Origin of the sequence: Nannocystis pusilla (assembly GCF_020073745.1) — a bacterium.
GTDB lineage: Bacteria > Myxococcota_A > Polyangia > Nannocystales > Nannocystaceae > Nannocystis > Nannocystis radixulma.
This window is the reverse complement of record NZ_JAIRAU010000032.1, coordinates 1-115343: the sequence shown is the minus strand read 5'-3', so window position 1 is coordinate 115343 and position 115343 is coordinate 1. Positions and strand designations below refer to the sequence as shown.

The 115343-nt window shown below is 72.7% G+C and carries 79 protein-coding genes and 1 tRNA gene (1 of these 80 running past the window's edge); 42 read left to right on the top strand and 38 right to left on the bottom strand.

The features are described 5' to 3' along the window. The 5 genes from nqrF to K7C98_RS25430 all read left to right on the top strand — a co-directional run. Positions 1 to 341, top strand: the final stretch of a protein-coding gene (gene nqrF / locus K7C98_RS25450; RefSeq protein WP_224194358.1) for an NADH:ubiquinone reductase (Na(+)-transporting) subunit F. It extends 889 nt beyond the left edge of the window; only the last 341 of its 1230 coding nucleotides appear in the window; the start codon falls outside the window, past its left edge; it ends in the stop codon at positions 339 to 341. Positions 342 to 372: 31 nt separating this feature from the next. Further along, complete coding sequence (locus K7C98_RS25445; RefSeq protein WP_224194357.1) at positions 373 to 1482, top strand: FAD:protein FMN transferase; 1110 nt, start codon at positions 373 to 375, stop codon at positions 1480 to 1482. A 1-nt stretch (position 1483) separates the two neighbouring features. Then, positions 1484 to 1657, top strand: a complete 174-nt coding sequence (locus tag K7C98_RS25440) for a hypothetical protein (protein ID WP_224194356.1) — start codon at positions 1484 to 1486, stop codon at positions 1655 to 1657. Between the two features lie 154 nt (positions 1658 to 1811). Further along, on the top strand, positions 1812 to 2957 hold the full coding sequence (locus K7C98_RS25435) for an STAS domain-containing protein (RefSeq protein ID WP_224194355.1): 1146 nt from the start codon (positions 1812 to 1814) through the stop codon (positions 2955 to 2957). 32 nt (positions 2958 to 2989) lie between these two features. After that, a complete protein-coding gene (locus K7C98_RS25430) occupies positions 2990 to 4207 on the top strand; it encodes a hypothetical protein (RefSeq protein ID WP_224194354.1) in 1218 nt (405 codons plus the stop codon). A 105-nt stretch (positions 4208 to 4312) separates the two neighbouring features. Here K7C98_RS25430 and K7C98_RS25425 read toward each other — a convergent pair whose 3' ends face one another. Together K7C98_RS25425 and K7C98_RS25420 are read right to left on the bottom strand one after the other, a co-directional pair. Next, positions 4313 to 5659 (bottom strand): DUF2520 domain-containing protein, encoded by a 1347-nt coding sequence (locus tag K7C98_RS25425; protein ID WP_224194353.1) that lies wholly within the window; start codon positions 5657 to 5659, stop codon positions 4313 to 4315. 57 nt (positions 5660 to 5716) lie between these two features. Then, a complete protein-coding gene (locus K7C98_RS25420) occupies positions 5717 to 6952 on the bottom strand; it encodes an exo-beta-N-acetylmuramidase NamZ family protein (RefSeq protein ID WP_224194352.1) in 1236 nt (411 codons plus the stop codon). Positions 6953 to 7069: 117 nt separating this feature from the next. Between K7C98_RS25420 and K7C98_RS25415 the strand changes: the two genes are divergently transcribed. From K7C98_RS25415 to K7C98_RS25405, 3 genes are all read left to right on the top strand, one after another. Then, positions 7070 to 7831, top strand: a complete 762-nt coding sequence (locus tag K7C98_RS25415) for a hypothetical protein (RefSeq protein ID WP_224194351.1) — start codon at positions 7070 to 7072, stop codon at positions 7829 to 7831. Between the two features lie 321 nt (positions 7832 to 8152). Then, complete coding sequence (locus K7C98_RS25410; RefSeq protein WP_224194350.1) at positions 8153 to 9424, top strand: hypothetical protein; 1272 nt, start codon at positions 8153 to 8155, stop codon at positions 9422 to 9424. Positions 9425 to 9655: 231 nt separating this feature from the next. Further along, complete coding sequence (locus tag K7C98_RS25405) at positions 9656 to 12082, top strand: penicillin-binding protein 1A (RefSeq protein WP_224194349.1); 2427 nt, start codon at positions 9656 to 9658, stop codon at positions 12080 to 12082. 539 nt (positions 12083 to 12621) lie between these two features. Here K7C98_RS25405 and K7C98_RS25400 read toward each other — a convergent pair. Next, the gene (locus tag K7C98_RS25400) at positions 12622 to 13374 is read right to left on the bottom strand and encodes a hypothetical protein (RefSeq protein WP_224194348.1); all 753 of its coding nucleotides are present in this window, start codon (positions 13372 to 13374) and stop codon (positions 12622 to 12624) included. Positions 13375 to 13486: 112 nt separating this feature from the next. Between K7C98_RS25400 and K7C98_RS25395 the strand changes: the two genes are divergently transcribed. Both K7C98_RS25395 and K7C98_RS25390 read left to right on the top strand, forming a co-directional pair. Next, positions 13487 to 13563, top strand: a tRNA-Ser gene (locus K7C98_RS25395). A 340-nt stretch (positions 13564 to 13903) separates the two neighbouring features. After that, positions 13904 to 14458 (top strand): hypothetical protein, encoded by a 555-nt coding sequence (locus K7C98_RS25390; RefSeq protein ID WP_224194347.1) that lies wholly within the window; start codon positions 13904 to 13906, stop codon positions 14456 to 14458. Positions 14459 to 14723: 265 nt separating this feature from the next. On the opposite strand, the gene K7C98_RS25385 is transcribed toward K7C98_RS25390, so the two are convergent. Further along, complete coding sequence (locus tag K7C98_RS25385) at positions 14724 to 14912, bottom strand: hypothetical protein (protein WP_224194346.1); 189 nt, start codon at positions 14910 to 14912, stop codon at positions 14724 to 14726. Here K7C98_RS25385 and K7C98_RS25380 point away from each other — a divergent pair. Beyond that, entirely contained in the window at positions 14872 to 16194 is a 1323-nt protein-coding gene (locus K7C98_RS25380) for a hypothetical protein (RefSeq protein ID WP_224194345.1), read from the top strand. The genes K7C98_RS25385 and K7C98_RS25380 overlap by 41 nt on opposite strands. A 109-nt stretch (positions 16195 to 16303) precedes the next feature. Further along, a complete protein-coding gene (locus tag K7C98_RS25375; RefSeq protein ID WP_224194344.1) occupies positions 16304 to 16978 on the top strand; it encodes a metallophosphoesterase family protein in 675 nt (224 codons plus the stop codon). A gap of 57 nt (positions 16979 to 17035) precedes the next feature. Here the strand turns inward: K7C98_RS25375 and K7C98_RS25370 are convergent, their stop codons facing one another. From K7C98_RS25370 to K7C98_RS25360, 3 genes are all read right to left on the bottom strand, one after another. Beyond that, complete coding sequence (locus tag K7C98_RS25370; protein ID WP_224194343.1) at positions 17036 to 17761, bottom strand: methyltransferase domain-containing protein; 726 nt, start codon at positions 17759 to 17761, stop codon at positions 17036 to 17038. A gap of 437 nt (positions 17762 to 18198) precedes the next feature. Continuing rightward, complete coding sequence (locus K7C98_RS25365) at positions 18199 to 19491, bottom strand: cytochrome c3 family protein (protein ID WP_224194342.1); 1293 nt, start codon at positions 19489 to 19491, stop codon at positions 18199 to 18201. 2 nt (positions 19492 to 19493) lie between these two features. After that, on the bottom strand, positions 19494 to 20927 hold the full coding sequence (locus K7C98_RS25360) for a hypothetical protein (RefSeq protein ID WP_224194341.1): 1434 nt from the start codon (positions 20925 to 20927) through the stop codon (positions 19494 to 19496). A 538-nt stretch (positions 20928 to 21465) separates the two neighbouring features. Between K7C98_RS25360 and K7C98_RS25355 the strand changes: the two genes are divergently transcribed. Further along, positions 21466 to 23181, top strand: coding sequence for a hypothetical protein (locus K7C98_RS25355; RefSeq protein ID WP_224194340.1), 1716 nt, complete (start codon positions 21466 to 21468; stop codon positions 23179 to 23181). A gap of 228 nt (positions 23182 to 23409) precedes the next feature. Beyond that, entirely contained in the window at positions 23410 to 25110 is a 1701-nt protein-coding gene (locus K7C98_RS25350) for a hypothetical protein (RefSeq protein WP_224194339.1), read from the top strand. A gap of 89 nt (positions 25111 to 25199) precedes the next feature. Here K7C98_RS25350 and K7C98_RS25345 read toward each other — a convergent pair whose 3' ends face one another. Next, complete coding sequence (locus tag K7C98_RS25345) at positions 25200 to 26114, bottom strand: hypothetical protein (protein ID WP_224194338.1); 915 nt, start codon at positions 26112 to 26114, stop codon at positions 25200 to 25202. 178 nt (positions 26115 to 26292) lie between these two features. Then, positions 26293 to 29286, bottom strand: a complete 2994-nt coding sequence (locus tag K7C98_RS25340) for an outer membrane protein assembly factor (RefSeq protein ID WP_224194337.1) — start codon at positions 29284 to 29286, stop codon at positions 26293 to 26295. A gap of 183 nt (positions 29287 to 29469) precedes the next feature. Between K7C98_RS25340 and K7C98_RS25335 the strand changes: the two genes are divergently transcribed. Continuing rightward, on the top strand, positions 29470 to 32016 hold the full coding sequence (locus K7C98_RS25335; RefSeq protein WP_224194336.1) for a hypothetical protein: 2547 nt from the start codon (positions 29470 to 29472) through the stop codon (positions 32014 to 32016). Positions 32017 to 32234: 218 nt separating this feature from the next. Here the strand turns inward: K7C98_RS25335 and K7C98_RS25330 are convergent, their stop codons facing one another. The 4 genes from K7C98_RS25330 to purE form a co-directional block, all read right to left on the bottom strand. Next, positions 32235 to 35240, bottom strand: coding sequence for a M16 family metallopeptidase (locus tag K7C98_RS25330; RefSeq protein ID WP_224194335.1), 3006 nt, complete (start codon positions 35238 to 35240; stop codon positions 32235 to 32237). Between the two features lie 150 nt (positions 35241 to 35390). After that, complete coding sequence (locus K7C98_RS25325; protein ID WP_224194334.1) at positions 35391 to 35804, bottom strand: nuclear transport factor 2 family protein; 414 nt, start codon at positions 35802 to 35804, stop codon at positions 35391 to 35393. A gap of 78 nt (positions 35805 to 35882) precedes the next feature. Beyond that, positions 35883 to 37055: a 5-(carboxyamino)imidazole ribonucleotide synthase gene (locus tag K7C98_RS25320; RefSeq protein ID WP_224194333.1), complete on the bottom strand. Its 1173-nt coding sequence runs from the start codon at positions 37053 to 37055 to the stop codon at positions 35883 to 35885. Then, entirely contained in the window at positions 37048 to 37596 is a 549-nt protein-coding gene (purE, locus tag K7C98_RS25315) for a 5-(carboxyamino)imidazole ribonucleotide mutase (protein WP_346660300.1), read from the bottom strand. The genes K7C98_RS25320 and purE overlap by 8 nt, the downstream gene beginning before the upstream one ends. 58 nt (positions 37597 to 37654) lie before the next feature. Here purE and K7C98_RS25310 point away from each other — a divergent pair, with 58 nt between their 5' ends. From K7C98_RS25310 to K7C98_RS25300, 3 genes are all read left to right on the top strand, one after another. After that, the gene (locus K7C98_RS25310; protein ID WP_224194332.1) at positions 37655 to 38302 is read left to right on the top strand and encodes a hypothetical protein; all 648 of its coding nucleotides are present in this window, start codon (positions 37655 to 37657) and stop codon (positions 38300 to 38302) included. Positions 38303 to 38391: 89 nt separating this feature from the next. After that, a complete protein-coding gene (locus K7C98_RS25305; RefSeq protein WP_224194331.1) occupies positions 38392 to 39057 on the top strand; it encodes a hypothetical protein in 666 nt (221 codons plus the stop codon). A 154-nt stretch (positions 39058 to 39211) separates the two neighbouring features. Beyond that, positions 39212 to 40684, top strand: a complete 1473-nt coding sequence (locus K7C98_RS25300) for an NADH:flavin oxidoreductase (protein ID WP_224194330.1) — start codon at positions 39212 to 39214, stop codon at positions 40682 to 40684. A 198-nt stretch (positions 40685 to 40882) separates the two neighbouring features. On the opposite strand, the gene K7C98_RS25295 is transcribed toward K7C98_RS25300, so the two are convergent. Beyond that, complete coding sequence (locus K7C98_RS25295; RefSeq protein WP_224194329.1) at positions 40883 to 41989, bottom strand: hypothetical protein; 1107 nt, start codon at positions 41987 to 41989, stop codon at positions 40883 to 40885. Positions 41990 to 42070: 81 nt separating this feature from the next. Then, positions 42071 to 44530, bottom strand: a complete 2460-nt coding sequence (locus K7C98_RS25290; RefSeq protein ID WP_224194328.1) for a hypothetical protein — start codon at positions 44528 to 44530, stop codon at positions 42071 to 42073. Positions 44531 to 44753: 223 nt separating this feature from the next. Here K7C98_RS25290 and K7C98_RS25285 point away from each other — a divergent pair, with 223 nt between their 5' ends. Continuing rightward, positions 44754 to 46187, top strand: coding sequence for a BamA/TamA family outer membrane protein (locus tag K7C98_RS25285; RefSeq protein ID WP_224194327.1), 1434 nt, complete (start codon positions 44754 to 44756; stop codon positions 46185 to 46187). Positions 46188 to 46286: 99 nt separating this feature from the next. Here the strand turns inward: K7C98_RS25285 and K7C98_RS25280 are convergent, their stop codons facing one another. Beyond that, the gene (locus K7C98_RS25280) at positions 46287 to 47675 is read right to left on the bottom strand and encodes a hypothetical protein (protein WP_224194326.1); all 1389 of its coding nucleotides are present in this window, start codon (positions 47673 to 47675) and stop codon (positions 46287 to 46289) included. A 293-nt stretch (positions 47676 to 47968) separates the two neighbouring features. Further along, positions 47969 to 49180 (bottom strand): peptidylprolyl isomerase, encoded by a 1212-nt coding sequence (locus tag K7C98_RS45000; protein WP_224194325.1) that lies wholly within the window; start codon positions 49178 to 49180, stop codon positions 47969 to 47971. 247 nt (positions 49181 to 49427) lie between these two features. On the opposite strand from K7C98_RS45000, the gene miaB reads away from it, so the two are divergent. Continuing rightward, entirely contained in the window at positions 49428 to 50804 is a 1377-nt protein-coding gene (gene miaB / locus K7C98_RS25270) for a tRNA (N6-isopentenyl adenosine(37)-C2)-methylthiotransferase MiaB (protein WP_224194324.1), read from the top strand. A gap of 345 nt (positions 50805 to 51149) precedes the next feature. On the opposite strand, the gene K7C98_RS25265 is transcribed toward miaB, so the two are convergent. The 3 genes from K7C98_RS25265 to K7C98_RS25255 all read right to left on the bottom strand — a co-directional run bounded on the left by K7C98_RS25265 (position 51150) and on the right by K7C98_RS25255 (position 55175). Next, a complete protein-coding gene (locus K7C98_RS25265) occupies positions 51150 to 51653 on the bottom strand; it encodes a hypothetical protein (protein ID WP_224194323.1) in 504 nt (167 codons plus the stop codon). A gap of 216 nt (positions 51654 to 51869) precedes the next feature. Next, positions 51870 to 53135, bottom strand: a complete 1266-nt coding sequence (locus K7C98_RS25260; protein WP_224194322.1) for a hypothetical protein — start codon at positions 53133 to 53135, stop codon at positions 51870 to 51872. A gap of 60 nt (positions 53136 to 53195) precedes the next feature. Continuing rightward, entirely contained in the window at positions 53196 to 55175 is a 1980-nt protein-coding gene (locus K7C98_RS25255) for a hypothetical protein (protein ID WP_224194321.1), read from the bottom strand. Positions 55176 to 55264: 89 nt separating this feature from the next. Between K7C98_RS25255 and lon the strand changes: the two genes are divergently transcribed. Further along, positions 55265 to 57664: an endopeptidase La gene (gene lon, locus K7C98_RS25250; protein WP_224194320.1), complete on the top strand. Its 2400-nt coding sequence runs from the start codon at positions 55265 to 55267 to the stop codon at positions 57662 to 57664. Between the two features lie 96 nt (positions 57665 to 57760). Here lon and K7C98_RS25245 read toward each other — a convergent pair whose 3' ends face one another. From K7C98_RS25245 to K7C98_RS25230, 4 genes are all read right to left on the bottom strand, one after another. Beyond that, positions 57761 to 61612, bottom strand: coding sequence for a hypothetical protein (locus tag K7C98_RS25245; RefSeq protein ID WP_224194319.1), 3852 nt, complete (start codon positions 61610 to 61612; stop codon positions 57761 to 57763). Between the two features lie 43 nt (positions 61613 to 61655). Next, positions 61656 to 65468: a DUF3857 domain-containing protein gene (locus K7C98_RS25240; protein ID WP_224194318.1), complete on the bottom strand. Its 3813-nt coding sequence runs from the start codon at positions 65466 to 65468 to the stop codon at positions 61656 to 61658. 96 nt (positions 65469 to 65564) lie between these two features. Further along, positions 65565 to 67514, bottom strand: a complete 1950-nt coding sequence (acs, locus tag K7C98_RS25235) for an acetate--CoA ligase (RefSeq protein ID WP_224194317.1) — start codon at positions 67512 to 67514, stop codon at positions 65565 to 65567. Between the two features lie 122 nt (positions 67515 to 67636). Then, positions 67637 to 68461, bottom strand: coding sequence for a DNA-processing protein DprA (locus K7C98_RS25230; RefSeq protein ID WP_224194316.1), 825 nt, complete (start codon positions 68459 to 68461; stop codon positions 67637 to 67639). A gap of 251 nt (positions 68462 to 68712) precedes the next feature. On the opposite strand from K7C98_RS25230, the gene K7C98_RS25225 reads away from it, so the two are divergent. The 3 genes from K7C98_RS25225 (at position 68713) to K7C98_RS25215 (ending at position 74883) form a co-directional block, all read left to right on the top strand. Further along, entirely contained in the window at positions 68713 to 69285 is a 573-nt protein-coding gene (locus K7C98_RS25225) for a hypothetical protein (RefSeq protein WP_224194315.1), read from the top strand. Between the two features lie 10 nt (positions 69286 to 69295). Further along, positions 69296 to 70408, top strand: coding sequence for an S-(hydroxymethyl)glutathione dehydrogenase/class III alcohol dehydrogenase (locus tag K7C98_RS25220; RefSeq protein ID WP_224194314.1), 1113 nt, complete (start codon positions 69296 to 69298; stop codon positions 70406 to 70408). 224 nt (positions 70409 to 70632) lie between these two features. Next, entirely contained in the window at positions 70633 to 74883 is a 4251-nt protein-coding gene (locus tag K7C98_RS25215) for a protein kinase domain-containing protein (RefSeq protein ID WP_224194369.1), read from the top strand. Positions 74884 to 74943: 60 nt separating this feature from the next. Here K7C98_RS25215 and K7C98_RS25210 read toward each other — a convergent pair whose 3' ends face one another. Then, positions 74944 to 76440 carry a lyase gene (locus tag K7C98_RS25210; protein WP_224194313.1) on the bottom strand — a complete coding sequence of 499 codons (1497 nt, stop codon included), beginning with the start codon at positions 76438 to 76440 and terminating at the stop codon, positions 74944 to 74946. A gap of 191 nt (positions 76441 to 76631) precedes the next feature. Next, positions 76632 to 78044, bottom strand: coding sequence for a lyase (locus tag K7C98_RS25205; RefSeq protein WP_224194312.1), 1413 nt, complete (start codon positions 78042 to 78044; stop codon positions 76632 to 76634). 415 nt (positions 78045 to 78459) lie between these two features. Between K7C98_RS25205 and K7C98_RS25200 the strand changes: the two genes are divergently transcribed. Next, complete coding sequence (locus tag K7C98_RS25200; protein ID WP_224194311.1) at positions 78460 to 81522, top strand: NAD(P)-binding protein; 3063 nt, start codon at positions 78460 to 78462, stop codon at positions 81520 to 81522. 103 nt (positions 81523 to 81625) lie between these two features. Here the strand turns inward: K7C98_RS25200 and K7C98_RS25195 are convergent, their stop codons facing one another. Beyond that, positions 81626 to 83266, bottom strand: coding sequence for a serine/threonine protein kinase (locus tag K7C98_RS25195; RefSeq protein ID WP_224194310.1), 1641 nt, complete (start codon positions 83264 to 83266; stop codon positions 81626 to 81628). Between the two features lie 184 nt (positions 83267 to 83450). Continuing rightward, the gene (locus tag K7C98_RS25190) at positions 83451 to 85601 is read right to left on the bottom strand and encodes a serine/threonine-protein kinase (RefSeq protein WP_224194309.1); all 2151 of its coding nucleotides are present in this window, start codon (positions 85599 to 85601) and stop codon (positions 83451 to 83453) included. A gap of 260 nt (positions 85602 to 85861) precedes the next feature. On the opposite strand from K7C98_RS25190, the gene hutH reads away from it, so the two are divergent. Both hutH and K7C98_RS25180 read left to right on the top strand, forming a co-directional pair. Then, the gene (gene hutH / locus K7C98_RS25185) at positions 85862 to 87415 is read left to right on the top strand and encodes a histidine ammonia-lyase (RefSeq protein WP_224194308.1); all 1554 of its coding nucleotides are present in this window, start codon (positions 85862 to 85864) and stop codon (positions 87413 to 87415) included. A 253-nt stretch (positions 87416 to 87668) separates the two neighbouring features. Continuing rightward, positions 87669 to 88451, top strand: coding sequence for a hypothetical protein (locus K7C98_RS25180; protein ID WP_224194307.1), 783 nt, complete (start codon positions 87669 to 87671; stop codon positions 88449 to 88451). A gap of 144 nt (positions 88452 to 88595) precedes the next feature. Here the strand turns inward: K7C98_RS25180 and K7C98_RS25175 are convergent, their stop codons facing one another. Next, positions 88596 to 90287 carry a sodium-dependent transporter gene (locus K7C98_RS25175; RefSeq protein ID WP_224194306.1) on the bottom strand — a complete coding sequence of 564 codons (1692 nt, stop codon included), beginning with the start codon at positions 90285 to 90287 and terminating at the stop codon, positions 88596 to 88598. Positions 90288 to 90443: 156 nt separating this feature from the next. After that, positions 90444 to 92057 (bottom strand): aldehyde dehydrogenase family protein, encoded by a 1614-nt coding sequence (locus K7C98_RS25170; protein ID WP_224194305.1) that lies wholly within the window; start codon positions 92055 to 92057, stop codon positions 90444 to 90446. 114 nt (positions 92058 to 92171) lie between these two features. On the opposite strand from K7C98_RS25170, the gene K7C98_RS25165 reads away from it, so the two are divergent. Further along, positions 92172 to 92999: an arylamine N-acetyltransferase gene (locus K7C98_RS25165; protein ID WP_224194304.1), complete on the top strand. Its 828-nt coding sequence runs from the start codon at positions 92172 to 92174 to the stop codon at positions 92997 to 92999. Here the strand turns inward: K7C98_RS25165 and K7C98_RS25160 are convergent. Continuing rightward, positions 92989 to 93813, bottom strand: a complete 825-nt coding sequence (locus K7C98_RS25160; RefSeq protein WP_224194303.1) for a hypothetical protein — start codon at positions 93811 to 93813, stop codon at positions 92989 to 92991. The genes K7C98_RS25165 and K7C98_RS25160 overlap by 11 nt on opposite strands. Positions 93814 to 94049: 236 nt before the next feature. On the opposite strand from K7C98_RS25160, the gene K7C98_RS25155 reads away from it, so the two are divergent. Next, positions 94050 to 95378, top strand: coding sequence for a hemolysin family protein (locus K7C98_RS25155; RefSeq protein ID WP_224194302.1), 1329 nt, complete (start codon positions 94050 to 94052; stop codon positions 95376 to 95378). Between the two features lie 151 nt (positions 95379 to 95529). Here K7C98_RS25155 and K7C98_RS25150 read toward each other — a convergent pair whose 3' ends face one another. Beyond that, positions 95530 to 96042: an NUDIX hydrolase gene (locus tag K7C98_RS25150; RefSeq protein ID WP_224194301.1), complete on the bottom strand. Its 513-nt coding sequence runs from the start codon at positions 96040 to 96042 to the stop codon at positions 95530 to 95532. A gap of 175 nt (positions 96043 to 96217) precedes the next feature. Between K7C98_RS25150 and K7C98_RS25145 the strand changes: the two genes are divergently transcribed. The 3 genes from K7C98_RS25145 to K7C98_RS25135 are packed head-to-tail and all read left to right on the top strand — an operon-like array spanning position 96218 to position 97969. After that, positions 96218 to 97018 carry a hypothetical protein gene (locus K7C98_RS25145; protein WP_224194300.1) on the top strand — a complete coding sequence of 267 codons (801 nt, stop codon included), beginning with the start codon at positions 96218 to 96220 and terminating at the stop codon, positions 97016 to 97018. Then, positions 97015 to 97563, top strand: coding sequence for an RNA polymerase sigma factor (locus K7C98_RS25140; RefSeq protein ID WP_224194299.1), 549 nt, complete (start codon positions 97015 to 97017; stop codon positions 97561 to 97563). The genes K7C98_RS25145 and K7C98_RS25140 overlap by 4 nt, the downstream gene beginning before the upstream one ends. Further along, positions 97541 to 97969 carry a hypothetical protein gene (locus tag K7C98_RS25135; protein WP_224194298.1) on the top strand — a complete coding sequence of 143 codons (429 nt, stop codon included), beginning with the start codon at positions 97541 to 97543 and terminating at the stop codon, positions 97967 to 97969. The genes K7C98_RS25140 and K7C98_RS25135 overlap by 23 nt, the downstream gene beginning before the upstream one ends. 49 nt (positions 97970 to 98018) lie before the next feature. On the opposite strand, the gene K7C98_RS25130 is transcribed toward K7C98_RS25135, so the two are convergent. From K7C98_RS25130 to K7C98_RS25120, 3 genes are read right to left on the bottom strand one after another with little or no spacing between them, the layout of a single operon-like run. Beyond that, positions 98019 to 98843, bottom strand: coding sequence for an HTTM domain-containing protein (locus tag K7C98_RS25130; protein ID WP_224194297.1), 825 nt, complete (start codon positions 98841 to 98843; stop codon positions 98019 to 98021). Continuing rightward, positions 98836 to 99285, bottom strand: coding sequence for a hypothetical protein (locus K7C98_RS25125; protein WP_224194296.1), 450 nt, complete (start codon positions 99283 to 99285; stop codon positions 98836 to 98838). The genes K7C98_RS25130 and K7C98_RS25125 overlap by 8 nt, the downstream gene beginning before the upstream one ends. 44 nt (positions 99286 to 99329) lie before the next feature. Further along, entirely contained in the window at positions 99330 to 100265 is a 936-nt protein-coding gene (locus K7C98_RS25120) for a YihY/virulence factor BrkB family protein (RefSeq protein WP_224194295.1), read from the bottom strand. A 453-nt stretch (positions 100266 to 100718) separates the two neighbouring features. Between K7C98_RS25120 and K7C98_RS25115 the strand changes: the two genes are divergently transcribed. The 3 genes from K7C98_RS25115 to K7C98_RS25105 all read left to right on the top strand — a co-directional run bounded on the left by K7C98_RS25115 (position 100719) and on the right by K7C98_RS25105 (position 103665). Next, the gene (locus K7C98_RS25115; RefSeq protein WP_224194294.1) at positions 100719 to 102017 is read left to right on the top strand and encodes a serine hydrolase domain-containing protein; all 1299 of its coding nucleotides are present in this window, start codon (positions 100719 to 100721) and stop codon (positions 102015 to 102017) included. Between the two features lie 163 nt (positions 102018 to 102180). Continuing rightward, complete coding sequence (locus K7C98_RS25110; protein WP_224194293.1) at positions 102181 to 103056, top strand: 23S rRNA (adenine(2030)-N(6))-methyltransferase RlmJ; 876 nt, start codon at positions 102181 to 102183, stop codon at positions 103054 to 103056. Between the two features lie 12 nt (positions 103057 to 103068). Continuing rightward, positions 103069 to 103665, top strand: a complete 597-nt coding sequence (locus K7C98_RS25105; protein WP_224194292.1) for a hypothetical protein — start codon at positions 103069 to 103071, stop codon at positions 103663 to 103665. Positions 103666 to 103775: 110 nt separating this feature from the next. Here K7C98_RS25105 and trpA read toward each other — a convergent pair whose 3' ends face one another. Continuing rightward, complete coding sequence (gene trpA, locus K7C98_RS25100; RefSeq protein WP_224194291.1) at positions 103776 to 104576, bottom strand: tryptophan synthase subunit alpha; 801 nt, start codon at positions 104574 to 104576, stop codon at positions 103776 to 103778. Next, a complete protein-coding gene (gene trpB / locus K7C98_RS25095; protein WP_224194290.1) occupies positions 104573 to 105925 on the bottom strand; it encodes a tryptophan synthase subunit beta in 1353 nt (450 codons plus the stop codon). Before trpB ends, trpA begins: the two co-directional genes overlap by 4 nt. A gap of 263 nt (positions 105926 to 106188) precedes the next feature. Here trpB and K7C98_RS25090 point away from each other — a divergent pair, with 263 nt between their 5' ends. The 3 genes from K7C98_RS25090 to K7C98_RS25080 all read left to right on the top strand — a co-directional run bounded on the left by K7C98_RS25090 (position 106189) and on the right by K7C98_RS25080 (position 108889). After that, positions 106189 to 107655, top strand: a complete 1467-nt coding sequence (locus K7C98_RS25090; protein ID WP_224194289.1) for an ATP-binding protein — start codon at positions 106189 to 106191, stop codon at positions 107653 to 107655. Positions 107656 to 107811: 156 nt separating this feature from the next. Next, positions 107812 to 108684, top strand: coding sequence for an SPFH domain-containing protein (locus tag K7C98_RS25085; protein WP_224194288.1), 873 nt, complete (start codon positions 107812 to 107814; stop codon positions 108682 to 108684). Between the two features lie 7 nt (positions 108685 to 108691). Beyond that, entirely contained in the window at positions 108692 to 108889 is a 198-nt protein-coding gene (locus K7C98_RS25080; RefSeq protein WP_263429794.1) for a toxin-antitoxin system HicB family antitoxin, read from the top strand. Between the two features lie 317 nt (positions 108890 to 109206). Here K7C98_RS25080 and K7C98_RS25075 read toward each other — a convergent pair whose 3' ends face one another. Further along, on the bottom strand, positions 109207 to 110034 hold the full coding sequence (locus K7C98_RS25075) for a YgfZ/GcvT domain-containing protein (RefSeq protein ID WP_224194287.1): 828 nt from the start codon (positions 110032 to 110034) through the stop codon (positions 109207 to 109209). Between the two features lie 223 nt (positions 110035 to 110257). On the opposite strand from K7C98_RS25075, the gene K7C98_RS25070 reads away from it, so the two are divergent. The 4 genes from K7C98_RS25070 to K7C98_RS25055 form a co-directional block, all read left to right on the top strand. Then, the gene (locus K7C98_RS25070; protein WP_224194286.1) at positions 110258 to 111943 is read left to right on the top strand and encodes a TolC family protein; all 1686 of its coding nucleotides are present in this window, start codon (positions 110258 to 110260) and stop codon (positions 111941 to 111943) included. 105 nt (positions 111944 to 112048) lie between these two features. Continuing rightward, a complete protein-coding gene (locus tag K7C98_RS25065; protein WP_224194285.1) occupies positions 112049 to 112651 on the top strand; it encodes an MlaC/ttg2D family ABC transporter substrate-binding protein in 603 nt (200 codons plus the stop codon). Between the two features lie 64 nt (positions 112652 to 112715). Continuing rightward, a complete protein-coding gene (locus K7C98_RS25060) occupies positions 112716 to 114605 on the top strand; it encodes a hypothetical protein (RefSeq protein WP_224194284.1) in 1890 nt (629 codons plus the stop codon). A 193-nt stretch (positions 114606 to 114798) separates the two neighbouring features. Beyond that, positions 114799 to 115343, top strand: a 545-nt coding sequence (locus K7C98_RS25055) for a cytochrome c biogenesis protein CcdA (RefSeq protein ID WP_276572698.1), incomplete at its 3' end; no start/stop codon positions are given.

The following is a 115343-nucleotide window of genomic DNA, read 5'->3' as shown; positions in this document are numbered from 1 at the left end:
TCAAGCGCCTCAAGACCGACCGCAAGGTCTCGTTCTGGTACGGCGCCCGCAGCCTCCGCGAGGCCTTCTACGTCGAAGACTTCGACGGCATCCAGCGCGACTTCCCCAACTTCAAGTGGCACCTCGCGCTGTCCGAGCCCAAGCCCGAGGACAACTGGACCGGCTACAAGGGCTTCATCCACCAGGTGCTGCTCGAGAACTACCTCAAGATGCACCCGGCCCCCGAAGACTGCGAGTACTACATCTGCGGCCCGCCGATGATGAACGCCGCCGTCATCAAGATGCTCACCGACCTCGGCGTCGAGCCCGAGAACATCCTGATGGACGACTTCGGCGGCTGAGCCGCCACCTCCTCACGCAGGGCAGCCCCTCGTGACCGATCCACTGAAACAGAAGTACGGGAGCCGGGCCAACGTCCTGCTCCCGCTCTGTCTTTTGCTGTTCGTCGCCCTCAGCGCGTGGCGCCTGTGGCCTTCGGGACAGGTGCCCTCCGCGCCGCAGGTCCAGCAGGCCGGCCCCGTCCAGGTGTTCGCCGGCCCGACGATGGGCACCACCTGGCGCGTCACCGTCGTCCACGAGGGCCGCGACCCCGCGGCGATCCAGCCGATGATCGACGCCGAGCTGGCCGAGATCGATCGCCAGATGTCGACCTGGCGCGACGACTCGGCGATCAGCGAGTTCAACCGCCGCGCCGACACCTCCCCCTTCTCCGCTCCGGCCGGGCTGCTCGCCGTCGTCGCGCTCGCGCAGCAGGTCAGCGAGCGCACCGCCGGCGCCTTCGACATCACCGTCTCCCCGCTCGTCGACGCGTGGGGCTTCGGCCGCCCGGGCCCGGTCTCGGCGCCCACCGACGAGCAGCTCGCGGCCGTGCGCGCCCGCGTCGGCTGGCAGCAGCTGCACGTCGATCCCACCGCCTCGACGCTGCGCAAGGACCAGCCGGAGCTCACCATCACGCTGTCCGCGATCGCCCCGGGCTACGCGGCCGACGTCATCTCCGATCGTCTGGTCGAGCTCGGCTTCCCGCGCCACCTCGTCGACGTCGGCGGCGAGTTCCGGGCCCGCGGCGACGGCCCCGAGGGCCCCTGGCGCCTCGGCATCGAGCGCCCCGACGGCCCCACCGACGAGCGCGTCGTGCAGGAGGTCGTGCCCCTGCGCGACGCCGCGCTCGCCACCTCCGGCGACTATCGCAATTACCGCGAGGAGAACGGCCGCCGGATCTCCCACACCATCGATCCGCGGACCGGACGTCCGATCGATCACACGCTCGCCTCGGTCACCGTCATCCACGACACCGCCGCGCTCGCCGACGCCTGGGCCACCGGGCTCAACGTCCTCGGCCCCGACGACGGCTTCGCGCTGGCCGAGCGCGAGGGTCTGCCGGCCCTCTTCCTCGTGCGCGACGGCGACGGCTTCGCCGCGCGCGCCACGGCGGCCTTCGCGGCCTTGCGCGCGGGGTCGCCGTCCGCCAACCTCAATCCCTGACATGCCCACGATCCTGCTCACCATCGCCGTCCTCGGCGCCGTCATGCTCGGCATGGCCGTCGGCGCCATCTTCGCCGGCAAGTACCTCAAGGGCTCGTGCGGCGGCCTCGCCAACGGCAGCTGCGAGTGCAACGAGACCCAGCGCCGCAGCTGCAGCACCAAGTCGGCGGCCTGAGCGGGCCGTCTGTAGCTGCCTGTAACGACCTGTCGCTCAGGGCATGTCCCTGACGACATGTCCCCAATATCCTGCCCGGTCGACGTGTCGCCGCGGACAGCCGCCCCGCAGATCTGGCGTGCGCGCCGCGGATGAGCGACGATCCTCGGCGGGCATGGTGGAGTTCGACGCGGCGGACCTCGAAGAGCGGCTCAAGGGCCTCGAGCTCGCGCCTGTCCCGGTCTGGGTGCTCGACCCCGACGCGCTGCGGATCCGCTGGGCCAACCAGCCCGCGCTGGCGATGTGGCGGGCGACCAGCCGCGAGGAGCTGTTTCAACGCGACTTCAACGTCGGCATCGACGCCGTGCGCACGCGTCTGATGGCGGCCGTGGCCACGGTCCGCGAGGGCGGCACGTTGTGGGACGAGTGGGCCCTGTACCCCCGCGGCGTGCCCGTCTTCGTCAAGGTCCACTTCGCCCCCGTGCCGCTCGGCGACGGTCGGATCGGCGTCCTGCACCACGTCTACCCGCGCGACGAGGGCCTCGATGCCGGCCAACTGCGCGGGATCCAGGCCCTCTCGCTCACCGCCGTGGTCGTCGCGCAGGCCGAGTTCGACGGCCGGCTCGTCATGAAGAACCCCGCGGCGATCGCCGCCTTCGGCCGGCTCGCCGACGACTGGCCGGCGTGGTTCGTCGATCGCCGCGAGGCCGAGGCGATGCTCACGGCCGCCGCCGCCGGCGAGAGCGCCCGCGGCGAGGTGAAGGTCGCCACCGAGGCAGGCGAGCGGATCCACCTCGTCGAGGTCCGGCCGATCCGCGACGCCGTGACCGGCCAGATGATGGCGCTGATCCAGCACACCGACGAGACCGCGCGGCACGGCGCCGAGGTCGAGGCCGCCCGGCACCAGCGCCTGGCCGAGGAGCTCGACCGCACCCTCACCCTCGTCGATCGCCAGCGCCGCGAGATCCTCGCCCTCTCCGCCCCGCTGCTCGAGGTCGACGCCCACGTCCTCGCCGTCCCGCTGATCGGCGTGTTCGACGGCGAGCGCGGCGCCGACCTCGAGGCCAGGGTGTTGCCGGCGATCGGCGAGCGCCGCGTCCACACCGTCTTGCTCGATCTCACCGGCTCGTCCGCGCGCGACGCCGGCGGCGCCGGGCAGCTCGTGCGCCTCGTGCGAGCGATCCGGCTGCTCGGCGCGCGCACGATCCTCACCGGCATAGGTCCCGCCCTCGCCACCGCCCTCGTCGACGCCGGCTTCGACGGTCGCGAGACCCCCTTCGCCCGCTCGCTGGCCGACGGCCTCCGCCTCGCGCGGGCCTGATGCCGCGCTCGGGCCCCGCTATCCTGACGGACATGCGACGGGCCCTCGCGGCGTGCGTGTTGGCCGGCGGCTGCGGCGGCGACGATCAGGCCGGCGGCACGCAGTCCGGCGCGGGCACCACCGCCACCAGCGACGTCGGCCTCAGCTTCCTGCCGACCGGCGACGGTCCGCGCCTCGACTTCGGCATGCTCGACCTCGGCGCCGCCGACTGCGGCCTGCACAACGGCGACCTCGGCCTCTCCTTCATCTGGATCGCCAACAGCACCGAGGGGACCGTGTCGAAGATCGACACCCTCGATCTCGCGGAGCGCGGCCGCTACGTCGTGCGTCCCGATGGCGCCGGCAACCCCTCGCGCACCTCCGTCAACCTGTCCGGCGACGTCGCCGTCGCCAACCGCAACGGCGGCATCACCAAGATCCACGCCTTGCCCGAGCGCTGCGCCGACAGCAACGGCACGCCCGGGATCCAGACCGCCGAGGGCAGCGAGTTTTTGCCGTGGGGCGTCGAGGAGTGCATCGCCTGGTACACGCCCATGACCTACGTCAGCCAGCGCCCGGTCGCCTGGACCGCCGGCGTCTTCGATCCCGCGGCCTGCACCTTCCGCGAGCAGAAGCTGTGGACCGCCGGCATGAACACCCCCGGCACGATCGACATCATCCGCCTCGACGGTGAGACCGGCGCGGTCGAGGCCGTCGTCACGATCGAAGACGCCTACGTCGACAATTACGGCATCTACGGCGGGGCCGTCGACGCCCGCGGCAACTTCTGGGGCTCCCAGGTCGGCCAGGCCAAGCTGCACTTCGTCGACTACGAGACCCTCGAGCACAGGAGCTGGGACCTCGAGGTCGGCGCCTACGGCATCACCGTCGACTCGCGGGGCTACGTGTGGACCTGCGCCGGCAACGCCTCGCGCTTCGATCCCGCGACCGAGACCTGGCAGCGGGTGCTCGCCGGCGAGTACGGCGGCTGCATGGAGGACGGCCGCGGCACCCTCTACAAGGCCACCCCCGGGGGGATCGTCGCCATCGACACCACCACCCTCGAGATCGAGCGCACCTACGCCCTGCCGCAGCACATCCACGGCATCAGCGTCGACTTCTACGGCTACGTCTGGGGCGTGTCGCAGGGCTCGCAGGCCTACCGCCTCGACCCGGCCGACGGCAGCTTCGAGACCGTCGGCGGCCTGGTCGGCGCCTACACCTACAGCGACATGACCGGCTTCGCCCTGCGCTCCGTCAGCGTCCCCTGATCGCGTCCATCAGTGTCCCCGAGGACATGTCCGAACAGCCATTCCCTCTCGTACATGTTCCAAAAATCATGTCCTCGAGAACAGCACACGGCGCCGCCCGCTCGCTCACCGCCGCGCCGCCAGCAGCTCGACCAACTGCGCGCTGAGCACCCGGTACAGCGCCGAGGCCTCGCCCGCGAGCGCGGCCTCGTGGCGCTTCAGCGCCGCCAGATCGCCGCGCGCGGCCGGGCCCGACACCCCGTGCGGCATCCCGAGCGCCAGCAGGTTGTCGAGCGCCGAGCGCAGCAGCTCGCCGAGCGCCCGCGTCGTCGTCGGCCCCGGCAGCCCGAGCGAGCGCATCGTCTCGGCCGCTCGTTCGGCCAGCACCGCCACGTGGTTGCCGGCCAGCGCGCAGGCCGCGTGGTAGCGCGTGCGCTGCTCCGCGTCGAGCCCCTGCAGGTCGAGGTGCGCCTGCGGCCCGATCCAGCGCAACGCCACCGCGCGCGCCTCCCGATCGCCCTCGAGGCCGAACACGCACGAGCCGAGGCGGCTGCTGGCCCGCTCGCGCCGCAGGCTGCAGATCGGGTGCAGCGTCCCGACCGGGTGGCCCGCCGCCGCCGCCGCCGCCAGGCCCTCGCGCGCCACCACCGACCCGGCCGCGTGCAGCACCGGCACGCGCGGCGCTCCGCGGCGCACCAGCGCCTCCGCCGCCGCCCGGAGCCACCCGTCCTGTCCCAGCAGCCAGATCCCGTCGGGTGTCCCTACGGGCAGCTCACCTGTCCCATCGACCAGCCCGCGCGCCGACCCGACCGCCGCCGTCCACCCGCGCTCGCGCAGCCACGGCTCGGCGTGGGTCGACACGTTGCCGCGCCCGAACAGCCACACGTGGCCCGCGTGCCCGCCGCGGATCCGCTTCAACACGGCGGCCGGGACCGCCATCGTCAACGCCTCCTGCGCCTCCGGGTCGTCGCCCGCGGCCAGCCACGCGCGCACCGCCGTGCTGCTGATCTCGGGCAGCGCGCAGTCCTCCGCGTCGGCGAAGCCGACCCGCGGCACCACGATCGGCGAGAACTCCGCCGCGATCTCGGCCGCGCGATGCCAGCGCGCCAGCTCGCCGCGGACCACGATGTCCGAGCCGACCACCAGCCGCACCGCGAACCCCGGGTGCTCCTCAGCCACCGCGCGCAGCAGGTCGTAGCTGTAGCTCGGCCCCTCGCCGCCGCGCCGGGCCGCCAGCCGCGCCTCGACGTCGCTGACCTCGACCGTCTCGGCCTGGCTCGCCATCGCCAGCCGCGTCAGCGCCAGACGATCGGCGAACGGCATCATCTGCTTGGCGAACGGGTGCGACCAGCACGGCGCCACCAGCACCCGGTCGGCCAGCCCGCGCGCCAGCAAGTAGGTCGGGATCAGCGCGTGTCCGAGGTGCGGCGGATCGAAGCTGCCGCCGAGGACGGCGAGGACGGGACGCTCCATGCGCGACGGATCGTCCCAGCCTTCCTGCGGCGCGGCAAGTCGACCGCGCGCCGCGCCTCACTCCGGGTACAGCAGGAACTCGCGCCGCCGCGCCACGAAAGCCGCGCGCGCCGGCTCCTGGCTGGCCGCGATGTCCGCCAGCGGCGCCTGGGCCTCGATGGCCGCGCGCAACCACGACCCGCCCGCCAGCAGATCGATCGCCGGGCGGTCGGCCACGAACTCGTACGGCTCCGTCCGCCAGCGCATCGCCCCCTGTCCCAAACGCCAGGTCGCGCGCAGCACCGCCCAGGTCGTGCGCAGGCTGCGGACCGCCGCCGGCGCGACCACGTGCAGCTGGACCCCGCCGCAGCGGCGCCCCGCGAACTTCTGGAACATCGGCTTGAACCCGAGCGGCCGCACCTGCAGCCCCGGGAGCGCGTCGTCGTCGGCCAGCAGCGCCTGCGCGAGCGCCTGTCCTTCGAGCCAGGGCGCGCCGAAGATCTCGAACGGCCGGGTCGTCCCGCGCCCCTCGCTGAGGTTCGTCCCCTCGAGCAGGCACTGCCCCGGGTACACCAGCGCCGCGCCCATCGTCGGCATGTTGGGCGACGGCAGCACCCACGGCAGACCTGTCTCGAAGAACAGCATCGAGCGGCCCCACCCGGCGCACTGCAGCACCTCGAGCCCGCGCTCGCCCACGCGCCCGCGCTCGAGGATCGCCATGCGCGCCAGCTCGCCGAGCGTCATCCCGTGGCGCACCGCCACGTCGTGCAGCCCGACGAAGCTCTCCTCGTTCGGCGCGATCGCCCCGCCCTCGACCTGCTCCGCCAGCCCGCCGATCGGGTTCGGGCGGTCGAGGATCAGCACCCGCAGCCCCGCCAGCAGCGCCACCTCGGCGGCCAGCACCGCCGTCCACACATATGTGTAGTAGCGGCTGCCGATGTCCTGCAGATCGACGACCAGCCAGGCCGCCCCGTGGAACATCTCCGGCGTCGGGCTCAGGCTGGCGAACGTCTCGCCGTAGAGGCTGTAGGCCGGGATCGTCGCGCGCGGCGCCTCGCCGGCCACCGCTTCCATGTCCTGCGCCGCCGCGTCGAGCCCGTGCTCGGGCCCCAGCAGGCTGACCACGCGCGCCCCGAGCCGCGCCATCACCGACGTCGCGTGCTCGAGCTGCCCCGTCACCGACGCCGGGTGGCACAGCAGCGCGATCGGCTGGTCGCGCAGCGCCGGCCCCTCGCCGCGCAGCAGGCGATCGAGCCCCGTCAGGACCGCGGGCGCGCGAGCACCTGCCCCTTCAGACACATCATGAGCGAGCACGCCACCGCTATAGCGGTCCGCCGCCCCGCTCGCCAATTCTCGGGCGGACGCGCGCCCGGTGCCGCCCGTATTTGCGGCTTTCTTGGGCAGCCTGCCGGGGCTTGGCATCCTACCTGTATGCGCGATCCCCTGGCGCCCATCCCCTCGCCCACTGCCAGCCCGAACTTCTGGGACACGGCACTGCTGCCCCGCGGCACGCGCGTCGGCGGCGACGAGCCGGTCGAGGAGTTCTCGCCGCTGCGCCTGTTGCAGCGCGACCAGGGCGACACCCACGGCCTCGATCGCCGCAGCCGTCGTCGCGTCGGCGGCCGGGCTCCGGACACCGACCACCACGGCAGCGCGCGCCTGATCTCCTCCGTGCACACCGTGCGGCGGGCCCTCCTCGGCCTCTCGACCGCGCACGGCTGGGCCCTCGTGCACACGCTGACCGTCGCCCCGACCGGCCTCCTCGTGCACCTCCTCGACCTCTTGAGCCCCGGGCTCAACCCGGATCTGCGCGACCAGGGCCGCTCCTTGCTCGCGCGGATCGCCCCGCTGCTCGGCGCCCCGCTGCGCCCGCGCGCCACGCATCGCCCCGGCTCGCCGCTCGCCACCATCGGCGGGTGTCTGCTCGCGCCGCGGGTCGTCGCCGATCTCTCGAGCTGGGCCTCGCAGCCGAGCGCGCGCCGCGGGACCACGCGCGCGGGTCATGGCGCCTTCGCCGTCACCTTGCTGGCGCCTGCTCGCACCGGCGTCGTCCGCATCGAGGGCGAGCTGGTGCCGATGACCGATCCACAGCCGCAGGTCCTCGCGGTGGCCCTCTCGCCTCGGGCGCTCGCCGAGCTCGGACGCAGCTTGCAGTGGCCCGAGGGCGGCCCGGCCCGCGCCGAGGTCGAATGAACGTCGTGCGCGACGCGGCGAGATCCGCTCACGTGTGCCCACGTTTTTGTCCGCGATTGTCGTGAACGGGCTCGCGTGCGCCGGAAAAGTTCGGTAGAACGCGGTCCTCTGCCCCCAGAGGAGCATTGACGCTGCTTTGCCTTGTCTCTATCCTCGCGGGCAACATCTCTGGCGTATCACTTCGACACGCCAGCGATTCGCGCTCCCAGGGCCCCTCCAGGCCCGTTCGCTCCACGGCCCTCCGGGCCCACGGCCCACCGGCCTGCATCTGTTCTTCCCGGCCCATCGGGCCTGTAGCGTGACTACCAAGGGGATCCGGCCTTGAACGCACCCAAGAAACCAGGAACCGACCTCAGCGCCCTCAAGGCGCGCCTCGCCAAGAAGACGGACGCGGCCGCACCGCCTCCCGCCGAGCCGGCCGCGCCGGCGGCAGCCGCACCGGCGGCGCCGAAGGCGGCTCCTCCGGCCCGTCCGCCCTTCAAGAAGTCGCCGCCGGCCGCGGCCGATCTTCCTGCGCCCGGCGAGACCGCCCCGATCGACATCCCGCCTCCCGGTGAAGTCGCCGCGCCCGCGCCGATCGACATCCCCGCGCCCGGCGAGGTCGCCCTGCCGCCGCAGCCGGCTCCGGTCGCCGCGGCGGCCGCGGCCGTGCCCGCCCCGCGCAAGGCCATCGACGACGGCACCCCGTTCGGCAGCAGCGCCGGCTCCTTCGATCCGAACGCCGGCATCCTCGACGGCGGCGAGGTCGCGCCCAAGGGCAACCGCGGCATCGTGATCCTCGCCGCCGGCGGCGCGCTGGCCTTCGGCGTCGCGCTCGGCTGGATCGGCCATCAGATCACGTCCAAGGGCGAGGTCAAGGCCGTCGCCATGAAGAAGGGCAACGACATGCTCACCGAGGCCACCAAGGTCTCGGACATGCGCAAGGGCATCTCGCTCAAGATCGACGAGCTGCAGAAGCTGGTCTCGACCGATCCCGCCAAGGGCGCCGAGGAGCTGACCAACCTCCTCAAGACCAACTTCGAGAAGAGCCCCAAGGTCGACGACCTGTTCGGCTGGCAGCTCGCGGGCATCGGGCCCGAGGGCATCCGCCGCACCTTCGACCTCTACGAGGAGGCCAACGGCCTGCGCCTCGACCTCGGCTACCTGGTGAACTTCGTCGCCGGCAACGCCAAGGCGCTCACCGACAACGGCGGCCCGCGCGTGTTCGCCATCAAGTTCAAGAAGGGCGACCTCGTCCTGGTCGAGCGCGGGGAGCCCGTGTGCGGCGACGCGGCCTGTCCCGAAGGCAAGGAGGGCGACGCCACCGGTTACAAGGTCCGCGAGGCCGTGAACCAGGAGTTCACCGTCGCTGCCCGCGGCACCGACGAAGGCGAGGTCCTGCCGCTCTCCGCCGACAGCCAGATCTACGGCTACGTCGTCGGCCTCAACCCCGAGAACAACGCCAAGCTGGTGGCAGCGTCCCTGTTCGCCAAGGTCAAGGCGCGCCTCGAGGAGATGAGCAAGGCCGAGGGTCGCGCGCTCAAGGCTCTCAAGAGCTACTCCGAGGACCCGAACTTCGACGGCGGTGGGCCCGCCGATCCCGGCGCCGACTGAGTGCAGTCGGGATCACAGCCCCCCGCTCCACCCGCCGGCTCCGCTGCCGCCGACGCCGTCCCTTCGCGATCCGCAGGCTCCGAAGGGACGCGACCCCCGAGCCCTCCGCCGCCGCCGCCATCGTCGCGGCGCCGAGGGCCCGCGGGTCCGTCACCGCTCGCGCCGGTCTCACGGCTGTGGGTCGTCAATCCGGCGCGCGCCGGCCTGTTCGGCTGGCTCCTGCGCTACTACGTGTTCGCGGCCGCCTGCGCCGCCGTCGGCCTCGGCTACGTCGGCGTGCGGGTCTATCGCGCCTATGACGCCGCCCTGCCCGACATCGCCGACGTCGAGCGGTACGACGCCCTCGCGCCCGGCGTCACCCGGATCTACGCCGCCGACGGCAGCGTCCTCGCCGAGCTGGCGCGCGAGCACCGGGCCTACGCGCCGATCGACGAGATCCCCGACCGCCTGATCCAGGCCTTCCTCTCGGTCGAGGATCGCCGCTTCTTCACCCACGCCGGCCTCGACTGGCGCGGCCTCGCCCGCGCCACGCTGGCCAACCTGCGCTCCGGCACCGTCATCCAGGGCGGCAGCACGATCACGCAGCAGGTCGCCAAGGGCTTCCTCAGCGACGAGCGCACCCTCGACCGCAAGCTGCGCGAGGCGCTGCTGTCGCTGCGGATCGAGGGCCGCCTCGGCAAGTGGCGGATCCTCGAGATCTACCTCAACAAGATCTTCCTCGGTCACGGCGCCTACGGCGTCGCCGCGGCCGCCAGCCGCTACTTCGGCAAGGAGCTGCACGAGCTCACCCTCGCCGAGGCCGCGCTGATCGCCGGCCTCGCGCGCGCTCCCTCGCGCTACAGCCCGATCGCCAGCCCCGAGCGCGCGCTCAAGCGCCGCTCCGTCGTGCTGCAGGACATGGTCGAGGCCGGCGCGATCACCCCCGAGGAGCGCGACGCCGCCGACGACGAGCCGCTGCGCCTCGCCGCCCAGCCGCCCGACGTGTTCCGCCTGCGCGCCCCCTACTACGCCGAGCACGTGCGGCGCGAGGCGGGCCTGCGCTTCGGCGAGGCCGCGGTGCTGCAAGACGGCCTGCAGATCGAGACCGCGGCGCAGCTCGAGATGGGCGCCCAGGCCCACGCGGCCATCGACTCCGCGCTGCGCCGCATCGACCGCCGCCAGGGCTGGCGCGGCCCGGTCGCGCACCTGTCCGACGAGACAGCCCAGGCCACGCTGCTCGAGCGGACCTCGGCCGAGTACGGCGACGACGCCCTCACCGCCGAGCCGACCCGCTGGCGCCTCGCGCTCGTCACCGAGGTCAACGCCAAGCAGGCCAAGCTGCGCGTCGGCAAGGCCGAGGTCCTGCTGCCGCTGAAGAAGATGGCCTGGGCCTCGCGCTACGACCGCAACACCGGCGTCAACGACGTCAAGATCACCCGCGTCGACGAGGCGATCGAGGCCGGCGACGTGTTGTGGGTGCGGCCGGCGCAGAAGCGCCGCAGCGTGATCGCCGAGATCGACGACGAGGCCGCCGCCGCCGAGAGCGCCGCCAATGACTCCGGGGACATGTCCGCAGGGGCAGCTGCGCTCGAGCCGCCCGACGCCGCCACCGGCCTGCCGATCGTCGAGCTCGGCCAGGTCCCGCGCGTCGAGGCCGCCATCTACGCGATGGCCCACGACACCGGCCAGGTCGAGGCGATGGAGGGCGGCCTCGACTACGACCGCTCGCAGTTCAACCGCACCACCCAGGCCTGCCGCCAGCCCGGCAGCGTGTTCAAGGCCATCTACTACGCCCTCGCGCTCGACGGCGGCCACTGGAACATGGGCTCGGTGCTCGAGGACAAGCCCTACGTGCCCGAGCCGGGTGAGTCCTGGAACCCGCAGAACATCGGCCAGACCCTCGACGGCAAGGTCCTGCTGCGCACCGCGCTGATCAAGTCGCTCAACCTGCCGTCGATCCGCCTGTTCGTCAGCCTCGGCGCCGACAAGGTGGTGCCGTGGGCCCGCCGCCTCGGCTTCACGACGGAGCTCATCGCCGACCGGGCGCTGTCGCTCGGGGCCTCGTGCGTGCGCACCGACGAGCTGTCCCGCGCCTTCTCGATCTTCGTCCGCGGCGGCTCGTGGATCGATCCGGTCTACATCCGCCGCGTGGTCGACAAGCGCGGCCAGACGCTGCTCGACCAGCGCCACCCGCTCGACGCCGGCCTCGACGTCGCAGGCCGCCTCGACCGCATGGGGACGCTGGCGGTCAGCGGCCCGCGCCAGGTCGTCGACGACCGCACGGCCTTCCTCATCACCCGCCTGATGCGCGAGGTGGTGACCGCAGGCATCGGCGGCCGCGCGTCGCAGATCGGGGTGCCGGCCGGCGGCAAGTCGGGCACGGCGTCGAAGAACGCGTACACGACCGACACGTGGTTCGTCGGCTTCACGTCGCGCCACACGACCGCGGCCTGGATGGGCGACGACACCTACGAGCGCTCGCTCGGCGACGAGGACGCGAGCTACACGACGGCGACGCCCATGTGGACGCAGTTCATGGCGGGGGTCGTCGCCGGGATCCCGCACGAGAACCTGCCGCTGCACCGGCCGCCCGGCATCAGCAGCCGCAACGTCGACGCCCGCACCGGCGAGGAGCCGACGGCCGGGATGCCCTCGGCGACGCTCTACTTCAAGGACTGACCTCGAGGGCATGTCCTTCGCGGCATGTCGTCGTCGACATGCCTTCGATGACATGTCCTTGACGACATGTTGCTTGGAGCAGGCGCGGGGCTCGAAGATTGGCTCGACGGCGGGCACGGCGCGGCGAATTGGGCCCCTCGCTCGGCGGGCCCCTACCGGTTCACGTGCTCCGCGCTGTCTCTTCGGACAGGAGCATCCTGAGCGCACGCCAGTCTCCTGCGCGACGGACTGTGCGCCTGCGCGCGCTGAACCGCGTCTCCGTCCCACCGGCGTCCCAATTCGCCGCGCCGCGCCCGCCTGAGAAGACCGTCGCCGGCCCCGCTCGTCCCCGTGCGGCAGCCCTCTCTCGCGTTCGACGGAGCGGAAGACCGGCACTGTCACTTTGGCCAAATACTCCGCCCTCGCCGAGCTCACCGAGGTCCTGCCACCCACACGCCGGGCCGCGAGCTCCGTCGCTCGGGGGGCGTGGCCCTTGCGCGGGTGCGGCGTTCGGGCGGCAGAACGCGCGGCGCGCTCGTCGTCGAGCGGCCGGGCGCGGTTCAGAACCAGGTCGAGAGTCCGAGCGTCGCGGCCAGCGTGAACGACTGGGCGGTGCGGCCCCAGGTCGGCGGCGGCGTGTTGGGCGGCACGATGGGGCCGCCGGCGCGGCCGATGCCGTGGACCCAGCGGTAGTCGAAGGTCAGGCCGAAGTCGACGGAGAAGTACTGGTTGACGAAGGCGTGGGCGCCGAAGCCGACGCCGACGAGCGGGGCCATCGCGCCGGTGCGGAACCAGTTGGGGCCGTCGTTGGCGGTCACGGTGGCGCCGGTGAAGCCGGTGCGGAGCAGGATGAACGGGAGGATCGGGCCCTCGGCGATCGGCAGGAACTCGATGTACGGCGTGAAGGTGCCGACGAACGAGGTGGTCGAGTCGTCGTTCTCGCCGTCGTCCGGGTTGTTGTTGCGGTCGAACGAGTGGCTGAGGTTCATGCCGAAGCGCGCGCCGAGGATCAGGTGGCGATGGATGCCGTAGCCGACGCCGAGCGCGATGACGGACGCGCCGCCGATCGGGTTACCGTCGATGGTGACCGGGCGACCGGCGCCGAAGCCGATGACGTTCCAGCGCGGGTTCGCCGGGTTCGGGGCCTGGCCCGGGTCGAGGTACGGACGGCCGTGCGTCCACGACAGCACCTCGGTGTCGAGGTGAACACGGACCTTGCCCGCCGGCGCGACCTTGGCCGCCTCCGCGGTGTTTGCGATGGACCCCAGGGCGCAGACGAGCGAGACGGTGAGTGCGAGTCGATGGAGCTTCATGCCCGGCCAGGGTAGGCCACGCGCGCCGGCGAGCCAAGCATCGGGTGCTTGTCGCGATCGCGGCTTCGAGGCTACTCTCGCGGGCGAGAGGCCGCCACGTGGGCCGAGGCACGAGCACTTCGCCCAGTCTGGTAGGGCATTTGATTTGAGATCAAAGGGTCGCGGGTTCAAATCCCGTATTGTTCACCACCGCCGCGGTCGGGCGGCCTCTCGCTAGTTCTTTCGCTCGCTCGCTCGCGCGGCCGCACTCGCGGCCGTGCGGCGGCAGCTCGCGTGCTTGCGGCGACGACCCCTCGTCCTGCAGCGACCTCGACCGTCGCCCCCAGCCCGCGGGGACCGCGTGCACCAGCGCAGCGACTGCCGGCCGAGATTCACATCACCGACCAAGAGCACCAGCGCGGCGGCTCCGGGCGCACGAGCGGCGCGCGTGATTGACCGATCCAGGCACCTCGCCTACTGTCCCTCGCGAGCGCCTTCGCATGGCCCGTGCCATCGCTCGTTCGCCCTCCCCCTCACCGACGAGAGCCGCATGACCGCCGCCACTCGAGCCGATTCGCGCGCCGCCACCCCCGAGCGGATCCTCTCCCTCGATCGTCTCGCCGCTCTCTCGAGCGACGCCCTCCGCGGGCTCTATGCGCGCGGCTCCGTGCCCGACGATCTCACCGCGCTCGCCGGTCGACCCAAGGGCCGCATGCTGGCCGTCCGCGGCCTCGAGCACGGCCCCGCCGGCCGCCTGCTGCGCAGCCTCGCCCGCAGCCCCAAGTTCCCGTGGGACGGCAAGAGCTTCTTCGCCGACAGCCCCGACGAGGGCCGCGGCATCAACCGCGTCAACCTCGTCGTCCGCCGCTTCGAGTGGTTCCCGTTCACCACCCGCGTCGAACCATCGGTGCTCGACGGCCAGCCGTGCGTCTACCTCGACTACGAGCAGCCCGGCAACCCCTGGTTCATCGCCCGGATCCGCGACGAGATCCGCGAGGTCGCGCCCGACCTGTACCTCGGGCCAGCCATGTGGAAGCGCGGCCGCGGCCGCGCCGCGCACCTGCTGTGGTTCGCCGTCGACTTCGGCACCCCCGCGACGCCGTGAGCCCGGCGCGGACCCGGCCAGTCCCACGGGACATGTCCCGCAGGACACGCCGGGCGGCGCACCGCCGCTCGAATCGACTGAACGTACAGGTCGCCCGAGACCGAAGCCCCGCCGACTCGCGCGGCTTCGCCCCGGGGGGAACTCCTGCGCGCGAATTCGCCGCTTGTGGGCGCGCCGCCGACGGCGCCAAAGTGGCGGGTATGACTTCGCATCGGCCTCGACTCCTCGCTCTGCTCTGTCTTCCCCTGCTCGCGTGCGGCGACGATCAGACCGGTGAGTCCACCCAATCGTCGACCGTCACGATGACGGGGACCCCCTCGACGCAGACGATGGGGAGCACCGTGACGGAGGGCGGGTCGATGTCCGCGACCGACACCGAGACCGGCGGCTCGAACAGCGCGACGATGACGGGTGTGCCGACCACGGGCACGCCGACCGGCACGACGACGACCACCACCGGCGATCCCACCGACACGAACACCGACACCAGCACCACCGAGGGCGTGCAGACCTCGACCGGCACCACGACCGACCCGCAGGTCGCGATGTGCGGCAACGGCCTGCTCGAGATGGGCGAGGAGTGCGACGACGGCAACGTGATCGACAAGGACACCTGCTCGAACGCCTGCACCAAGGTCCCCTGCGAGGAGCAGGAGGGCGTGGGCGAGCTGCTCAGCTACATCTGGATCGCCAACAGCACCCAGAACACGGTCAGCAAGATCAACACCTTCACCGGCGTCGAGGAGGGCCGTTACTACGTCGAGGGCGGCAGCCCGTCGCGCACCAGCGTCAACCTGCTCGGCGACGTCGCCGTCTCGAGCCGCGACCCCGGCGGCGTCACCAAGATCGCCGCGCGCAAGATCGACTGCGTCGACCTCAACGGCAACGGCATGATCGACACCTCGACCGGGCCGAACGACATCCTGCCTCTCGGGACAGACGAGTGCGTGCTGTGGCGCAAGCCGCTGCCCTCGCCCGGCTACACCTACGGCGCGCGCGCGACCGCCTGGGAGGGCACCAAGCCCGACCCCGACACCTGTCAGTACCCGCAGCCGCGGCTGTGGTTCGGCTGGATGGACGCGCAGAACACCGCCCACATCGAGCGCGTCGACGGCACCACCGGCGCCACCCTCGACACCGTGCTGTTCCCCAACTGGGGCCCCGGCTACAGCCCCTACGGCGGGGCCGTCAACGCCGACGGCGACTTCTTCGTCACCGGCCTCAGCACCCAGCCGGCGATCATGATCGACGCCGAGACCCTCGCCGTCACCAACTTCGGCGTGCCGCAGGGCTGCAAGTACGGCATGACCCTCGACAAGAACGGCAACATCTGGAACGGCGGCTGCAACGACAGCAGCGTCTACCTCTACGACATGCAGGCCCAGGCCTGGTCCAACATCGGCAACGCCGGCGGCTCGCGCGTCAACGGCATGATGGCCGACGGCGCCGGCAACGTGTGGGGCGCCGGCAGCAGCCCGTGCCGCCTCGTCCACATCGACGCCGACAGCAAGACCTACGTCAACAACAACATCCCGATCCCCGGCTGCTCGAACCCGTGGGGCGTCAGCATCGACATCGAGGGCTTCGTGTGGGTCGTCGACATGTCGGCCAACGTCGCCTTCAAGATCGACCCCGTCACCTACCAGACCGTGCTCACCGTCACCGGCCTGGTCGGCCCCTACACCTACTCGGACATGACCGGCGCCGCGCTCAACGCCCAGATCAACCCGCAGTGAGCCGGCGGCGCGGCCCGGCGCCCATCTGCCCGAAAAGTCATGTTCGTCGCGCCCGGCGCCGGCCGCGACGCGCGCTCGCGCCCGGCGCCGCGTGGCATACTGCCGGGCCGTGCTCCGTCGCTTCGCCCTCCTCGGCGACATCCACGCCGAGGATCGCCGCCTCGCCCTCGCACTCACATGGCTCAAGGGACAGGCGATCGACGCCGTCCTCGCCGTCGGCGATCTGTGCGACGGCCACGGCGACCTCGACCGCTGCTGCGCCCTGCTGGCGGCCCACCGCGTGCTGGCCGTGCGCGGCAACCACGATCGCTGGCTCCTCGGCGACGAGCTGCGCGGCCTGACGAACGCGCACCAGGCCGTCGACCTCGCGCCCGCGACCCTCGCCTACCTCGCCGCGCTGCCGCCGACGCGGCGCCTCGCCACCGCGCGCGGCGACCTCCTGCTCGGCCACGGCGTCGGCCCCGACGACATGGTCCGCCTGCGCCCGCACCACAGCGGCTACGACCTCGAGGCGAACCTCGCCCTCGCCGACCTGCTCGCCGATCGCTCGCTGCCGCTGGCCGCCGGCGGGCACACCCACCAGCGCATGGTCCGCGCGTTCGCCAGGCCGGCCGGCTCGCCGCTGGTCTTCATCAACCCCGGCACCCTCCACTCCGACTATGACAGCGGCTTCGCCGTCGTCGACCTCGAGCAGGGGCACGTCGCCTACTTCGACCTCGTCGAGCGGCCCGACGACTCGCTCGCGGTCGAGCCGGCCGAGGTCACCCCGCTGCCCGCCGCCTGACGCCTCGCAGGACATGTCCTTGAGGACATGCCCTCAGGCCCATGTCGATGCCCGGGTCTACGTGAACCACCGCGCCAGCTCGTCGCCGCTGGCCGGCGGGTCGTCCTTGACCGGCTGCAGGTCGGCGAAGATGTTGTCCTCCGCCGCTCCGGTCGACAGCGGGCGCCACGGCGGCACCCCGGGCTTGACGCCGCAGAAGTACTTCATCGTCTGCACGTCGAGGAAGCGGACGTGGGTCGGGTCCGCCACCGCGTTGACGAAGCGCCAGTGGGGCGACAGCACGTGCAGCACCCCGGCGGGGCGCAAGATCCGGTGGAGCTCGCGCATCAGCCCCACCAGGTCGCGGATGTGCTCGAGCACGTGCACGGCGAACACGTGGTCGAAGCGATCGTCGGCGAACGGCAGGCGCGCCTCGAGGTCGGCCACGCAGTCGACCCCCGGGCCGGCCTCGCAGTCGAGACCGATCGCCCCCGGCACCTGCTTGGTGGCGCCGCAGCCGATGTCCAGCACCTCCAGCCGCTGGCCTGCCAGCCCGATTCGATCCCACACCGCGAACAGACCCGCCTGACGGCGCAGCAGGTCGCGGAGGAGCCGCCGCTGGGCCTCCGAGTCGACCTCGCCGGCCACGTGCGCCACGCCGCCGCGCACCGTCACGTCGAGCACGATCCCCGCGGTGCGGCCGTCGTGGGCCAGCGTGTCGCGCAGCTCCGCCGCGATCGCCTCGTCGCGCAGCCGTCGCCAGGGGAAGGCGTACGGGTCGGAGCGGGTCTCCAGGTCGTTCATGGCGGCTCTCCTGCTTCGCCGACGACCGCGGTCGGCCGCGTCAGCATGAGGCGAGTCGCCGGCCGGCGAGTGTGACGCGGCGACGTCGAAGCGGCCGCGCCTGCTGGCCGAGTCGAGCGGACGAGCGGCGGCGCCGGGACGCTTGCCCGCCCGGCGCCTTCGCGCCGGGCGCATGTCCCCGGACCCCGGCGCGCCGGCGCGACCGATCAAACACATGTCCATCGAGACATGTCTTGAAGTCCATACGACACCCACTCCCGGGGCTCGTCCGCGCGCCTCCGACACGACGACCACCGCCGCGCCGACCACCACGGCCGGACGCCCTGCCGCCGGTCGCGCTGTGAACGATCGGGCATGGCGCCAAGACCATGCCCGATCCGACATGCCGCGAGGGCCATGCGCTGAAGGACATGTCCCTCGTCACATGCCCCGGGGCGTCACAGGCACTCGTTGCGCGGGTCGCCGGGCTCGTGGCACTTGAGGCACACGCGGTGGTTGCGGGCCGCCAGGGCCGAGCAGCGCATCGACGCCGCGAAGCCGGGCCCGTGCGGGCTGACGTTCAGGCCCGGCCTGGCCGCCCCGGTGGTCGCGTGGCAGGCCAGGCAGCTGTCCTCGGTGTGGCAGCTGGCGCAGGTGGCGATGTTGCGCTGGGCCGCGAACGCGTGGCTCTGCGGCGAGTCGGGCGGGCCCTCCCAGCCGATCGGGTGGAACCGCAGCGACGAGCCGACGCCGAACTTGCTGTCGGGCCCGCCGCCCATGCCGAGCCGCTGGTGGCAGGCCAGGCAGTCGGTCTGCATGCGGTGGCAGGACTGGCAGTCCTGGGTGCTCGCGCGGGCGTCGAGCGCGTGCGTCGTCATGTAGTCGGCCGCGTGGATCCGCATCGGCCGGACCGCGCCCGCGTGGCAGTCGGTGCAGAACGTCTCGTCGTGGCACTGCGCGCACAGGCTCGGGTTGGCCTTGGCGATCCCGCGGTGGTCCTCGACGAACGCGAGGTCGTGCGCCGCGCCCCACGAGCTCTTGCCGCGGGGCACCAGCGCGGGCATGACCCGGTCGCTGAAGCTGCGGGTCGCCAGCTTGCCGTTGGTGTCGGACGGGTGGCAGGTGGCGCACCTGCTCGACGCCTTGACGCCGTCGTGGCACGTCAGGCACGACGCCTCGCTCGGCAGCTGCAGCACCGTCGCCATCCGCACCTTCGACATGTCGCCGTGGCACGACTGACAGTTGGCGCCGGCCGTCAGGTGCTTCTTGTGCGAGAAGTTGAGGTTGGCCTTGGGCGCGCGCAGCGTCGCCGTCACGCGCCCGGCCGACAGGCGCGTGTGGCACAGCCCGCAGTTGGCCGGCTCGGTCGCCGGCCGCGGGTGCTGCGGCCCGTGGCAGCTGTCGCACACCGCCCCGGTCGGGAAGTTGAAGTCGGCCGCCTTGTCGCTGTCGCCGATCTTCGTGTGGCAGCGCGCGCACGCCAGCCCGAGCCCGAGGTGCTGCCCGTGGTTGAAGCGCAGCGGGATGTCCTGCTCGGGGTACACCGGGCTGCCGCCGCGCATCGGCCCGTGCGTCACCGGGGCGGTCGCCGGGATGTTGCCGCTCGTCAGCCCGCCGCCGGCCTGCACGTAAAGACCTGTCCCGAAGGCCATCCCCATGATCAAGACGATCAGGATGCTCAGGGTGCTGAGCCCCGCGAGCGCCTGCCGCCCTCGCCCGTCTCGCCGCGCCGTGTTCGTGTGCCGCGTCATCGTCACCTCCGCACCCGAAACGACCAGTCGGCCGTCAGCGCGCCGAACAGCCGGAAGGCCTGCGAATAGAAGGTCGTGAACATCTCCTCGCCGAGCACCGCGAGGTGGATGCCGCGCCACAGCTGGGCGTTGATGCCGAGCTGCAGCGCCACGCTGTAGCCGCGCCGCGCCGCCGTGGCCTCGTCGCGGTAGTAGACGCCGTAGATGCGGGCGTCGAGCGCCAGCCGGTCCCACCACACCATCGTCCGCGTGTCGAGGCTGCCGCCGGCCCGCGTGCCGCCCTCGCCGCCGAGCCCGAACCCGTCGAAGCGGCCGGAGAAGCGGCGCCCGCGGTAGGCCGCCGAGGCCCCGCCGCCGGCCCCGAGCTGCAGCGTCTTCGCCGGCGCCGAGGCCAGCGCCGCCGTCGTCTCGCTGCGGAAGAACCGCAGCTGCCCGCGCGCCTGCAGCGTGATCCGCGGCCGCGGCCGGACCTCGAACACCAGCCGCCCGTCCTCGAACGGCGTCAGCGCGAACACGTTGAAGATCGAGTCGAGGTCGAAGACCGGCAGCGTGCGGATGTACAGCGCGCGCAGCAGGTGCTGCGGCGTGAACGCCAGCTGCAGCCCCGCGGTCACGTCGTCGAGGCGACCTGTCCCGAGGTTCATGCGCAGCGCGCCGTAGGGGCTGACCCGCCCGCCGGCGAAGTTGCCGGCGAAGCTGGCGCTCACGACCTCCTGATCGACCCCCGCGGGCAGGCCGAGGCTGGCGTCGTCGTCGACGATCTTGCGGTTGATCGCCGCGGGCGTGAACGTGCGCCGGTAGGCCACGCGCGCGTCGATCCACTTGAGCCCCCACAGCGACACGCCCGCGCCGACCATGGGCGAGAACGCGCGATCGGCCGCCGTGCCCTGGGTGCCGTCGAGCTCGAACGTCGGCAGGCCGAACACCGCGGTGCCGTCGACCTGCAGGCCGCCGAACGCCTCGAGCGCGAGGTGGGCGGGGATCCGTACCCGCGTCCACGCGCCGTCGAACGCGTACCAATCGAGGCCGCTGAACTCGAACTGGCGCCCGAGCTTGAAGTCGACGCGGTTGCCGAGGTTCTCGCCCTCGAGGTACGCGAACATCACGTCGATCTGGCGCCCGTCGATCGAGCCGACCAGGCGCGCCGCCGTGTCGTCGCCGGGGCGCACGTAGCTGCCGAAGTCGTGGCGCAGCCGCATCGACGTCACGATCCGCAGCTGCCCGTCCTCCCACGCCCGCCGCCGCTCGTCGGCCGCCTTCGGCGGCAGCAGCTCGTAGACCCCGAGGTTGACGTACTGGACCAGCCGGCGCCGCGACAGCAGCTGTCCTTCGGGACCTGGCACTTGGACCATATACCCCTCGCCGAGCGTGCGGGCGACCGCGCGCACCTCGGTCGCGGCTGCCAGGTCGGGCGCCGCCGCGATCGCCGTCGTCAACGCGAGCGGGACGACTCGCGCGCGCAGGCGCGGCGCGCCGGCGACGCTGTGCGCGATCCTTCCCCCTGCCCGCGGCAATCGCTCGTATGCTAAGCCATCCGCCGGCCCTCGGTCTCGGCCGATCGCCGTCGCCACCTCCTCGCCTCAGGGGCCACCCGTGCCGCGCTCCCGCCTCTCTCGACCCAGGTCCGCCGCGCCCGTCCATCGCTCCGCAGGCGATCGGCCAGCGCCCGCGGCATCGCCCGCATCGCGCTTCGCCGCTTCGGACCCCTCCGCCCTCGGACCTGCCGGCGCCGCCGCGCGCGCCGACGCAGAACAGGCGACGACTCCGTCCTGCGTCGCCCCGCGCGTCGCTGCAGCAGTAGCGTCCCCGTCGCGGCGCGCCGCCCGCCTCGGCCTCGGCCTCGCCGCCGCGCTGATCGCCTGCCGCCCGCAGAGCACCGCCCCGCCGAGCGACACCGGCCCGGTCGCTTGGATCGACGTCGATCCGCTGCAACCGGCCGAGATCCCGGCGGCGAGCCGGTCCTCGCGGGCCGCGGTGGCCCGCCTCGATCGCCTGCTCGACCTCCTCGACGCCGCGCGCTTCACCGGCGACGAGGGCGCGCGCGAGGCCATGTGGACCGCGCTCGGCGGCGCCGCGATGGGTCGCGGGCCCGACGCGACCCGCGAGGCCGAGACGCGGCTGCTCACCGAGGCGCTGGCCCTCGATCTCCGCACCGACCTCGACGACGACGCGCGCGGCTTCCTCGCCGGCGCGATCACCCTGCTGTCCGCCGATCTCGGCCTCATCGCCGGCAGCGAGGACCTCTCGGTGCGCGTCGCCGCCTACCGCAACATCGCCGAGGACGGCCACCCGCGCGCGGCCGACAACGCGCGCTGGCGCCTGTACGACCACGTCCGCGGCAGCCTCGTCGGCGCCGCCGCGGCCGCCCCGGAGCGCCGGCTCGAGGTCGCGGTCCACAGCCTGTATGTCCGCGAGGACAGCCTCGCCGGCTGGCTCGACGACCGGGCCGTCCACGCCCAGGCCCCGTGGCCGCCGCCGGCCGAGCTGTGGGGCCTGCTCGCGGCCGAGCGCGAGGCCCTGGCCGCCCTGCCACGCTGGCGCGCCGCGCTGACCCGCCGCGACCGCGACGATGCTGTCCTTCAGGACACCGTCCTCACCGCCCTCCCGGCCGCCCGCGACAGCGCGTGGGACGTCCAGCGCGTGCCCGCCGGGACTGGCCGCAAGGACAGCCTCGCCCCCGTCGTCGGCATCGCCGGCGAAGACGTCACGATCGACCTCGGCCGCCCGGGCGCCCGCCGCGGCACCCGCGGCTCGCCCGAGCTGGTGCGCGCCGTCGAGGCCGCCCTGGCCCGCGACGGCCGCGGCGCCGTGCTGCTGGTCGCCCCGCCGCTCCTCCCCTCGCCCGCCCTCAACTCGATCCTCCGCACCCTGCTCGACGCCCGCGTCGCCCGCGTCGAGTCGGCCGTGCGCGAGCCAAGGCTGACCGAAGGGACAGGCGATATCATCGCCGCGCTCCCGCTCGAGGTCGTGCGCCCGAGCGACCAGGGCCCGGCCGCGCAGGCGATCGCGCGCGCGCGCGTCCGGATCCACCTCGGCGGCCGCGGCCCGCGGATCGCCGTCGACGGCGGCTGGCTCGACCTGCTGCCCGGCCCGGGCGACCTCGAGGCCGAGCTCGCCCGCCTCGATCGCGCCTACCCGCGCGAGCGCATGGTCACCCTCACCCTCGGCGACGACGTGCTCTACCAGCAGCTGCAGGACCTCCTGCGCGCGCTCGTCGGCGGCCCGCAGCGCCGCTTCGACGTCGTCGCCTGGACCCCGGCCGCCGCCCCGCCGCCCGCCGAGCTGGCGGACAAGGCGGTCGCCGCCGAGCGGCGCAAGCTGGATGTCCGCACGAACCTGTTCTCGCGGACAGCCAGCGCCGGCCTGGTGCTGCCGGCCCCGCCGCCCGGCGCCCCGTCCTCGCCGCTCCTGCCCGAGGGCGACCAGAAGCGCGCCGAGGCGCTCGCCCTCGGGTTCGTCCGCTGCCTGCCCGAGCTCGAGACCCCGCTGCGGCCCGGCGAGGCGATCGACGTCGAGCTCCGCTTCGAGGAGGGCCGCCTGGCCGGCGTCGCGCCCAACCCGCCGAAGACCAAGGTCCCGGCCCCGCGCCTGGCCGCCTTCAAGACCTGCATCGAGGACGAGGCCCGCGGCTTCCGCCTGCGCGAGCAGCAGGCCGGCGTCACCTTCGCCGTCCGCGTGCACCCCAGCTGAGCTGCCTCGCATGTCCCTCACGACCTGTCCCACGCGCCAGACGCCGGCCCTCGCGCTCCCCCGCGCAGGCACCTGTCTCCTGCGCCAGGTCGCCGAGATCGCCGCGCCGCGCGCCTGTCCGCGGGGGTCGCCTCGCCTGTCCCCCAGGACCTGCCCCTCACACCAGGTCTCATTCGCCATGTCCTCACGGACATGTCCCTCGCGCCATCTCCGCCCGCTCGAGGCCTCATGACCCGCGCGCGCCTCCTCGCCGTCGTCTGGGCCGCCTGCGCCTGCGAGCCGGCGTTCGCCTGCGTCGACGCGGTCGAGGCCGGCGCGCTCGAGCTCGCGGGCGACGGCGCGGGGGCGACGATGCAGGGCTACTGCGAGGAGTACACCCTCGGCGTCGAGGTCGACGCGCTCGTCGTGCGCGAGACCTCGATCCGGCGGCTCTCGCTGCCGTGCGTGTGCGGGGTCAAGCGGTCGGTCGAGATCAGCGACAACCCCGAGCTGCTCGACCTCCACGGCCTCGAGCACCTGCGGGCGATCGGCGGCGGCATCGTCGTCGCCCGCAACCCGAAGCTGGCCAGCCTCGCCGGCCTCCCGCCCGGCGCCCAGCTCGGCGTCACCGCCGACGACCACAGCATCCTCATCGAGGACAACGACGCCCTGCTCGACCTCGCCGGCCTCCCGCGCGCCGGCACCGAGCTGCCCGGCGACCTCGAGATCGTCGGCAACGATCGCCTCACCAGCCTGGACGCGCTGCCGCCGGACCTCACCCGCGTCCGCGGCCTGCGGATCGCCCACAACCCCGCCCTCGTCAGCCTCGCCGGCCTGCCGCCGGACCTCGCCGACGTCGGCGCGGGCGGCCTCGTCGTCGCCGCCAACGACCGCCTGCGCGACCTCGAGGGCCTGCCGCCGAACCTGACCCACGTCGGCGGCTCCGTGGCGATCCGCGACAACGACGAGCTCGAGCGCCTCGCCGGCTTCCCCGCCGCGCTCACCGCGATCGGCGGCGGCCTCGAGATCGCCGACAACCCCGCGCTGCGCGACCTGTCCGGCCTGCCCGAGGGGCTGCGGATCGCCGGCGCGCTCGAGCTCCGGGCCCTCGACGGCCTCGTCGACCTCGCCGGCTTGCCCGCGCGGCTGCAGCTCGGCGTCGATCCCGACACCCGCGACAGCCTGCGGATCGACGCCAACGCCGGCCTCCTCGATCTCGCGGGCCTGCCCGCCGACATCACCACCCTCGCGGGCAGCGTGCGGCTCCGCGGCAACCACGAGCTCATCGACCTGTCCGGCTTGTTCGAGCACCTCGAGCGCATCGAGGGCGCGCTCGAGATCGCCGGCGACCACGCCCTCGTCGACCTCACCGGCCTGCCCCCCGGCCTGCGCCTCGGCGCCGATCCGCAGGGCACCAGCCTCCTCGTCGCCGACAACGCCGGCCTCGAGCGGCTGACCGGCTTCCCCGCCGGGCTCGACGTCCTCCCCGGCGGCCTCACCGTGCTGCTCAACCGCCGCCTGCGCGACCTCTCGGGCCTCGAGCCGCTGCGCCGCGTCGGCGGCGACCTCCTGATCGGCCGCCGGCGCCCGCACGACGACGCCGCCTGCGCCGCTCCCGACGATCCCGGCGGCAACGGCGGCCTGCAGACCCTGACCGGCCTGTCCGCGCTCGAGCACGTCGGCGGCACTCTGGCGATCGCCTGCCACCCGGGCCTCACCGCCCTCGACGCCTTCGCCGCGCTGCACACCGTCGACGGCAGCCTGCTCCTCCGCGACAACCCCGCCCTCGCCGACATCACCGGCCTCGGCGGCTCCGCGGGCGCGCTGACCCGCGTCGGCGGGGTCTTCGAGCTCCGCTGCAGCCCCCTCCTCGACCTCGAGGAGGCCGTCGACGTGCTCGCCCACGTGACCGACCCCGTGCCGGCGACCCTCGATCTGACCTGCCCGTGAACCTGCTCCTACGGGCATGCCCATGCGATCCTGTGCTCTCGGACATGTCGTAGCCGACATGTCTCAATGAGCATCAGCGTCGCCGCGCGTCACGGACAGGGCTCGTCCGCCTCGTCCAGCTCGTCGCTCTCGCCGTCGGCCCCGCGCAGCCGGGCCCACGCGTCCGCCCACGTGCTCAGGCTCATCGTCACCGCCCACTCCGACCCGCCCGGCCCCCACACCGTCATCAGCACCCGCCGCCGGTGCCGCGACAGCTCCACCTGCGGCGCGTCCTTGCGCGGGCTCTTCCACGCCAGCGGCAGCTCGTTCTCGGCCCACGGCTTCTCCGCGAGCACCAGCTGCCGCACCAGCTGGCACCACGGGATCCGCACCACCAGGCGCGCGTCCGCGGGCAGCTGCGGCGACGCGATCACCAGCGCCGGGTCGTCGATCCCGCCGCCGCACGCCAGCTCCAGCTCGGCCAGGTGGAGCGCCTGATCCCAGCTCGGCACCTCGTCAGCCATCACGAGGCACCGGCCCGGCTGGTGCGGCGGGCTCGTGATCGGCGCGGCCACCAGCTCGCGCGCCCGCGCCAGGCGCCCCGCGTAGTCCGGCGGCCGCGCCTCGCGGACCGCCTCCTCGCGCACGGCCGACGCGTGCAGCGAGTACCAGTGCGGACCGATGCAGTCGCCGTGGCCGAACCCGATCTCGTGCCCGCACCGACACACCAGGTTCGGTGCGTCGGGCCTCCAGTTGAGCCCGCAGCACCCGACGACGCGCGCCGGATCGGGGTGCAGCTTCACCCACCGGCTCGGCAGCGGCGCGAGCAGCCACGGGTAGTCCGGCAGCACCTGCGCCTGGTACGAGCCCGCGAGCATCGGATCGTCGCGGCGCACGAACCAGCCCGCCGGCAGGAGCCAGGTCTGGTCCGCCTGCAGGCACAGCGCCTCCGCCAGCTCGAGCGCCTGCAGCCTCGGCGTGAGCGGGACGTCGCAGCGAGGGCAGCGAAAGCGGATCGACCTCACCCGCGCATCGTACCGCAGCGGCGCTCCAGCGACACCCGCGCCGCGCACCGCCCGTGGACGCTCCGGGCCGCCGGTCCCGGCTCCGTGCTCGCTCGTGCGCATGCTTCTTCATACATGGCCCTTCGAGCATACTCGAAGGGCCATGCCCCTTGGCACATGCCCCTTGAGGCATGCCCGCTCAGAACGGCTGCAGGAACGTCAAGTTGACCCCGACCCGCGGCAGCTGGTACTCGCCCGGCGCCAGGTCCTGGATCTGGCCGAGGTAGTCGGGCAGCGACTCGTCGAGGCAGGTCGTGTGGCGGCGGGCCAGCGGGACGGCCACGTCGAAGCGGACGAACTGCGGCGTCACCCCGAGCAGCTGCAGGAACGCGGTCACGCCGTAGCCGACCTGGCCGTACCAGGTCTCGCGGCCGAACCACCCGCGCAGCGTGTCGCACGACGACACCGAGGCCACCCCGGTGAACAGCGTGCCGCCGATCCCGCGCAGCCAGAACAGGTGCACCAGGTTGATGTTGAAGTTCGACCAGAACATGTGGCGGTACTCGAGCTGCGCCAGCGCCACGCCGCGGCCGAACAGCTCGTTGCCGCCGTAGGCGCCGAGGCCGTCGACCCCGCCCGCGCGGACCAGGCTGCGGAACTCCGGCCGCCCGGCCAGCGGCACCATCACCGTCATCTCGAGGCGGCTGGCCAGCGTGTGCTGGTGCGCCAGCGGCCAGATGTGCACCCACGAGCCCGACAGCGTCAGGCTGTGGCGATGGTCGGGCGCCGGCAGGCCGGTCCGGATCGTCTCCGCCGCGTACAGCCCGAACGCCAGCCGGTGGCCGCGATCGGGCCACAGGCTGAACTTGCGCGTGTCGTCGATGATCGACAGCGACTGCGCGAACCTCACCGCGGAGCTCTGGTCGAGGCCGAGGGGCGTCAGCGAGTGGACCTCGCTGAAGAGGCGCACCCGGGCGCGCCGGCGCCGGCGGTTGACCTTCTCGCCGAACCAGAAGCTCGCGCCGCCGCCGACGGCCGCCGCCGACTCGCGGTCGCGGTGGAGCTGCAGGTGCCCGATCGAGCGCAGGTCGCGGCGCCGGCTCATCTCGAACAGCACCCGCCCCGACACCGCCTGCAAGCGGGTCGCGGGCGTCTTCCCGGCCAGGAACTCCGACGCCGACACCTCGAAGCCGAACCCGGTATAGACGAAGCGGAAGCTCGCCGGCGAGCGGTTGTTGTACAGCGGATCGACGTTGCGCCGGCGGCCCTGCGGCTCCTCCTGCAGGCGCGCGCGCGGGTCGATCATCACCGAGCGCAGCCGGTGCTGCGTCTCGAGCGTGAACACGTGGTCGACAGAACCTGTCCCCGGGGACACCTCGATGTTGGTCCCCGACTCGGGCGAGCCGTTCCACACCAGATAGTGCCGCTGCCCGCCGCGCTCGGTCGCCAGCACCTGGACCGGCTCGACCGCCGGGCGCTCGCCGGCGCGGCGGATCGTGATCGCGTGGCGCCAGCGGCCGTCGGGCAGCGGCGCGCTGTCGATCTTCTCCACCGAATAGTCGACCGCGGGGTACGGCCCCAGCCACTGGTCGAAGAACCACCCGAGCGAGCGCCCGTAGGCCGCCTCGGCGGCGACCACCGGGTCGGCGGCGGGCTCGCGGGCCATCTTCTCGTAGAACACCTCGCGCTGGGCCGGCGTCAGCAGATCGACCATCTTCTCGTGGATCCGGCGCCCGGTCGGCAGCGGGTGCGAGAAGTACAGCGGGTGCAGGCGCAGCGGCAGCACGTCCTCGCTGCCGCGGAAGTAGCTCTGGGCGAACGTCGCCTGGCCGGTGTACAGGAAGTTGTCGACCATCGGCACGAACGTGATCCGGCGCAGGATGTCGCTGGCGAACTCGTCGCCCTGGTCGCGCCGGGCCCGCCAGACGTCGAGCAGCGCGGTCGCGGTCGCGTCGTACAGCCACAGGTCGGTCGACGGGTCGTGCCGGCCGACGTACGCCCCGTACATGATCGCGTCGAGCGTCGCCCGGGCCGCCGGCGCCAGGTGTAAGCCCTGGAACCGCCGCCCCGGCGACACCTGCAGGAACTGGTCGCTGAGCAGCACCGCCGCCGGGTGCGCCTGGGCGACCTCGGCGCGCAGCGGCCCCTGCACCACCAGCAGCTTGCTGTCCGGCGGCAGCTCGAGCCCCGCGATCGTGCCGACGTCGATCGCCTCGCGGGCGATCCGCAGCGCGTGCCCCGGGATGTCGCGGTACAGCTGCAGCTTGCGCTCGTCGGGCACCTGATCGCCCGGGCGCCAGTACATGTGCAGGACCTCGATCTGCACCCCGCGGTGCGTCTCGCGGGCCCGCTTCCACCGCGGACCCCAGAACACCTCCGGGTAGGCCACCTCCGCCGCGCCGACCGCCGAGGTCGCGACCACCAGCTCGTCGCGCCCCAGCGCCTTCGCCTCGCTGTCTGTCGGGACATGTCCCGGCGACCATGTCGGGACCGCGGCGAACCGCGCGTCGACCGTCCAGCGCGCCGGCGCGACCACCCGCGCGTCCGCGTGCACCCGCGAGCCGCCGCGGGCCGGCACGCTCGGCAGCGGCGCCACCGCCCCGCTGAGGCTGCAGCGGCGGCGCGAGCAGCCGAACGGCCAGTAGCGGCGCGGCACCTCGACCGTGTACTCGAGCGTCACCTTGTCTGTCCCTTCGGACAGGCTAACCTCGACGTCGCGGCGCGACCCGACCCGGCGGACCGCGGCCGCGCCGGTGGGCTCGCGCACGTCGAGCCGGCCGCGGCGGAACGGGCCGTCGAGGTACGTGCCGATCGCCACCTCGTCGAGCTGGCTCGGCTCGCGCTCCAGCGCCTCGGCGAAGTTGAGCAGCAGCAGCGTCTCGCCGGCGCGGGCCGGCCGGCTCAGCTTGTAGGTCGCCCGGCCGACGACCGCCCCGCCCGACCGTGGCACGCGCTTGCCGCCCGGCAATTGCTCCCCGCCGCGGACCACCTCCAGGCGCACGTCGACCGCCGCGACCTCCAGTTCGTCGGCGCTCGGCGCCTCCGGGTCCGACGGCGGTCCGGTCCGCGCCTCCGGGGCTGACGCGTCGGGAACGGCGTGCGTCCGCAGGGCCCAGGGGTGGGCGTCCGCGGCCGGGGCGGCCGTCGCGACCGCGAGCCCGACCAGCCACGGCGCGAGCAGCCCACTGGACAACCGCGCTCTTCTGGGGCCAGGCACCGCCGTCTTCAGATTGCCCGACCTCTCCCCACCGCACCAGGGCTCGCCGCTCACCCGGTCTCCGGCGCGGGTTTGCCCCCCGTTTCCCGCCACGAGCTTGCCCGGGAGGCCGGACGGGCTCTACAGTCATCGAGGCGGGGTCCCGCCGGAGCTTACGTCATGACTTTGCTTCCTCGATGGTTCCGCGTCGCGCGCGCGGCTGGTTCGACCGCATCGCCGGACCGCCCGCAGCGCCCCGCAGCGCCGCCCGCGATCGCCGGAATTCTGCCCGCCGGCGACTGGATCCGCGGCTTCACGCTCGGGCTTCTGGTGGCTGTCGGCTGCGGCCGCACCGACTATCTCGGCCCCTGTGCCAGCGACGCCGACTGCGGCCCCGGCTACGCGTGTCTCAACGACGGCGTCTGCGTCGAGGTCGGCGGCGAGTGCATCGTCGACGGCGACTGCCCCGACGGCGAGAAGTGCCTCAACTACGAGTGCGTCGCCCCGCAGGTGTGCGACGACAACCTCGAGTGCCCGCCCGGCCAGGTCTGCGTCATCCCGAGCGGCGAGAACACCGGCGTGTGCCAGGGCCCCGATCCCGGCTGCCCGCCCTGCCCCGCGGGCACCGAGTGCGACGGCAACGGCGGCTGCGTCCCGGTCGACCCGCCGCCGTGCATCGACGACTTCGAGTGTCCCGAAGGCCAGGTGTGCGTCGACGGCCTGTGCCAGACCACCGGCGAGTGCGAGTTCGACTTCGAGTGTCCGTTCAACGAGCAGTGCCTCGACGGCCAGTGCGTCCCGATCGGCTGCGACTTCTGCGAGTGCGAGAACGACTTCGAGTGCCCGTTCGGCCAGCAGTGCATCGACGGCTTCTGCCAGCCCGAGTGCTTCAGCGACTTCGACTGCCCGTTCGGCGAGGTCTGCGTCGAGGGCTCGTGCGTCCAGGGCGAGTGCACCACCGACGACCAGTGCCCGCCGAACCAGACCTGCGAGAACGGCTTCTGCCAGGCCCAGTTCTGCTTCGACAACACCGACTGCGACCCCGGCGAGCAGTGCGTCGACTTCGAGTGCGTCCCCGGCCCGGCGTGCCAGGACGACCCCGACTGCCCGCCCGGCACCCAGTGCGAAAACGGCGCCTGCGTGCCGATCGCCGGCTGCAACAACGACCTCGACTGTCCCGCGGGACAGCAGTGCCAGGGCGGCGTGTGCATCCCCGGCCAGCTGTGCATGACCGACGGCGACTGCCCCCCGGGCGAGCTGTGCGTCAACGGCGTCTGCTTCTTCCCGCCCGAGTGCGTCGACGACATCGACTGCGCGCCCGGCGAGCTGTGCGTCGACGGTGACTGCCAGCTGCCGCCGCCGCCGATCTGCAACGCCGACCAGGACTGCCCTCCGGGCCAGATCTGCAACCAGCAGACCAAGATGTGCGAGCTGCCGCCGCCGCCGCAGTGCATCGACAACGACGACTGCCCGATCCCTCAGATCTGCGACGCCAACCAGCAGTGCGTCGATCCTCCGCCGCCCCAGTGCGTCACCAACGCCGACTGCACCCCGCCGCAGATCTGCGACGCCCTCCAGCAGTGCGTCGATCCCCCGCCCCCGCAGTGCATCGACAACGACGACTGCCCGGTCCCCCAGATCTGCGACGCCAACCAGCAGTGCGTCGATCCTCCGCCGCCCCAGTGCGTCACCAACGCCGACTGCACCCCGCCGCAGATCTGCGACGCCAACCAGCAGTGCGTCGACCCGCCGCCCCCGCAGTGCATCGACAACGACGACTGCCCGGTCCCCCAGATCTGCGACGCCAACCAGCAGTGCGTCGACCCGCCGCCCCCGCAGTGCATCGACGACGACGACTGCCCGATCCCCCAGATCTGCGACGCCCAGCAGCAGTGCGTCGATCCCCCGCCGCCGCAGTGCACCGACAACGACGACTGCCCGCCGCCGCAGGTCTGTGACGCCAACCAGCAGTGCGTCGATCCCCCGCCGCCGCCGTGCGCCGACGACAGCGACTGCACGCCGCCGCAGATCTGCAACGCCAACCAGCAGTGCGTCGACCCGCCCCCGCCGCAGTGCATCGACGACGACGACTGCCCCGTCGGCCAGATCTGCGACGCCGACCAGCAGTGCGTCGACGGTCCGCCGCCGCAGTGCATCGACAACGACGACTGCCCGATCCCCCAGATCTGCGACGCCAACCAGCAGTGCGTCGATCCTCCGCCGCCCCAGTGCGTCACCGACGCCGACTGCACCCCGCCGCAGGTCTGCGACGCCCTGCAGCAGTGCGTCGACCCGCCGCCGCCGCAGTGCATCGACGACGACGACTGCCCGATCCCCCAGGTCTGCGACGCCAACCAGCAGTGCGTCGATCCCCCGCCGCCCGAGTGCGTCGCCAACGAGGACTGCGCCATCGACGAGGTGTGCCTGGCCGGCGACTGCGCGTTCATCGGCGCCTGCCAGATCGACGACCACTGCGCCCCCGGCCAGGCCTGCGAGGCCGGCGTGTGCACCGGCGCGCCCGAGTGCACGCTCAACGCCGACTGCGACCCCAACGAGTTCTGCCTGTTCGGCGCCTGCTTCGCGCCGATGATGTGCCAGAAGAACAAGGACTGCGAAACTGGCCAGATCTGCGTGTTCGGCCTGTGCTCCGCCGGGGTCGAGTGCGCCGAGCATGCCGACTGCGACGCCGGCCAGGGCTGCTTCGAGGGTCACTGCACCGCGCTGTGATCGCCGCCTGAGCCGCGCTCCACCTGCACGCGCCGCCCCGACCGAGCGGCGCGTGTTCGCTAGCGCGCGACCCGCCGCTCTCCGCTCGTTCCGCGAGCGCGGCGTTCGGCGCCCCGTCACGAGTCGCGCCGCCCATCTCACATGTCCACGAGGACATGCCTGATGAGACATGCCCGCTGAGACATGCCCCGACGGGCATGTCTCCTCGAGCATGTTGCTCAGCGGGCCGCCACCGTCGCCGCCTGCCCCCTGGGGAAGCTCCCGTACGAGAACAGCGCCGCCGGGGCCACCTCGACGACGTCGGCGATCTCCTTCAGCGCCTCGAGGTCGACGCGCTCGCGGTTGCCGACCAGGCCGACGATCGGCGGCACCGCGGCGAAGCCCGCGGCGAAGCCCTGCAGCTGCTCCAGCGTCATCCCGCCGATCGTCTGCCACACCCACGGCCGCGGGTCGGTCTTCTCGCCCAGCTCGTCCCACGCGTGCACCAGCATGCCGCTCGCGCGCGGGTCGACCCGGCTGCTGCGGTACTCCTGCTCGATCGCGGCCCGCGTCGAGCCGAGCCGCACCGCGTCGAGCGGGCGCCCCAGCAGCTCGAAGAACACCTTGAGCGCCTCCGAGGTCTTGTCCGACTGCGTGCCCAGCCCGCCGCGCAGCGCCCACGCGTCGGACGGCCGCCGCCCGGCCAGCAGCACGCCCCAGGCGTAGTAGACCAGCCCTCGCGACTCGCGCATCTCCTGGAACAGCAGCGTGTTCATGCCGGTGCCGAGGTACTCGCTCAGCAGCCGCGCCGCCGGCCGCTGCTCGCGGTTCAGCGCCGGCGACGGCAGCGCCACGGCGATCGTCGACTTGGCGACGTCGCGGTGGGTGAAGTAGAGCGTCGGCTTCGGCACCTTGCGGTAGGCCACCGGCGAGCGCAACGGCAGCTTGCGATGGCCCTTGCCGAGCCCGATCACCTTGGCCGCGTCGGACGCCGAGCGCGGGCCGAAGTAGAACGTCTTGTGCTGGTAGTCGAGGAACTCGCGCGCCAGCTTCGTCAGCGCCTCCGGCTTGGCGGCGGCGATCTGCGCGTTGGTCGGCGCGTGCAGGAACTCGCTGTCCTTGCCGTGGATGGCGTAGTCGGCCAGCGCCCCGGCGAGCTCGTCGGGGTCCTCCATCGCGTCGCGCCGCGTGCTGATCACGTTGTCGGCGATCCCGCGCAGGACCGCCTTGTCGATCTTCACCTCGCGCAGCCAGCGTTCGACCAGCGCCAGGCTCTGCTCCATCGTCGCGTCGACGCCCTCGACGGTGATCTCGCTCTCCTGCGCGTCGCACGAGAAGCTGACGCTGGTGCCGAGCGCGAACAGCTGCTTCTTCAGCGCCTCCGCCGTCAGCTCGCCGGCGCCCGACTGCTCGACCACGTCGAGCGCGTAGCACAGCAGGCGGTCGCGCTTGTGCCCGCGCTCGAACCGGTACGTCAGCGAGAACAGGTCGTTGCGCCCGTTCGAGACCGCGACCAGCGGCCCGCCCGCCAGCTCGCCGCGCGCGTAGTGCGTCCCCTCGACCAGCCACTCCGGCTCGAGCTGCTGCGCCGGCCGCTCGAGCAGCGCGTCGGCGAACCGGCTGCGCCGCTCGGTGTGCAGCTCGACCGGCGTCATCGACGGCTTGTCGATCTTGGCCACCTCCGGCTTGCCCGCGCGGCGGTGGACCGCGCTGTAGTTGGCCCCGAGGTACTTGTTGGCCACCCGGATCACGTCCTCGCGGGTGACCGCGCGGATCTTGCGGTCGCGGGCGACCACGTCGGCCCACGGCTGGTGGTTGATGAACGCGTCGGTCATCTTGTTCGCGCGGAAGTCGTTGCTCTCGCGCGCCCGCTTGTCCGCGATCTCCTGGTTGAGCACGATCGCCGCCACGTCGGCCGGCGTGAACTCGCCGCGCTTCAGCTTCTCGACCACCGCGAGCAGCAGCGCCTCGACCTCGGCGTGCGTCTGGCCGTCGCGCAGCTGCGCGCGCACGCTGAACCACCCGGCCTCGCGCAGCGACAGCCGCGACGACGAGGCCGACGGCACCTTCTGGCTCAGCTCGAGCTCGATGTTGAGCAGGCCGCTGGTGCTGTTGTCCATCAGCCAGTCCATCACCGTCAGCGCCGGCTCGTCGGCGTCGGCCGCCGACGCCGTCTGCCACGCCAGCATCACCTCCTGCTCGCCCTCGGCGACCACCTCGGTCTGCACGCGCGCGCCGATCGGCGCCAGCGAGCCCGGATACGGCGCCTCCAGCGGCTTCGGCTCGATCTTGCCGAGCGTCGCCTCGAGCCGCGGCAGCGCCGTCGCGGCGTCGATGTCGCCGGCCAGCACCACCGCCATGTTGTTCGGCACGTACCAGCGATCGAAGTAATCGACCATGTCCTGATAGGCAGGCACCTTCAGGTGCTCGATCTCGCCGATCGTCGTCTGCGTGCCGTACGGGTGGCGCGGGAACAGGTTCTTCGTGGTCGCGTAGAACGTCCGCACCCACGGGTTGTCGAGCGACAGGTTCTTCTCCTCGTAGACCGCCTCCATCTCCGTGAAGAACAGGCGGAACACCGGGTCGCTGAAGCGCTCGCCCTCGACCTCGGCCCACGCGTCGATCCGGTTGCTCGGCACGTCGGCGACGTACACCGTCTGGTCGAACGAGGTGAACGCGTTGAGGTCGGCGATCCCGAGCTCGGCGTAGACGCGGTCGAACTCGTTGGGGATCGCCGAGACCGCGACCTTCTGGTTGGCGAGGTCGAGCTCGGCGAAGATCTTGCGGCGCTGCTCGGGGTCCTGGGTGGCCCGCAGCTCGCGGTACAGCTCCCCGATGCGGGCCAGGTGCGGCGCCTCGGCGGCGTGATCGAGCGTGCCGAGCTCGTCGGTGCCCTTGAACAGCATGTGCTCGAGGTAGTGCGCCAGCCCGGTCGAGGCCGCGGGGTCATGGCGGCTGCCCGCGCGCACGGCGATCCACGCGTCGAAGCGCGGCTTCTGCCGATCGGTGCTGATGTACACGGTGAGCCCGTTCGAGAGCCGGTGCACCGAGACCGCCAGCGGATCGTCGGGCAACGCCGCGTGCGTCGGCGGCAGATCGGAGGCGGCGAGGACGGCGTCGCGGTCGCCCGCAGGGGCCGTCCCGCTCGCGGCGGCGGGCGGCGTCGAGGGGGCGTTCGCGGCGGTCTTGCACGCGACCGCGCTGAGGACGAAGGCGCCGAACAGGCGCGAGACAGACGTGGACATCGAGGCGATCCGGGGGAGGTCGGATTTTACGCCGCAGCCATCGCTGTCATTTCCGCTTCGTCGCGCACGAACAGGGTTCGACCCCGCGCACCGGCGAGACGTCGATCACGCCTGCGACCGCGCAGGCACCCACGCATCCGGGAGCCCCGGTCAGTTCGGCATCTGTCCCGAAGTACCGATCGGCCCCGAGGGCGGCCGAGCGCCGCGGCGACGCACCACCGGGCCGGCGTGGTGATGCACCATCTTCCACTCGCCGTCCTCGCGCACGAAGATGTTGGTGGCCACGAGCTCGGTGTCGCCGATCGTCTGGGCACAGATGACGTAGCCCATGTCCTCGCCGGGGAACGCCTCGGCCGCCCCGTACTCGATCTCTCGCGGCGCCGAACCGGCGAGGATCGCCTGCCAGCTCTCCATGATCTCCTCGCGCTCGACCAGCGGGGTCCACCCCGGATGCACGCAGGTCACCGGCACCACGCGGGCCCACACGTCGTCCATCGCGCCCAGATCGGCGCGAGAGAAGGCCTCGTAGAAGCGGCGATTGGCCGCCAGCAGCGCGTCGCTCATCCTCGGCAGATATAGCAGCCGCGGCCGCCGACGGCTCGAGCGGAACGTCGCTCGTCCTGAACCGGATCGCGGGAGCGGTCAGCCGTGCGTCCCGGCGATCTCCGTGCTGCGGGTCAGGCGCGCCCGCGCCTCGAGCACGCGCGCCGCCGCGCCCTCCGCGGTGAGGCCGAGCGCCGTGAGGTGCCCCATCTTCCGCCCGGCACGCGCCTCCGTCTTGCCGTAGAGGTGCAGCTTCACGTCGGGCAGCGCCAGCGCGGCCGCCCAGTCGGGCGCGCCGCCCTGCCACACGTCGCCGAGCAGGTTGGCCATCGCCGCCGGCCGCAGCAGCTCGGTCGAGCCCAGCGGCAGGCCGCACACCGCCCGCAGCTGCTGCTCGAACTGACAGGTGACGCACGCGTCGATCGTCAAGTGACCGGAGTTGTGCGGCCGCGGAGCCAGCTCGTTGATGAGGAGCCGACCGCCGGGCAGGCAGAAGAACTCGACGCACAGCACCCCGACGACGTCGAGCGCCAGCAGCAGCCGGCGCGCGATCGCCTGCGCCTCGGCCGCGACCTCGGCGGGGACCCGAGCTGGCGCGAGGGACAGGTCGAGGATCCCCCGCACGTGCTGGTTCTCGACCGGCGCGTACACGGCGATCTCCCCGTCGAGCCCGCGCACCGCGACCACCGAGAGCTCGCAGGCGTAGTCCACCCACGCCTCGACGATCGCCTCGTCGGCCGCCAGCGACGCCCACGCCGCCGCCGCCTGCTCCGGCCCGGCGAGCCTGACCTGGCCCTTGCCGTCGTAGCCCCACCCCGCCGTCTTCAGCAGCGCCGGCCGCCCGACCACCTCCATCGCCGCCGCCACCTCCGCGGCCGAGCGCGCGGCGCAGAACGGGGTGACCGGAAAGCCATGTTCTTGGAGATATGTCTTTTCGCGCAGGCGGTGCTGCGTCGTGTGCAGCACCGCGCCGGCCGGGCGCACCGGCGCGGCCGCGGCCGCGGCCTCGACCGTGGCCGCCGGCACGTTCTCGAACTCGAAGGTGACGACGTCGACCGCGGCCGCGAACCCGCGCACCGCCGTCAGGTCGTCGTAGGGCCCGCGCAGCTCGAGGTCGGCGACCTGTCCGGTCGGCGTGTCGGCGTCGGGCGAGTAGGTGTGCACGCGGTAGCCGAGGCGGCGCGCGGCGATGGCGAACATGCGGCCGAGCTGGCCGCTGCCGAGCACGCCGATGGTCGCGCCCGGCAGGATCGGCGCCTTGGATTCACGCATCGGGCAGCACCTCTCCGCGCACGTCTTCGGCGCGCTTGTCCCGGAACTCGCGCAGCGCCCGGGCCAGCGCCGGCCGGGCCAGCGCCAGCACGCGGATCGCCTGCAGCGCCGCGTTGTAGGCGCCTGCGGGGCCGATCGCCAGCGTGCCCACCGGCACGCCGCGCGGCATCTGGACGATCGACAGCAGCGAGTCGAGCCCGCCGAGCGCCGAGGTCTGGACCGGCACGCCGAACACCGGCAGGCGCGTCTCCGCGGCCACCATCCCGGGCAGGTGGGCCGCCCCGCCCGCGCCGGCGACGATCACCTCGATCCCGCGCGTCTCGGCCGTGCGCGCGTACTCGGCCAGCCACTCGGGCGTGCGGTGGGCCGAGACCACGCGACACTCGTGCGGCACGCCGAACTGGCGCAGCACCGCGGCCGCCTCGCGCATCGTCTCCCAGTCGGAGCGGCTGCCCATAATGACACCGACCAGCGGGTTCGTGCCGGCTGGCGGGCTCGCTTGCTCGCCGGTCGTGTCCGTGCCGTCCGGGCCTGCGCTCATGCGCGGATTATCCAGATCTGGTCCGCGGCGACAACAAAAAGTCGTGTTAACCTCATGGATGCCGCGAATTCCCGCAGTCTTCGTCGGTTGCCTGGCGTTCCTGCTGGCCAGCGAGGCCGGCGCGGAGCTCGAGCCCAGGCGCCGGGGCCTGCAGGTCGATGTCGCGGGCGGCCTGTCCTTTTGTCTGCCGGGCGGCGCGGCGCGGTGCAAGCGCGTCGAGGGGGTGACCGCGCCGCACGCCGGCGGCGTCGTGACGATCGGCTACCGCCCGCGCTCGTGGCTGCTCGCCGGTCTGTCGTACGAGTTCGGGCTGCTGCGGCCGACGCACACCGACATCCTCGGCGGCCGCCCGCTCTACGGCCTCGCTCGCCATCAGGCGATCTTCGGGGTCGTGCGCACCGGCGTCGACGTCGGCCGCATCGATCTCGGGCTCGAGTTCGGCCTCGGCTACTCGCAGCAGGTCGCCTCGTACGTGCACGACGAATTCCGCGGCCAGCGCTTCGGCACGCGCGGGTTCGCGGCCCGGGTCACGCCGCTCGTCGCCGTCTACCTCACGCGCCGGATCTACCTCGGCCTGCGCTGGGACGTGACCTTCAACGTCCACCGCGGCCCGGCGTGCAGTCCGGGCCGCTGCACCGCTCCGGTCGAGGCGCCTTTCTTCGGCCACCATTCCCTCCTCGGCGTGATGTTCGGCGTCACGATCTGAACCTCGGCGCGGCGCGAATTCGGCCCGCACGACCACCCTCGTTCGTTCGTCGCCTTGCGCAGGCGGCGACTGTTTCTCAAAACACCCCCATGACTCCCGCCCGCCTCGCCCTCTGCGCCCTCGCCGCCACCCTCACCCTCAGCGTGGCCACCGCCGCCCGGGCGGCGGACGTCAAGCGACGCGGCGGTCAAGCCGAGATGATGCTCGGCGGTTCGCTGTGCATCCCGAGCCGGGCCGGCTGCAAGTCGACCGACGAGCTCGTGGGCCGGACCATGCCCTCGTTCGGCATGGGCTTCACCCTCGGCTTTCGCCCGATCCGCGCCCTCATGATCGGCGCCGCCTACAACGTCGGCTTCTTCAACGCCGACTACCAGACGGCCAACAGCGACGCCTACCGGGCCTCGTACCAGAACAGCTTCTTCGCGGTCATCCGCGGGATCCTGCCGCTCTGGCGCATCGACCTCGGCCTCGAGATCGGGCCCGGCTTCTCGCGCCAGGTGTTCAACGCCCGCGGCGGCGTCCTCGGCTACGACCGCCAGTACTCGCAGGGCTTCGCCCTCAAGACCGCGCCGTCGATCGACTTCTTCGTCACCCGTCGCGTCTTCCTCGGCGCCAAGGTCGACTTCATCTGGAACTTCCACCGCGAGGTCTGCACCGCGGAGGGCGGCAGCAAGCTCTGCCTGAAGAAGGACGACAACGATCAGGCCAGCGTCCACCAGATGATCGTCGGCTTCCACCTGGGCACGACCTTCTGAGCCCGGTCGCCGACGACGGCTGGATGCAGGTCGAGCGCCCCGACGAGCTCGCGGATCCCGGCTCGTCCGCTCGCGCGTGTTGCGGGCCTGCTTCGCGGCCACCTGGCCCTGCGTCCCCGCGGCGGGTCGTGCGCGCTGGTACAGTGCGCTCGCCATGTGGACCCCGCCCGACAAGATCCGCCACGCGATCCCGCCCGCGCGCTGGCCGAGCGCCGAGGAGGCGGCCGCGAGCCGCTGGTTCTCGCCGATCGACGTCGGCCCGACTCGCCTGCACGCGCGCACCTGGGTGCCCGCCATGGTCCCGTGGCGGGCCTCCGACGACGGCCTCGTCACGCCCGACGTGATCGCCTGGTACGAGCGCTTCGCCGCCGGTGAGCCGGGCGCGCTGGTGGTCGAGGCCACGGGGATCCGCGACGTCCCGAGCGGCCCGCTCCTGCGGATCGGCGACGACCGCTTCGTCCCCGGCCTCGCCGAGCTGGCGGCCGCCGTGCGCGCGGCCAGCGGCGGCCGCACGCGCCTGTTCGTCCAGCTGATCGACTTCCTCGCCGTCAAGCGCCGCCCCCCGCCCGACAAGTTCTTCGCCCGCTTCTTGCGCGTCGACGCCGGCCACCGCCGCCGCCTCGCCGACGCGCTGCACGACGAGCGCTGGCTGAGCGCGCCCGAGCCCGCGCTGCGCGACCGGCTCCTGTCCGCCGAGCCAGGTCTTTTGGAGCAGGTCCTCACGGACAGGGAGCGGCGCGAGCTCGACTACGGCTACCGCGAGCTCGTCACCGACGTCGACCTGCCGCACGTGCGCGACCTGCCGCGCGTCCTGCCGGAGCTGTTCGCCGCCGCCGCCGCGCGCGCCGAGGCGGCCGGGTTCGACGGCGTCGAGCTGCACTACGCCCACGCCTACACCATGGCCAGCTTCCTCTCGCGCACCAACACGCGCGCCGACGGCTACGGCGGCAGCCTCGAGGGCCGGGCCCGCCTGCCGCTCGAGGTGCTCGCGGCCGTGCGCGCGCGCCTCGGCGCCGGCACCGTCGTCGGCTGCCGCATGCTCGGCGACGAGGTCATCGCCGGCGGCAGCGACCTCGCCGACGCCGTGCAGTTCGCCCGCGCCTTCGCGGCCGCCGGCATCGACTTCGTCAGCGTCTCGAAGGGCGGCAAGTTCGACGACGCTCACCAGCCGAAGGTCGGCGAGGCCGTCTACCCGTACACCGGCCCGAGCGGCTACGAGTGCATGCCCACCGTCCACAGCGACGCGCGCGGCCCGTTCGGCCGCAACGTCGCGCTGGCGGCCGCGATCCGGGCCGGCATCCGCGACGACGGCCGCGCCACGCCGGTGGTCGCCGCCGGCGGGATCCACAGCTTCGACCAGGCCGAGGCGATCCTGGCCGCCGGCCACGCCGACATCGTCGCCGCCGCCCGCCAGAGCCTGGCCGACCCCGACTGGTTCGCCAAGATCCGCCTCGGCCGCGGCGACGAGGTCCGCCGCTGCAAGTTCACCAACTACTGCGAGGCGCTCGACACCCAGCACAAGCAGGTCACCTGCCAGCTGTGGGACCGCGTCGAGCTCGACGAGCCCGGCATCGCCCGCTCGCACGACGGCCGGCGCCGCCTAGTCGCGCCGCGCTGGCGCCGCTGACCTGGCCGCTAGAGCATGCCCATCGGGACATGGCTCATGGAGCATGTCTGATTCGACATGTCCCCACAGCCATCTCGATCGCGTGGCGTACGCGCCCCGGCCCCGTCGACCGGCCTCACCTCGAGCGCCGGCACGACGCCGTGGTCGTTCACAGCACGGCCCGCCACGGCGGGCGCTGCCGCGACCGCGCTCGGCCGTTCAGCCGCGCCGGGCCAGCCGCGTCTCGTACGGGCCCGGGCCGAAGGTGAACAGCGCCAGCGTCAGCTGGCAGCCGTCGGCGCTGACCGCCACCGGGCAAGTGACGAAGCCCGGCTCGCGCAGCTGCTCGCTGCGGGTCAGGCCGGTCCAGGAGCCGGCGCCGACGCTGTCGCGCTCGCCGAACCACACGCCCGCGCGGCCGTCGTTCGGATCGCCGAGGCCCCCGCCGGGGCTGTCGAAGCCGCCGAAGAACAGCCGCAGCCCGTCCGGCGCCAGGGCCGGACAGGCGGCGATGCCGAAGCCCGGATCGATCGGCGTCACCTTCACCGGCGCGACGTCGGGGAACGCCGCGTGCACCTCGGGATCGCGGGACACCTGGTAGAAGTTGTAGCCGACGTTGAACTGGCCGAACCCCGGGCCGTCGTCGCGCTGGAACAGCAGCGTCGCGCCGTCGGCCGTCGGGTTCGGGTGAGTCTCCTGCGCCCCGCCGAACGCCTGCACGCCGCCGGCCACCGTCGGCACGCCCCACACGTCGCCGTCGCGCGGCATCACGTAGATGTCGCCGAGCCCGGCGAAGAACAGCTCCTGCGTGCCGGCCACGAACGCCGGGTAGTCGGCCGCGAAGTCGCTCGCCGGCCAGGTCGAGGTCCCGGGCGGGAACGGCAGCGTCACGTCGTCGCGCGCCGCCCGGATCACGTGCCACTCGTTGTCGAGCAGCGCCCGCCAGTGCAGCACCTTCGCGTCCGGCGACAGCATCGGCGAGGCGCCCGGCGGATCGAGCGGCAGCGCCTCCACCGTCCATGCGTCGAGGCCGAGGTCCCAGCAATTCGCCGGCTCGCCGGCGGTGCCGTCGGTTGTCCCCGAGGACATGTCCGGAGGAACACCCGTCGTCGAGACCGGCAGCGACGTCGCCGTCGAGGTGTCGGCCTCGGTCGTCGCGCCGCCCGTCGTCGGCGAGGTCGTCGTCGTCGTCGCCGGGACCGCGGTCGTGGTCGCGCCCGTGCTCGCGCCCGTCCCCCCGCTGTCGCCCTCCGCCCCATCGAAGCCGGGATTGGGCTTCAGGCAACCCGCGGCCAGCGCCGCCGCCGTGCACCACACGCGTCGCATGTCCGCCGGGCATAGCGGATCGCCGCCGCTGCGTCCAAAGCCCGGCGGCCGCCCGCGCGCGAACGGCGTTCGACGGGCAGCTCAGGGCGCGACGATCTCGACCTCGAGGAACGCCGGGACGACGTCCGCCTGCAGATGCACGCGCGCCGACAGCCCCGTCGCGTCGAGCCCCGTGGCCGCGAAGTCGAACACGTGGCCGGCCCCGGACACGTACGGCACCTCGTAGGTGTCGCCGACCGGCTGACCGTTGGCGACGAACGACAGCGTCAGCGGCACGCGCACGTGGACCGGGTCGGCGGCCGCGACCTCGGGATCGAGCAGGCGGAAGCCCGCGATCGGCCACGTCTCCACCAGGTCGTAGGCCGGCGGCGGGCGGACCACGTCGAGCGTCAGCTCGCCGCCGTCGAGCACGGCCGTCAGCTCGTGCTCGGCCGCGAACCCGACCTCGAACGCCTCGGTCGCGAGCGCGTACGCCTCGGTCGCGGCGCCGTCGTGGGCGCTGCCGGTGATCCGCAGGCGATATGTCCCTGCGGGCATGTCCGCCGGGACCTGCCAGTCGACGTACCACTTCTGCTGGCGCTCGGCCAGCAGCTTGCCGTTGGGCTCCGGCACCGGCGCGTAGTGGGTGAGCATGTGGTAGCGGCTGTTGTCGAGCACGGCCCCGGCCCAGCCGCTCGGCGACGGCACGTCGACGAAGCCGCCGCCGTCGTCGACCTGCACGACGACGCGCGGCTCGCCGAGCGACGGGTCGCCGCCGTCCCAGGCCACGCGCAGCGTCTCGCCGCGGCCGATCGCCGGCGGCGGCTGGCTCGTCACCCCCGGCGCGTCGACGCTCTTCTCGAGCGCGCGCGGCTCCCACGACTTGCCGACCGACAGCGCCGGCGAGTCCTCCGACCACACCGGCGAGCCGTCGCCCGCGATCAGCGACTCGATCACCGCCAGCTGCCCGTCGACCAGGTACTTGGCGAGCAGCGGCCCCCACAGGCTCATCTCCGACTCGTAGCCGCCCTGCAGCCAGTCGTCGGGCTGCGTCAGGTACAGCAGGTGATCCTGCGAGTAGCCGAACACCATGCCGTCGACCGCGCGCTCCTCGTAGCCGGCCCGCGCGTATTGAATGACCGAGGCGGTCGGCTCCCCGGGCAGGGTCAGCATGTAGAAGTCGTCGAGGCGGGCCACGGTCAAGTAGGTCTGGTGGACCTCGCCGTTCGGGAGCGACTCGCCGAGCGACTCGAGCAGCGTCCCCAGCGGCATGCAGTTCTTCGGCTTGCCCTCCATGCTGGTGGCGGGGTTGTTGTCGTCGACGTCGGCCGCGTCGCCCTTGCACTGCCAGCCGCCCCACAGGTACGGCCCGCCCTGCGAGTTCTGGAACTCGGGGTAGTCGTCGTAGCCGATCCCGCTGTACGTCAGGTCGATGCGGCGCGAGCGGACCCCGAGCGTCGCCTCGTCGCGCCACTCGATCGCGTCGTAGAGGTCGATGATCTTCGGCGCCGCCGCGTGGCCGATCCGCTCGATGCGGGCCGGCTCCGGGTGGCCCTGGCCGTCGCCCGCCGGCGACGCGTCGCCGCCGCCCGACTGCGCGAACATGCCGAAGATCGGCTGGCCCTTGGCGGCGAAGAACGCCTCCTCGAACTTCATCTCGAGCCCGCCCGCCGCGTCCTCGGTGAACAGCTCGTTCGGCGAGTCGAACACCGTGCCGTGCATGCCGAAGTTGATCACCGTCGCCATCGGCGTGCCGTCGGGGCGGCGCACCGCCAGCAGCGTCAGGCGGCCGTCCTTGCCGTAGGTCGGGTCGTTCTCGCCGCGGCGGTCGCGGTACACCTCGTCGCCGGCGTCCCAGTCGTCCTGCCAGGCCACGCCCCACTGCGCCGGCCCGAGGTCGGCGACAGCCGCCGCGATCACGCTCGCCATCGCCGTCGTCATGCGGTCGATGAGCTCCTCGTCGGGCGAGTCGCAGCCGACGAACCCGAGCGGACCCGGCAGCCGCCAGTAGCGCGCGAGGTTGTGGTGCGAGTGCGTCGCCGCGGTGATGAGCCGCCCGGTGATGTCGATCCCGTGCTCGGACTTGAGCTTCTCGATCGTCCCCTCGGTGAGCGAGTGCTCCGAGCTCATCGTCGGCATCTTCATCACCACGAGGCGCTCGCCGCCGACCTCGATGACCATCGCCTTGATCGTGCCCATCCCGTAGAAGCCGGAGGCGCCGTTCAGGAATTGATTCCACGGCGTATCGTTGGTGACGGTGCGCCCGCCGTACCCGGCCATCGACGCGCCCACCGGGCCCGTCAGGTAGCCGACCGCCACGCCGGCCTGGATCGGCCCCTGCGGCAGCGGATCGATCTCTTCCGTGGTGTTCGCGGTGGTCCCGCCCGACGAGGTCGTCGTCGGCGTGACCTCCGTGGTCGGCGCCTCCGTGGTCGACGCCGTGCCGGTGTTCGGGTCCGACGTCGTCGACGCGTCCGAGGCCGAAGTCTCGGCGGTCGGGTCCGGACATCCCACCAGCGCGAGGGCCGCGAGCGCCCGCACCCACGAAAGCTGCTGCTTCATCATCATCGCCGACTATACCGCCGCGTATTCGCCCCGGATCCGCGCCCACGGAGCGGACGTGCAGGCGACCTCACGGGCCTACCGCACGACCTGCCGGTCGCCGCCGGTTCGCCGAAGCGGGCCGCGCCTGCCTTTGCTAGCCTCGCAACTCGCCCCGGCTCCGGCCCCGGATCCGGCCGCGCTCCCTGTCCCTGGCTTCCCTTCCTCGCATCCTCGCGCCCTCGTGGTGACCCCCCTCGCCACCGCCCTGCTCGCCCTCACGTGCCTCGCGGCGCGCAGCTCGGCCTCGACGTCGGCGCAGGAACCTGTCCCGAAGGACAGCGAGTCCGAGCCCTCGACCGGCACGCTCCGCGAGGACGCCGCGGCCGGCGGCGCGCCCGAGCCGACGACGGTGCCGAAGGCCGCGTTGCCGGCCGCCGCCGTGCCCGAGGGTTCGGTGCCCGCCGGCGCGATCAACCCGGCCGGACCGGCCCCGACGCTGCCCCCGCGCGAGCGCGTGCGCTGGGGCTGGCTGACCCACCCGCTGTCGCCGACGCCGAGTCAGTACCAGGTCCGCAAGGGTCAGAGTCCGCACCGCGTGCTGCCGCTGCCGAGCGTGCGCGCCCAGCCGGGCGTCGGCCTGATGCTCGGGGCCAACATCTCGTACGCCTACCGCCGCAAGGAGGGCGACCCCAACCGGATCTACATGATCTTCGAGTCGCGGGTGTCGCTGAAGAAGGTCCAGGACCACAGCTTCTTCATCCGCCTGCGCGACCTCCTGCGCCGCGAGGAGGTGTTCGAGTTCGGCGTGCTCGGCTACGTCGACCCCGTGTTCCCGTACTTCGGGATCGGCAACAACAACAACCTCGAGGGCATCGACCTCCAGGCCCGCTACTACCAGACGCACCTCAACACCGTCGGCGGCGCGCTGACCTACCAGCACCCGCTGTGGCGCCTGCCCGCCCTCGGCGACAAGCCGCCGGGGCTGCTCCGCTCGTACGTCGGGCTCGCCTACTACGTCGACAGGGTCAAGCCGTACGACAACTCGCTGCTGCTGGCCGAGCACCCCGCCGCCGACCTCGACGCCCGCCGCGGCCTGATCCGCCTCGGCCTCACCTGGGACCGCCGCGACAACGAGTGGAGCCCCGGCAAGGGCAGCCTGTTCGACGTCATCGTCGACAACGCCGGCCCGTGGACCGGCTCGACCGACGCGTGGGGCCGCTTCTCCGCCAACTTCCGCACCTACTGGACCCTCGGCGTCGACAAGCTGGTGCTGGCCCACCGCCTCAGCTTCGACGCGCTGTGGGGCGACGCCCCGCTGGTCCCGCTCGGCGAATTCGGCGGCCTCCTCCCCACCGACGGCCTCGGCGGCGCCGCGGCCGGGCGCGGCTGGATGCGCCGGCGCTACATCGGCCGCCTCAAGGCCTTCGGCAGCCTCGAGCTGCGCTTCGAGCCGCTCGAGCTCAAGGTCCGCCGCCACACCCTCGGCATCGGCCTCAAGGGCTTCGTCGACCTCGGCGTGGTCGCCGACCGCATGCAGGACCTGCCCAAGCACTGGCACGTGTCCGGCGGGACAGGCCTGCAGGTGATCTGGGACCGCTTCGCCGTGCTCCGCCTCGACGCCGGCTTCTCGCGCGAGAGCTTCGGCATCTACTTCATCAACGAGCACGCGTTCTGACGCAGCTCTTCGGACATGTCTGTTTCGACATGCCCATACCGGCATGTCTCGACGAGCATGTCCCGACGTTCATGGCTCGCGTGGAAGGCCGGCGCCCCGTCACTCGGCCGCCGGTCGCGCGAGCCACAGGCCCGAGCGCTCGCCGTCGACGACCGTGTACGCCACCGCGTCCGCCGGGGCCACGCCCTCCTCGGTCACGAGCTCGCGCGCGCGCGCCTCGATCCTGCGCTCGACCAGCGTCCCGCGCTCGACCAGCACGAGCTCGCCGATGCCCTCCCCGTCTCGATCGAGCGCGGTCGCGATCCTGCCGTCGGCGAGCTCCTTGAACAGAGACGCCCGCTCGGCCAGCTGCTCGGGCGGCCGGCCGTCGTAGAAGTGGCGCCACAACTCGCCGCCGTGGTCGTCCTGGATCAGGTCGAGGTGATCGTTGGCGGGGTACGCCGGACCGTGGTGGTCCACCAGATGGGTCTCCTCGCCGCGGGCGAGGTCGACCAGCATCCAGGCGTCGGGGACGCGCACGCCGCTGCGATCGAAGAAGCCGAGCCAGCGACCGTCAGGGAGCTCGCGCAGCAGATGCAGATCGGGCCGCTTCTCGTACAGCGCGAGCGAGGGCAGCAGCAGCAGATCGCCGTCCCGCGCGTGGATGAAGCGCTCCCCGATCACCTGGTCGCCGTAGGACAGATCGCCGCGACCGATCACGCGCTCCTCGCCGGTCTCGCGGTCGCGCAGGATCAGGTCGACGTCGTCGCCATTCGGCCAGCCGCCGCAGTCGTGCCACACCAGCCAGCGGCCGTCCCGGCTCACGTCGAGCCCGCACGCCCAGCTCTGCTCGACCGTCTGCGACCGATCGGCCAGCGAGATGCGGACCAGCTCGTACTCGTGGTTCACGGCGAACAACGCGTCGTCGCTCGCCTCGGCCACCGGCGGCCCGTCGTACGCGTACGGGATCGTGTCGGCCAGCGTGATCGGCTCGATCTCCCCCGTCGGCGACCCCGGCGGGAACGGGAACAGCTCCGCCCTGCCGCTCCCCATGGGCGAGCCCTGCGGCGAGATCGGCGTGCTCACCTCCACCGTCACCAGCCCGTGCTCGGTCCACGTCGCCCGACAACCCCCGGGGACGACGAGGCGCGGCTCCACGCCGCCGCTCGCGTCGACCACCATGAGGTCCTGATAGCGACAGCCGAGCACGACGTCGGGCCAGCGTTCGTGGCTGAACACGCGGTGGAGGTCGCGCGCGACCAACACCGGGTCCTCTCCGCACAGCCCCGTGGCGTGGACCCGCGTCGGCTGGTCCTGCCCGTCCACGATGTAGAACAGGCGCGCGCCCAGACGGGTGACGGACGCCAGGTGCTCGTCCGCGGCGTGGGCGAACAGCCGGTGCGGCCCCTCGGTCCCGCACACCAGCGCCAGCGGGACCTCGCTGCGCGCGACCTCGTCGTTGCACGCGGCGAGGAGCAGCAGCGACCAGGCGAGCCCACGAGCCGGCATCCCATCAAGGTACAGCGGACCGCCGGCCCCGTAAAGCCGGCCCCGACGCCTTCCAGCCGCTCGACGCTCCCGGCCCAGGGCCACGAGCGCTCATTTCTCCATTCATGTCTGAATGGACATATCCATAAACACATGTCTATTCCGACATGTTCTTCATGACATGCCCGGAAATTCCTGTCGTACACCCCGACCTGCGAGCCCTCCCGCGAACACGCAGCACGCCCCGCGGCGACCCAACGCAAAAGGGGCGCGCCGCGGCGCGCCCCTCTCATGGCCTCACGGACAGCTGCGGCTCAGTCGCCGTCGCCGCCCTCAGGCTCGGCCTTGGCCTCGGCGGCAGGGCCGGCGGTCTTGGCCTTGAGGTCGACGGGCGGGTGGCCGGCGGGCATCTCGGCGGGGTTGACCACGGGCGGACGCTTGGGGCCGCGCGGGTCGGGGCCGAGCAGCTCCTCCATGGTGTTCTTGACCGTGTACTTGGCCAGCAGCGCGTCCTTCAGCTCGCGGCGGCCCTGGTGGAGCTTGCGCTGGCTGAGGCGCTCCTTGATCTGGTCGGCGAGCGCCTCCTTGGGCAGGTCGCCGGGCGGGTACTTGGCCAGGATCTTGATGATGTGGATGCCGAACTTGGTCTCGACGGGCTTCGAGATCTCGCCGGGCTTGAGCTTGAACGCGGCGACGCTGAACTCCTCGACCATGCGGTCCTTGGTGAAGATGCCGAGGTCGCCGCCCTTGTCGGCGCTCGGGCCCACGGAGTTCTCCTTGGCCAGCTGGGCGAAGTCGGCGCCCGGCGCGGTGGCCTTCTTGTACAGCTCGTCGGCCTTGGCCACGGCCTCCTTGCGCCACTTGTCCTTGTCCTCCTGCGACGGCTCGGGCGGCTTCTCGCCCGTCGGCGTCGGCTGATCCTGCGGGCCGATCGGGATCAGGATGTGCGAGGCGTGGATCCGCTCGCCCTCCGACTTGTAGTTCGGCTTGATCTTCTCGTACTCCTCGTCGACCTCGGCGTCGGTGACGGCCAGCTTGCCGTCCTTCTCGAGGAACTGCTGCTCGAGGATCTCCGCGATGTACATGTCGCGCAGGCTCTGCTCGGTCTCGCCGCGGCGCTGCAGGTGCTTGTCCCAGTCCTTGATGCCCTGCTTCTGCTGCGTCTCGCGCTCGGCGAGCTTGGCGGCGTCGACCTCGATCCCGCGGGCCTTCGCCTCCTGGCGCAGGATCTCGTTGTACACGAGGCGCTCGGTGATCGACTTGCGATAGCGCCGGTCGGCCGAGGGCGGGATCTCGCGGCCGCGGTCGGTGTACTTCTTCACCTTGAGGTCGTAGATGTCCTTGAACTGGGCCAGCGGGATCGCGACCTCGTTGACGGTGGCGATCGGGTCGGGAAGCGCCGGCAGGCCCTCGCCCGCGGCCGCCTTGGCAGGCTGCTCCGGGGTGGCCTTCTCGTCGGTCTTCTGCGGCGTGGGCGTGCTCGGCGAGCAGCCGACCGCGAGGGCGAGACAAAGTCCGAGGGACACGCGAGGGACGAAGCGAAGCATTCTGTTCTCCTGGCCGACGCGGAGCGGGCCTTTCCCGTACGGGCCGGTCGTCGCAGAGCGCGGCGACCGCAGGGCGTCGGCGGCGCGAGATTGTAAGCCGGAGCGAGCGTCCGATCCAAGCGGCGACATCTGCGGCATGCCCGGGCGCCTCCCCCGGTCCGCCCCGGACCCCGCGTGAGCCTCCCCGCGGGCCGCTGCGGCGATTTTCGCGTAGCATGCCGCGCCCATGACCCGCCTGGTCCAGATCCGCGGCACGAAACCGGCGCCGGCCCCGCCCGCGAACGCGCCGGAGCTGCCCCCCGCGGCCGGACCGCGCGTCTACGTCGAGACTCTCGGCTGTCAGATGAACGAGGCCGACTCGGCGCTGATCGTCGGCCAGCTGGCGGCCCGCGGCTACGTGCGCGTGCCCGATCCGGCGGCCGCCGACGTGATCCTGCTCAACACCTGCGCCGTGCGCGAGAAGGCCGAGGAGCGGGTCTACGGGCGCACCAGCCAGCTGCTGCGGCACAAGAAGGACAACCCCGCTCTGGTGTTCGGCATCACCGGATGCATGGCCGAGCACCTGCGCGACAAGGTCCAGAAGCAGGCCCCGCACATCGGCCTCGTCGCCGGCCCCGACAGCTACCGCCGGATCGGCGTCCTGGTCGACCGCGCGCGCGCCGGCGAGCGGGTCGTCGACGTCACGCTCGACCGCGACGAGACCTACGAGGGCCTCGACGGCGTGCCTGACGACGACGGCGTCAGCGGCCAGGTCACGATCCAGCGCGGCTGCGACAAGTTCTGCACGTTCTGCGTGGTCCCGTACACCCGCGGCCGCGAGCGCGGCGTGGCCCCGCGCGAGGTCCTGCGCCAGGCCCGGCACCTGGCCGAGCGCGGCTACAAAGAGATCGTCCTGCTCGGCCAGACGGTCAACTCGTACGTGTGGGACGACGCGAGCTTCGCCGATCTGCTGCGCGCCCTGGCCGCGATCGACGGCATCGAGCGGATCCGCTTCACCAGCCCCTACCCCGTCGACTTCACCGCGCAGCTGATCGCCACGATGGCCGAGCTCGACAAGGTCTGCCCGTACATCCACCTGCCGGCGCAGTCGGGCTCCGATCGCATGCTCACCGCCATGAAGCGCGGCTACTCGCGCGCCGAGTTCGTCGACCTGGTCGCCCGCCTGCGCGCCGCGATCCCCGACCTCGCGCTGTCGACCGACCTCATGGTCGGCTTCTGCGGCGAGACCGAGGACGACCACGCCGAGACGCTGTCGCTCATGCGCGAGGTCCGGTTCGACTCCGCGTTCATGTTCCGCTACAGCGACCGCGGGATCACCTACGCCGCCCGCAAGCTGCAGGACGACGTGCCCGACGAGGTCAAGGGCCGCCGCCTGCAAGAAGTCATCGAGCTGCAGGAGCAGCACACCCGCGCGTCGCACCAGGCCCGCGTCGGCAAGCGCGAGCGCGTGCTCATCAGCGGCCTGTCGCACCGCGGCGACCGCCTGCTCGGGCGCACGCCGCGGTTCCAGAGCGTGCTGCTGCCTCTCGGGACAGGTACTCCGGGACAGACAGTCGAGGTCGACATCGCCGCGACCACCGGCCACTCGCTGATCGCGGGCTGACTCGGTCGCGCTCGGGGGCGCGGGGCTGCGGAGATCGTCGTGACGGCGGGCACGAGGCGGCGAATCGGGCCCCTCGCTCGGCGGGCCCCTACCGGTTCACGTGCTCGGCGCTGTCTCTTCGGACAGGATGACCATGAGGACAGGTTCACCGCGAGCACGGCCGGCTGTGCGCCCGCGCGCGCTGAACCGCGTCTCCGTCCCACCGGCGTCCCAATTCGCCGCCTCGTGCCCGCCTGCGGAGAGCTTCGCGGCCCCGCTCGTCGCCGGGCGATGGGTCGGCGTCCGGAAACACTCGGACCGGGCTCCGATCCGGAGCGGGCGAGCGTCGGTCCGACAGCGCGCGCGTCACTCGAGCACGACGAGCTCGTGGACGTGGAACTCGCCCCAGCTCATGCCGAGGTGGCCGAAGCCGGGCAGGCTCCGCGTCGAGGCCTGCGCGCGCGGGAACAGCCACAGGCCGGTGGCGCGGACGCGGTGCTTCCCCCACGGGAGCCGGCCCTCGTGGTGCCTCGACACGACGAAGGCCGGACCGATGAACGAGCTCTCCAACATGTGCGACCACACGGCGGTCACGCGGATCGTCTTGCCATGCCACTCGGTCGGCCGCTCGCGGAGCATCTCCTCCGTGACGTCGACGGCGAGCGCGGGATCGAAGACGTAGGCGTCGGCGAGACGCCGCGCCGCGCTCACCAGCTCCCGGTCCGGGTCGGGCCGAGCCGGCGCGGGCGGAACCTTCGGGAGACTCGCGTTGTACGCCCGTTGGTGGCGGAGCGCCGCGCGGAGCCCGAGCCAGAACGCCGGCACGACGACGGCCAGCACGACGAGGAGGACGAGGAGGCCGGTCGGCACGGTGTGCCGTGCACGGCAGCACATCCCCGCGGCGCAGGCAACGGGCGCGGATGATCCGACGGCATGGAGCGAGCCGAGCGCCTTCCCGCGCGCCGCCGAAACACCTGCTCGGAAGGACATGCCTCTTTCGACATGTGCTTTCGTACACCCACGAAACGCACCGAGGGCCCGCGCCGGACGGCAGCGGGCCCTCGTGGCCGGTCGCGCGGGGGCGGCTCAGAAGTTGAAGCCGACGCCGAAGCCCTGCATGCCGCGGCTGAGGATCGGGCCGCCGCGCACGTTCTGGATCCGCGACACCGACTTGAGGCTCTTCTCGGTCTTGATGAAGTCCTTCGCGTCGGTGCGGTCCTGGTAGATGATGACGGCGAGCACGCCGGCCAGGAGGACGGTGGTGAGCAGGGCGACGTCGCCGCCGATCAGGCGGTTGCGCATGGTGTTGCCCTTGTCGGCCACGTCGGCGGCCATCGCCGTGTAGGCGTCGGACTCCAGCGGCTTGGTCTTGTCGAGGCCGGAGTTGTTGAGGTCGTTCAGCGCCGACTTGTAGGGGCCGCGGGCCGCGAGGCCGAGCGAGTAGAAGATGCCGGTGGTGAGCAGCGCGCCGGCGGTGAGGCCGAGGGCCACCCACGCGCGGGTCTGCCAGTAGCCGAACACGGGCCCGCGCTTGCACGCCGGGCGCAGGTCCTTGGGGTCGTCCTTGTTGACGCGCGGCTTCGGCGGGCCGTTGCGGCAGAACTCCTTGAAGTCCTTCTTGAGGTCGACCTTGATGTTGCTGGTGTCGATGAGCTCGCCCTGCCCCGCCGCGACCTTGCCGACGGCGTCGTCGATGGCCGCCTTCTCGGCCGCCAGCTCCTCGGGCGTCTTGGCCGGCTCGTCGAGCTCGGCGAGGATCTTCTGCTCCTCGGGCGTGGCCGGGGCCGGCGGCGTGCGGTAGTCGTTCAGCGTGGCGACCATCGCCCGCGGCAGCGCCAGCGGGAGGATCAGGTCGTCGGGGTTGAGCGACGGCGTGAACTCCTTGACCTTGGCCTTCTTGGCGACGTCATAGATGACGATCGAGGCCGGGGTCCCGTTCCCGACGGTCCCGTAGACCAGGTAGTCGTACGTGGCGCCCGACTTGGCGGCGCCCTTGTTGAGCCACTCGATGACCTTGCCGACGCACGCGTCGGCTCCGCCCTTGCACTTGACCTTGCCGGCCGCGGCGTCGATGTCGAGCGCGACACCCTTCACGTTGAAGCCGGCGGCGCTCATGTCGGTGAGGATCTGCGAGCGGAGGTTCTCCGCCGTCGCCGGGTCGCCCGACAGGCGGAACAGCCCGACGGTGTTGCCGGCGCTCGCCGGGGCGGCCGGCGCCGCGGCGAACATGCCGAAGGAGGCGGGCGAGGAGGCAGCCGCGGGCAACGGCGAGAAGGCGAGCGCCGCACAGAGGACGCCGGTGAAGGCGCGGAGCAGCGGCGACGGGCGAGACGACGTGATGGCGGCGGTCATGTGCGGGTCTGGGAGCGCGGGGATGATAGCGGTCTGATTTTGGGCTGGAAAGCCCCTGGATCATGGCCGAGGCCCAGGGGTAGCAGAATCCGACGCGGAACGGACCCGCCGGAGCAACATGAGACCTGCGAGGGTGATCAGGACCCCGATCCCGAGGGCGATCCGCATGGTCCGGTTGTCGTGCGCCGCGAGGGCCTGGCACCCCGCCACGACCACGATCACGGCCGCCAGCAGGTGCTCGGCGACCGCGGGCCGGCGCCGCCCGCCCGGAGCGACCAGCGCCAGGCCGGTGCCGGCCATCCACGCCAGCGCCGCGGCCGGCGCGAGGAGAGCCGCACCGCCCGCGGACATGCGCGACAGCACGAGCGACGCCGCCGGGACGATCACCGCCAGCAACGCCAGGTGACCCGCCAACACCGGCCTCCGCGGTCCGAGCGCAGATCCCGCGAAGCGCACCACGGGGCCGAGCAAGGCCGCCAGCAGGCCGAGGAGCAGCGCGACCGCCGAGGCCGCGACGATCCCCTCGGCCTCGTCGATCGGGATCCCGCTGCCGCGGTGCAGCGCCTCCCCCAGCCCGGCGATCGCCTCCGCCAGCGGCAACGGCCGCGAGAGGTCGACCGGCGGCGCCAGCACCGGGGTCCACCATGTCGCCGCCGCAAGGCTGCACGCCAGCCCGAGCGTGCCGGCGAGGATCGGGAGCGCCCGCGGGACCAGGCCTCGCCACCGGGCCGCCGCGCGGCCGGTGCCCGCCGCGATCGCGGCGTGACCTGACCCGAGAGCCAGGAGCGCGACCCACGGCGCCAGCCCCCGCGGCGCCTCCCACCCGGCCGGCCGCGTCCACGCCTCGACCTGTACCGAGAGACCTGGCCCGAGGAGCAGGAGCGAAAGGACAGCCGCGATCGCGGCGACGGCCCCGCCCCAGCGCGCCAGGCCGGCGGCGGCGCCTCCGCGCGGCCCGAGGGCGGCCAGAGCCACCAGGCCGAGCGCGATCCAGGCCCACGCCCGCAGCTCGCCGTGGACCCGCTCGCGCGGCCAGCCGAGCGCGCGCGCCAGCGACAGCCGCGGCTGGCCCAGCGCCTCGGTGTAGCCGGTCCAGCGCCCGGTCAGCCCGAGGCCGGCGCTGGCCTCCGAGCTGTACTTGTCGGGGCACATGCGCTCCATCACCGCGTCGGGCTTGCGCGGGCGCGGGTCGTTGGGCGCGCCGGGGCACACGAACTCGACCCGCGAGCCGCGGCCGACGCCGCCGGAGGTGACGCGCAGGCGCGGCTGGGTCGGCTGCTCCTCCGGCCGGTCGAGCCGCTCGCGCACCTCCGGCAGCTCCTCGGCGACCGCCGTGGCCTCGGCGAAAGCCTTGTATGCGCGCGCCGGCCCGTGCTCGGCGTACTGCAACTCGGCGATCGCGTGCAGGTCGCGCGTCAGCGCCTCGGCCAGCCCGGCCGGCCCGTAGCCCTTGCTGCCGTCGGGCTCGACGTAGTCGTTGATCGGCAGGTCGAACGGGCCGTAGCCGTCGACCAGCACCGCGGTGGTCTGGAACGGGTGGATGCCGAGGATCGGCCCGCCCCACGTCTCGCCGCGGGCGTGCGCCCCGGCGGCCTCGAAGCGGGCGCCCCAGGCCCCGGCCGTGAATGTCCCGAAGACCATGGCCAAAAGGACAAGTCCTTGCAGCCATGTCCTTCGGGTCAGGGCCAACACGAGCGCGGCGACCAGCCCCGGCGCGGCCGCCCACAGCGCCGCCGGGTAGGCCACGACCACGCCGGCGACGGCCCGCGCGGCGACGGTGACGATCGGGATCGCCGGGGCCAGGATCAGGGCCGCCAGCGCGATCCGGCGCGCCCGCGGCATCGCGGCGACGTCGGCCGGATCGGGGGCTCCCGGGCCGCGACGGGCGACAAGCAGGATCGCGCCGAGGCCGACCAGCAGCGCCGGCACGACCCCCCACGCGAGCGGCACCGACAGCCCCGCCGCCAGCCCGACGCCCGCGGCGACGGCCACGCCGCCGAGGTCGGCGACGGCCGGCGCGGCCCCGGAAGGAGGCGACACGATCTCGGGAGCGGCAGGGCCCGCGGACACGCGGCTCTTTTACCAGAGCGGCGCGGCGAGGCGGCGCAGATCGGCTAACCTCCCCGCCGATGTCCTCTCCCGCGATCACCGGGCCGCTCCCCCTCCTGCCCCTGCGCGGCGCCATCGTCCTGCCGGGTACGACCCAGCCGGTCGACCTCGGACGCAGCTCGCCGGCGATGCAGGCGGTGCGCGCGGCGCAAGACCGGGCCCGCGGCGGCGCGGGGCGCGTCATCGCCGTGCTGCTGCGCGACACCTCCGCCGCCACGCCCGCCCTCGATCAACTGTATCCGGTCGCCATCGCCTGCGAGGTCGTGCAGGTGCTGGCCGGCACGCCCGGCCGCACCTCGGTCACGCTGCGCGGCCTGAGCCGCGTGCGCCTGCACGACATCTACCCCGAGCGCGACTATCAGATCGCCGAGTTCGACACCGCCGCCGAGATCGTCCACGAGCCGACCCTCGCCTACGCGCTCGCGGGGGCGCTGCAAGACCTGGTCAAGCAGCACGACGGCCTGCAGCCCTCGGCCGCCAAGTCCAAGGCGCGGGCGCAGGCGCAGGCGACGATCCTGGCCGAGCGCTCGCCGAGCCTGATCGCCGACCTCGCGGCCGCGCACGTCGAGCTCGACGGCGACGAGCGGCTGGCGCTGCAGCAGGAGACCGACGTCGTCGCCCGCCTGCGCAAGGTCATCGAGCTGCTGAGCCACCGCACCAACGTGCTGCAGGTCAAGCGCGACCTCGATCGCTACGTCCGCGAGCACCTGTCGAAGCACGAGCACGACGCGCTGCTGCGCCACAAGCTCAAGGCGATCCAGCACGAGCTGGGCGAGTCGGAGGGCGAGGCCGAGGAGCGCGCGCTGCAGGACCTCGAGCGGCGGCTGCAGGCCGCCGAGCTGCCGCCGGAGGTCAGGACCGCGGCCGACCGCGAGCTCGGGCGCCTGCGGCGGATGAACCCGCAGAGCAGCGAGGCGACCACCTGCCGCACCTGGCTCGAGTGGATCGCCGACCTGCCGTGGAGCCCGGCGACGATGACGGCCGACAAGCTCGACATGGGCGCCGCGCGCAGCCTGCTCGAGGCCAACCACTACGGGCTGCAGAAGGTCAAGAAGCGCGTGCTCGAGTACCTGTGCGTGCGCAAGCTGGCGCCCGACAAGCGCGGCCCGATCCTCTGCCTCGTCGGCCCGCCGGGGGTCGGCAAGACCTCGCTCGGGCGCAGCATCGCCGACGCGCTCGGCCGCCGCTACGTCCGGATCTCGCTCGGCGGCATCCGCGACGACGCCGAGATCCGCGGCCACCGGCGCACGTACATCGGCGCGCTGCCCGGGCGCTTCATCCAGGCGATGAAGCGCGCCGGCAGCAAGAACCCGGTCATCGTCCTCGACGAGATCGACAAGCTGGTCGGCGCCAACCTGCGCGGCGACCCGGCCTCGGCGCTGCTCGAGGCGCTCGACCCCGAGCAGAACACGGCCTTCCACGACCACTACCTCGGCGTCGACTACGACCTGTCGAAGGTCATCTTCCTGTGCACCGCCAACGACCTCGGCACGATCCCCGGGGTCCTGCGCGACCGCCTCGAGATCATCCAGCTCACCGGCTACACCATCGAGGAGAAGCTCGAGATCGCCAGGCGCCACCTGCTGCCCAAGCAGCGCCAGGAGAACGGCCTGTCCGAGGTCGCGGTCGAGGTCCCCGAGGACGTCCTGCTGACGCTCGCCACCCAGTACACGCGCGAGTCCGGGGTCCGCAACCTCGAGCGCGAGCTGGCCTCGCTGCTGCGCGACGTCGCCATGCAGATCGCCGAGGGCAAGCAGCCGGGCCTGGTCGTCGGCGCCGACGAGGCGCTGCGGATCCTCGGCCCGCCGCGCTACTACGACGAGCTGGCGGCCAAGGAGCCCTCCCCCGGCCTGGTCACCGGCCTCGGCTGGACCCCGACCGGCGGGACGATCCTGTTCGTCGAGGCGACCCTGACCCGAGGGACAGGTCACCTGCGGCTCACCGGCAAGCTCGGCGAGGTCATGAAGGAGTCGGCCCAGGCCGCGCTCAGCCTGGTGCGCAGCCGCGGCGCCGAGCTCGGGGCCGACGCCGCCGTGGTCCGCGACCTGATGAAGCACTACGACGTGCACATCCACTTCCCGGCCGGCGCGGTGCCCAAGGACGGCCCCTCGGCCGGCATCGCCATCTCGACCGCGCTGGTGTCGCTGTTCTCGCGCCGGCCGGCGCGCGTCGACGTCGCTATGACCGGCGAGATCACGCTGCGCGGCCAGGTGCTGCCGGTCGGCGGGATCCGCGAGAAGGTCCTCGCCGCCCACCGCGCCGGGATCCGCGACGTCATCCTGCCCGACCGCAACCGCAAGGACGAGCCCGAGATCCCCGAGGCCGCCCGCGCCGACATGCGCCTCCACTACGTCAAGCACATCCGCGAGGTCCTCGACGCCGTGCTGCTGCCGAGCGAGGACGTCGAGGCCGCCGAGTAGCGCGGCGCCGGTGCGAACGGACATGTCCTGCGGGGCATGTCCGTTCAGGCATATCCCCAGCGACATGCCCGCCAAGACATGTCGCTCCGCGCCGCTTCACTTGGCGCGGATGACCTGGTCCTCGGCGGCCTTGATCTGGCGGGTGTAGCCGACGATCTCGGGGTAGCGCGCGGCCTCGTAGGTGCCGACCACCAGGGTCGAGCGCGTGGTCAGCTTGAGCTGGTTCGGCGCGACCTGCTTGATCGTGCGGCGGTAGGTCCCGAACGGCCCCTCGATCGTCTCGTCGGTCGGCGGCGCGGTGAAGCTGGCGCCGTCGAGCTTGATCGTCACGCTGGCCTCGAGGACGGGCGCGTACGGCATGGCCCAGCCGGTCTTGCGCTGCGGCAGCGAGGCGTAGTTGAGGCCCATGTTCATCGGCACCGCGTTGGCGCGCATGAGCAGCTCGCCGCTCTGCTGCACGATCGCGCCGCGGATCTTGGCGGTGAACACCAGGCGCAGCGGCTTGGGCAGGTCGAGCTTGTGCTCGATGTCGAGGCTGACCAGCTCGGCGCCCGAGCCGACCAGGATCGCGCCGAGCTCGGCGCGCTCGAAGCCCTCGTTGATGCGGTCGGCGTCGAGCGTGCGCAGGACGTCGCGCCAGGCCGCCGCCTCCATGCCCTGGAGCTCGATCGTGCCGCGCAGCGTGCCGGTGCCGTCGCGCGCCAGCTCGAGCTCGAGGTCGTAGCTGCGGCGGTCGGCCAGCGCCGGCGGCGAGGCCGGCAGCCGGACCGGGCCCGGGGCGGCCTCGTCCTCGCCGAGCTGCACGCGCATCGCCTGGGCCTTCGACAGCCCGGGCAGGAGGTAGCCGATCGGCAGCACCTTCGAGCTGGTGAGCACGATCGTCGGCGCCTTGCCCCCGGTGTTCACGGCCAGGACCGGCACCTCGTAGCCCTCGAGCATCGGGCTGCCGCCGGGCAGCGGCTTGATGGTGAAGTTGTCGCGCACCAGCCACAGCTCCGACTTCACCCCGGCCTCGCGCAGCAGCGCCTTGAGCAGCGTCAGGCGGTTGCCGCGGTGGGCCGACAGCGACGCCGTGGCCGGCACCGTGATGTCGCCGGCCTCCTCGATCTCCTCGACCACCCACGACCACAGCGCCTGCAGCTTGGCCTGCGGCGTGGACGCGTTGCGCGTGAGGTTGGCGGCCAGCGTGCGCAGCTCGGGGTTGGCGCGCTGGCCGGTGTAGATCCGCAGGCCGAGGCTGGCGAGCCACTTGTTCGGGTCGACGTCGGTGTAGACGCGGACCGAGGGCACCTCGTCGAGGATGTGGCGCATCTGCGGCTCGACGCCGATCCGCTTCGAGCGCTCGACCTTCCATGTCTTCAAGACCAGGTCGGTGCCGGGCATCGGCCCCTCGACGGTCGCCGGCGCGCCGGCCCGGCGATCGACCTTGATCGCCACCGACTTGGGGTGCGCGACCAGCAGCTCCGACACGTGGAACGGCACGTCGGGCGACTGGAAGCGGAAGGTCGTGAGGTCGACGTACCCGGGCAAGAGGCCGAGCGGCTCGCGGTCGAGCAGCAGCTCGTACTCGACGCAGTCGCCGATCTGCAGCCCGCGCAGGCTGAGGCCGCTCTTCTCCGGGATCGACTCCGGCTCGAACACGGTGCCGTCGGCCTTGATGGTGTGCAGCGTCAGCACCCTGGCGCCCTCGGGCGGCGTGATCTCGCCGTAGCGATCGATCGCCTCCTTGCTGCGCAGCTCGACGATCGTGTGCACGACCTGGCGCTGGCTGCCGTCCTCGTAGACCCGGATCGCGCTGCGGTCGAGCACAAGCACCTCGCTGGCGCCCTCGTAGTCGGTCGGCCGCGGGGCGTTCTCGGCCCCGGGCGGCGCCGCGACGGCGAAGTTGGCGGCCTTGTAGGCGGCGACCAGCGGCGGGCCCTCCACGCGCAATTGCTGGAGGTCGTCGGGGATCCCGAGGCCGGCGGCGATCGTGTGCAGGGCGGTGCTCTGCGGCGCCTTGGTCAGCGCCTCCTTGACGCGCGCGCGCGCGGCCGCCGGATCGCCGGCGCGGGCCAGCAGGTCGGCGGTGGCCACCAGCGTGCGCGCGCCGAACGGCCGCAGCGCCAGGACCTTCTTGCGCCACGCGATCGCGGCCTCGTAGTTGCCCTCGGAGATCTCGAGCTCGGCGAGCTGCTCGATCACGTCGATGTCGTCGGGCGTGCGCTCGAGCAGCTTGAGCAGCAGCGCGCGCGCGTCGGCGTTGCGGCCGCGGCGGAACGCCAGCGCCGCGCGCGAGCCGGTGGTGCCGCCGCAGCGCTCGAGCTCGATCGCCAGCGCGTCCTCGCGGGCGACCTCGCTGCGCCGCTGGGCCAGCGTCCGCTGCGCCTTGAGCACCGCGCACGCGCGCGGGTGGATCGCCGCGGCGCGGGCCAGCGCGGCCTCGGCCAGCGGCTCGTTGCCGCGGGCGAGGTACGCGGCGAAGCGGACCATCTCGCCGGGCACGTGGCGCAGCGCCTTGGCGGGCAGCGCGGCCAGGGCGGCCTCGACCTCGCTGACCTCGTTCTTCTCGAGGTCGAGCTCGAGCAGGCGCACGCGCGCGCGGTCGAGGTCGGGCGCCAGGCGCAGCGCCTCCTCGATCGCCTCGCGCTGGCGCGACGTCGAGGCGGTGCGCTCGCGCGTCGGGTCGGCGATCTCGAACGCCGCGACCAGCACCTGGCCTTCGGGGAAGTCGGGCCCGTAGGCCTGCAGGTTGCCGGTGTAGCGCTCGGCCGCGTCGGAGTCGCCCTCGGCCAGCGCGTCGGCGGCCGCCAGGTAGGCGCGCAGCGGCAGGTAGCTGGCGCCGGCCAGCGGCCCGCGGTCGGCCAGCAGGTCGTGGTGGCCGACCCGCTGCGGCTCGCCGGTGAACGGGGTCGTCGCCGCCGGGCCGTCGGCCCTGGCGGGGACCGCCTTGCCCTGGGCGTCGGTCGCCCGCACCAGCACCCACGTCTTCTCGCGCGCCGCCGCGGTGTGGACCTCGAGGCGGTGCGGCCCGGGCGCGACCTTCAGCTGCAGCAGGTTGTCGCTGGCCGGCCAGCGGTCGGCGCGGTCGCTGCGGTAGATCGGCTTGCCGTCGAGGTAGACGCGCATCGGCTCCTGGCTCGACAGGCCCAGCGTGAGGCTGTCCCCGGGGACAGTCAGGGTCGTGCGCATGCGCCGGACGCCGCCGCGCGGGGTCAGGTTCCAGGTGCGCACGGCGCAGGCCAGCGGCGTCAGCACGGCCGTCGGGTCGGCGCGGAACTTATCTGTCCCGGAGGACATGTCCTTCGCGGCAGCGCGGAGCTCGAGCGCCTCGAGGCTGCCCTCGACCGGGCCGACCTGGAACGCGCGCACGCAGCCCTGCTCGTCGTAGTACTGCAGGTACGGCTCGTCGTGGCGGCGGGCGATCTGGGCCCGCAGGCTGACCAGCGGCTGGCGGACCTCGACCGGCAGGCGGTCCTTCGCCAGCTTCTTGTAGAAGCGGACGAACTCGTCGTCGTCGTCGGGCAGCTCGCCGTGGTTCTCGGCCATCAGGCGCGCGGCCAGCTCGGCCAGGCCGACCTGGACGCGGCGCGCCTCCGGGTCCGCTTGCGGTGCGGCAGCAGCCCCGGTGATCAGCGCCTGGGCCATGCTGCGCGTCGTCTTGGCGTCGAGGCGGGCGTCGGCGAAGATCATCCGCGAGGCCTGCGCGACCATGTCGCCCTTGGCGGCCAGGCGGTCGAGGATCGGCCGCGCCTTGGCGGCCTGCTTGAGGAACAGCCACTGCAGGTGGGCCGCCTCGCGCCAGGCGCCGTCGTCGTCGGGGTGCGACTTGAGGCGGGCCTCGAGCGCGCGCAGGCGGGCCCGCGCGCTGTCCTCGGTGTGCGGCTCCTGGGTCGCCTCCCGCGGCTTGCAGGCGGGCGCGGCCGCGGCGGCCAGCAGCGTCGAGATCAGGGCTGCACGAAGGGACATGCGCGAACGAACAGGGTGAAAGGGCAAGGTGCTCCGGGACATGTCAGTTCGCCCCCCGCGGCTCGGGCCGGAGCTCGAACGCCTGCTCGAGGGCGCCGTCGACCTGGCCGAGGAACTCGCGCAGCGCGCGATAGTCGGCGGCCTTGAAGCGGTGGGTGCGGTACTCGAGCTCGGTGCGGACCTCGACGCGGTCGCCGCGGCCGGCGACGGCGAGCGAGAAGCGGGCGAACGGGGTCTCGAACGTCTTGCTCGCGGGCGCGTGGCCGAAGGTGTAGCCCTTGGGCGCGGTGACCTCGATGACGTTGATCTCGGTGGCCGGGGCGGCCATCAAGAGGTCGTGCTCGCGCGCCGCCTGGCCGGCGAGGCCGCGCTGCAGCCCGGTGCGGTGGCCGAGGACGTTGAAGCGCAGGACGTCGCCCTGGCGCTGGGCCCACGCCGGCACGGTCCAGGCGGTGCGCACCTGGACCGGGTGGAGCACGTCGCCGATGCCCGGCGCCTCGAGCTCGCGGATCTCGAGCCCGGGGAACTGCCCGCCCCACACCTGCGTCAGCCGCTCCTTGCGCGTCTCGGCCGCCTGCAGCGCGCTGCGCCACGAGGCCGCCGCGGCGCCGGTGACGGTGAACAGGTGCTTCACGTCGGCGCCGCCGTCGGGCTTGAGCTCGACCGTCTGGTGCACGATCTGGCGGTTGTCGCCGGGCTGGCTGACCGGGATCGTCTTGAACTCGGCGCCCTTGCCGTCGCGCACCACCAGCACCGTCGCGCCCTGATCGCCGGTCGGCAGCTCCTCGGCGCCGGAGAACTCGGCGGTGCCGTCGAGGTAGAGGTCGAGGCTCGGGACGTAGGTGATCGCGTGGTTGAAGGCCGACAGGCTCGCCGGCGCGTCGCCCAGGGTGCCCTGGTCGCGCGTGCGCACCAGCACCAGGTGCGAGGCGATGCCGGCCTCGGCGAGCATGACCTTGAGCAGGCTCGCCTTGTCCTTGCAGTCGCCGAAGCGGCGGTCGTACACGTCGGTGGTGCGGTACGGCTTGAAGCCGTGGATGCCGAACTCGAGCCCGACGTAGCGCGTCGACGTGATGACGTGCTTGTAGAGCGCGCGCACCTTGTCGCGCTCGCTCGCGTTCTTCGGCAGGCCCTTGAGCACCTCCTGCACGGCGCCCTTGATCTTGGCGTCGACGACCAGCTGCTCCTTGACCAGGTTCCAGTACCAGCGGCCGACCGCGTCCCAGTCGCTGAAGGTGCTGACGTGGAGGTACTTGACCAGCTCGGTCCAGCCCGGCATGCCGTTCTCGGGCTTGACCCCGCGGCGCTCGCCGGTCGTCACCTTGTAGCGCACCGTGTCCTTGGTCGGCCCGGGCTCCTGCTGGACCGGCTGGTTGAAGTACAGCTTGCGCGAGGCCGGCGCCTCGAGGATGTACTCGCGCAGCAGCTGCGGCTCGAACCCCTCGAGCGGCGCCATCTCGCCGAAGTAGTCGTCGAACTTGTTGCGCAGCGCGGTGTCGCGGCGCATGAACGCGACCTCGAGCACGTCGCCGACCCGCAGGCCGCTGAAGTTCACCCGCTGCTGGCGCTGGTCGTAGAACATGCGGTAGCCGGCGTCGGTCAGCGAGACCACCGTCGGATCGCCGATCTCCTCGATCCGGCCGTCGGCCCGCCGCACGCGCGCGCGGCGGACGTCGACGTAGGCCTCCTCGGGGTCGTAGACCATGCCCTGCACGGCCTGGCTGCGGATCCCGCGGTCGTCGAGGATCCGCACCACGCGGTGCTCGAGCCGCTCGGTCAGGCCGTTGGGCAGCACGCGCACGACCGTGCGGTGGAGCAGCACCCCGGCGTCCTTGCCGGCCCAAGACTTCGGGGTCGGCTTCTTGGCCAGGGCCCCGAAGTCGACCGGATAGCGGGCCAGCAGGTCGTCCTTTTGGGTCGCGTCGAGGGTGGCCAGGTAGTCGCGCAGATCGGGCTGCTGCGGCCGCAGGGCCAGCGAGCGGCGCACGCTGCGGATCGCGGCCGCGCCGTCACCGTCGCGCGCGGCCAGGCGCCCGAGCGCGGTGTGGAGGTCGGCGTCCTGCGGCGCGAGGTCGACGGCGGCCTGAAGCGCCGCGCGGGCGCGGGTCAGATCGCCGCGCGCCTCCTCGAGCCGGGCGAGCTCGCGGAACGCCTCCGGCAAGCCGGGCACGGCGGCCGCGCGGCGGCGGCCGACCTCGGCGGCCGCGTCCGGCTTGCCGAGCCGCAGCTTGCCGTCGGCGATCTGCCGCGCCAGCCCGCCGTCGGTCGGCCGGTCGCCGGCCAGCTTCTCGAGCAGCGCCAGCGCCGGCTCGGTGCGCCCGAACTCGAGCAGGCGGTCGGCCTTGTCGCGCAGCAGCAGCGCCGACCCGGGGTAGCGCTTCAGCATGTCCTCGACCCACTCGAGCGCGGCCAGCGGGAAGCCGTCGCTCGCCAGCCGCGTGGCCAGCGTGAGCTCGATGAGCACGTCGTCGGGGGTGGTGGCGAACGCCTCGTCGAGCAGCGCCCGGCCCCGCTCCTCGAGCCCGAGGCTCTGGTAGCGCAGGCTCAGGTCGGCCAGCATCGACGCCAGCAGCGAGGCGCTGGCCGGGCCCTCTTTGCGCGCGCGGGCGATGCCGCTGAGCAGCGCGGTGCGGCTCGAGTTCTGGTCGGGGTCGAGGATCGACAGCAGCTGGGCGCTGCGGGCGCTCTTGACCGCTTCGTCGGCCTCGCGAGCGCGGTCGACCGCGGTGCGATCCTCGGGGGCGAACGGCGCGGTCCAGCGGTAGAACTCGACCAGCGCGAGGCGGTCGGCCGGGCGCGGTCGCGGCCCCTGCGCGCGCGCCTCGAGGAGCCCGCGGAGGCTCCGGACGGGCTTCAATTTCGCGGGCGGTTTCTCGGCTATTTTCAGTGGGTTAGCCGACGCTTTTTCACCTGACGCTTGAACCGCGTCCGGGGCCGCGTTCTGGATCTTCAGGCCGCTCAGCGGCGCGCCCGAGGGGGCGCTGACGCGGGCGTAGAAGCCCCACAATCCCTCGTCGGCGCCGAGCTTGACCAGCAGGCGGTTCCACCCGGCCTGGAGGCGCATCGGGTGGGCGTCCTGGAGCGCGTTGGGCGAGTGGTAGCTGTCGGCCTGGCCGACCGGGACGCCGTCGAGCCAGGCCTTGTAGGCCCCGGCGGCGCCGATGTGCAGCGCGGCGTCGACCGCCTTGTCGCTGCGGATCCACAGGGTCGCGTAGCCGGTGACGTCCGAGTCCGGCTGGAGCAGGTCGCCGAGGTTGACGAAGCCGCTGCGCGGCGCCTTGGCGTGGACGAATTGCCGCCACGGCAACGGCTCGCCCGGCAACTTGCCGACGAAGGTCTGGCCGGCCGAAAACGGCGCGGTCTCGGGCTCGAACACCTGGTCGTGGCCGCCGCGGCCGCTGTTGTCGAACGGGCCGACGATCTGCCAGTCGAGCAGGTAGCCCTCGGCGCGCAGCGCCGCCTCGGCCTCCTGACCCCCCTGCCCCTCGTGCTCGAGCAGCTGCCCGCGCACGTAGCCGGCGTAGCTGGCGACCAGCGGCTCCCGGTGCTTGCGCGCGGCGTCGACGAAGGCCAGCAGCTCGTCGCGCGGGACCTCGCCGTGGAGGTCGTAGACCACGCCGAGGAGCGCGAGGATGGCCGCCGGGCCAGGTTCGTTGCGCAGGATCGCCTTGCGTCGCTCGAACTCGCGGACCCAGCGGCCAGGGTGAGCGGCGTCGCGGATCCCCGGCTGGAACAGCGCGGCCTGCGGGGGCGCGGCGGGCGGCGAAACGGGTGCTGTGGACGGAGCGGCCGCTCCCGGGGCCACGGCGAGCGCGAGCGCGAGCCAGGCGTGGCGGGCGGCTGTGACGGCGAGCATGGGCGGCCCATGATGCGGGAGTTTTTCGCGGGTTGCCACACTCCGCGCTCATTTGCGCGAGGCGGGCGGCGCGGCGGGCCGGCGACGCGCGCGCGATCAGCCGCGAGCCAGCGCGACGATGTCGTCGACCACCGCGGGCTCGGCCAGCGTGCTGGTGTCGCCGAAGCCGGCCGGGTCGAAGTCACCGGCCGCGATCCTGCGCAGGATCCTGCGCATGATCTTGCCCGAGCGCGTCTTCGGCAGCCCGCGCACCAGCAAGATCCGGTCGGGCGTGGCGATCGGGCTGATGGCCTTTCGGACCTGTTCTTTGAGCGCGCCGGCCAGCTCCTCGCGGTCCCAGGCGTCGAATTCGGGCCGGGTGATGACGTAGGCGCAGATCCCCTGCCCCTTCAGCGCGTGCGGGAAGCCGACCACCGCGGCCTCGACCACCGCGGCGTGGCCGACCAGCGCGCTCTCGATCTCGGCGGTGCCGAGGCGGTGGCCGGCGACGTTGAGCACGTCGTCGACGCGGCCGGTGATCCAGTAGTAGCCGTCGGCGTCGCGGCGGCAGCCGTCGCCGGTGAAGTAGTAGCCGGGGAAGCGCGCGAAGTAGTTGGCGAGGAAGCGCGCGTGGTCGCCGTAGATCGTGCGCGCCTGCCCGGGCCAGCTGCCCGCGAGGCACAGGTTGCCGGCCACGTCGTTGCCCTCGACGACCTTGCCGTCGTCGTCGACCAGCACGGGGACCACGCCGAAGAACGGCAGCGTCGCCGAGCCCGGCTTGCAGGCGATCGCGCCCGGCAGCGGCGCGATGAGGATCCCGCCGGTCTCGGTCTGCCACCAGGTGTCGACCACCGGGCAACGACCCTCGCCGACGACGTCGTGGTACCAGCGCCACACGTCGGGGTTGATCGGCTCGCCGACGCTGCCGAGCACGCGGATGCTGTCGCGCCTGTACTTGCGGACAGGTTCATCGCCCTCGCGCAGCAGCGCGCGCAGGGCCGTCGGCGCGGTGTAGACGATGGTCGCGCGCAGGTCGTCGACGACCTGCCAGTAGCGCCCGGCGTCCGGGTAGGTCGGGAGCGACTCGAACATCACCGTGGTGACGCCGTTGGCCAGGGGACCGTAGACGATGTAGCTGTGTCCGGTGATCCAGCCGGCATCGGCGGCGCAGAAGTGGATGTCGCCGGGGCGCGCGTCGAACACGTAGTGATGCGTGGTGGCGGCGTAGACGAGGTAGCCGCCGGTGGTGTGGAGCACGCCCTTGGGCTTGCCGGTCGAGCCCGAGGTGTAGAGGACGAACAGCGGATCCTCGCTGTCGACCCACTCGATCGGACAGGTCGCGCGCTGGCGGGCCAGCTCGTCGGCGAGCCACAGATCGCGGCCGGGCTTCATCGCTATGGCGGCGCCGGTGCGCCGGGCCACGAGCACGCTGCGCACGCCGTCGAGGTGAGCGACCGCCTCGTCGACGACCGACTTCAGCGGCACCCGCTTCGGCCCGCGCAGGCCCTCGTCGGCGGTGATGACGACGGCGCAGTCGGCGTCGAGGATCCGCTCCCGCAGCGCGTCGGCGCTGAAGCCGGCGAACACGACCGAGTGCACGGCGCCGATCCTCGCGCAGGCCAGCATGGCGTACGCGATCTCGGGGATCATCGGCAGGTAGATGCACACGCGGTCGCCCTTGCGGACGCCGTGGGCCCGCAGCACGTTGGCGAACCGACCGACGCGCTCCTGCAGCTCGCGGAAGGTGATGGTCTCGTACTCGCCGGGCTCGTTGCGGGCCCACAAGATCGCCGGCCGATCGGGCGTGACCGCGGCGTGGCGATCGACGCAGTTGTAGCTGACGTTGAGCCGACCGCCGTGAAACCACGCGATCTCGCCGGGCCGCGCGTCGGCGTCGCACACCGCGTCGAACGGCCGGTGCCACGCCAGCCGCGCCGCCTGCTCGGCCCAGAACCCCGCCGGATCTGCGACGCTGCGGCGGTAGAGCGCCTCGTAGGCGGCGCGCGAGGACACGTGAGCGCTCGCCGCGAACGCGGGCGGCGGCGGAACCAGGGTCGACTCGGACATGGCGGCGAGGATAACTCCGCCGCGATCGCCCGCGGGAAACTTCGGCCGAGGCCGCGACGAGCCGCGCGTGGCCCCGCAAGAACGCCGCTCTCGCCGAGCCCGGGTGTGGGCGTCGCGGCCGCCTAGCCGACGCGCCGGTAGCGGCCGGGCGGCGACTCGACGACGAGGCCGAGGCGCTCGGCCTCGAGGATGTCGACGAGGCGCGTCAGCAGATCGGGCACCGCGTCGAGGCCGAGGCCGCGCGGTCCGGCCTCGGCGAGCGCCGCGTCGAGCCAGCGCAGCGGCTCGGGCCAGCGCCGCTCGAGCGTGACCGCGGCCCCGGAGACGCGCGCGAGCCAGGTGGTGAACGCGGCCGCGAAGGCGTCGGGCTCGCCCGGCAGGCCGGTCGCGCCGCGAGCGACGAGATCGGCGCAGCCGGGGCTGCCGAGCACCACGGCCAGCGGGCGCTTGCGCTTGAGGGCGCACAGCCCGGTGCCGTGGCTGCCCGAGCGCCCGGCCGCCTCGACCACCAGCACCGCGGCCGCGAGCTCGACGACGAGCGCGTTGCGGCTGGCGAACATCGCCTTGCACGGCTCGGTGCCCGGCGGGTGACAGAACAGCAGCCCTGATCCGGCCGCGGCGGCGATCGACCTGTACCAGGGGACATGTTGCGAGGGATAGGGACGATCGGCGCCGCACGGCAGCACCGCCAGCTGCGGCACGGCGGCGGCCAGCGCCGCGCGGTGGGCCGCGATGTCGATGCCGATCGCGCCGCCGGAGACCAGGGCGAGGCCCGCGGCGCGCATGGCCGCGGTCGCCGGTCCCAGCAGCGCGAGGCGATCGCGACGCGCCGCGCGGCTGCCGACGATCGCCACGCGGGGCGCCGGGGGCAGCTCGCCGGCGAGGAAACGAGGACCGGAGCCGGCGAGGCCGAGATCCGCGGAGGTGAAGGGTCGCGTCGTGAACACATGGAGGAGTCGCTCGCCGGGCCCTCGCTTTTGCACGAGCCGCCGCGCGCCAGCTTTGGCAGGCTCGGACGTTTCGCGGGATCGTGCTCGCGGCACGCACCCGGATCGGCGTTGCGAGCGCGTGTCCGACCCCCTGACAGGGATGTCCCGATGGCGGGACAACCGCCGCGTTGAATATCTTCATAGGGCTGAAATCATTGAGCTTTTCACTGCCGTCCGGTTCGCCCACGACGTGCATCGCCTCCGACGTCATGGCCCGCCTCGTCAGCCCCCTCCTCGCGGTTCTCGTGCTCGCTCCCGCCTGCGCCGAGGACACCACCGGGGCCTTCGAACCGGCCGACGACAGCTCGGCCGGCGCCACCTCGGGCGGCGAGTCCGCCGGCTCCGAGGAGGACGACGACGAGACGGCCGAGAAGGACGCCGCGCCGCGGTCGCTGCTCGAGTGCGAGATCGACGTGCCGTGCGAGTTCCCGTTCCTCGGCGCCAACTTCGACGCCAGCCTCGGCGCCGCGCTCACCACCAGCGATCTCTGCGTGTTCGCCACCCTCGCCAGCGGCGAGCCCGCGCTGATCGAGACGGTCGCCGAGTTCAGTGACGCCACCGCCCGCCTCGACTACGTGATCGTCGGCCCCGGCGAGACGCTGCGCCAGGCCTCGGGCGAGAGCGACGCCGGCGGCCGCTGGCTCAAGGGCGTGTACCGCTGCGAGCTGCAGCCGCGCGAGTTCTTCACCGCGTGCATGAAGGCGCCCTCGTCCGAGTGCCTCGACCCCGAGGCGTGGGTCGTGGGCTGCGACCCTCTCGACAACCTGGTCTGCCCGGGCTAATCGTGCCCGGGTGAAGGTCAAGGCTGCAGTCGCTCATCGTGCCGGCGCGCCCCTTCAGATCGAGACCGTCGATCTCGAAGGACCACGCGCCGGCGAAGTTTTGCTCGAGATCAAGGCGACGGGGGTGTGCCACACCGACGCCTTCACCCTGTCCGGCAAGGACCCCGAGGGCCTGTTCCCGACGATCCTCGGCCACGAGGGCGCAGGCGTGGTGGTCGACGTCGGCCCCGGCGTGACGTCGGTGAAGAAGGGCGACCACGCGATCCCGCTCTACACGCCCGAGTGCCGCCAGTGCAAGTTCTGCCTGTCCGAAAGGACCAACTTGTGCCAGGCGATCCGGTCGACGCAGGGCCAGGGCCTGATGCCCGACGGCACCAGCCGGTTCTCGATCGGCGGGCAGAAGCTGTTCCACTACATGGGCTGCTCGACGTTCTCGAACTACACCGTGCTGCCCGAGATCGCGGTGGCGAAGATCCGCGAGGACGCCCCGTTCGACAAGGTCTGCTACATCGGCTGCGGCGTGACGACCGGCGTCGGCGCGGTCATCAACACCGCCAAGGTGCGCCCGGGCGACAACGTCGTGGTGTTCGGCCTCGGCGGCATCGGCCTCAACGTGATCCAGGGCGCGCGCATGGTCGGCGCCAACATGATCGTCGGCGTCGACCTCAACCCCGGGCGCAAGGCCATCGCCGAGCGCTTCGGCATGACCCACTTCGTCGACGCCAGCCAGGTCCCGGCGGCCGAGCTCGTGCCCCACATCGTCAACCTCACCGGGGGCGGCGCCGACTTCTCGTTCGAGTGCGTCGGCAACGTCACCGTGATGCGACAGGCGCTCGAGTGCTGTCACAAGGGCTGGGGCACCTCGGTGATCATCGGCGTCGCGGGCGCGGGCGAAGAGATCAGCACGCGCCCGTTCCAGTTGGTCACCGGCCGCGTCTGGAAGGGCTCGGCGTTCGGCGGCGCGAAGGGCCGGCGCGACGTGCCGAAGATCGTCGACTGGTACATGGACAAGAAGATCAACATCGACGACCTCATCACCCACGTGCTGCCGGTCGAGAAGATCAACGACGCGTTCGACCTCATGCACCACGGCGAGTCGATCCGCACCGTCGTCACGTTCTGACCGCGCCCGCGCGCCGAATCGCCGCGAGCGGCCCTTCGCGGGCCGCTCCTCGTCCGAGCGAGGGAGCGGCCGGCCGGGCGCACCGACAGCGTGCTCGCCCCGCCGACACAGTCCTCCATGCGCGGCCGTGATCCGGCGCGCGAACCCGCCTGCGCCCGCAAGTCTCACGGGCCCGGCGCGCCGGGGGAAAGTGGCGGACTGCTACACTGCGCGCGCTCGTGCCCATGACGCCGCAGATCTTCGGTCGTTACACGCTGATCCAGCGGATCGGCGAGGGCGGCATGGCCGACGTCTTCCTCGCCGAGGTCGGCGTCGCCGAGGGCCTGAAGAAGCGCGTCGTCATCAAGAAGATCCGCAGCGACGTCGCCGACCAGCCCGAGTTCATGCGGATGTTCGTCGCCGAGGCCGAGGTGGCCCTCGGCCTCAACCACGCCAACATCGTCCAGGTCTTCGACTTCGGCCGCGTCGGCGGCGCCTTCTACCTGGCGATGGAATTGGTCGAGGGCGTCGACCTCATGCGCCTGGTGCGGCTGGTCGGCCAGCGAGGCGAGCGCGTGCCGATCGTCATCGCCGCGTACATCGCCCATCAGGTCGCGGCCGGCCTGGCCTACGCGCACGCCAAGCGCGACGACTTCGGCCGCCCGCTGGCGATCGTCCACCGCGACATCAGCCCGCACAACATCATGCTCAGCCTCGCGGGCACGGTGAAGATCCTCGACTTCGGCATCGCCCGCACGGCCGCGCGGGCGCGCGGGCACGGCGACGAGGACAGCACGATCCAGGGCAAGATCGCGTACATGTCGCCCGAGCAGGCCCACGGCTGGCCGCTCGACGCCCGTTCCGACATCTACTCGCTCGGCGTGGTGCTCTACGAGCTCCTGATCGGCGAGCTGGTGTTCCGCGACAGCGACCGCATGGCCGCGCTCGAGCAGGTCCGCACGCGCCCGCTGCCTCCGCTGCGTCGGGTCGCCCCGCAGGTGCCGGAGGAGCTGGCCGCGGTGGTCGACCGCGCCCTCGCGCGCGAGCCGAACGAGCGCTGGGACAGCGCGCGCGCGCTGCAGGGCGCGCTCTCGGCGTTCCTCCACCGCGCCGATCCGGTCGTCGACGACGAGGTGCTGTCGGCCTTCGTCGCCGCGCGCGTGCCCGACCCGCTGTTCGCCCGCGCCTCGGGCGAGTCCGACGTCACGCGCGAGATCGAGGGCTCGCAGTCGCAGCTGCACGCGCCGCCGCGGCCGGAGGTGCGCCGGGTCGTGCTGCTGAAGGCCGCGCTGGCGCCCGCGCCGGGCGTCGAGGTCCCGGCCGAGCCGGCCCGCTTCCACGCTCTGGCCCGCGACATCGCCTACAAGCGCGACGCCCAGGTGTGCGAGCTCGGCTCGCGCGGGCTCATGATGGTGTTCGGCGCGGTGCTCGACGCCGGCGACGTCGACGAGGCGGCGCTGCGGGCCGCGCTGGCCCTGCGCGAGGCGGCCAGCGAGGCCGCGCCGGGCCACCAGATCGGCGTCGTCCTGGCCGCAGCGCCCTTGCCGATCCGACATGTCCCCGAGGGCATGCCGACCGTCGAGGTCGGACACGACCTGCGGCGCCACCTGCAAGCCATGGCCGACGGCGTGCTCGACGGGCCCGTGCTGGTCGCCGGCGACCTGGCGGCGCGGCTGGCCTCGGGCTGGCAATTCGGGCCGCCGCGCGCGGTCGAGGCGGCCCGGCCGCGGCGCGCGGTCGAGCTGACCGGCGGCGTGCTGCCGCCGTGGGCCAGCGCGCTGGCCCACGCGGTGCCGCTGATCGGGCCGGTGGTCGCGCCGCGGCTCGTCACCGCCGGCGGGCGCCAGCCGCTGTACGGCCGCGAGCTCGAGCTCAAGCTGCTGCGCGACAGCTTCGCCGAGGCGATCCGCACCCGGGTCGCCCGCGCCGTGCTGGTGTGCGGTGGGCCCGGGATCGGCAAGCGCGCCCTGCTCGACCGCTTCCTCTCGGCCCTGCCCCGCGGCGGCTGCGTGGTCCTGCGCGCGCGCGGCCAGTGGCGCCGGCGCAACGTCCCGCTCGGGGTGTTCCACGAGATGCTGCGCCAGTTCCTCGACATCGGCCCGGAGACGAGCGCGGCCGACATCGAGTCGCGCCTGGTCGGCGAGCGGGTGGTCGGCGCCGGCCAGCTGGCGCAGACCCTGGCGCGCGCGCTCGGCGTGTCCCCGGGGACAGGTACCGAAGCACATGCTCGATCGGTCAGCGAAGCGGTCACCGATCCGCAGTCGCGCCGCGAGCGGCTGTGGCGGCCGATCCGCCGCCTGATCCGCGCTCTGGCCCAGCGCCGCCCGGTGCTGGTGGTCGTCGAGGACCTCCACTACGTCGACGCCCACAGCGTCAGCCTGCTGCACGAGTGGCTGCGCGAGCCGCACAGCCTGCCGCTGATGGGCATCACCACCGCCCGGCCCGGCCCGCGCGCCGACGAGCTGCGGGCGCTGCCGCGGGTCCACGCCATCGAGCTGCGCGAGCTCGACGAGCACGCCCGCCGCGAGCTGGTGGTGCGCCGCTTCGACGACCCGGCCGAGGCCGAGGAGCTGGCGGCGGCGATCGTCGCGCGCACCGGCGGTAACCCGCTGTTCATCGAGGAGACCCTGGCCGACCTGCTGCGCCGCGGCGTGGTCGGCCCCGGCGAGGACGGCAGGCTGTGGCGGGTCCACCAGCGCGGCGCTCGCATCGAGGTCCCGCCGAGCGTCGAGGACGCGCTGCTGGCCCGCCTCGACGCGCTCGACCCCGAGGCGCGCGCCCTGGTCGACGGCGCGGCCGTGCTCGGGCTGACCTTTCGGACAGGTGAGCTCGCGGCCCTGATGGAGCGCCCGCTCGCCGATTTGACCGCGCCGCTGGCGGCGCTGGTCGACGCCGGCGTGCTCGAGCGCCCGCCCCTGCCCGCCGGCGCCCCGCCGGCCGCGCGGTTCGCCACGCTCAGCCTGCACGAGGTGGCCCGCACCAACCTGGCCCCGGGGACATGCGAGAGCCTGCACGCGCGCGCCGCCGAGCTGAAGAGCGCCCGCGCCGACTACCAGCCCGGCCGCGACGACGGCCCCATCGCCGACCACTGGGCCCAGGCGCGCCGCCCCGAGGCCGCGATCGAGCCGGCCCTGCGCGCCGCCCGGTTCGCCCGCGACGTCGCCGGCAACGTCGAGGCCTACTACTACCTGTCGCTGGCGCTGCGATCGATGCGCGTCGACAGCGACCCGCGGGCCTGGGACGCGCTGCGCGAGCGCGAGACGATCCTGGCCGCGTGGGGCCGCCGGCGGGCTCAGGGCGCCGATCTGCGGGCGATCCTGCGGCTCGCGCTCGGCGACACCGAGCGCGAGGTGCTCGCGCTCGGCCGCCTGCTCCGCTTCTACCTCGACTGCGGGCGGATCCAGCGCGCCGAGCAACTGTTCCCGCGCCTGGCCCGGCAGACCGAGGCGCTGCCCGACGCCGATCCGCACCGCGCCGCCGTCGGCGAGCTCGGCTCGGCGCTGATGCTCGCGCGCGACCGGCCCGAGGAGGCCGAACGGCTCGCGGCCGCCGGCCTGGCCCACTGCCCGCCCGAGGCCGCGCCCCAGCGCTGCCGCCTGCACGCCGCGCTCGGCCGGGCCCAGCTGGCCCAGGGCCGGCTCGCCGAGGCCGTCGTCAACTTCGAGGCCACGCTCCACCTGGCCCAAAAGACAGGCCTCTTGCGGCTCGAGGGCGAGGCGCTCAACAGCCTCGGCGAGGTCGCCGGCCGCGGCACCCGCTACCAGGAGGCGGTCGACTACTTCCGCGCCGCGCTGCAGGTCGACCGCGACCTCGGCGACCGCGCCGCCACCGGCACCAAGCTGGCCAACCTCGGCATCGTCTACACCGCGATCGGCCTCTACCGCCGCGCCGAGCGCTACCTCCGCAAGGCGCTCGAGCTGCACGAGGCGATCGGTCACCCGGGCCTGCTCGTCGAGGTCGTCGTCAACCTCGGCGAGGTCTCGGCCGAGCACGGCGACGTCAAGGCCGCGCGCGCCCTCCTGCTCGACGCCGCCGACATGGCCGCGGCCCGCGGCGACGCCCGCACCGAGCTGCGCGCCCGCGCCCGCCTGGCCCGCGCCCTGCTCGACGGCAACCCGCCCGACCTCGACGAGGCCCGCGCGCTGGCCGAGGCCGTGCTCGCCCGGGCCCGCGGCCTCGGCCTGCGCACCGCCACCTGTCGCGCGCTACATGTCCTTTCGCGCCTGTCCGAACGAGCAGGTGACCTCGCGGCCGCGCGCTCGCTCGAGGAGGAGGCGGTCGCGCTGGTCCGCGCCGGCGCGGCGCCGATCGACGGCGTGCTGTCGATCCACCACCTCGGCCACCTGCTGGCCGACGTGCGCCCGGCCGAGTCGGCCGCCCTGCTGGCCGACGCCGCCGCGGCCGTGCGCGCCCGCCTCGAGGGCCTGCGCGACGAGGAGCTGCGCCGCGGCTACCTCGCCCAGGCCAAGGTGCGCGAGATCCTCGGCGAGGCGTGAGCGCGGGCGAGGTGACATGTCCCTTCGGACATGTCACCCGCCGGCCGCCGCGCGTGCGCCTCACATCGGGATGACCACGCTCTTGAGCTGTCCGCCGGTCATGTCGCTGTACGTGTAGTGCTCGTTGGCGATCGGCAGGAACTGCTTGTTCACCGGGTTGAGCGGGTCGATCTTCCACGCGCCCTGCCACTCGTCGACGATCCACACGAAGCCCTCGTCGTCGACGCTGACGCCCACCGGCGTCGAGCACGGGTTGAGGGTGTGGAACTGGATCATCGTGTTCGTCACGTGATCGATCTGGACGACCCCGCACGTGCCGTTGTCGGCGGCCCACACGTGGCCGTCCTTGTCGGCCCCGATCCCGCGGTAGCAGCCGGCCTCGGTGCCCGGGACCGAGATGAACTGCTGCGTCACCGGGTCGAACGTCGACACCGGGCCGCAGTTGCCGCCGAACCACGGGTCGCCGTCGGGGTCGACGGTCATGCCGTAGAACTGCAGGTTGAACGGCGGGGCCCAGCGGTCGACCGTCACCGGGTTCTGCGCGGTGTTGAGGCGGAACAGCTCGCCGCGCAGGCCGGTGAACCACACGTCGAGGTTCTTGTCGAGCGCGGCGCCGTACGGGCCCCACGAGGTGTCGCCGATGAACCAGTTGGGGATCGTGACGGTCTCCTCGGCCACGCCGGTCATGCCGTCGAAGCGGACCATGTGCGCCGTCCCGCCCTGCACCGGCAAGTAGCCGACCCACACCTTCGGGTCGACGAACTGACAGAGGTTCATGTCCCACGTCCCGGGCGTCCAGGTCACGCCGCGCGGGCCGCCGCCGATCTGGCCGTTGAACGGCAGGACGCTCGACCACAGCACGCACTCGTCGGCGTCCCAGGCGAGGAGGTCGTCCTTCGTCTGCGACGTCTCGATCATCCCGTTGTTGTTCTTGTCCTTGCAGTCGTCGACGTTGGCCGCGATCATCGTCACCCGCCCGGTGCCGCGGTTGTTGACGACGACGAAGCGGCCGTCGACGCTGACCGCCGTGCGCGACGGGCTCTCGGTCCCGCCGCTCGGGCCGCTGCGGTAGCGCGCCAGCTCGACGACGCCCTGCGTGTCGACCTTCGAGATGCTGCCCTGATCGGTGTTGGCGACCCACAGGAAGCTCTTCTCGATGTCGCCCATGCCCTGGGTGTCGCCGGGCATGCAGTTGGGCGGGTCGCCGGTGGTCGACGTCGTGCTCGTCGTGCCCGACGTGGTCGTCGTCGTCGACGTGCTCGGATCGACCGCCGTGGCGGTGCCGGGATCGGTGGTCGAGCTCGGGTCCGTCGTCGTCGTCGACGTCGTCGGCGTCGACGTGGTGTTGGTCTGTCCCTGGGTCTCGCCCGCGGTCCCCGAGTCGGTGTCGGTGGCGCTGGCGCTGGTCGTCGGCGTCGTCGTCGGCGTGTCGGTCGTCGACGTCGGCGTCGTCACCGAGGTGGCCTGCGCCGTGTCGCTGGCGGAGGAGGTGTTGTCGTCACCGCAGCCGGCGACGACCAGTCCCAAGAGACAGGGGAACAACCGATAGGCTCGCATGCCCACCAAGGTAGCGGATCCACCCGTCAACTCGACAAAAAATCAGGTGGATTCACCCGGCAAAGCAGCGGGCGCCGACGCCCAAAACCAGGCTTCCCCCGAGGGGACCGTCTGCAAGGCCGGCAGGCCGGCCGGGCGTCGCGCCGGCGCGTCGGCGAGCGCTCCAGCGCGGCCCGGTGCGGGCGTCCGCCTCACATCGGCAGGACGACGCTCTTGAGCTGCCCGCCGGTCATGTCGCTGTACGTGTAGTGGTCGTTGGCGATCGGCAGGAACTGCTTCATGTTCGGGTTCAGCGGGTCGATCTTCCACGCGCCCTGGTACTCGTCGACCACCCACACGTAGCCCTCGTCGTCGACACTGACGCCGACCGGCGTGTTGCACGGGTTGAGCGTGTGGAACTGGATCAGCGTGTTCGTCACGTGGTCGATCTGCGCCACCCCGCACGGCCCGTTGCTGGCGACCCACACCGCGCCCTCCCTGTCGGCCGCCAGCCCGCGGTGGCACGCGTTGGTCCCGGCGATGCTCGTGAACTGGTTCGTCATCGGGTTGAACGTCGACACCGGGCCGCTGCAGTTGCCGAACCACGGGTCGCCGTCGGGGTCGACCGTCATGCCGTAGAGCTGGTCGCCGCCGGGCGGCAGCCAGCGGTCGAGCGTGTTGCCCATCTGCGTGTTGATGCGGAACAGCTCGCCGCGCAGGCCGGTGAACCACACGTTGAGGTCCTTGTCGAGCGCCGCGCCGTACGGCCCGTAGTCGGCCCAGCCGTGGATCCAGTTCGGGATCGACACCGTCTCCTCGATCACGCCCGTCTCGCCGTCGAGGCGGGCCATGTGCGCCGTCGAGAACTGCGCCGGCAGGTAGCCGAGCCACACCTTCGGGTCGACGAACTGACACAGGTTCGTGTCCCACGTGCCCGGCGTCCACGTCACCCCGCGCGGCCCGGCGCCGATGTTGCCGGCCTGGATCGGCAGCTGCGTCGACCAGCGGATGCACTCGTCGCTGCCCCACGGCAGGATGTTGCCCGGGCTCTGCGACGTGTCGATCATGCCGTTGCCGTTCTTGTCGACGCAGTCCTCGGTGTTGGCCGCGATCATCGTCACCCAGCCCGACTGGCGGTTGTTGACGACCACGAAGCGGCCGTCGACGCTGACCGCCGTGCGCGACGGGTTGTCGAGGTAGTTGGCGCCGTTCGGGCCGCTGCGGTAGCGCGCCAGCTCCACGACCCCCTGCGTGTCGACCTTCGAGATCGTGCCCTCGTCGGAGTTGGCGACCCAGAGGAAGCTCTTCTCGACGTCGCCCATCCCGCCCGAGTCGCCCGGCATGCACGGGAACGGATCGGTCGTGTTCCCGCTGGTGCTCGTCGAGGTGTCGATCGGATCGGTGGTGCCCGTCGTGGTGGTCGTGCCGGTGACGCCGGTGCCGGTGCTCGTGTCGTCGGTGGTCGGCCCGGTCGACGTCGGCGTGCCCGTCGTCGGCGTGCCCGTCGTCGTCTGCCCCTGCGTGTCGCCCATGGTGCCCGACGCGGTGTCGGTCGCCGTGCCGCCGTCGGTCGTCGTCGGCGTCGTCGCCGTCCCCGTCGGATCGGTCGACGTCGGCATCGTCATCGACACCGTCCCTTGTGTCACCGAAGCGGAGGCAGAGGTCCCGCCGTCGTCGCCGCACGCGGCCGCAGAGAGAGAGACGACCAGACCCGAAAGACAGGTCACAACACGGACATCACGCATGCCCTCAAACTACCAGGGTCATCCCGGCGTGAACCCAGAATTAAGTGGATGTCCCCTACAAAAATTCACTGGATTACTCCCATCTGCGTGCCGAAATGACGAGGTCTTACCCCCTCAATGTGGAGCTTGACGCGCGTATGCGCCCGCACGGGGTGCGGATCGCGGCTCGCAGCGAGAAATTTCGATCGTGCCAGTGAAACCTCCGCATCGGGTGAGTACGACGCGCTGAGCAGCGGACTTTCCTCGCGTGCGACGGCGATGATCTGCGAGGCGAGGCGCGCCGCTGTCTCGAGCGATGAACTTACGACTTGGCAAACCCGAGCGGATCGTGATCGTCGGCGGCGGTATGGCCGCGCTCACCACCGCCTTCGAATTGACGTCGCGGCCGGACTGGCGCGAGCGCTACGACATCACCGTCTATCAGATGGGCCACCGGCTCGGCGGCAAGGGCGCCAGCGGCCGCAATCAGAGGCGCTTCGATCGCATCGAGGAGCACGGCCTCCACCTCTTCTATGGCTTCTACGACAACGCCTTCTCGGTCCTGCGCCGCTGCTACGACGAGCTCGCCCGGCCCGCGGGCGCGCCGCTGCGGACCCTCGAGGACGCGTTTCATCCCCACTCCCTCGTCGTGTTCGAGGAGCAGCGCGGCGGGCAGTGGCACCACCAGCCGCTGCTGTTCCCGCGCAACGACGAGCGCCCCGGCGCGGGGACGACCACGCCGACGCCGGCGCAGCTGATCCCGAAGATGCTGACCTTCCTGCTCGACCTGTTCGACGAGCAGCCGCTGCTGAAGAACCCCGCCGTGACGCGCGGCGATCGGGCCGCGCTGCGGCTGCTGCGGCGCGGCGTGGCCGGTCTGCTCGGCGACCTCGGCGAGTTCTTGCAGCGCCCCGGCGACGGCCTGGTGGTGGTGCGGCGCGACGCGCTGCTCGGCCGCCTGCTGGCCTTCTCGCGCTGGACCTGGCGCCTGTGCGCGCCGCTGCTCGAGCGTCGGCCCGACCTCCGCGTCGCCTGGACCGCCGTCGACGTCACCCTGGCGATGATCCGCGGCATGATCGCCGACCGCCTGGTCGAAGAGACAGCCGTCGACTGGCTCCGCCTCGATCACCAGGACTTCCGCGCCTGGCTGCGTCGCCACGGCGCCAGCGACGAGGCGATCCGCGCCTCCACGGTCGCGGGCGTCTACGCCGGCGCCTACATGGCCGATCAGGAGATCGGCGCCGGCACGGCGCTGCACTGGACGCTGCGCATGCTCTACACCTACCGCGGCGCGCTCTTCTACAAGATGCAGGCCGGCATGGGCGACGTCGTGTTCGCGCCGCTGTACCTGGTGCTGCGCGCCCGCGGCGTCCGTTTCCGCTTCTTCCACCGCGCCGATGCGCTGCGGCTCTCGACCGATCGCCGCCGCGTCGAGGAGGTCGTGTTCGGGCGCCAGGTCGCCGTCAAGGGCGACCGCGAGTACGAGCCGCTCTACGACGTGAAGGGCCTGCCGTGCTGGCCGAGCGAGCCGCTCCACGACCAGCTCGAGCACGGCGACCGCCTGGCCGCCAGCGGCGAGAACCTCGAGGACTGGGGCACGCCCTGGCCCGACGCGCGCGAGCCGCTGGTCCTGCGAGCCGGCCGCGACTTCGACCGCGTCCTGCTCGGCATCGGCCTCGGCGCCGTCCCGGCCCTGTGCGCCGAGATGATCGCCGACCCCGGCAACCCGCGCTTCGCCGCCATGGTGCGCGCCGTCAAGACCACCCACACCGCCTCGGCGCAGCTGTGGTTCCGCGGCGATCTGGCCTCGACCGGCTGGCAGTTGCCGCCGCCGGTGATGATCCCCCACGCCATGCCGCTCGACACCTGGGCCGACATGAGCCACCTGCTGCCGCGCGAGAGCTTTCCGGGACATGTCCCTGCGGGCAGCTGCGCCTACCTCACCGCCGCCATGGACGACGACCAGGAGCCGCCGGTCGGCCGCGAGGAGGCCCAAGGCTACTGCGCGCGCCAGACCGCCCGGATCCGCCGGCTCACCGAGCAGCACCTGCGGGACAGCAGCGCGCACCTGTGGCCGGCCGCGCAGAAGCCCGGCGGCGGCCTCGACCACCGCCTGCTCGTCACCACCGACGTCGGCGCCGACCCGCTCGACTGGCAGCACTTCAGCCCGTGCCTCAACCCGTCGGATCGCTACGTGCGATCGATCCGCGGCAGCACCGTGCACCGCCTCGACCCCGGCGCCTCCGGCTACGACAACCTGGTCCTGTGCGGCGACTGGACCATGAACCCGATGAACCTCGGCTGCGTCGAGGGCGCGACGATGTCGGGCATCCGCGCCGCGCAGGTGATCAGCGGCGAGGCGATCGCGCTGCACGACGACTGGCTGGCGACCCGGCGCCCCGCCCTGCCCCCGCCGGCGCGCGAGCGGCCGCGCTACATCCAGCGCGCGCTCAACGAGTCGACCTCGCCGCCCTACGAGGCCCGCGCCACCGCCATGTACGCCGCGGTCCTGCGCGCCGAGCCCGGGCGTCTGGCCGCCCTGTGCGAGCGCCACCTCGGCCTCAACCCCGCGCGCTGCTACCTCCCGCTCGGCCCCTCGGTGGTGTTCTACGCCCAGCACAACCACGCCCTGTCGGCCGTCGACGCGCCCGGCGTGGTGCCCGAGCGCGACTTCGGCTTCCTCGTCCCGGTGGCGGTGTGCGAGCGCCGGGCCGGTCGCCTCGTGCCCGTCGGCGTCGCCGTCTACATGCCGTATCTGTGGGTCGACCTCGGCGCCGCGCTGCTCGGCGGGCGCGAGGTCCTCGGCTTCCCCAAAGGACAGGCGAGGCTCGCGTTCCCGGCCGCCCCCGACGGCGCCGTCGAGCTGCGCGTCGACGCCTGGCTGCCGCCCGCGCGCGGCCGCGGCGACACCTGGCGCGAGGAGCGGCTCATCGACGCGAGCCTCGACGGCAGCGCCCGCAGCCGGGTCCGCTCGCTCGCCGACGCCCTCCGCTCCGGCTTCGACCCCGCCTGGCTGGCCAGCCGCGGCCTCGACCTCGCCGGCCAGCTCCGCCTGCTGCGCGCCCTCACCCTGACCCTTCGGACAGGCGGACTCAAGATGGTGTTCCTCAAGCAGTACCGCGACGCGGCCGCCTGCGACCGCGCCTGCTACCAGGCGATCGTCGAGGCCCCGTGCACCCGCGCCGGCGCCCCGCGGGTCGCCTCGCAGCTGCCCGGCGCGCTCCAGCTCCGGATCTTGCGCCGCTCCGGCCTGCTGTCCGAGCTCGGCCTCCACGGCGAGGGCGACGACCCCGAGCGCGCCCGCGTGCCCGCGCTGGCGACCTTCTACACCGAGCTCGACTTCACGATCGGCGCCGCCGACGTGGTGTGGGCCGCGTGACATGGCCCCGAGGGCATGTCCGGAAGCGCATGCCCCTTCAGACCTGTCGACGAGGGCATGTCCTCACGGGCATGTCCTCTCGACCGGGCGGCGGTCGCCGCGGTCAGCCGCCGATCTTCTTGAACGGGTCCTTGAGCCCGAACTTCGTCCCGCTGCCCGGGTTCTCGGCCGGCGGGGTCGCCGTCTCGGCCGGCGGCTTCTTGCCGTCGCCTGGGTCCTTGGGCGGCTTCGTCACCTTGGCGACGCCGCTCTTCTTGGCCTTCGGCTTGAGCGTGAACTCGAGCCGCTGGCCCTCGGTCGGGTCCTTGACCTCGATCGCCAGGTCCTCGTGCTGGGCCGCGCGCAGCAGCAGCTTGTGCGGGCCGGCGCCGGTGAGCGCCACACCGACGTCGCCGCTCATGCCGAGCCGCTGCGTCCCGGCGGCGTCGAACACCTCGGCGGGCGTGTTGGTGGTCAGGACCACGCGCACGGGCGCCGGCGCGGGCGGGTCGACCTCGGCCGGAGGCTCGACCTTGGTCGGCGCCTCGATCGCCTTGGTCGGCGGCGCCTCGGGCGGGGCCGCGACCACCACCGCCTGCGTCGGCGTGGGCGTGTCCTTCGCGACAGGTTGATCGGGATCGCCGCCGAGGCCGTAGAGCGCGACCGCGGCGCCGCCGAGGATCGCCGCGATCGCCAGGGCCACGCCGAACACCCCGCCCCGCCGCGGCGCCACCGTCTCGACCGTCGGCAGGTTGATCGGGGCGGTGCGCGGGCGGAACTGCGTCGGCCCGGTGTTCGGTCGGCTGCGCCGCTCGGGCACCACGATCACCGGCGCGGCGTCGGTGCCGACGTCCTGGATCGCGTCCATCAGCTCGCGCATGCTCTGGAACCGCAGGCCGCGGTCCTTCTGCATCGCCTTGAGGATCAGCGCCTCGACCTCGGGGAGGATCACCGTCTCGGGCGCGGCCTCGCTGGGCGAGGGCGGATCCTCGAACATGTGCTTGGTCAGGATCCCCATGAAGTTGTCGGCCGTGAAGGGCACCTTCCCGGTGACGAGCTCGTAGAGGATCACGCCGACGGCGTACACGTCGGCGCGGTGATCGACGCGCATGCCCTGGGCCTGCTCCGGCGACATGTACGTCGGCGTGCCGAAGATCATCCCCGTGCTGGTGAGGCGCCCCGAGCTGCCGTCCTCGCCGGTCAGCTTGGCGATGCCGAAGTCGAGCACCTTGATGAAGTCCGGGTTGCCGCTCCGCTCGATGCGGAAGCAGTTCTCCGGCTTCATGTCGCGGTGAATGATGCCCTTCTCGTGCGCCGACTGCAGCGCGCGGCAGATCTGCATCGTGATCGTCGCGGCCCGCGACCACGGCAGCGGCGCCGAGCGCTTGATCGTCTCGGACAGATCCTCGCCGACCAGCATCTCCATCACGAAGAACACCGAGCCGGTCGGCGTCGCGCCGAAGTCGGTGATCTCGACGACGTTCTCGTGGCCGATCATCGAGGCCGCGCGGGCCTCCTGCAGGAAGCGCTCGACCAGCTCGCTGCGGTGCGCGAACTCGGGGTTCAGGATCTTGATCGCGCAGCGCTTCTTGATCGTGACGTGCTCGGCCTCGTACACCGTGCCCATGCCGCCGACGCCGAGCTTGCGCAGCAGGCAGTAGCGATCGAGCAGCAGCGTGCCGGTGAGGTCGGGCGCGGGCGGGATCACGGGCAGCAGCGGATCGAGCGGCGGGTCGGCGGACATCGCCGACGCAGAGGTTGGCATGCTGTCCGAAGGGGCAGCCTCCGAGTTGCCCCGGCCGTAGATCATCGTCGCCGCCTGTTTTGACACGTCCGCCATGCTCCGGCTGCCCGCGTGTTACCACCTTACGACCGGGTCCGGGTACTGGGCCGCACGCCCCCGGACCTCACGTTCTCCGCAGTGATCCGTTTTGGACCTCACGCTCGCCTCAATCCTTCTTGGGGAACGGATTCTTCAGCTCACCGATGTCGCTCTCGTCCGACTCCGGCGCCGGCTTTTGCTCCGGTTGTGGCGCCGGGGTGGAGTCCGGCGCGGGAGTCTTGGACGGCGCTGGCACCTTGGCATTCCCTCGTGGGGGCTTCGACCCCACTTTTGCATCCGCCGGCGGCGACGTCGGGTTCGGCGTGGGTGTCGGAGGCACGGCCGCGGGGCCCGGCTCGACCGGCGGCGCCGGGGGCGGCGCTGGGGGCGGCAGGGGACGCATGACGACGCGCACTTTCTCGTGCGACTTGCCCGGCGCGACCTCGGTGGCCGTGTCCTGGTGATCGGCCAAGCGAAACACGTATCGCCGCAGCGGCCCCTGGGGATCGACCGCGAACACGAACGGCGTCACCCCGAGCTCCTCGACCCCGTCGCGCAGCACCTTGGCGCCCGGAGGATCGGACTCGAAGGTCAAGTTGACGCGCGTCGGCGGCTGCTGCACGACCGCGGGCGCCGTCGCGGGCGCCGGGGCCGGGGTCGGCTTGCGGTAGTACTGCTTGTACAGCGTGACCGTCAGCGCCGCGCCGATGCTCGCCGCGGCCGCGACGATCAGCAGCGTCGGCGGACCGCTGCTCGCGGGCCGCGGTCCGGGCACCACGCCGGTGATCGGCGGACGCACCAGCATCTCGCCGGTCTGCGCGCGGGTCGGCGGCGCGGCGATCCGCTCGACGTGCGTGCCGTGCTGGACGATCACGCTGGGTCGCCGCTCGATCCGCCCCGACGGCGACACCGCGCGGGTCGTCGCCGCGTCGCCGCCCTCCTCCCCGGTCTCCGCGGACGCCGGCGGCACCGGCGTCTCGCCGCGCGCCGACGTCGGCGCGTTGCCCTCGGCCACGCCCCACGAGCCGAGCGTGACCGTCGGCCGCCGCCCGCGTGACGAACCATTGAGGCTCGCGTCGAGCTCGGCCGCGGCCTTGAGCAGGCTGATCGCCTCGGCCGCGGTCTGCGGCCGCTCGTCGCGGTTCTTCGCCAGCAGCAGGCGGATGAACCGCTCGATGTTCGGCACGTCGGGCGCCCCCGGCTCGACCTCACGCAGCCCCGGCGGCGTGTCGAAGATCTGCGCCGACAACACCATCGCCACCGTCGGCAGCTTGAACGGCACGCGCCCGGCCAGCATCTCGAACAGGATCACGCCGAACGCGTAGAGGTCGGAGCGCTCGTCGGCGTCCTGGCCCTGCGCCTGCTCCGGGGACATGTACGCCGGCGTGCCGATCAGCGCGCCGTTGGCGGTGAGGCGGGTCTTCTTGTCGCGCACGCGGGCGATGCCGAAGTCGAGGATCTTGATCTGCACCCCGCCCTCGGGCCCGTCGCACAGGAAGATGTTCTCGCTCTTGAGATCGCGGTGGATGATCTTGCCGGCGTGCGCCGCCTGCAGGCCGTGGAGGATCTGCACCGCGATCTCGAGCGCCAGCTGCGGCTCGAGGCGACCGCCGCGATCGATGCGCGCGGCCAGCGTCTCGCCGGTCAGGTACTCCATCGCGTAGTACGCGGTGCCGCCCGGGATCTGGCCGTAGTCGCTGATGTCGACGATGTTCGGGTGCTTGACCCGCGAGGCCACCTGCGCCTCGAGCAAGAAGCGCTTGATGATGTCGGCCTGGCTCGCGTGCTCCTGGCGCAGCAGCTTGATCGCCAGCGGCTTGTCGATGATCACGTGGCGCGCCTTGTAGACCACGCCCATGCCGCCGAACCCGATCGGCTCCTCGATGCGGTAGCGCTGATCGAGCACGCGGCCGACCAGCGCCTCCTCCGGCGGCGCCGCGCGGACCGCCTCGCTCTTCGGCCGCGACAGCCCGCCCGCCGGGAAGAACGCCCCGCCCGTGTCCTTGTCGGCCGCCACCGCGACCGCCGGCGCCGCCTGGATCAGCCCGGCCACGCCGGCGCTGCCGTTGCTGGCCTTTTGGACCTGCCCCTGAGGACCTGGCCCAACGGGCGGGCGCAACGCGAGCACGGTGCGCGCCGGCGAGCGCGACTCGGCCACCGCGGCCTCGACCGGCGCGCTCTCGGGCGGGCGCGCGGGCGGCCTCCAGTCCTGCGCCGTACGCCCGCTCGACTCGTCGGCCAGCGGGTTGCCGTCCATCGGGCAAAAGCCTTGAGACACGGGATACTCCGTGCCGCAGACCGGGCAGCGCTTCATGTCCGGCCCAGCCTAAGCGGGCGGCGCGGCGCGGTCAACGCAGACGAGCCGCAGCACCAGCGCCCCCGCCGCGACCTCCCGAGCAGTCCGCCCGAGCCCGGTGAACGCTCGTGGCCCGGCGCGTGAACGCTTTCTCGCGCCGGGGCGTGCACGTCCGTTCCGTGCGGCACCTCCCTGGCGCCCGTCGACGCGGTTCGGGGCCGTCGGGGGTAGGCTCCCTCGCCATGACCTCCGGGAGCCCTGTTTCCGTCGTGATCGGCCACACGATTGCTCTGCGCGACGTGGACGCCGTTGCCCGCCGCGGCGCCGCCGTTTCGCTCGCCCGCGAGGCGCGGGACGAATTGAGGCGGACGCGGGATCACCTCGAGCGGGCCCTGGCCGCCGGCGCGATCATCTACGGCGTCAACACCGGCTTCGGCGCCCTCAGCGACGCGAAGATCGCCCCCGACGAGCTCGGGATCTTGCAACAGAACCTCCTCCGCAGCCACGCGGCCGGGGTCGGCCCCGCGTTCGCCGGCGACGTCGTCCGCGCGCTCCTGCTCCTGCGCGCCCACACCCTCGCGCTCGGGGCCAGCGGCGTCTCGCCCGAGGTCCCCGAGTTCCTGCTGCAGATGCTCGCCCGCGACGTCCTGCCGGTCGTCCCGTGCCAGGGCAGCGTCGGTGCCAGCGGCGATCTGGCCCCGCTCGCCCACCTCGCGCTGGTCGCCATCGGCGAGGGTGCGGCCTGGTCCGAAGGACAGATCGTCCCCGGCGCCGAGGCCCTCGCGCGCGCCGGTCTCACGCCGCTGCGCCTCGGCCCCAAGGAGGGCCTGAGCCTGATCAACGGCACCCAGGTCACCACGGCCGTCGGCGCGCTCGCGCTGTGCGACGCCGCCGAGCTGCTGGCCGCCGCCGACATCATCTGCAGCCTCAGCCTCGACGCCCTGCTCGGCACCGTCACCGCCACCGACCCGCGGATCCACGCCGGCAAGCCGCACGTCGGCCAGCGCGAGAGCGCCGCGATCGCCCGCGCCCTCCTGGCCGACTCGCCGCTCGGCGCCTCGCACCGCGACTGCGGCGAGGTCCAGGACGCCTACGCCCTGCGCTGCATGCCCCAGGTCCACGGGGCCGCGCGCGACGCCTTCGCCTACGTCGCCGGCGCCGTCCAGGTCGAGCTCAACAGCTTCACCGACAACCCGCTGGTGCTCGCCCACGAGGGCGGCGGCTTCGACGTCCTCAGCGGCGGCAACTTCCACGCCGGCACCGTCGCCCTCCCGCTCGATCACATGACCGCCGCGCTCACCACCCTCGCCACCATCAGCGAGCGCCGCACCGATCGCCTGATGAACCCCGCCACCTCGCGCGGCCTCCCGGCCTTCCTGGCCGAAAGACCAGGTGTCGAGAGCGGCCTGATGATGGCTCACGTCACCGCCTCGGCGCTCGCCAGCGAGTGCAAGGCGCTCAGCTTCCCCGCCTCCGTCGACACCATCCCGACCTCCGCCGGCAAGGAGGACCACGTCAGCATGGGCCCGATCGCCGCCCGCAAGCTGCGCAGCGTGGTCGACAACCTCGCGCGCGTGCTCGCCATCGAGGCGATCGCCGCCGCCCGCGGCCTCGACCTGCGCCAGCAACCGACCAGCGCCCCGCTGCAGCGGGTGCACGCGGCCATCCGCGCCCACGTCCCCGCCTGGACCGGCGACCGCAGCCCCGGCGGCGACACCGAGGCCCTGTCCGCCGCGATCGTCCGCGGCGAGCTGCGCCTGGCCGCCGGCATCGCCTCGCCGCTCGATCGCGGCTGACAGACCGCTCCACACCTGTCCTTTCGACCACATCACTCGCGCGGCCCGCTCCGCCTCGGACATCGCGGCCGAGTCACATGTCTTCGCGGACAGCTCGCCCATACCTGTCCTTTCGAACACATCACTCGCCAGCCCCGGAGCTCGCTCGGACACCGCGTCTGGGTCCGGACCCTCACTGTCTCCAGACCTGGAGCGCCCGCGCGCCCGCGGCTCGCGCTTGCGACCCGGAGGGGCGCGCCCTACCCTCGTCGCCATGCGCTCGCTCGGCTTCGCCGCCCTCGCCGTCCTGCTGGCCTGCAACCCCGACGCTCCGGGCACCAGCGCGACCACCGGCAGCGGCACCACCACCGGGACGACGACGAACGGCACCGGCGCGACGACCACCGCCACCGGCGGCTCGCTCACCACGACGTCCGGCAGCGCGAGCGACAGCGCCGGCACGAGCACCGCGCCGACGACCTCGACCTCCACCTCGAACACCCCCTCGACCGCGACCATCGACCCGGCCACCTCGACGACCACCACCACGAGCACCGGCCCCGGCACCTCGACCACCGACGACACCGGCGTCGACCCGCAGTGCCTGCCCGCCCTCGGCGACTACGGCGTGTGTGCCACCCCGCTCGGCTGGGCCTTCGACGGCGTCGAGTGCACCATGCGGTCCGGCTGCGACTGCGCCCCCGACTGCGACAATTTCTTCCCCACGGCCGTCGCGTGCGCGACCGGCTGCGCCGCCGCCGACCGCTGCAACCCCGACCGCTTCGACGCCGCCGGCATCGCCGAGCCCCCGGTCGTGCAGGGCGCCTTCTGCGACGGCGTCTACATGTGCCCCGCCGACGACCTCCTCAAGGACGCCTACCAGCAGATCTTCGGCATGCTGACCTGCGAGCCGGGCGGCTTCCCGTGCAGCGAGAACGGCGAGCACTGCGCCGGCCTGTTCGCCGGCACCCTCGGCCCCGACGAGTGGGCCAAGCTGTGCGCCGCCAGCCTGCTGCCGGCGTCCGGCCCGTTCTTCTGCACCGTGTTCGGCCCGTGAGCGGCCGGCCCGGGCCGCCGCATCACATGCCCGTACGGACAGCTCACTCGCGCGGCGGCGTGCGCAGCACCTTGCCGACGAGGTAGATCGCCAGCCCGCCGACCAGCAGCCACGTGCAACTCAACATGATCCACGCGCTCGTCGTCACGGCGCACCTCCCTCGCTCCGGTCCGGGTGCTGCGTGCCGGCCTCGATGTTGCGGCCGCGGAACGCCTTCCACACCAGCACGGCGATCAATGAGAACACCGTCAGCAGGACCACCCGCGTCAGGTCCTTCACGAACATCGGCGTGACCTTGCCGGCCGCGTCGAAATAGCCGCCGGTCTCGCCGACGTGGAGCACCTTGCCGAGCACGCTCTCGGCCGCGAACGGCCAGCTCCCGGTGCTGAGCAGCTGCGACACCGCCTCGCCCCACGACACGCTCGGGTTGACCATCGCGCCGACCAGCACGACCAGGATGAACAGCGGCGTCACGTACTTAATGACGTACTTGTAGGGGCCCGGCAGGCGCAGGTCGGCGCCCCTGTTGAGCTCGGCCCAGCCGCGGTCGATGCCGAAGATCCAGCCGAAGATTAGCACCTCGGCCAGCGCGAACACGATCAGCGAGAACGTCCCGGTCCAGAAGTCGAACTCGGCGAAGCTGCCGCCCGGGTAGAGGATCACCACCAGCGCGCCGAGCAGCAGCGTCGCCAGGCCGAAGCCCAGCGCCGCCCACTCGCGGCGCACCTTGAACTCGTCCTGCAGGAACGCCAGCACCGGCTGGCCCATCGCCAGCGACGACGTGATGCCGGCGAAGAACAGCAGCCCGAACCACATCGCCCCGGCCACCGGCCCGAACCAGCCCCACTGGTTGAACAGCGTCGGCAGGGTCAAAAACCCGAGGCCGAAGCCCGATCCGCCGGCCGTGGCCGCCTGCACCGCCGCCAGCCCGAGGTAGGCCGTGGCGATCGGGATCAGGACCGATCCGCCGAGGATGACCTCGACGAACTCGTTGACCGTCCCGGCCGTGGTCGCGTTGAGGGCGATGTCGTCCCTCTCGCGCAGGTAGGCCGCGTAGCAGTGGATCGAGCCCATCCCGACCGACAGCGTGAAGAAGATCTGGCCCGCCGCCGCCAGCCACGTGCTGGGATTGAGCAGGCCCGAGGCCTGCGGCTCCCACACGAAGTTGAGGCCGACCAGCGGGCTCTCGACGACCCCCGGGTCACCCGGCCCGAGCAACAGCCCCCGGATCGCCAGCACCGCGCCGAAGCCGAGCAGCAGCGGCATCCCGATCTTCGCCGCCAACTCGACCCCGCGGACCAGCCCGCGCGACAGCAGCCACACGTTGAGCGTCAGCGTGGCGAGGAAGAACCCGGCCGCCTCCCACGGGATCGCCGCGATGTCGTCCTGCGCCGTCCCGAGGTACTGGGGGAAGAAGGTCTCCGGCGAGACCGCCGTGAACGTCCCGCGCAGCGAGTGCCACACGTACGCCAGCGTCCACGACTCGATGTAACAGTAGTACGCCGCCACCGTGAGGTTGGTGAACAGCCCGAACACGCCGACGTACTTGAGCCAGCGCGAGCGGCCGAGCCGGGCGAACATCCCCGGCGAGCTGTGGTGGCCGTACTGCCCGCCGTGGCGGCCGATCGCCCACTCGACCCACAGCAGCGGCAGGCCCATCAGCACGAACGAGATCAGGTACGGCACCAGGAACGCGCCGCCGCCGTTCTGGGCCGCCTGGGCCGGGAAGCGGAGGAAGTTGCCGAGGCCGACCGCGTTGCCGGCGACCGCCAGCACCAGCCCCACGCGGGTGCCCCACTGCTCTTTCTTCGCCCCCGACGCTGGACCTGACGCCATCGCCCGCGAAGGTACCCCGGCGGCCCGGGCTTCTTCAACCCGCCTGCCCGCCGCAAACCTGTCCTCGAAGACAGGCGGCCGGCCCGCCCGCCTGGCGTCACGCCGCGGGCGAGGATCGCACGTCGGGCCAGACAGGTCCCCCGCCGCCGGCGCGCATCACTTCTGCCGCGTCATCTTCTTGCGCAGTCCGAGGAAGCCCTTGACCAGGCTCCCAACGCTGCGGGTCGTGATGCCGCGCAGCAGCTCGAACCCGTGCGAGACCTTGCCGGCGTACGGGTACCACAGCGGTTCGCTGTTCAGCTTGCCGCGGTCGACCATGATGCCCCGCGTGTTCATGAACGCCAGGATGCCCTCGTCGCCGTGGTAGCGGCCGATCCCCGACGAGCGCACCCCGCCGAACGGCAGCGCCGGGTGGCCCACCGACTGGATCACGTCGTTGATGCACACCTGCCCGCACTCGAGGCGCGAGGCCAGGCGCAGGCCCCTGGCGACGTCCTGCGTCCACACGCTGCCCGCCAGCCCGAACTCGCTGGCGTTGGCCAGGCGCACCGCCTCTTCCTCGTCGCGCACGCGGACCACCGGCAGCACCGGCCCGAACGTCTCTTCGCGGAAGATCTCCATCTCCGGCGTGATCCCGGTGAGCAGCGTCGGCGCGAAGAACTGGCCCGGGCGCTGCAGCCTCTCGCCCCCGAACACCACCTTCGCCCCGGCCGCCACCGCCGACTTCACGTGGCGCTCGACGATCCCCAGCTGCGCGCTCGACGTCAGCGGCCCCATGTCGGCCTGCTCGTCGGGCCCGCCGACGGTCACCTGCGCCACCTTCTCGCGCACCTTCTCGACGAAGCGGTCGTGGATCACGTCGACCACGAAGATCCGCTCGACCGACACGCAGGCCTGGCCGCAGTTGACCAGCCCGCCCCACACCGCGGCCTCGGCCGCGCGCTCGAGGTTGGCGTCGGCGCACACGATCATCGCGTCCTTGCCGCCGAGCTCGAGCTCGACCGGGATCGGGCGCTGCGCCGCCGCGGCCATCACCTTGCGGCCCGTCGCCACCGAGCCGGTGAAGAACAGCATGTCGACGTCGGCCCGCGTCAGCGCCGCCCCCGTCGAGCCGTCGCCGTGCACGATCTCGACGACCCCCGGCGGCAGCCCGATCCGGCGGAACAGGTCTTCGACCACCCCGGCCACGATCGGGGTGATCTCCGACTGCTTGAGCACCACCGTGTTGCCGCCGATCAGCGCCGACAGCACCGGCACCACCGCCAGCTGGAACGGGAAGTTCCACGGCGAGATGATGCCGATGACCCCGCGCGGGAAGTATTCGATGAAGCCCGACTTGCCCGGCAGGATGATCGGCGTCGACACCTTGCGCCGGCGCAGCAGCACCGGCGCGCGGCGCAGGATGTATTCGAGCAGCACCGGGACCGCGCCGATCTCGGTCATCGTCGCCTCGAAGGTCGGCTTGCCGGTGTCCTCGCTGATCTTGCGGGCGTAGTGCTCGCCTTGTTCGGCGAGGACCTGCTTGACGCGGCCCAGGGCCTCGGCGCGGACGGCGAGCGGCGTGTCGCGCCAACCGGGGAAGGCCGCCCGGGCGCGGGCCACCGCGGCGCGGACCTCGTCTTCGCCGGCGACCGGAAACTCGCCGAGCCGGGCGCCGCTGACGGGGCTCAGCTTCTCGAGCAGCCGGCGCGGCGAGGCCGGGGGTTGGGCCCCGGAGGGCCGATCGGTGGTCGTGGCGGTGGTCGTGGCGGTGGTCTGGTCGGCGCTCATGACGGATGCCTTGGGCCCGGGCGGCGGCCCGCGAGGGGGGTGAGTTTAGCAAAGGCTCCAGCGGACGCGGCGCGCCCGCGGGCCGCGGATACTGCTACCATGCCACGTGCCGCCATGACGACCAGCCGTGACGACCTGTTCCGCCGCTACCTCGGGCTCCTCGGGTGGGTCGGAGACCCCGGGCTCCACGAGCTCGTCAGCAGCCACCTCATCAAGGTCCCGTTCGAGAACGTGTCGAAGCTGCTGCGCCCGGCCGACGCCGCGGCCACGGCCGTGCCCCCGCTGGAGGAGTTCTTGCGCGGGATCGGTGACCAGGACCTCGGCGGCACCTGCTTCGCCCTCGCCACGCACTTCGCCGCGCTGCTGCAGTTCCTCGACTACGACGTCGAGCTGCTCGCCGCCGACGCCGGCGGCGTCCCGCGGGCCCACGCCGTCTGCCGCGTGCGCTTCGACGACCAGCTGCACCTCGTCGACGTCGGCTACGGCGCGCCGTTCTACCACCCGATCGTGCTCGACGAGCTGCCGCTGCAGCTCCCGCACGGCGACGTCGCCTACACCCTCGACCGCCACGCCTCGCACCGCGAGGCCGTCGAGGTCGTCACCCTCCGCAAGGGTGTGCGCGCCCACAACTACGTCGCCAAGCCGCCGGCCGTCGCCCCCGACGTGTTCGCCCCCGCCATCGAGCGCTCGCACGCGCCCGACGCCCACTTCATGCGGCGCCTGCGGATCACCCGCTTCTTCGCCAGCCGGGTGCTCGAGATCGACAACAACCGCCTCGTCACCACCCACCACAACATCACCACCGTCACGCCGATCCGCGACGTCGACGAGCTCGAGGCGATCGTGCACGAGGCGCTGCAGCTGCCGCGGATGCCGGTGCGCGAGGCCGTCGAGGCGCTGCAGGCCCGCGGCGTCGACGTCTTCGCCGCCGCTACATCTTGATCCCGCACAGGCCGACCTCCTCGAGCCCGGGCGGCGCCGCCCCGGGGTCGTAGAACGGCAGGCACTCCTGGTCGGGCGCCCCGGAGCACATCTCCGGCATCGACTGCGCCAGCGACAGGTCGCAGAACTCGGTGCAGCAGCCCACCGCGGCGCAGCCCGGCACGTTCGTCGCCGTCGTGCACAGCAGGCCCGGGTCGCACACGTTGAGGAACTCGCACTCGTCGCCGTAGGCGCCGGCGTCGCCGCTCACGTCGCCGTCGCACACGAACACCTCGGCCATGCTCGGGATGCAGGTCTGTCCCGAGGGACAGCTCGACGCCAGCGGGTTGCAGGTCGTCAGGCACAGCGGCAAGAGGCCGCCGTTGCTCACGTCGCACACCAGCCCGCCGCCGCACGTCGGCGCCGCCGGGGTGCCCTGACACAGCGGCAGGCAGGTGCCGTGGCCGTCGGGGTCGAGCAGCCAGCACAGGAGGTCCGCGTCGCAGTCGTCGATGCCGACGATCCCGCCCTCGGCCGTGCACGGGTCGCCCGCCTTGCCCGCCGGTTCGGCGATCTCGATGCAGCGCGTGCTGTCGACCACCCCCGTCCCGGTCGAGTCGAACGGCACGCACTTCGCGCCCGCCGGACAGTCCTGGGCCCAGACGCTGCACTCGCCGGTGACCTCGCCGGAGTCGCCGGTGGTCGTCGGCACCGCGGTGGTCTGTGAGTCACCCGTCGTGGTCGTGGCGGGCGCTGCGTCGGAGTCGCTGCCGGCCTCGCTGCCGCCCTCGCTCTCCTTCTCCCCGACGACGCACCCCGCGAGTGTGAGAAGCACGACAAACTGCGACGCGCCGAACCTGATCACGGACCCAGCGTATCACGCGCTCGTGGCCGCGCAGCCGCTTTGGGGCCGCTTCGCCGACCCTGCAGCGTCCCTTGCGCGTTCGCCGCCATCAGCAGGCACGACGGCGCTCGTCGCGGACAAAGCTTGCTACACTGTGCGGACCCTATGGGCGACCCCCCGAGTAAGGCCCACGGCCGATTCGTCGGGCCGAGGAGCAGCGACTGTCGATGAGCGACTTCCTGCGACTCGTCTCGCTGTTCTTCCTGGTGCTGATGAACGGATTCTTCGTCGCGGCCGAGTTCGCGCTCGTCAGCGTGCGACGCACCCGGATCGAGCAGCTGGCCAACGAAGGCAACACCCTGGCGCGCCTCACCCACAAGGTGCTGGCCGACCTCGACCTGTACATCGCCGCCACCCAGCTCGGCATCACGATGGCGAGCCTGCTGATCGGCTTCATCGCCGAGCCCGCGATCGAGCACCTCGTCGCGCCGAGCCTGACCGAGTGGGGCTACGCCCCCGCGACGGTCAGCAAGATCTCGTTCGCGCTCGCCTTCGGCCTGTCGACCGCGCTCCACATCGTGTTCGGCGAGCTGGCCCCCAAGTCGCTCGCGTTGCAGCGCGCCGAGCAGGTCGCGCAGGGGATCGCGATCCCGATGATCGCCTTCACCACCGTGTTCCGCCCGGTCATCTGGCTGCTCAACGTCACCGGCAACGGCGTCGTGCGCCTGTTCGGCCTCAAGCCGGTGCCCGGCCACCACTCGGCCCACTCCGAAGAGGAGATCCGAATGATCGTGTCGGCCTCGCGGCAGGAGGGCGTGCTCGAGGAGCACGAGAAGGAGCTCCTCAACAACGTGTTCGACCTCTCGGACACGCCGGTGCGCGGGATCATGACCCCGCGGGTCGACATGATCGCGCTCGACGAGAAGGCCTCGCTGCGCCGCTTCATGGCCATCAACGAGGAGCACCAGTACTCGCGCGTCCCGATCTACCGCGACACCAACGACAAGATCGTCGGCATCGCCTACATCGGCGACGTGCTCAAGCACCTCGACAACCTCGACCAGGTCACTCTCGGCGAGGTCGCCCGCCCCGCCGTCTTCGCCCCGGAGAACATGAAGGTCATCGACCTGTTCTCGCTGTTCCAGAAGAAGAAGACCCACATGGCCATCGTCGTCGACGAGTTCGGCGGCACCGCCGGCGTGGTCACCCTGGAGGACGCGCTCGAGGAGGTCGTCGGCGAGATCTACGACGAGAACGACGAGCCCGAGGAAGAGAAGCAGGTCCGCGCCGTCGGCGACGGCACCTTCGTGTTCGACGCGCTGATCAACGTGTCCGAGGTCGAGAAGACCCTCGAGGTCGACCTCGACGACGAGATCCAGGGCAACTACGAGACCCTGTCCGGCTTCCTGTTCCACAAGTTCGAGTACATCCCCGGCGTCGGCGAGGAGGTCGAGGCCGAGGGCTGGACCTTCCACGTCGCCGAAGCCGATGAGCGCCGCGTCATCAAGATCCGCGCCTACCGCAAGCAGACGCCCTCGGCCGAGGCGCATACCTGAGCCGCAGGCCGGCGCGGCCGTCATGACCGCAAGGGCATGTCCCTTGCGCCAGCCCGGGTCGGCAGCCGCGGGCTCATGGATCGCGGCTGTCCGATTGGACATCCGCTTGCGACCTGTCCTTGAAGACACCCGTCGCCGTCGCGCCGGTCCGTCACGGCTGCGCCAGGGCTCGCCGCAGCGCCACCTCGGCCAGCGCGTGCGTGATCTGCCCGCCCGCCAGCGCCGCCTCGAGCGCGGCGCGCCCCATCACCACCGGCGCCACCACCTCCTCCGCGTCCGGGCACGGCGCCCCGACGCGCACGGCCCCGCGGACCAGGAAGAAGTGGCAGCGGTTGTCCTGCAGCACCGGGTTGGGGTGCGTGAAGCCCAGCGGCACGACCTCGCCGCCGGCATAACCTGTCTCTTCACGCAGCTCTCGCACGGCAGCCGCCTCCGGCGCCTCGCCCGGATCGACCAGCCCGCCGGCCGGCTCCACCGTCTCGCCGGCGATCCCGAACCGGTGCTGGCGGACCAGCACGAACGCCCCCGCCGCGTCGACCGCGACCGTCATCACCCAGTCGGGCATGCGCAGCAGCGTCACCGGCGAGCTCCGCCCCGCGAGGCGCACCTGCTCGACGCGAAAGAACCCGGCGTCGAACGCCGCCACGCGGTGTAGCTCGCGCATCGCCGCGGTGATACCACACCGAGGTCCCCTGCGACCGGCGATGACATGCGCCCAAGAACATGTCCCCTCGGACATCCAGCGCACCTCGCGCGACGAACGTCGCTCGCCCGCAAAAAAAATTCGAAGACCCGGACCCCTGGCGCGTAGAGCCCCAGCGAACCTCCTCGGAGCCCGCATGCCCCGCACGATCCCTCTGTTTGCGCTCTTCCTCCCGGTCCTGTTCGCCTGCCAGCCCGACGCCCCCTCTCCGCCGCCCCCGCTGGCCGTCGCCCCCGCGCCCCCGCCCGCCCCCAGCGACGTGCCGCTCCTGCGCACCTACGCCGTCCCGCCCGAGCAGGCGCGCTCGATCGAACGCGCCCTCTCCAGCGCCCTCTCGACCGGCAAGGACACCCCGCCGCTCGGCACCGTCGAGCGCCTGCCCGACGGCCGCCTCGTCGTCGTCGCCGCGCCGGGGATCCAGGACGGCGTGGCCGCCCTGATCCGCGACCTCGACACCACCAAGGCCCCGCCGGTACGCACGGCCGAGTTCGATTACTGGGTCGTCGTCGGCGAGCCCGCCTCCGCCACCCAGGGCCTCGAGGCGCTCCCCGACCTCGCCCCCGCGCTGCAGGCGATCACCGAGGCGCAGGGCCCGATGAAGTTCAACCTGCACGAGTCGATGCACCTGTCCTCGCTGCTCGACGACCGCGCCGAGGCCGACGGCAACCTCATGTGGGCGCGCCAGACCGTCACCGAGGTCGGCGGCCGCCTCGTCGCCGATCTCGAGCTCTCGGTCACCAGCAAGGCGAAGGGCGGCAGCAACCTCTTGATCTGCCGCGACGAGTGCAACCACCTCAAGTCGCGCATCCACCTCGACCCCGGCCAGCTGCTCGTCGTCGGCCAGAGCGGCGTCGACGTCGGCGAGACCAAGGGCGAACATGTCTCGAAGACCCTGTTCTACGTCGTCCGCGGCCAGGTCCGGACCGGGGGCGCGTGACCGACCCGGCGACATCGCCCGGCCTGACGGCCGCCGACGTCGAGCGCCTGTTCCTCGAGCTGGAGCGGCCCCTCTTCAACGTCGTGTACCGCTGGCTGTGGGACCGCGACGAGTCGGCCGAGCTGGTCCAGGAGACCTTCGCGCGGCTGTGGCAGGCGCGCGCGCGCGTGCGGCCCGACACCGCCGGCGCCTTCGTCTACCGGATCGCCGTCAACCTCGCCGCCAGCCGCCGGCGCTGGCGCGCGCTCCGTCGCTTCGTCGCCGTCGAAGACGCCGCCCCGGCCGACCCTGACGTCCAGCCCGACCTCGCCATCCTCGGCGCCGAGCGAGCCGCCGCCGTGCGCGCCGCCGTCGACGCCCTGCCCGAGAAGCTGCGGCGCGTGCTCGTCCTCTGCGAGCTGTCCGAGCTGTCGTACGCCGACATCGCCGCCGCCCTCGAGATCCCCGTCGGCACCGTCGGCTCGCGTCGCCACGCCGCCGCCGACCGCGTCCGCCGCAACCTCCACGCCCAGGAGCACCGCCGTGAAGCCGCCGTCAGAAGATGACCTGAAGGACATGTTCGTCGTCCTCGATCCCCCGCCCGGCGGCCTCCAGCGCTTTCGGGCCCGCCGCGACGCCCGGCCGCGTCCGCGCTGGCCGTGGTGGCTCGGCGCCGGCGGCCTCGCCACCGCCACCGCCGCCGCCGCCCTCGTGCTGGCGCCGCGTCCCGTCGCCGTGCCCGCCACGCCCGCGCCGTCCGTCGCGTCCGCGCCCGCGCCCGTCGACCTCATCGCCGGCCGCGACCTCGGCGCCCTCCACCCCGCGTGGATCGGCCTCGGCCGCGTCGCCCCGCCCGGCGAGCCGCTGCAGCTGGCCCCCGAGCTCGCCGGCGCCCTCGCCTCCCGCCGCGTCGCCCTCCCGCGCCAGGACGTCGTCCTCTACATGCTCGACGCCAAGGAACATGTCCCCTAGCGCATGCCCTATCGGACATGCCCTCGGGCACATGCTCGAACGGACATGCTCATGCAGACACGTCTGCACCCGCGGCTCGCGCCGCCGCCTCGCGCGGCCCGAAGAACAGCAGCAGGTGCAGCAGCATCAGCGCGTGGAACAGCAGCGACACCCGCATCGACCCGGCGATCCCGAGGTGCAGCAGCACCAGCGCGAGCGCGGCCGGCGTGCGCGTGCGGGCGAACCACAGCCCGAGCCCGATCGCCAGCTCGAGCGCGATCGTCGACCACGCCAGCGCGCGGGCCAGCGGCCCGAGGGTCAGCGGCAGCCAGGCCGACAGCAGGTGCTGGCCCTGGTGCGACGAGCGGAAGATCAGCACCATCGCCTCGCCCGTCCACCAGGATGTCCCTTCGACCAGCTTCGACAGCGCCGCGAACACGTACACCGCCGACAGCTGCAGCATCATCAGGCGCGTCGCCCAGCGCGGCCCCACCCGCCCCAGCGGCGCCAGGGCCACCAACCCCCACTGCACCGCCGCCAGCTCCGCGTAGGCCCGCGGCGTGCTCGCCTCGAGCCCGACCAGCAGCGCGAACAGCCCGGCCGCCAGCACCCGCGCCGCCCGTCCGCCGCGCCCCGCGGCCACCAGCGCCGCCGCCGCGAGCAGCAGCGCCATCAGCCCCGTGATCAGCCACAGCGGCGGCGGAGGCCCGGCCAGCCAGCGGTCGAGCCGGCCCTCGCGCAGCACCGGTCGGCTGTACAGCTCCTCGAGGTGCGGCCACTGCATCAGCGCGTAAACACCTGTCCACAGGGCCAGCCCGCGGGCGAACCGCTGCGCCCGCGCCGTCGCCTCCGCCGCGAAGAAGAACCGCGACAGCTCGCCGGCCGCCTCAGCCATCGCCCACCGGGTACTGTCCGATCGTCGCCACGCCCGTCGACCCGTCGCGAAGATCGCGCCAGCGCCGGACCAGCCGCACCTTGTCGACCGGCTGCCCGTCCTCGGCCATGCGCGCCGCCAGCCAGCGGGCGAACGCGTGGCGCTCGGCCAGGTGGCCCGGCTCGAACACGATCGCGCTGAACTCGTACGCCCGCTCGCCGGTGGCGCCGCGCGTGTGCCGGAAGTACCGCTCGAGCGGGATCGTCACCCACGTCCCGTCGGCCGCGCGACCCTCGGCCGTCAGCGTGCGGTCGATCGGCGACGGGTCGCTGAACATCCGCCACGGCATGTGCGCCCCGAGCGGCGGCGGCAGCGGCGACAGCCCGCGGACCAGCGCGATCGCCTGCGCCGCCAGCCACACCCCGACGATCCCGACCGCCAGCCTGTGTGGTACTTCGGACATGTCCCGATGTTCAGGCTCCGATCGTCCGCGACGGGCCGGGCGGCTCAGCCCTGCTTGACCCCGATCATCTCGCTCTCGGGCGCCGCCTCGTACCACGGCAGCCCGGCCTCCTCGCTGTGCTGCAGCTCGGAGATGATCTGCGCGCCCAGCAGGATGATGAGGGTGCCGATCTCGAGCGTCAACAGGGCGATGATGACCGTGGCCAGCGACCCGTAGACCACGTTCACCAGCGAGATCTTGGAGAAGTAGACCATCAGCGCCCGGCGCAGCACGTCCCACAGCAGCGCCGCCGCGACCCCGCCGGTGAGGGCGCGGCGCCACGACACCTCGGTGATCGGCATGACGCGGTAGGCCGCGGTGAACATGAAGATCAGCGTGACGATGCCGCTCAGCTTGAGGGCGAACGCCGGACCTGACCCGAGGGACAGCTGATAGCCGAACAGCACCAGCTCGGCCTCGGCCAGGCGCTCGAGCAGCGCGACCAGGGCGGTGAGCACCAGCAGCCCGCCGGCGATCACGACGATGAAGATGTACGGCAGCAGCGCCGACATCCAGAAGCTGCGCTGGCGGCGGGCCCGGCTCCTGGCGAAGATCACCGCCAGCGCGCCCTCCAGCATCTTGAAGGCCCACGTGCTGAAGAACAGCATCACCCCGAGGCCGATCCCGCCGACCAGGTCGCGGTTGTCGAGCAGGCTGACGACCTCCTGAATGATCGTGTCGGCCTGGTTGGGGATCAGCAGGTTGAGCTCGTGGCTGATGATCTCGGTCAGCTGGTTCTTGTCCCAGACGTGGGTCAGCGCGACCAGCACCACCGCCAGCATCGGCACGATCGACAGCAGCGCGTTGTAGGCGACCCCGCCCGCCAGCAGCAGCGCCTTGTTCTTGCCGAGGTGGCGGAGCACCCGCAGCAGGAAGCCTCCGAGCCGGCGCAGCATCAGCAAAGCCGCGGCGAGCGCGGCGGACTTACGGCCTTCAGGCATCGAGCGCGGCTACCATACGCCGTTTTACGTCGTCCGGGGATCGTGCCCGGTCACGCCGCCCGGGCTTTTCACGGCCGGCTCCGCCTGCTATGCCGCGCCGCCGCGGTGAACCACCGTCAGGAGTTTCGTGTGGGAGCTCGACAAGCGCGGTAGTAACCATGGTCAGTCGCTTCAAGCGCGGGAACGGGTCCGCGCGCTAGCAGTGCGCAGGCACCGCGTCAATCACTTTTCAAGCGCCCGCACAGCCGTGCTCATCCGTCCGGGCATGCGCCTCGGACTCGCGTCGCCATCTCCACCCCGCGAGGTTAGGATGCCGCCCGCATCGTGAACAGGCGCGCTCTTCTCCTCTCCGTGGGAAAAGGCGCCGGCTGCCTGGCGGCCGGAGCCGTCCTCGGCGGCTGTCGACCTCATCCTCCGACTCCCGCGAGCGACCCGGAGACCGGCGCTCCGAGCGTGCTCGAGTCGTGGTTGGAGCGCTGGCTGACGGCGTTCAACGATCCTGACCTCGGCGTCTACAAGCGGTTCGTCGAGACGTTCGCACCGACGGTGCAACCCTACGTCGACGACGACCTGTCGGTCCGCGAGGTCACCGGCGGCTTCGAACTCATCACCTCGCAGGTCACGGGCCCGCAGGAGATCACCGCCTTCGTGAAGGATCGCGCGTGGGACCGGCGCTCGAAGGTCGTACTGACCGCCTCGGGCCCGGACACGCTGGACGACATCGCCTTCGCCGGCGCCCCCGCCGAAGGCACCATCCCGCGGCTCGACCAGCCATCGGCGCTCGCCGCCATCGAGACGAAGATCCGCGACGAGGCCCGAGCCGGCCGCTTCAACGGCGCCGTGCTGGTCGCGCGCGGGGACCAGGTGCTGTACAGCGCCGGCCACGGAGCGATCGACGACGGGCGCGAGCTCTCCGTGACGCCGTCGACCCGGTTCTGCATCGGCTCCATGGGCAAGATGTTCACCGCCGTGGCGACCATGCAGCTGGTGGAACAGGGGCGCCTGGCCCTCGCCGACCCGCTCGCCCGACACCTCCCCGACTACGCCAACAAGTCGCTGGCCGAGCGAGTGACGGTGGAGCAGTTGCTGACCCATACCGGCGGCACCGGCGACATCTTCGGCCCGCAGTACGACGCCAACGCCGACGCGCTCAAGACGCCCGCCGATCTGGTGCGGTTCTACGGCGCCCGTGAGCCGGTCTTCGAACCGGGCGCGCGGTGGGGCTACAGCAACTACGGCTTCGTCCTGCTCGGCGCGATCCTCGAGCGGGTCACCGGCAAGCCCTACGACGTGGTCTTCCAGGAGCGGGTCTTCGGGCCGGCGGGGATGAAGGCGACCTCGCAAGCGTTCGCCTCCTCGCACGCGACCGCCATCCCGTCCACCGGCGCGGGTGCGACCGGCCGCAAGGTCCTGGCACCCTACGCAGGGCTGCCCGCCGGCGGCGGCTATTCCACCGTCGAGGATCTGCACGCGTTCGCCGTCGCTCTGCGCCGCGGCGCGCTGGTCAGCGCCGCCACCCTCGCCGCCATGACGACACCCAAAGTGGTCGCGGGCACATCGCACTGGGGCCTCGGCTTGCCGGTGCGGGCCCGCAACGGCGCGACCTACTACGGGCACGGCGGCGCCGCCCCCGGGGTCAACGGCGACCTGGCGATCTATCGCGACCACACGACCGTGGTCCTGTGCAATCGCGGGCACCCGGCCGCGGTCGTCGCCGCCGATTTCATGGGAGCGCGCCTCCCGGTCGTGTGACCAAGACGATGTTCGGCGACCCACGCGCCGACCTTCGCCCCATCACCACAGCCAGTGACCAACCTCCCCGCGCGGGCTGCAGATCGTCCCTGCGCCGGGCGGCGCGCAGATCGACTATCGTCACGCCCGCCCTGCAGGGCCTCGAACGGACGCAGCGAGACCGATGAACTATCGCCACGAGTTCCATTCCGGCAACGCCGCCGACGTGTTCAAGCACGTGGTCCTGTTGCAGCTCGTGCGTCGCCTGCAGCACAAGCCCGCGCCCTTCTGCTACGTCGACACCCACGCCGGTCGCGGCAGCTATCCCCTGGACCAGGGCGGCGCGGCGCGCACGCGCGAGTTTCAGCGCGGCGTCGCCCGGCTGTGGCCGGATCGCGGCGCTGCGGGGCTTCCGCCGGCGCTCGCCGATTACCTCGCCCGCGTGGCCGAGCTCAACTCCGGCGGCGAGCTCACCCGCTATCCCGGCTCGCCGCGGCTCGTCCGCGCCGTCCTGCGGCCCGACGATCGCATGATCCTGTGCGAGCTCCAGCCGGCCGAGGCCGCCGCGCTGCGCGACGAGTTCAGCGTGCGCGGCGAGCACGGCGCCCGGCGCGACCCGCAGGTCGCCATCCACCAGCGCGACGGCTACGAGGCCCTCAGCGCCCTGCTGCCGCCCACCCCGCGCCGCGGCCTCGTCCTCATCGATCCGCCCTACGAGCGCCCCGACGAGTTCGCCGCCGCTCTGGCCGGATTGCAGCTGGCGCGCCAGCGCTGGCCGCAGGCCTGCGCCGCGCTGTGGTACCCGATCAAGGGTCCGCTGGCGGCCACGCTGCTGCACGCCGCGGTCCTCCGCGCCGGCATGCGCGACGTCCTGTGCGCCGAGCTGCGGACGCGGCCTGACGACCCCGCCGTCCTGAGCGGCTCCGGGCTGCTCCTCGCCGGCGCCCCGTGGCAGACCGACACCGCCTTGCGCGCGCTCCTGCCCGACCTCGCGGCCCGTTTGGCCGAGGAGCCCGAGTTTCACGGCAGCGCCCGCGTCGACTGGCTCGCCCCGCCCTGATACGGTGCCGGCATGGACGTCGCCCCCTGTGCGTTCTGCGAACTCCCGCACGGGAGTGACCTGCTCCGCCGCGACTACGAGCTCGACTTCTGCGAGCGCTGCGCCGAGGGCCACGCCGAGGTCGCCCTGCGCGAGCGCGGCCACACCATCGTCACCCGCGAGTGGCAGACGCGCGAGCGCATCGGCAGCGAGTTTTACACCTTCTACCACTTCTCGATCACCGCGCGCCCGCGCGTCAGCCTGTCGTTCCGCGCCAGCTTCGCCCGCGAGAGCACCCTCGACCGCATGATCAAGGTGTTCCGCCGCGATCTGAAGGTCGGCGACCCGCTGTTCGACGACTTCATCTACATCAGCACGCGCGACCGGGCCCAGGTCACCGCCATGCTCGACAGCACCGGCGCCCAGTCGACGCTGATGGATCTCGTCAGCCGCTTCAACAGCGTGTTCTTCGACGGCGGCGCCTTCGAGGTCCGCGAGCGCGGCACCGAGCCGATCAGCCCCGACCCTCCGGCCCTGCTCTCGGTCGCCGCCATGCTCGTCCACCTCGAGCGGACGGCCAGCGCCATGGCGGCCCCGGCCGCCCCGCCCGTCCCCGCCGAGCAGGACTGAGAGTCGCGACGTGCCCGATCGGGCATGCCCCCGGAGACATGCTCCCGGGGACATGCGGCAAGGGACATGCTCCGACGAACATGTCCCTTGCGTCTCGTCCGTCTGCGGCCTCAGGCCCGCAGCGTGCCGCCGCGCAGCGCCGCGACCAGCTCGCCGAGGGCCGCGGGCCCGCGCTGACCGGCCTCGACCAGCGCCGAGCCGACCACCACCCCGTCGGCGTGCCCGGCCAGCGCGCGCACGTCTTCGGCCTTGCGCACGCCGAAGCCGACCACGATCGGCAGGCCGCTCGACTCGCGCAGCGTCGCCAGCCCGGCGTGGAGCCCCGGGTCGCTCGGATCGAGCGGCGCGCCGGTCACCCCGGTGAGGCTGACCGCGTAGACGAACCCGCTGCTGGCCCCCAGCACCCGCGCGCGGCGAGTCGGCGTGGTCGTCGGCGCCACCAGCCCGATCCATCCGAGCCCGCGGGCCCCGGCCGGCCCGCGCAGCACCTCGGCGTGCTCGGGCGGCAGGTCGACCACCAGCAGCGCGTCGGCCCCCGCCCCGGCTGCCTCCTGGGCCAGCCGCTCCGGGCCGTGGCTCAGCAGCGGGTTGGCGTACGAGAACAGCACGATCGGCAGCGGGAAGCGGCGCCGGATCTCCGCCGCCATCTCGAGCGCTCCGGCCACGCTCGCGCCGCTCGCCAGGGCGCGGGTCATCGCCGCCTGGATCGTCGGTCCGTCGGCCGTCGGGTCGCTGAACGGCACCCCGAGCTCGAGCACGTCGAGGCCGCCCTCACAGGCGGCGAAGATCCGCTCGAGCGAGCCGGCGCGGTCGGGGTCGAAGCCCGTCAGGTACCCGACCAGCGCCGCCCGATTCTCCTCGCGCGCCCGCGCGAACGCGGCCGCCACGCGATCCACACCTGCGACGCTCATGTCCCCTCCTTGCGTTCGCTGCGGAGCACGTGCCCGTCGACGATCAGCGACTCCTCGCCGGCCGCCCCGCGCAACGCCGCCCGGGCCGCCTCGCGCTCGCGCTCGGCCTTGTCGATCAGATCGAGCGTCGCCGGGTCGAGGTGCTTCATCACCGTGTGCATGTCCTTGTCGCCGCGGCCCGACACGTTGACGAGCACCACCGCGTCGCGGCCGAGCTCGCGGATCACCGCCGGCAGCGCCGCGATCGCGTGCGCGCTCTCGAGCGCCGGGATGATGCCCTCCGTGCGCGCCAGCAGCTCGGTGGCCGCCAGCGCCTCGCGGTCGGACACCCCGAGGTAGCGGGCGCGGCCGGTCGCGTGCAGGAACGCGTGCTCCGGGCCGATGCCCGGGTAGTCGAGCCCCGCCGAGATCGAGTGCGCCTCGAGCAGCTGCCCGTCGTCTGTCTGAAGGACCAGGCTGCGCATCCCGTGGAACACGCCGACGCGGCCGCGGGCCATCGTCGCCGCGTGGCGGCCTTGCAGCCCCTCGCCGGTCGCCTCGACCCCGTACAGCTTTACCGCCGCGTCGGGCACGAACGCCGCGAACAGCCCCATCGCGTTCGAGCCGCCGCCGACGCACGCCACCGCCGCGTCGGGCAGCCGACCGATCCGCTCGAGCAGCTGCGCCCGCGCCTCGTCGCCGATCACCCGTTGCAGCTCGCGCACCATCAGCGGGTACGGGTCGGGCCCCATCACGCTGCCGATCACGTAGTGGGTGTCGGCCACGCTGGCCACCCAGTCGCGCAGCGCCGCGTTGATCGCGTCCTTCAGGGTCGCCGAGCCGCTCGTCACCGGCCGGACCTCCGCCCCGAGCAGGCGCATGCGGACGACGTTGAGCGCCTGCCGGGCCACGTCCTCCGCGCCCATGTAGACCACGCAGGGCATCCCGAAGTACGCGCAGGCGGTCGCCGTCGCCACCCCGTGCTGTCCCGCCCCGGTCTCGGCGATGATGCGCCGCTTGCCGAGCCGGCGGGCCAGGAGCACCTGGCCGATGCAGTTGTTGATCTTGTGCGCCCCGGTGTGGTTCAGGTCCTCGCGCTTGAGGAAGATCCGCCCGCCGCCGACCGCCTCGGGCAGCCGGCGCGCCTCCGTGATCGGCGTCGGCCGGCCGACGTAGTCGCGGAGGATCGCCCGGTACTCCCCGACGAACGTCGGGTCGGCCCAGGCCTCCGGCCACGCGCGGGCCAGCTCCTCGACCGCTGGCATCAGCGTCTCGGCCACGTAACGCCCGCCGAATTCGCCGAATTGTCCCAGCAGCTCGGGCGGGCCGCGGAGCGGGTTGTCATCGTCGGACTGTGGTGCCGCGGTCATGCGCCGGGGGATGGTAGCACCGATCGGCGAGCCCCCGGTCCGGCGCGCTTTCGGCCGCGTCTCGACCTGCGCCATCGTCTCACCTGTCCCGAAGTTCAGCTCATGACAATCACGAAGGCGGGCGGCCCGGCCGCATCGCCTGCATGCGGGGTCTCTCAGCCTCGCAGCGCGGCCGGCGGGCCACAATTTCGAGCCTCGGACCGACCTCTGGGGTCTCGCGGCGCCACGTCTGGCCCGGCGCGAATGAGATATCGTACGCGGCGATGCGTGAGGCGGCGTCGAGCGACAGGGATTCCGCCCTGCCCGCACCCGCGGAGCGGGCGAGCCCACGCGCGGGCGTCGTCCCCGTGCTCGCGTTGCTGCTGGGCCTCATCGCGCTCGCGTTCGCCGTGGCCCTCGTCGCCAGCGGAGAATCCCTCGTCGCCGCCGCCAGCGCATTCGCCGCGGCGGTGGTCTTCCTGATCTTCGCTCGCGCCCTCCGCGTCCGCGACGGCATCATCCGCGACCTCACCGCCGAGCGGGCCCTTCTCCACGCCTCGCGCCAGCAGATCGACTCCGTCAGCCGGGCCAAGAGCGATTTCATCGCCAACATCAGCCACGAGATCCGGACCCCGCTGGGCGGCGTCCTCGGCACCACCGCGCTGCTCGCCGACACCCCCTTGAACGACGAGCAACGCGCCTACCTCGCGGCCATCCGCGGCGCCGCCGAGGGGCTCATGGCGCTGCTCGGCGACATCCTCGACATGTCGAAGATCGAGGCCGGGCACCTCACCTTCGAGCGCTCGCCGTTCGACCTGCGCAAGCTCGCCGAGGACGTGATCGCCATGTTCGGCTACGTCACCCGCGACAAGGGCCTGTCGCTGCGCCTCACCTACGCCGACGGGGCCGCGCGGGTGTTCTTCGGCGACCCGCTGCGGATCCGCCAGGTCCTGACCAACCTCATCAGCAACGCCGTGAAGTTCACCGCCGCGGGCGAGGTGCGCACCGAGATCCGCGTCGGCCCCGTCGTCCACGACGAGGTCCGCGTCGAGCTGCGCGTGCTCGACACCGGCATCGGCATCACCGCCGAGCAGCTGCCGCGGATCTTCGACAGCTTCGTCCAGGCCGACGCCTCGACCACGCGCCGCTTCGGCGGCACCGGCCTCGGCCTCGCCATCTGCCGCGCGCTCGTCCGCGGCATGGGCGGCACCCTCGACGTCGAGAGCGAGCCCGGCAGCGGCTCGACCTTCACCGCCGCGCTCCCGCTCAGCGTCGCCAGCGAGAACGATCTGTCTGGAAGGACAGCCAACACGGACACCGGCGGGCGCAAGCTGCGGATCGTCCTCGCCGACGACAACCGGATCAACCGCACCGTCGTCCTCGCGCTGCTCGAGCGCGCCGGCCACACCGTCACCCCGGTCGAGAACGGCCTCGCCGCGCTCGCGGCCGTCGAGAGCGCCGCCCCCGACATCGTCTTCATGGACTGTCAGATGCCGGTCATGGACGGCTACGAGGCCGCCACCCGCCTGCGCGAGGCCGGCGTCACCGTCCCGATCATCGCCCTCACCGCCAACGCGCGGGGCGACGACCGCGAGCGCTGCCTCGCCGCCGGCATGACCGACTACCTCACCAAGCCGATCCGCCCCGAGGACCTGCACCTCGCCCTGCACCGGCACGTCCTCGCCGCCGTCGAGCCCGCGACGAGCGAGCCCGCGGCGAGCGAGCCCCTGGCGAGCGCCGCCTCGCACTGATCGCCCGCACCTGTCTCTTCAGACAGCCTCTCGCATCACCTGTCTCTTCAGACAGCTGATGAGACACGCATCCGCAGACCCATGTGGATCCGTGAAACCAACCTGGCGCTCTCGGTATCAGAGTGATATCATCCCGACATCAACCCGGAGCCCCGAATGACCTCGATCAAGCAGCAGAGCGCGTTTTCGCTCAACGGTTTCCTCGCCCTCCTCATCTGGCTCGGCCTGGCCGGCCTGTGCGCCAGCATGGTCGTCGACCTCGCCCAGACCCAGCAGGTCGCCGAGGTCTGGAAGCCGATCGCGCTCGGCCTGGTCCTCCTGCTCTCTCTGGGCGGTTTTTTCATCAATCAGCCCAACGAGTCGCGCGTCCTCGTCTTCTTCGGCCGCTACGTCGGCACCGTCGCCGGCGCGGGCTATCACTTCGCCAACCCGTTCGCCGCCAAGCACCCCGTCAGCTTGCGCGTGCACAACTTCAACAGCGAGAAGCTCAAGGTCAACGACGCCCGCGGCAACCCGATCGAGATCGCGGCCGTGATCGTCTGGCGCGTCACCGACAGCGCCAAGGCCCTGCTGGAGGTCGAGAACTACCGCGGCTTCGTCGCCATCCAGAGCGAGACCGCCATCCGCGCCGTCGCCACTCGCTTCCCGTACGACTCGCACGACGGCGAGGTGGCCCTGCGCAGCCACCAGGACGAGATCAACGCCGGCCTGCAGCAGGAGGTCCAGGCGCGGCTCGACGTCGCCGGCCTCGAGGTCGTCGACTGCCGCCTCTCGCACCTCGCCTACGCCCCCGAGATCGCCCAGTCCATGCTCCGCCGCCAGCAGGCCGAGGCCGTCGTCGCCGCCCGCCGGCAGATCGTCGAGGGCGCCGTGAGCATGGTCGAGATGGGCCTGCGCCGGCTCGAGGAGCACGGCATCGTCCGCCTCGACGAGGAGCGCAAGGCCTCCATGGTCAACAACCTCCTGGTCGCGCTCGTCGCCGACCGCGAGGCCCAGCCGGTCATCAACACCGGCAACATCTACTCGTGAGCCGCTCATGGTCGAGAAGAAGCGCTTCTTGCTGCGCATCGACCCGGACCTCCACGCCGCCCTCGAGCGCTGGGCGGCCGACGACCTCCGCAGCATCAACGGCCAGATCGAGTTCGTCCTCAAGGAAGCCCTGCGGGCGGCCGGCCGGCTCAAGGACCGCCCGACCGACCCCTACCGCAGCAGCGACGACGACGACGACGGCTGAACCGCGCCGCATGTCCCTTGGGACATGTCCGAACCACCAGCACCCGCCCCGGCCCGCCCGGCGCGGGTGCGCCGCGTTGTCCGGGCCTGCCCTTCACGACATGCTCGAATGAACAGCCAGTTCGCGTGGGCACGCCCTGTCCTCCACGCCTCCGGCCAGCGCGGTCCCGGCGCGGCGACCCGTCACGAGCTCGCGACCACCGTCAGTTTTGCCCGCGCGCCCTCCGCTCGCCGAGCGATCGCCTCCGCGCCCCGGGCGCGCCGCATCAACCTGTCTTTCACGACAGCTTCGCGCCCGCTCGCCGGCGCGAACTCGCCTCACTTGCGCCCTTTCACCCCCGGATCGTCGCCGAGCGGCCCGGAGCGCACCTCGACCGCGCCGACGCCGTCCCCCGTCAGCACCGTGCCCGGCGTCGCCGCGCTGCGGTGCACCACCGCCAGGCCGCTCGCCCCGCCGGCCGCGTCGGCGGTCCAGGTCGTCGCGCGTCCGGCTTGCGGGCGGTCGGGCGCCGCCAGTTCGACCGGTCCTTCCGGACATGTCTCTGCGTGCACCCGCACCAGCACGCGGTTGACCTGCCCGCGGGCGTGGATCCGCGCCAGCGGCTCCTGTCCCATGAAGCAGCCCTTGTCGTAGCTGACCGCCGCCACGAACCCGACCTCCGGCGGGAACGTCCCCGGCGTGATCTCGCGGCCCCACGCCGGCACCCCGGCCTCGATCCTGCGCCGGTCCCACTCGCCGAGCGGCGCCTCCGTCGCGCCCGCCAGCGCCGCCGTCACGGCCGCCGGCGGGCCGAACACGAGGAAGCCCGGCCCCGGGTACTGCGTCGTCAGGCACTCCACGCCTTCGCCTGCGACCGGCCCCGACCACACCATCGCGAACTCGACGTCCTCGGCGCGCTCGAGCGCGACGTCGTCCATGATGATATGGCGGTCGAGCAGCGCGATCGCCTCGTCGGCCGTGTCCGCCGGCAGCGCCAGGTGCAGCGAACCATCGGCGCACGCCAGCACGATCGCCTCCGTCACCAGCTTGCCCTTCACCGTCAGGATCGCGGCCGGCAGCGCCTGACCCGGCCGCGCCGCCTCGACGTCGGCCGACAGGATCCCCTGGAGGAAGCGGCGCACATCGGCGCCCGAGAGGCGTAGCAAAATGCGACGCCCCTGCGGCAGCGCGGCGAGACGGACAAATGTCAGGCCCTGCGGGCCCGCGGACGACTGGAGCGGGGTCACGCACGCAACCATGGCAATTCCCCCCGGTCGCGCGCAAGCGTGAGCAGACCGCGGCGAACGCACCCTCGCGTCGGGGCCGCGCCTCTTGATGCCGCGGCGGCCCCCTCGTAAAAGAGTCCCCGTGCCGGGACCGAGGGCAGCAGTGACCCGTCGCTCGAGCTGGAGCGCCCTTCTCACCGCCGCCTCGCTCGTGATCGCCGCGCCCGCCGCCGCCGCGCCCGCGACCGTCCCGGCGCCCGCCGCCGCGCCTCCGCCCGCGCCGGGACCTGCCCCTTCGGCCACGTCCAAACAGACAGGTCCGAAGAGCCAGCCGCCGCCCTCGCCCGATCAGCCGTTCAACCTCCCGGTGGCCGCGCGCACCGACGCCTACGGCCCGCGCCCGCCCGGCGTGCCCGAGCTGACGCGCGAGCAGATCGTCCAGTACGGCCTGCAGAACCCGCTGGTGAAGGCCGCCGACGCGCAGATCGAGCAGATGGAGGCGACGCTGCTGCGCGCCAAGTTCTCGTGGGTGCCGGTCATCAAGACCACCACCGCGCTCGCGCCCGGCGTCTACACCCGCTGCAAGGACATCAAGCTCGAGAGCTTCGGCAGCTCCGATCCGGTCGACTTCCAGTACTGCAGCCCGGCCGACAGCGTCGACATCGACACCATCGGCGGCTACTTCCGCCAGCTCAAGGAAGCCGGCATCGCCTTCCGCTTCGGCGCCGACTTCATCATCCCGCTGTTCACCTCCGGCAAGATCAAGCACGGCAAGGAGATGGCGCAGGCCGGCGTCGCCCTGGCCCAGCTCGCCAAGGAGCGCACCCGCCAGGAGACCGTCCTGCGCGTGCACCAGGCCCACACCGCGCTGCTGCTCGCGCGCGAGAGCCTCGCCATCCTCGACGAGGCGTGGAAGGTCGTGCAGGAGGCCAAGGGTCAGATCCTCGCCGACCTCGGCGAGAGCGAGGACGCCGACGTCGACGACACCAACCCCGACCGCGATCCCGCCGATCTCCCGCGCGTCGAGCTCGGCGAGCTCACCTTGATGGAGCGCGCGCTCGAGGCCCGCAAGATCGAGGCGGTCGCGCTCGCCACCCTGTGGACGATCGCCGGCGAGGCCGCGCCGGTCGGCTTCGACATCGCCGAGCGCGCGCTCGTGACCGACAGCGTCGACGGCGGCCTCCGCGAGCTGTCGCACTACCGCGAGCTGGGCGAGCAGCAGCGGCCCGAGGCGAAGATGGCCGCCGGCCTGGTCGAGCTGCGCAAGGCCGGTGAGAAGTTCGCGCGCTCGCAGTTCTTGCCGGACTTCGGGATCGCCGTGTCGGTGCAGATCTCGTACATGAACCAGGCCGACCGCAACATGAAGGCGCTCTATTACTTCGACCGGTTCAACTACAACCGCGTCATCTTCGCCTTCGCGATGAACTGGAACCTCGACTTCCACAACAGTTATTTCGGGCTCAAGAAGGCGCGCGCCGAGCGGCGTGAGGCAGAGCACCAGCGAGAGGCCGCGCGCTACTTGCTCGGGCTCGAGGTCGAGAAGGCCTACCGCGACCTGCAGCACGCCGACAAATCGGTCAAGCTCACCGAGCAGGCGACCAAGAAGGCCAAGCAGTTGGTCGTCGACCAGCAGGTCAAGCAGACCGTCGGCGGCGGCAACTTCGCCGAGCTCGAGAAGGCCCTGACCCGCTGGGCCGAGTGGCGCTTCAAGCAATTCGAGGCCATTCACGCCCACAACGTGGCGCTCGCGGGCCTCTCCCGCGCCGTGGGCACCGCCCTGGGGGCGTCCCCCAGCCCCTCGGCGGCATCTGCGCCCACGAACTCGATTTCTGCTGCATCAAGCCCTTGAAACTGGCCCGTCATGGCCTGAATGTCGCACCCAGGGCTGCCGTCCGAGCGCCCACCTTCGAGGCCGAAAATGCCCACTTCCGCTCGCAGTCTCATCGTCGGGTTCGTGCTCTCCACCTTCGCCGCCGCCGCCACCTTCGTGGGGCACGCGCCCGCCGCCGAGGCAGCGACCGCTCCGGCCACGCCCTCCGCCGTGTTCAAGGAGCGGCACACCAAGGTCCTCGAGCTGGTCAAGAAGCGGGCCGACCCCGAGACGCTGGCGAAGGAGGTCGATCAGCTACTCGACTACAAGGCCCTCGCGGAGGCCTCGCTCGGCGGACCGGCGCGCTACGCCAACAAGTGCGCCGCGCGCTGCGCCGAGTTCGAGGCCCTGCTGACCAAGCTGATCCGCGAGAACTACCTCAAGCGGATCCGCACCGACAAGAAGTACGAGCTGACGATCGTCGGCGAGGACGCCAAGGTCGGCGGCGACATCCGCGTCATCACCAACGTCGCCCTCACCCGCGACGGCAAGCCCGAGGTCGTCGAGGTCGTCTACGTCATGCACGCCGTCGGCGACACCTGGAAGGTCGAGGACATCGTGACCGACGGGGTCAGCCTGGCCAAGAACTACAAGTTCGAGTTCAACAAGATCATCCGCGACAAGGGCATCGACGAGCTGATCTTGCGGCTCGAGAACAAGCTGGTCGAGCTGGCCAAGAAGGACTGAGCCGCGGGCCGGTCCCGGCGGCCCCGCGCGGGCGCCCGGTCCGGCCTGTGTTAGCCTGACGGCCGTGCGAACCGCCGCCACGCCCGAACCGAGGCGCCCCAGCCTGACGCTGGCGGCGCCTCTGGTCGTCGCGGCGCTGACCGGTTGCCCGCAGGAAGAGATCGTCATCGTCGGCGAGTTCGGGCGCCCGATCGCTCTCGGCAGCGGCGACGCCTCGCCCTTGCCACGCCTGGTCTTTCGGCCAGGTCCATGCCCGGGCGAGGCCGGCGGCTGCAGCTCGATCTGCACCGGCGCGCCCGAGACCTGCCCGGCCGACGCCTGCCTCCCGCTCGTGGTCGACAGCGGCAGCCCGATCACCACCCTCGTCGGCGAGGGCGAGCCCACCGCGGTCCGCGGCTGCTTCGAGGTCCGCGCCGCCGAGGACTCGTTCGCCGAGCCGCCGGTCGAGGGAGCGGCCGAGCAGGCGATCACCCGCTTCCGCTTCGACTCGACGCCGTACGTGCAGCTCCCGCCGACCGCCGCCGACGTCTCGTGGGGCTGGCAGGTCGGCGATCACCACGCGTCGCCGTTCGTCGGCGGCGTGCTCGGCGGCAACGTCCTGCGGACCATGGCCGTCCGCTTCACCGACGCGCGCGGCAGCAACGGCCCGCAGATCACCTTCTACCGCGAGTTCCCCGGCGTCGAGAGCGTCCTCGCGGATCAGGGCAGCGCCGCGCTCCCGCTGCAGTTCCCCGGCCTCCTCCTCGGCAAGCTGATCGACGACGTGTGCCAGCAGCCGGACGGCAAGGACTGCGACCTCGCCAGCTTCGGCGTGTTCGACCGCGAGCACCCCGAGAGCGCCTTGCAGGCGACGCGGCTCGTCCTCGACGCCTGCCTCGGCGCCCCGCCGGCCGCCCTCACCTACAACGCCGCGCGCCGCACCTGCTCCCTGGCCTCGGGGCCAGGTGGTTCGGCCGACAATTTCCGCTCGCCGACCGGCGTCAGGGGCAAGGCGCTCAGCAAGGGCTGCACCGTCCAGGCCGTCGAGCTGGCGCCCGGCGACATCGACCACGGCCACGACGCCTCGGTCCTGATCGCCACCGGCGTGCCCGGCCTGATCCTGTTCGAGGACAGCGCCCTGCGCCTGTTCGGCAGCCTCGCGCTGCCGCCCTGCATGGGCGACGGCGGCCTCAGCGGCGGTGTTCCGCCCAGCACGCCCGCCTGTCGCGTGGGACAGGCGGGCCTGCTCCGCGCCGCCGGCTGGCCGCCGGCCGGCACCGCCGAGCGCCCGCTCGTCGAGCTGCGCGTCCGCAGCCTCGCGCTGCTCCCCGGGCTCACGCAGACCACCGGCTTGACCGCCTGCCAGCGCCTCGAGGTGCGCCTCCGGGCCCTGCGCTCGCAGTGCAACTACGTGTTCTCGCCCGACAACCCCGGCCAGGTCCCGCGCGGCGCCGGTGCCGGCTGTCGCAGCGGCTTCGACCCCTCCGATCCGCCGGCCGCCTCGACCACCGCCGCCGTGGTCGGCCAGGCCTTCATCCCCGACGGCGGCCGCGTCGATCCCAACCAGTGGATCCCGACCCTCGTGGTCCCCGCCGAGCATCCGCTCGTCACCGCCGTGCGCCGCGACACCAGCCCCGAGGCGCTGCAGCTCGACGGCCTCGTCGGCACCGGCTTGCTGCGCGGCACCGACGTCGTCCTCGACTACACCGATCCGACCCCGAGCGTGCGCGTCGCCTGCAACGACCCCGACGACGGCAGCTGCCTCGCCTTGCCCGCCTGCGTCCCGCGCGACGATCCCCGCGCGACCGTGCCCGCTTGCTGCTTCGGCCTGCCCGAGGACCTGCTCGTCACCCTGATCCGCGACCACAGCGCCTACGGCTGCTGCGCGGCGCTGTCGCCGGCCACCATCGACGAGCTCAACAACGCCGAGGCGACCTTCGGGCGCGAGCTCCCCTGCCCCGTGCGCGGGCGCTAGTTCTGGACCCCGACCGCCGCCACGGCCGGCGCGACGATGACCACGCGAGGCGAGCGCGACATGCCCCCCGTCGCGGTCTCCACGGGAGACTGACAACCGCAGTTGGCGCGTGACCGCACGCCCGCCGCCGCGCGCGCCCGAGCGCGTCCCGCGGCGTCCGGCGTCGCATCGTCGTATGGTTCAGGTCGCCATCATGTCTCCGACCGACGCTTTCGACGCCGCCACCCTCAGCACCTACGCCTGGGCATTCGGCCAGGGAGTCCTCGTCGACCTCACGCCCTGCGTCTATCCATTGATCCCGATCACCGTCGCCGTGTTCGGGGCCAAGGGCGTGTCTCGCGGTCGCGCGCTGTTCCTCGCCTCCTCGTACGTGCTCGGCATGGCCACGCTGTACACCACGCTCGGCATCGTCGTGGCGCTCAGCGGCGGCCAGTTCGGCGCCTGGCTCGGCGAGCCGGTGGTCGTGCTGCCGATCGTCGGCATCCTCCTGGCGCTGGCCGCCAGCATGTTCGGCGCCTTCGAGCTGCAGCTGCCCGCCTCGGTGCAGACGCGCCTCAACGCCGTCGGCGGCACCGGCCCGGTCGGCGCCTTCCTCATGGGTCTGGTCAGCGGCTTCATCTCGGCCCCGTGCACCGGCCCCGTCCTGCTGTCGCTGCTCGCCGTCATCGCCAAGGGTGCCGCCGAGGGCGACAGCCTGGCCTACGGCGCGTCCCTGCTGTTCACGTACGCGCTCGGCAT

What these genes read in the sequence shown, in the direction of transcription:
- K7C98_RS25205 (WP_224194312.1), bottom strand. Translation starts at nt 78,044, where the DNA reads ATGACGATGCCGACGTCGACCGATCCGACGGGGACGGCGACGACGCCG.
- K7C98_RS25350 (WP_224194339.1), top strand. Translation starts at nt 23,410, where the DNA reads ATGACCCGCGCGCGCCTCCTCGCCGTCGTCTGGGCCGCCTGCGCCTGC.
- hutH (WP_224194308.1), top strand. Translation starts at nt 85,862, where the DNA reads ATGACCTCCGGGAGCCCTGTTTCCGTCGTGATCGGCCACACGATTGCT.
- K7C98_RS25120 (WP_224194295.1), bottom strand. Translation starts at nt 100,265, where the DNA reads ATGCCTGAAGGCCGTAAGTCCGCCGCGCTCGCCGCGGCTTTGCTGATG.
- K7C98_RS25165 (WP_224194304.1), top strand. Translation starts at nt 92,172, where the DNA reads ATGACGACCAGCCGTGACGACCTGTTCCGCCGCTACCTCGGGCTCCTC.
- K7C98_RS25295 (WP_224194329.1), bottom strand. Translation starts at nt 41,989, where the DNA reads ATGCGACGCGTGTGGTGCACGGCGGCGGCGCTGGCCGCGGGTTGCCTG.
- K7C98_RS25085 (WP_224194288.1), top strand. Translation starts at nt 107,812, where the DNA reads ATGACCTCGATCAAGCAGCAGAGCGCGTTTTCGCTCAACGGTTTCCTC.
- K7C98_RS25245 (WP_224194319.1), bottom strand. Translation starts at nt 61,612, where the DNA reads ATGTCCCTTCGTGCAGCCCTGATCTCGACGCTGCTGGCCGCCGCGGCC.
- K7C98_RS25215 (WP_224194369.1), top strand. Translation starts at nt 70,633, where the DNA reads ATGACGCCGCAGATCTTCGGTCGTTACACGCTGATCCAGCGGATCGGC.
- trpA (WP_224194291.1), bottom strand. Translation starts at nt 104,576, where the DNA reads ATGAGCGTCGCAGGTGTGGATCGCGTGGCGGCCGCGTTCGCGCGGGCG.
- K7C98_RS25240 (WP_224194318.1), bottom strand. Translation starts at nt 65,468, where the DNA reads ATGCTCGCCGTCACAGCCGCCCGCCACGCCTGGCTCGCGCTCGCGCTC.
- K7C98_RS25325 (WP_224194334.1), bottom strand. Translation starts at nt 35,804, where the DNA reads ATGAGCGACGCGCTGCTGGCGGCCAATCGCCGCTTCTACGAGGCCTTC.
- K7C98_RS25425 (WP_224194353.1), bottom strand. Translation starts at nt 5,659, where the DNA reads ATGGAGCGTCCCGTCCTCGCCGTCCTCGGCGGCAGCTTCGATCCGCCG.
- K7C98_RS25210 (WP_224194313.1), bottom strand. Translation starts at nt 76,440, where the DNA reads ATGCGAGCCTATCGGTTGTTCCCCTGTCTCTTGGGACTGGTCGTCGCC.
- acs (WP_224194317.1), bottom strand. Translation starts at nt 67,514, where the DNA reads ATGTCCGAGTCGACCCTGGTTCCGCCGCCGCCCGCGTTCGCGGCGAGC.
- K7C98_RS25260 (WP_224194322.1), bottom strand. Translation starts at nt 53,135, where the DNA reads ATGACCGCCGCCATCACGTCGTCTCGCCCGTCGCCGCTGCTCCGCGCC.
- K7C98_RS25110 (WP_224194293.1), top strand. Translation starts at nt 102,181, where the DNA reads ATGAACTATCGCCACGAGTTCCATTCCGGCAACGCCGCCGACGTGTTC.
- K7C98_RS25080 (WP_263429794.1), top strand. Translation starts at nt 108,692, where the DNA reads ATGGTCGAGAAGAAGCGCTTCTTGCTGCGCATCGACCCGGACCTCCAC.
- K7C98_RS25200 (WP_224194311.1), top strand. Translation starts at nt 78,460, where the DNA reads ATGAACTTACGACTTGGCAAACCCGAGCGGATCGTGATCGTCGGCGGC.
- lon (WP_224194320.1), top strand. Translation starts at nt 55,265, where the DNA reads ATGTCCTCTCCCGCGATCACCGGGCCGCTCCCCCTCCTGCCCCTGCGC.
- K7C98_RS25310 (WP_224194332.1), top strand. Translation starts at nt 37,655, where the DNA reads ATGCCGCGAATTCCCGCAGTCTTCGTCGGTTGCCTGGCGTTCCTGCTG.
- miaB (WP_224194324.1), top strand. Translation starts at nt 49,428, where the DNA reads ATGACCCGCCTGGTCCAGATCCGCGGCACGAAACCGGCGCCGGCCCCG.
- K7C98_RS25320 (WP_224194333.1), bottom strand. Translation starts at nt 37,055, where the DNA reads ATGCGTGAATCCAAGGCGCCGATCCTGCCGGGCGCGACCATCGGCGTG.
- K7C98_RS25105 (WP_224194292.1), top strand. Translation starts at nt 103,069, where the DNA reads ATGGACGTCGCCCCCTGTGCGTTCTGCGAACTCCCGCACGGGAGTGAC.
- K7C98_RS25180 (WP_224194307.1), top strand. Translation starts at nt 87,669, where the DNA reads ATGCGCTCGCTCGGCTTCGCCGCCCTCGCCGTCCTGCTGGCCTGCAAC.
- K7C98_RS25435 (WP_224194355.1), top strand. Translation starts at nt 1,812, where the DNA reads ATGGTGGAGTTCGACGCGGCGGACCTCGAAGAGCGGCTCAAGGGCCTC.
- K7C98_RS25280 (WP_224194326.1), bottom strand. Translation starts at nt 47,675, where the DNA reads ATGCCGGCTCGTGGGCTCGCCTGGTCGCTGCTGCTCCTCGCCGCGTGC.
- K7C98_RS25155 (WP_224194302.1), top strand. Translation starts at nt 94,050, where the DNA reads ATGAGCGACTTCCTGCGACTCGTCTCGCTGTTCTTCCTGGTGCTGATG.
- K7C98_RS25390 (WP_224194347.1), top strand. Translation starts at nt 13,904, where the DNA reads ATGACCGCCGCCACTCGAGCCGATTCGCGCGCCGCCACCCCCGAGCGG.
- K7C98_RS25415 (WP_224194351.1), top strand. Translation starts at nt 7,070, where the DNA reads ATGCGCGATCCCCTGGCGCCCATCCCCTCGCCCACTGCCAGCCCGAAC.
- purE (WP_346660300.1), bottom strand. Translation starts at nt 37,596, where the DNA reads ATGAGCGCAGGCCCGGACGGCACGGACACGACCGGCGAGCAAGCGAGC.
- K7C98_RS25440 (WP_224194356.1), top strand. Translation starts at nt 1,484, where the DNA reads ATGCCCACGATCCTGCTCACCATCGCCGTCCTCGGCGCCGTCATGCTC.
- K7C98_RS25175 (WP_224194306.1), bottom strand. Translation starts at nt 90,287, where the DNA reads ATGGCGTCAGGTCCAGCGTCGGGGGCGAAGAAAGAGCAGTGGGGCACC.
- K7C98_RS25225 (WP_224194315.1), top strand. Translation starts at nt 68,713, where the DNA reads ATGGCCCGCCTCGTCAGCCCCCTCCTCGCGGTTCTCGTGCTCGCTCCC.
- K7C98_RS25125 (WP_224194296.1), bottom strand. Translation starts at nt 99,285, where the DNA reads ATGTCCGAAGTACCACACAGGCTGGCGGTCGGGATCGTCGGGGTGTGG.
- trpB (WP_224194290.1), bottom strand. Translation starts at nt 105,925, where the DNA reads ATGACCGCGGCACCACAGTCCGACGATGACAACCCGCTCCGCGGCCCG.
- K7C98_RS25290 (WP_224194328.1), bottom strand. Translation starts at nt 44,530, where the DNA reads ATGAAGCAGCAGCTTTCGTGGGTGCGGGCGCTCGCGGCCCTCGCGCTG.
- K7C98_RS25300 (WP_224194330.1), top strand. Translation starts at nt 39,212, where the DNA reads ATGTGGACCCCGCCCGACAAGATCCGCCACGCGATCCCGCCCGCGCGC.
- K7C98_RS25090 (WP_224194289.1), top strand. Translation starts at nt 106,189, where the DNA reads ATGCGTGAGGCGGCGTCGAGCGACAGGGATTCCGCCCTGCCCGCACCC.
- K7C98_RS25145 (WP_224194300.1), top strand. Translation starts at nt 96,218, where the DNA reads ATGCCCCGCACGATCCCTCTGTTTGCGCTCTTCCTCCCGGTCCTGTTC.
- K7C98_RS25335 (WP_224194336.1), top strand. Translation starts at nt 29,470, where the DNA reads ATGACTTTGCTTCCTCGATGGTTCCGCGTCGCGCGCGCGGCTGGTTCG.
- K7C98_RS25430 (WP_224194354.1), top strand. Translation starts at nt 2,990, where the DNA reads ATGCGACGGGCCCTCGCGGCGTGCGTGTTGGCCGGCGGCTGCGGCGGC.
- K7C98_RS25370 (WP_224194343.1), bottom strand. Translation starts at nt 17,761, where the DNA reads ATGAACGACCTGGAGACCCGCTCCGACCCGTACGCCTTCCCCTGGCGA.
- K7C98_RS25330 (WP_224194335.1), bottom strand. Translation starts at nt 35,240, where the DNA reads ATGTCCACGTCTGTCTCGCGCCTGTTCGGCGCCTTCGTCCTCAGCGCG.
- K7C98_RS25400 (WP_224194348.1), bottom strand. Translation starts at nt 13,374, where the DNA reads ATGAAGCTCCATCGACTCGCACTCACCGTCTCGCTCGTCTGCGCCCTG.
- K7C98_RS25365 (WP_224194342.1), bottom strand. Translation starts at nt 19,491, where the DNA reads ATGACGCGGCACACGAACACGGCGCGGCGAGACGGGCGAGGGCGGCAG.
- K7C98_RS25305 (WP_224194331.1), top strand. Translation starts at nt 38,392, where the DNA reads ATGACTCCCGCCCGCCTCGCCCTCTGCGCCCTCGCCGCCACCCTCACC.
- K7C98_RS25195 (WP_224194310.1), bottom strand. Translation starts at nt 83,266, where the DNA reads ATGCCAACCTCTGCGTCGGCGATGTCCGCCGACCCGCCGCTCGATCCG.
- K7C98_RS25170 (WP_224194305.1), bottom strand. Translation starts at nt 92,057, where the DNA reads ATGAGCGCCGACCAGACCACCGCCACGACCACCGCCACGACCACCGAT.
- K7C98_RS25130 (WP_224194297.1), bottom strand. Translation starts at nt 98,843, where the DNA reads ATGGCTGAGGCGGCCGGCGAGCTGTCGCGGTTCTTCTTCGCGGCGGAG.
- K7C98_RS25150 (WP_224194301.1), bottom strand. Translation starts at nt 96,042, where the DNA reads ATGCGCGAGCTACACCGCGTGGCGGCGTTCGACGCCGGGTTCTTTCGC.